104 protein-coding genes, 1 tRNA gene and 1 other RNA gene (2 of these 106 cut by a window edge) are annotated in these 112322 nt (G+C 66.1%); 30 read left to right on the forward strand and 76 right to left on the reverse strand.

Annotated elements, in window-relative coordinates; genetic code table 11:
• The 6 genes from rhaM to OCW50_RS04060 form a co-directional block, all read right to left on the reverse strand.
• Positions 1-161, reverse strand: partial view of an L-rhamnose mutarotase gene (rhaM, locus tag OCW50_RS04035; protein WP_262270169.1) — the start only. The gene continues 163 nt to the left of window position 1, outside the view; the window shows 161 of its 324 coding nt (coding positions 1-161); its start codon is at positions 159-161; its stop codon lies off the left edge, out of view.
• Positions 158-1204 carry an ABC transporter permease gene (locus tag OCW50_RS04040; RefSeq protein WP_262296526.1) on the reverse strand — a complete coding sequence of 349 codons (1047 nt, stop codon included), beginning with the start codon at positions 1202-1204 and terminating at the stop codon, positions 158-160. Before OCW50_RS04040 ends, rhaM begins: the two co-directional genes overlap by 4 nt.
• Positions 1201-2220: an ABC transporter permease gene (locus OCW50_RS04045; RefSeq protein ID WP_262296527.1), complete on the reverse strand. Its 1020-nt coding sequence runs from the start codon at positions 2218-2220 to the stop codon at positions 1201-1203. The genes OCW50_RS04040 and OCW50_RS04045 overlap by 4 nt, the downstream gene beginning before the upstream one ends.
• Positions 2221-2245: 25 nt before the next feature.
• Entirely contained in the window at positions 2246-3763 is a 1518-nt protein-coding gene (locus OCW50_RS04050; RefSeq protein ID WP_262296528.1) for a sugar ABC transporter ATP-binding protein, read from the reverse strand.
• Positions 3764-3839: 76 nt separating this feature from the next.
• The gene (rhaS, locus tag OCW50_RS04055) at positions 3840-4835 is read right to left on the reverse strand and encodes a rhamnose ABC transporter substrate-binding protein (protein ID WP_262296529.1); all 996 of its coding nucleotides are present in this window, start codon (positions 4833-4835) and stop codon (positions 3840-3842) included.
• Positions 4836-4871: 36 nt separating this feature from the next.
• Entirely contained in the window at positions 4872-5684 is an 813-nt protein-coding gene (locus OCW50_RS04060; RefSeq protein WP_262296530.1) for a DeoR/GlpR family DNA-binding transcription regulator, read from the reverse strand.
• A 244-nt stretch (positions 5685-5928) separates the two neighbouring features.
• Between OCW50_RS04060 and OCW50_RS04065 the strand changes: the two genes are divergently transcribed.
• Both OCW50_RS04065 and rhaI read left to right on the forward strand, forming a co-directional pair.
• Positions 5929-8034 carry a bifunctional rhamnulose-1-phosphate aldolase/short-chain dehydrogenase gene (locus OCW50_RS04065; protein ID WP_262296531.1) on the forward strand — a complete coding sequence of 702 codons (2106 nt, stop codon included), beginning with the start codon at positions 5929-5931 and terminating at the stop codon, positions 8032-8034.
• 21 nt (positions 8035-8055) lie between these two features.
• Entirely contained in the window at positions 8056-9351 is a 1296-nt protein-coding gene (rhaI, locus tag OCW50_RS04070) for an L-rhamnose catabolism isomerase (protein WP_262296532.1), read from the forward strand.
• 5 nt (positions 9352-9356) lie between these two features.
• Here rhaI and OCW50_RS04075 read toward each other — a convergent pair whose 3' ends face one another.
• From OCW50_RS04075 to coxB, 4 genes are read right to left on the reverse strand one after another with little or no spacing between them, the layout of a single operon-like run.
• Positions 9357-9884 (reverse strand): DUF421 domain-containing protein, encoded by a 528-nt coding sequence (locus OCW50_RS04075; RefSeq protein WP_262270177.1) that lies wholly within the window; start codon positions 9882-9884, stop codon positions 9357-9359.
• A 25-nt stretch (positions 9885-9909) separates the two neighbouring features.
• Positions 9910-10266, reverse strand: a complete 357-nt coding sequence (locus tag OCW50_RS04080; RefSeq protein WP_262270178.1) for a hypothetical protein — start codon at positions 10264-10266, stop codon at positions 9910-9912.
• A 1-nt stretch (position 10267) separates the two neighbouring features.
• Complete coding sequence (locus tag OCW50_RS04085; protein WP_262296533.1) at positions 10268-12835, reverse strand: cbb3-type cytochrome c oxidase subunit I; 2568 nt, start codon at positions 12833-12835, stop codon at positions 10268-10270.
• The gene (gene coxB, locus OCW50_RS04090) at positions 12832-13860 is read right to left on the reverse strand and encodes a cytochrome c oxidase subunit II (protein WP_262296534.1); all 1029 of its coding nucleotides are present in this window, start codon (positions 13858-13860) and stop codon (positions 12832-12834) included. The genes OCW50_RS04085 and coxB overlap by 4 nt, the downstream gene beginning before the upstream one ends.
• Before the next feature lie 45 nt (positions 13861-13905).
• On the opposite strand from coxB, the gene OCW50_RS04095 reads away from it, so the two are divergent.
• Both OCW50_RS04095 and OCW50_RS04100 read left to right on the forward strand, forming a co-directional pair.
• Complete coding sequence (locus OCW50_RS04095) at positions 13906-14889, forward strand: cytochrome c oxidase assembly protein (protein ID WP_262296535.1); 984 nt, start codon at positions 13906-13908, stop codon at positions 14887-14889.
• Positions 14886-15428 carry a c-type cytochrome gene (locus tag OCW50_RS04100; RefSeq protein ID WP_262296536.1) on the forward strand — a complete coding sequence of 181 codons (543 nt, stop codon included), beginning with the start codon at positions 14886-14888 and terminating at the stop codon, positions 15426-15428. The genes OCW50_RS04095 and OCW50_RS04100 overlap by 4 nt, the downstream gene beginning before the upstream one ends.
• Before the next feature lie 689 nt (positions 15429-16117).
• On the opposite strand, the gene OCW50_RS04105 is transcribed toward OCW50_RS04100, so the two are convergent.
• The 8 genes from OCW50_RS04105 to OCW50_RS04140 form a co-directional block, all read right to left on the reverse strand.
• Positions 16118-17068: a hypothetical protein gene (locus tag OCW50_RS04105; protein WP_262296537.1), complete on the reverse strand. Its 951-nt coding sequence runs from the start codon at positions 17066-17068 to the stop codon at positions 16118-16120.
• A complete protein-coding gene (locus OCW50_RS04110) occupies positions 17065-17535 on the reverse strand; it encodes a c-type cytochrome (RefSeq protein ID WP_262296538.1) in 471 nt (156 codons plus the stop codon). The genes OCW50_RS04105 and OCW50_RS04110 overlap by 4 nt, the downstream gene beginning before the upstream one ends.
• A complete protein-coding gene (locus OCW50_RS04115; protein ID WP_262296539.1) occupies positions 17526-18065 on the reverse strand; it encodes a DUF3341 domain-containing protein in 540 nt (179 codons plus the stop codon). Before OCW50_RS04115 ends, OCW50_RS04110 begins: the two co-directional genes overlap by 10 nt.
• Entirely contained in the window at positions 18062-19375 is a 1314-nt protein-coding gene (gene nrfD, locus OCW50_RS04120) for an NrfD/PsrC family molybdoenzyme membrane anchor subunit (RefSeq protein ID WP_262270186.1), read from the reverse strand. Before nrfD ends, OCW50_RS04115 begins: the two co-directional genes overlap by 4 nt.
• Positions 19376-19379: 4 nt before the next feature.
• Positions 19380-22289 carry a TAT-variant-translocated molybdopterin oxidoreductase gene (locus OCW50_RS04125; RefSeq protein WP_262296540.1) on the reverse strand — a complete coding sequence of 970 codons (2910 nt, stop codon included), beginning with the start codon at positions 22287-22289 and terminating at the stop codon, positions 19380-19382.
• A gap of 5 nt (positions 22290-22294) precedes the next feature.
• The gene (locus OCW50_RS04130) at positions 22295-22945 is read right to left on the reverse strand and encodes a cytochrome c3 family protein (protein ID WP_262296541.1); all 651 of its coding nucleotides are present in this window, start codon (positions 22943-22945) and stop codon (positions 22295-22297) included.
• A 92-nt stretch (positions 22946-23037) separates the two neighbouring features.
• Positions 23038-23853, reverse strand: coding sequence for a formate dehydrogenase accessory sulfurtransferase FdhD (gene fdhD / locus OCW50_RS04135; protein WP_373371301.1), 816 nt, complete (start codon positions 23851-23853; stop codon positions 23038-23040).
• Complete coding sequence (locus OCW50_RS04140) at positions 23850-26162, reverse strand: FdhF/YdeP family oxidoreductase (RefSeq protein ID WP_262296542.1); 2313 nt, start codon at positions 26160-26162, stop codon at positions 23850-23852. The genes fdhD and OCW50_RS04140 overlap by 4 nt, the downstream gene beginning before the upstream one ends.
• 244 nt (positions 26163-26406) lie before the next feature.
• On the opposite strand from OCW50_RS04140, the gene OCW50_RS04145 reads away from it, so the two are divergent.
• A tRNA-Lys gene (locus OCW50_RS04145) sits at positions 26407-26482 on the forward strand.
• 422 nt (positions 26483-26904) lie between these two features.
• Here the strand turns inward: OCW50_RS04145 and OCW50_RS04150 are convergent.
• Positions 26905-27447 carry a glycoside hydrolase family 19 protein gene (locus OCW50_RS04150; RefSeq protein ID WP_262296543.1) on the reverse strand — a complete coding sequence of 181 codons (543 nt, stop codon included), beginning with the start codon at positions 27445-27447 and terminating at the stop codon, positions 26905-26907.
• 219 nt (positions 27448-27666) lie between these two features.
• On the opposite strand from OCW50_RS04150, the gene OCW50_RS04155 reads away from it, so the two are divergent.
• Both OCW50_RS04155 and OCW50_RS04160 read left to right on the forward strand, forming a co-directional pair.
• On the forward strand, positions 27667-27945 hold the full coding sequence (locus OCW50_RS04155; protein ID WP_262296544.1) for a class I SAM-dependent methyltransferase: 279 nt from the start codon (positions 27667-27669) through the stop codon (positions 27943-27945).
• 107 nt (positions 27946-28052) lie between these two features.
• On the forward strand, positions 28053-28268 hold the full coding sequence (locus OCW50_RS04160; RefSeq protein ID WP_262296545.1) for a hypothetical protein: 216 nt from the start codon (positions 28053-28055) through the stop codon (positions 28266-28268).
• A 27-nt stretch (positions 28269-28295) separates the two neighbouring features.
• On the opposite strand, the gene OCW50_RS04165 is transcribed toward OCW50_RS04160, so the two are convergent.
• Positions 28296-28604 carry a hypothetical protein gene (locus OCW50_RS04165; protein ID WP_262296546.1) on the reverse strand — a complete coding sequence of 103 codons (309 nt, stop codon included), beginning with the start codon at positions 28602-28604 and terminating at the stop codon, positions 28296-28298.
• A gap of 31 nt (positions 28605-28635) precedes the next feature.
• The gene (locus tag OCW50_RS04170) at positions 28636-28851 is read right to left on the reverse strand and encodes a hypothetical protein (protein ID WP_262296547.1); all 216 of its coding nucleotides are present in this window, start codon (positions 28849-28851) and stop codon (positions 28636-28638) included.
• 299 nt (positions 28852-29150) lie between these two features.
• On the opposite strand from OCW50_RS04170, the gene OCW50_RS04175 reads away from it, so the two are divergent.
• Entirely contained in the window at positions 29151-29402 is a 252-nt protein-coding gene (locus OCW50_RS04175; RefSeq protein ID WP_262296548.1) for a hypothetical protein, read from the forward strand.
• A gap of 14 nt (positions 29403-29416) precedes the next feature.
• On the opposite strand, the gene OCW50_RS04180 is transcribed toward OCW50_RS04175, so the two are convergent.
• On the reverse strand, positions 29417-30154 hold the full coding sequence (locus tag OCW50_RS04180) for a response regulator transcription factor (RefSeq protein WP_262296549.1): 738 nt from the start codon (positions 30152-30154) through the stop codon (positions 29417-29419).
• Positions 30155-31938: 1784 nt separating this feature from the next.
• On the opposite strand from OCW50_RS04180, the gene OCW50_RS04185 reads away from it, so the two are divergent.
• A complete protein-coding gene (locus tag OCW50_RS04185; RefSeq protein ID WP_262296550.1) occupies positions 31939-32103 on the forward strand; it encodes a hypothetical protein in 165 nt (54 codons plus the stop codon).
• Here OCW50_RS04185 and OCW50_RS33320 read toward each other — a convergent pair.
• From OCW50_RS33320 to OCW50_RS04200, 4 genes are all read right to left on the reverse strand, one after another.
• Positions 32100-32429 carry a helix-turn-helix domain-containing protein gene (locus OCW50_RS33320; protein ID WP_373371302.1) on the reverse strand — a complete coding sequence of 110 codons (330 nt, stop codon included), beginning with the start codon at positions 32427-32429 and terminating at the stop codon, positions 32100-32102. The genes OCW50_RS04185 and OCW50_RS33320 overlap by 4 nt on opposite strands.
• Positions 32430-32642: 213 nt before the next feature.
• Positions 32643-32996, reverse strand: coding sequence for a hypothetical protein (locus OCW50_RS04190; protein ID WP_262296551.1), 354 nt, complete (start codon positions 32994-32996; stop codon positions 32643-32645).
• A 101-nt stretch (positions 32997-33097) separates the two neighbouring features.
• Positions 33098-33373: a hypothetical protein gene (locus OCW50_RS04195; RefSeq protein ID WP_262296552.1), complete on the reverse strand. Its 276-nt coding sequence runs from the start codon at positions 33371-33373 to the stop codon at positions 33098-33100.
• Positions 33374-33816: 443 nt separating this feature from the next.
• Positions 33817-35379, reverse strand: a complete 1563-nt coding sequence (locus OCW50_RS04200) for a 2-isopropylmalate synthase (protein ID WP_262273103.1) — start codon at positions 35377-35379, stop codon at positions 33817-33819.
• Positions 35380-35814: 435 nt separating this feature from the next.
• On the opposite strand from OCW50_RS04200, the gene OCW50_RS04205 reads away from it, so the two are divergent.
• Positions 35815-36138 carry a hypothetical protein gene (locus tag OCW50_RS04205; RefSeq protein ID WP_262273087.1) on the forward strand — a complete coding sequence of 108 codons (324 nt, stop codon included), beginning with the start codon at positions 35815-35817 and terminating at the stop codon, positions 36136-36138.
• On the opposite strand, the gene OCW50_RS04210 is transcribed toward OCW50_RS04205, so the two are convergent.
• From OCW50_RS04210 to pdxY, 6 genes are all read right to left on the reverse strand, one after another.
• The gene (locus OCW50_RS04210) at positions 36129-36842 is read right to left on the reverse strand and encodes an NUDIX hydrolase (protein WP_262296553.1); all 714 of its coding nucleotides are present in this window, start codon (positions 36840-36842) and stop codon (positions 36129-36131) included. The genes OCW50_RS04205 and OCW50_RS04210 overlap by 10 nt on opposite strands.
• Positions 36839-37744, reverse strand: a complete 906-nt coding sequence (locus OCW50_RS04215) for a PhzF family phenazine biosynthesis protein (protein ID WP_262296554.1) — start codon at positions 37742-37744, stop codon at positions 36839-36841. The genes OCW50_RS04210 and OCW50_RS04215 overlap by 4 nt, the downstream gene beginning before the upstream one ends.
• 491 nt (positions 37745-38235) lie before the next feature.
• Complete coding sequence (locus OCW50_RS04220) at positions 38236-39258, reverse strand: ABC transporter substrate-binding protein (protein ID WP_262273090.1); 1023 nt, start codon at positions 39256-39258, stop codon at positions 38236-38238.
• A 38-nt stretch (positions 39259-39296) separates the two neighbouring features.
• Positions 39297-40088, reverse strand: a complete 792-nt coding sequence (locus OCW50_RS04225) for an ABC transporter permease (protein WP_262296555.1) — start codon at positions 40086-40088, stop codon at positions 39297-39299.
• Positions 40088-40900 (reverse strand): ABC transporter ATP-binding protein, encoded by an 813-nt coding sequence (locus OCW50_RS04230; protein ID WP_262296556.1) that lies wholly within the window; start codon positions 40898-40900, stop codon positions 40088-40090. The genes OCW50_RS04225 and OCW50_RS04230 overlap by 1 nt, the downstream gene beginning before the upstream one ends.
• Before the next feature lie 554 nt (positions 40901-41454).
• Positions 41455-42303 carry a pyridoxal kinase PdxY gene (pdxY, locus tag OCW50_RS04235; RefSeq protein WP_262296557.1) on the reverse strand — a complete coding sequence of 283 codons (849 nt, stop codon included), beginning with the start codon at positions 42301-42303 and terminating at the stop codon, positions 41455-41457.
• 152 nt (positions 42304-42455) lie between these two features.
• Here pdxY and OCW50_RS04240 point away from each other — a divergent pair, with 152 nt between their 5' ends.
• From OCW50_RS04240 to OCW50_RS04250, 3 genes are all read left to right on the forward strand, one after another.
• On the forward strand, positions 42456-42977 hold the full coding sequence (locus tag OCW50_RS04240; protein WP_262273094.1) for a DedA family protein: 522 nt from the start codon (positions 42456-42458) through the stop codon (positions 42975-42977).
• Positions 42978-43041: 64 nt separating this feature from the next.
• Positions 43042-43197 (forward strand): hypothetical protein, encoded by a 156-nt coding sequence (locus OCW50_RS04245; RefSeq protein WP_262296558.1) that lies wholly within the window; start codon positions 43042-43044, stop codon positions 43195-43197.
• Positions 43198-43450: 253 nt separating this feature from the next.
• Positions 43451-43648: a hypothetical protein gene (locus OCW50_RS04250; RefSeq protein ID WP_262296559.1), complete on the forward strand. Its 198-nt coding sequence runs from the start codon at positions 43451-43453 to the stop codon at positions 43646-43648.
• Positions 43649-43672: 24 nt separating this feature from the next.
• Here the strand turns inward: OCW50_RS04250 and OCW50_RS04255 are convergent, their stop codons facing one another.
• The gene (locus OCW50_RS04255; protein WP_262296560.1) at positions 43673-45424 is read right to left on the reverse strand and encodes a patatin-like phospholipase family protein; all 1752 of its coding nucleotides are present in this window, start codon (positions 45422-45424) and stop codon (positions 43673-43675) included.
• Positions 45425-45547: 123 nt separating this feature from the next.
• Complete coding sequence (ilvC, locus tag OCW50_RS04260) at positions 45548-46567, reverse strand: ketol-acid reductoisomerase (protein ID WP_262273097.1); 1020 nt, start codon at positions 46565-46567, stop codon at positions 45548-45550.
• Positions 46568-46849: 282 nt separating this feature from the next.
• On the opposite strand from ilvC, the gene OCW50_RS04265 reads away from it, so the two are divergent.
• The gene (locus OCW50_RS04265) at positions 46850-47395 is read left to right on the forward strand and encodes a DUF924 family protein (RefSeq protein ID WP_262273098.1); all 546 of its coding nucleotides are present in this window, start codon (positions 46850-46852) and stop codon (positions 47393-47395) included.
• Between the two features lie 4 nt (positions 47396-47399).
• On the opposite strand, the gene ilvN is transcribed toward OCW50_RS04265, so the two are convergent.
• The 3 genes from ilvN to OCW50_RS04280 are packed head-to-tail and all read right to left on the reverse strand — an operon-like array spanning position 47400 to position 50444.
• Positions 47400-47945 (reverse strand): acetolactate synthase small subunit, encoded by a 546-nt coding sequence (gene ilvN, locus OCW50_RS04270; RefSeq protein ID WP_173948353.1) that lies wholly within the window; start codon positions 47943-47945, stop codon positions 47400-47402.
• 28 nt (positions 47946-47973) lie between these two features.
• Positions 47974-48654: a glutathione S-transferase family protein gene (locus tag OCW50_RS04275; RefSeq protein ID WP_262296561.1), complete on the reverse strand. Its 681-nt coding sequence runs from the start codon at positions 48652-48654 to the stop codon at positions 47974-47976.
• A gap of 17 nt (positions 48655-48671) precedes the next feature.
• Positions 48672-50444, reverse strand: coding sequence for an acetolactate synthase 3 large subunit (locus OCW50_RS04280; RefSeq protein ID WP_262296562.1), 1773 nt, complete (start codon positions 50442-50444; stop codon positions 48672-48674).
• Between the two features lie 275 nt (positions 50445-50719).
• Here OCW50_RS04280 and OCW50_RS04285 point away from each other — a divergent pair, with 275 nt between their 5' ends.
• A complete protein-coding gene (locus OCW50_RS04285) occupies positions 50720-51547 on the forward strand; it encodes an RMD1 family protein (RefSeq protein WP_262273101.1) in 828 nt (275 codons plus the stop codon).
• Here the strand turns inward: OCW50_RS04285 and miaA are convergent.
• The gene (gene miaA, locus OCW50_RS04290; RefSeq protein ID WP_262296699.1) at positions 51507-52463 is read right to left on the reverse strand and encodes a tRNA (adenosine(37)-N6)-dimethylallyltransferase MiaA; all 957 of its coding nucleotides are present in this window, start codon (positions 52461-52463) and stop codon (positions 51507-51509) included. The genes OCW50_RS04285 and miaA overlap by 41 nt on opposite strands.
• Before the next feature lie 8 nt (positions 52464-52471).
• On the opposite strand from miaA, the gene serB reads away from it, so the two are divergent.
• Complete coding sequence (serB, locus tag OCW50_RS04295; RefSeq protein WP_262296563.1) at positions 52472-53386, forward strand: phosphoserine phosphatase SerB; 915 nt, start codon at positions 52472-52474, stop codon at positions 53384-53386.
• Between the two features lie 182 nt (positions 53387-53568).
• Here the strand turns inward: serB and OCW50_RS04300 are convergent, their stop codons facing one another.
• The 10 genes from OCW50_RS04300 to OCW50_RS04345 all read right to left on the reverse strand — a co-directional run bounded on the left by OCW50_RS04300 (position 53569) and on the right by OCW50_RS04345 (position 62986).
• Positions 53569-54390: an alpha/beta fold hydrolase gene (locus OCW50_RS04300; RefSeq protein ID WP_262296564.1), complete on the reverse strand. Its 822-nt coding sequence runs from the start codon at positions 54388-54390 to the stop codon at positions 53569-53571.
• A 222-nt stretch (positions 54391-54612) separates the two neighbouring features.
• Positions 54613-56556 (reverse strand): acetate--CoA ligase, encoded by a 1944-nt coding sequence (gene acs / locus OCW50_RS04305; RefSeq protein ID WP_262296565.1) that lies wholly within the window; start codon positions 56554-56556, stop codon positions 54613-54615.
• 184 nt (positions 56557-56740) lie between these two features.
• Positions 56741-58255 carry a DegQ family serine endoprotease gene (locus tag OCW50_RS04310; RefSeq protein WP_262296566.1) on the reverse strand — a complete coding sequence of 505 codons (1515 nt, stop codon included), beginning with the start codon at positions 58253-58255 and terminating at the stop codon, positions 56741-56743.
• A 189-nt stretch (positions 58256-58444) separates the two neighbouring features.
• Positions 58445-58633 carry a DUF2065 domain-containing protein gene (locus tag OCW50_RS04315; protein ID WP_262296567.1) on the reverse strand — a complete coding sequence of 63 codons (189 nt, stop codon included), beginning with the start codon at positions 58631-58633 and terminating at the stop codon, positions 58445-58447.
• Positions 58634-58642: 9 nt separating this feature from the next.
• Positions 58643-59575 (reverse strand): protease modulator HflC, encoded by a 933-nt coding sequence (gene hflC / locus OCW50_RS04320; protein ID WP_262268210.1) that lies wholly within the window; start codon positions 59573-59575, stop codon positions 58643-58645.
• Positions 59572-60714, reverse strand: coding sequence for an FtsH protease activity modulator HflK (hflK, locus tag OCW50_RS04325; protein ID WP_262296568.1), 1143 nt, complete (start codon positions 60712-60714; stop codon positions 59572-59574). Before hflK ends, hflC begins: the two co-directional genes overlap by 4 nt.
• Positions 60715-60850: 136 nt before the next feature.
• Positions 60851-61363, reverse strand: a complete 513-nt coding sequence (locus tag OCW50_RS04330) for a dihydrofolate reductase (RefSeq protein WP_262296569.1) — start codon at positions 61361-61363, stop codon at positions 60851-60853.
• Positions 61360-61842 (reverse strand): GNAT family N-acetyltransferase, encoded by a 483-nt coding sequence (locus tag OCW50_RS04335; protein WP_262296570.1) that lies wholly within the window; start codon positions 61840-61842, stop codon positions 61360-61362. The genes OCW50_RS04330 and OCW50_RS04335 overlap by 4 nt, the downstream gene beginning before the upstream one ends.
• A gap of 37 nt (positions 61843-61879) precedes the next feature.
• A complete protein-coding gene (locus OCW50_RS04340) occupies positions 61880-62185 on the reverse strand; it encodes a DUF2293 domain-containing protein (RefSeq protein WP_262268206.1) in 306 nt (101 codons plus the stop codon).
• Positions 62186-62191: 6 nt separating this feature from the next.
• Positions 62192-62986 (reverse strand): thymidylate synthase, encoded by a 795-nt coding sequence (locus OCW50_RS04345; RefSeq protein WP_262268205.1) that lies wholly within the window; start codon positions 62984-62986, stop codon positions 62192-62194.
• Positions 62987-63142: 156 nt separating this feature from the next.
• On the opposite strand from OCW50_RS04345, the gene ssrA reads away from it, so the two are divergent.
• Positions 63143-63499, forward strand: a transfer-messenger RNA (tmRNA) gene (gene ssrA / locus OCW50_RS04350).
• Positions 63500-63522: 23 nt separating this feature from the next.
• On the forward strand, positions 63523-64125 hold the full coding sequence (locus OCW50_RS04355) for an SspB family protein (protein ID WP_262296571.1): 603 nt from the start codon (positions 63523-63525) through the stop codon (positions 64123-64125).
• Positions 64126-64146: 21 nt separating this feature from the next.
• Here OCW50_RS04355 and OCW50_RS04360 read toward each other — a convergent pair whose 3' ends face one another.
• Positions 64147-65562, reverse strand: a complete 1416-nt coding sequence (locus OCW50_RS04360) for a cytochrome P450 (RefSeq protein WP_262268203.1) — start codon at positions 65560-65562, stop codon at positions 64147-64149.
• An 88-nt stretch (positions 65563-65650) separates the two neighbouring features.
• Here OCW50_RS04360 and fumC point away from each other — a divergent pair, with 88 nt between their 5' ends.
• Genes fumC through OCW50_RS04375 form a run of 3 tightly spaced genes read left to right on the forward strand, consistent with a single transcriptional unit; the run spans position 65651 to position 67497 of the window.
• Entirely contained in the window at positions 65651-67045 is a 1395-nt protein-coding gene (gene fumC / locus OCW50_RS04365; protein ID WP_262296572.1) for a class II fumarate hydratase, read from the forward strand.
• Between the two features lie 14 nt (positions 67046-67059).
• Positions 67060-67248, forward strand: a complete 189-nt coding sequence (locus OCW50_RS04370) for a DUF4169 family protein (RefSeq protein WP_262268201.1) — start codon at positions 67060-67062, stop codon at positions 67246-67248.
• Positions 67249-67497 carry a ribbon-helix-helix domain-containing protein gene (locus tag OCW50_RS04375; RefSeq protein ID WP_262268200.1) on the forward strand — a complete coding sequence of 83 codons (249 nt, stop codon included), beginning with the start codon at positions 67249-67251 and terminating at the stop codon, positions 67495-67497.
• A gap of 346 nt (positions 67498-67843) precedes the next feature.
• On the opposite strand, the gene OCW50_RS04380 is transcribed toward OCW50_RS04375, so the two are convergent.
• Positions 67844-71419 carry an AsmA family protein gene (locus tag OCW50_RS04380; RefSeq protein WP_262296573.1) on the reverse strand — a complete coding sequence of 1192 codons (3576 nt, stop codon included), beginning with the start codon at positions 71417-71419 and terminating at the stop codon, positions 67844-67846.
• Positions 71420-71501: 82 nt separating this feature from the next.
• Positions 71502-72917 carry an FAD-binding oxidoreductase gene (locus tag OCW50_RS04385; RefSeq protein WP_262268198.1) on the reverse strand — a complete coding sequence of 472 codons (1416 nt, stop codon included), beginning with the start codon at positions 72915-72917 and terminating at the stop codon, positions 71502-71504.
• 183 nt (positions 72918-73100) lie between these two features.
• Between OCW50_RS04385 and OCW50_RS04390 the strand changes: the two genes are divergently transcribed.
• Positions 73101-73643: a thioesterase family protein gene (locus OCW50_RS04390; RefSeq protein ID WP_262268197.1), complete on the forward strand. Its 543-nt coding sequence runs from the start codon at positions 73101-73103 to the stop codon at positions 73641-73643.
• A 217-nt stretch (positions 73644-73860) separates the two neighbouring features.
• Here OCW50_RS04390 and OCW50_RS04395 read toward each other — a convergent pair whose 3' ends face one another.
• Positions 73861-74136: a hypothetical protein gene (locus OCW50_RS04395; RefSeq protein ID WP_262268196.1), complete on the reverse strand. Its 276-nt coding sequence runs from the start codon at positions 74134-74136 to the stop codon at positions 73861-73863.
• A gap of 149 nt (positions 74137-74285) precedes the next feature.
• On the opposite strand from OCW50_RS04395, the gene OCW50_RS04400 reads away from it, so the two are divergent.
• Complete coding sequence (locus OCW50_RS04400) at positions 74286-76661, forward strand: ATP-dependent helicase (protein WP_262296574.1); 2376 nt, start codon at positions 74286-74288, stop codon at positions 76659-76661.
• A 300-nt stretch (positions 76662-76961) separates the two neighbouring features.
• Here OCW50_RS04400 and OCW50_RS04405 read toward each other — a convergent pair whose 3' ends face one another.
• The gene (locus OCW50_RS04405) at positions 76962-77843 is read right to left on the reverse strand and encodes a manganese catalase (RefSeq protein ID WP_262268194.1); all 882 of its coding nucleotides are present in this window, start codon (positions 77841-77843) and stop codon (positions 76962-76964) included.
• 204 nt (positions 77844-78047) lie between these two features.
• On the opposite strand from OCW50_RS04405, the gene OCW50_RS04410 reads away from it, so the two are divergent.
• Positions 78048-79322, forward strand: coding sequence for an SAM-dependent methyltransferase (locus tag OCW50_RS04410; RefSeq protein ID WP_262268193.1), 1275 nt, complete (start codon positions 78048-78050; stop codon positions 79320-79322).
• 27 nt (positions 79323-79349) lie between these two features.
• On the opposite strand, the gene OCW50_RS04415 is transcribed toward OCW50_RS04410, so the two are convergent.
• Together OCW50_RS04415 and OCW50_RS04420 are read right to left on the reverse strand one after the other, a co-directional pair.
• The gene (locus OCW50_RS04415) at positions 79350-80600 is read right to left on the reverse strand and encodes a Gfo/Idh/MocA family protein (protein WP_262296575.1); all 1251 of its coding nucleotides are present in this window, start codon (positions 80598-80600) and stop codon (positions 79350-79352) included.
• 23 nt (positions 80601-80623) lie between these two features.
• Positions 80624-81499 carry an SDR family NAD(P)-dependent oxidoreductase gene (locus OCW50_RS04420; RefSeq protein WP_262268191.1) on the reverse strand — a complete coding sequence of 292 codons (876 nt, stop codon included), beginning with the start codon at positions 81497-81499 and terminating at the stop codon, positions 80624-80626.
• 154 nt (positions 81500-81653) lie between these two features.
• On the opposite strand from OCW50_RS04420, the gene OCW50_RS04425 reads away from it, so the two are divergent.
• Positions 81654-82574 (forward strand): 50S ribosomal protein L11 methyltransferase, encoded by a 921-nt coding sequence (locus tag OCW50_RS04425; protein WP_262268190.1) that lies wholly within the window; start codon positions 81654-81656, stop codon positions 82572-82574.
• Positions 82575-82715: 141 nt separating this feature from the next.
• Here OCW50_RS04425 and OCW50_RS04430 read toward each other — a convergent pair whose 3' ends face one another.
• Entirely contained in the window at positions 82716-82928 is a 213-nt protein-coding gene (locus tag OCW50_RS04430; RefSeq protein WP_262268189.1) for a hypothetical protein, read from the reverse strand.
• 325 nt (positions 82929-83253) lie between these two features.
• On the opposite strand from OCW50_RS04430, the gene OCW50_RS04435 reads away from it, so the two are divergent.
• Entirely contained in the window at positions 83254-85074 is a 1821-nt protein-coding gene (locus OCW50_RS04435; protein WP_262296576.1) for an aminopeptidase P family protein, read from the forward strand.
• 220 nt (positions 85075-85294) lie between these two features.
• Here the strand turns inward: OCW50_RS04435 and OCW50_RS04440 are convergent, their stop codons facing one another.
• From OCW50_RS04440 to OCW50_RS04460, 5 genes are all read right to left on the reverse strand, one after another.
• Entirely contained in the window at positions 85295-85594 is a 300-nt protein-coding gene (locus OCW50_RS04440; protein ID WP_262268187.1) for an AzlD family protein, read from the reverse strand.
• Positions 85591-86325, reverse strand: a complete 735-nt coding sequence (locus tag OCW50_RS04445; protein ID WP_262296577.1) for an AzlC family ABC transporter permease — start codon at positions 86323-86325, stop codon at positions 85591-85593. Before OCW50_RS04445 ends, OCW50_RS04440 begins: the two co-directional genes overlap by 4 nt.
• Positions 86326-86390: 65 nt before the next feature.
• Complete coding sequence (locus OCW50_RS04450) at positions 86391-87257, reverse strand: AraC family transcriptional regulator (RefSeq protein ID WP_262296578.1); 867 nt, start codon at positions 87255-87257, stop codon at positions 86391-86393.
• 46 nt (positions 87258-87303) lie between these two features.
• Positions 87304-89463, reverse strand: a complete 2160-nt coding sequence (gene ligA, locus OCW50_RS04455; RefSeq protein WP_262296579.1) for an NAD-dependent DNA ligase LigA — start codon at positions 89461-89463, stop codon at positions 87304-87306.
• A gap of 326 nt (positions 89464-89789) precedes the next feature.
• Positions 89790-90266 carry a MarR family winged helix-turn-helix transcriptional regulator gene (locus OCW50_RS04460; RefSeq protein ID WP_262296580.1) on the reverse strand — a complete coding sequence of 159 codons (477 nt, stop codon included), beginning with the start codon at positions 90264-90266 and terminating at the stop codon, positions 89790-89792.
• Between the two features lie 101 nt (positions 90267-90367).
• Between OCW50_RS04460 and OCW50_RS04465 the strand changes: the two genes are divergently transcribed.
• The 4 genes from OCW50_RS04465 (at position 90368) to OCW50_RS04480 (ending at position 93014) form a co-directional block, all read left to right on the forward strand.
• Positions 90368-90721: a DUF1428 domain-containing protein gene (locus OCW50_RS04465; protein ID WP_262296581.1), complete on the forward strand. Its 354-nt coding sequence runs from the start codon at positions 90368-90370 to the stop codon at positions 90719-90721.
• Between the two features lie 90 nt (positions 90722-90811).
• A complete protein-coding gene (locus OCW50_RS04470) occupies positions 90812-91588 on the forward strand; it encodes a VOC family protein (RefSeq protein ID WP_262296582.1) in 777 nt (258 codons plus the stop codon).
• 17 nt (positions 91589-91605) lie between these two features.
• On the forward strand, positions 91606-92262 hold the full coding sequence (locus OCW50_RS04475) for a glutathione S-transferase family protein (protein ID WP_262296583.1): 657 nt from the start codon (positions 91606-91608) through the stop codon (positions 92260-92262).
• A gap of 47 nt (positions 92263-92309) precedes the next feature.
• The gene (locus OCW50_RS04480; RefSeq protein ID WP_262296584.1) at positions 92310-93014 is read left to right on the forward strand and encodes a DUF899 family protein; all 705 of its coding nucleotides are present in this window, start codon (positions 92310-92312) and stop codon (positions 93012-93014) included.
• A gap of 202 nt (positions 93015-93216) precedes the next feature.
• Here OCW50_RS04480 and recN read toward each other — a convergent pair whose 3' ends face one another.
• From recN to OCW50_RS04555, 15 genes are all read right to left on the reverse strand, one after another.
• A complete protein-coding gene (gene recN / locus OCW50_RS04485; protein ID WP_262296585.1) occupies positions 93217-94893 on the reverse strand; it encodes a DNA repair protein RecN in 1677 nt (558 codons plus the stop codon).
• Positions 94894-94905: 12 nt separating this feature from the next.
• Positions 94906-95802 carry an outer membrane protein assembly factor BamD gene (locus OCW50_RS04490; protein ID WP_262268177.1) on the reverse strand — a complete coding sequence of 299 codons (897 nt, stop codon included), beginning with the start codon at positions 95800-95802 and terminating at the stop codon, positions 94906-94908.
• Between the two features lie 193 nt (positions 95803-95995).
• Complete coding sequence (gene lpxC / locus OCW50_RS04495; protein ID WP_262268176.1) at positions 95996-96940, reverse strand: UDP-3-O-acyl-N-acetylglucosamine deacetylase; 945 nt, start codon at positions 96938-96940, stop codon at positions 95996-95998.
• A gap of 407 nt (positions 96941-97347) precedes the next feature.
• Entirely contained in the window at positions 97348-99051 is a 1704-nt protein-coding gene (gene ftsZ, locus OCW50_RS04500) for a cell division protein FtsZ (protein WP_262296586.1), read from the reverse strand.
• Between the two features lie 105 nt (positions 99052-99156).
• Complete coding sequence (gene ftsA, locus OCW50_RS04505; protein ID WP_262296587.1) at positions 99157-100479, reverse strand: cell division protein FtsA; 1323 nt, start codon at positions 100477-100479, stop codon at positions 99157-99159.
• Positions 100476-101471 (reverse strand): cell division protein FtsQ/DivIB, encoded by a 996-nt coding sequence (locus OCW50_RS04510; protein ID WP_262296588.1) that lies wholly within the window; start codon positions 101469-101471, stop codon positions 100476-100478. The genes ftsA and OCW50_RS04510 overlap by 4 nt, the downstream gene beginning before the upstream one ends.
• A complete protein-coding gene (locus OCW50_RS04515; protein ID WP_262296589.1) occupies positions 101438-102361 on the reverse strand; it encodes a D-alanine--D-alanine ligase in 924 nt (307 codons plus the stop codon). The genes OCW50_RS04510 and OCW50_RS04515 overlap by 34 nt, the downstream gene beginning before the upstream one ends.
• Positions 102362-102415: 54 nt before the next feature.
• Positions 102416-103336: a UDP-N-acetylmuramate dehydrogenase gene (murB, locus tag OCW50_RS04520; RefSeq protein WP_373371303.1), complete on the reverse strand. Its 921-nt coding sequence runs from the start codon at positions 103334-103336 to the stop codon at positions 102416-102418.
• A complete protein-coding gene (gene murC / locus OCW50_RS04525) occupies positions 103336-104751 on the reverse strand; it encodes a UDP-N-acetylmuramate--L-alanine ligase (RefSeq protein WP_262268170.1) in 1416 nt (471 codons plus the stop codon). The genes murB and murC overlap by 1 nt, the downstream gene beginning before the upstream one ends.
• Positions 104748-105866: an undecaprenyldiphospho-muramoylpentapeptide beta-N-acetylglucosaminyltransferase gene (murG, locus tag OCW50_RS04530; RefSeq protein WP_262296591.1), complete on the reverse strand. Its 1119-nt coding sequence runs from the start codon at positions 105864-105866 to the stop codon at positions 104748-104750. Before murG ends, murC begins: the two co-directional genes overlap by 4 nt.
• Positions 105863-107008: an FtsW/RodA/SpoVE family cell cycle protein gene (locus OCW50_RS04535; RefSeq protein ID WP_262296592.1), complete on the reverse strand. Its 1146-nt coding sequence runs from the start codon at positions 107006-107008 to the stop codon at positions 105863-105865. Before OCW50_RS04535 ends, murG begins: the two co-directional genes overlap by 4 nt.
• 2 nt (positions 107009-107010) lie before the next feature.
• Positions 107011-108402, reverse strand: a complete 1392-nt coding sequence (gene murD / locus OCW50_RS04540) for a UDP-N-acetylmuramoyl-L-alanine--D-glutamate ligase (protein WP_262296593.1) — start codon at positions 108400-108402, stop codon at positions 107011-107013.
• Positions 108403-108407: 5 nt separating this feature from the next.
• Complete coding sequence (gene mraY / locus OCW50_RS04545) at positions 108408-109493, reverse strand: phospho-N-acetylmuramoyl-pentapeptide-transferase (RefSeq protein ID WP_262268166.1); 1086 nt, start codon at positions 109491-109493, stop codon at positions 108408-108410.
• 3 nt (positions 109494-109496) lie between these two features.
• Positions 109497-110930 carry a UDP-N-acetylmuramoylalanyl-D-glutamyl-2,6-diaminopimelate--D-alanyl-D-alanine ligase gene (locus OCW50_RS04550; protein ID WP_262296594.1) on the reverse strand — a complete coding sequence of 478 codons (1434 nt, stop codon included), beginning with the start codon at positions 110928-110930 and terminating at the stop codon, positions 109497-109499.
• Positions 110927-112322 carry the 3' portion of a UDP-N-acetylmuramoyl-L-alanyl-D-glutamate--2,6-diaminopimelate ligase gene (locus OCW50_RS04555; RefSeq protein ID WP_262296595.1) on the reverse strand. It continues 74 nt past the right edge of the window, so 1396 of the gene's 1470 nt are visible here — the last part of the coding sequence; its start codon lies off the right edge, out of view — the gene reads right to left on this strand; it ends in the stop codon at positions 110927-110929. The genes OCW50_RS04550 and OCW50_RS04555 overlap by 4 nt, the downstream gene beginning before the upstream one ends.

Consider the following 112322-nt stretch of genomic DNA (forward strand, 5'->3'; position numbering starts at 1 on the left):
ATGCCGGTCTCCCGGTCGAGGTGGATGGAATAGTCCTCGACGCCGGCATCCTTCAGGAGCTCGACCAGTTCCGGCCAGATCTCGTCGTGGCGGCGACGATACTCCTCCTCCATGCCGGGATTGAGCTGCATCTTGAACGCGACTTTTTCTCGTGCACTCATGCGGCGCTCCTCGAGCGGATGCGGCGGACGACGATGGGCAGCGCGATCACGAGGATCAGCAGCAGGCCGATGAAGATCGACATGACGATGCCGGGAACATTGAGGAGGCCGAGCCCGAAGGTGACGAGCCCCATCACGATGGCGGCCAGCACCACGCCCGGGATCGTGCCGGAGCCGCCGAGGATGCTCACTCCTCCGAGCACCGCCATGGTGACCACCTCGAGTTCCCAGCCGGCCGCGATGGTGTGGCGCGTCGAGCCCAGGCGGGACGTGAGGCAGACGGCCGCGAAGCCGCTCATGAGCCCGGTCATCAGGAACAGGGCGAACTTGGTGCGTCGGACCGGGATGCCGGAGAACTGCGCCGCGAAGGCGTTGTTGCCGATGGCGTAGATCCAGCGTCCGAAGACCGTCCAGTGGAGCAGGATGGCGAACGCGACGGCGAGGATCACGAACGCGACCATCTCGAAGGTCACCACCTCGAATCCCGGGAGCGTCGGCCACCAGGAGAAGTCCGACATGTAGCCCTGCCCGAACCACGCGAAGCTCGAAGGGTAGCCGCCATAGGCCCGGTCGCCGAGGACGATCTGAGCGATGCCGCGGAACAGGCTCATGGTGCCGATGGTCACGACGATGGAGGGCAGGCCGATTCGTGCGACCAGGAGTCCGTTGAAGGCTCCGCAGAGCAGCCCGACCCCGAGTCCGGTGCCGACGAGCGCCGGCGTCTGGAAGCCTGCCTGCGCGGCCGCCCCCATGGCGGTCGAGGCCAGGGCCATGATGGCGGCGACCGAGAGATCGATCTCGCCCGAGATGATCAGCAGGGTCATGGCGAAGGCGATCATCGCCTTCTCGGTGAAGTTGTAGGTGGCGTCAGACAGGTTCCAGGGGTCGAGGAAGTGAGGCGACGCGAAGGAATTGGCGATGAAGATCACGATGGCGACGGCGGCCAGCAGGGCCTCCCAGCTGCCGAGGACGCGGCCGGCCGGCGTGGAGAGCTTGTCGGGAATGCGCCGAACCGGCTGCTTCTCCAGGGCGAGCGTGCTCATGCGGCGGCTCCTTCGGTCTGTGCCGGTGTCGGCACCGGACCGCGTTTCACGGCGTCGCGCAGGATGAGCCGGCCTTTCCGCTTCTCCTGCCGCGCATTGAACAGGACGGCCACGATGATCACGAAGCCGGAGATCGCCATCTGCCAGAACGGCGAGATGTTGATCACCGGAAGCGCGTTCTTGATCACGCCGAGGAACAGGGCGCCGAGGACGGCGCCGCCGACGGACCCGATGCCGCCGAGGGTCGAGATCCCGCCGATCACGCAGGCCGCCACCGTGTCGAGCTCGAACCCGGCCGCGATGTCCACATAGGCGACCGCGTAGCGGGACACCCAGAGATAGCCGCACAGGCCCGCCAGGGCGCCCGACAGGACGAAGGCGTAGAAGCGGGTGCGGCCCACGTCGATGCCCGCATAGAGCGCCGCCGTCGGATTGCCGCCGGCGGCGTAGAGGGCACGCCCGAATACCGTGCGGGTGAACACGATGCTGATGACGGCGATCACCAGGATGGCCGTCCAGCCGAGCAGCGGAAGCCCGAGCAGGGACGCGCGCGGCGTGTTGAGGAAGGCCGGCGTCATCTGGGTCTGGTTGACCCAGGCGCCGCCCGAGAGCACGAACGCCATTCCGCGATAGATCGTCAGGGTGCCGAGCGTCGCCACGATGGACGGAATGCCGATCCTCCAGACCATGAGACCGTTGATCGCTCCGAGCAGCGCACCGAGGCTCATGGCGGCCACGACGAGGAGCGGCAGCGGGATCTGCGGAAAGGCCGCGTTCGTCATGGCGATGGCCATGCCTGTGAAGGACAGGTTCGCGGCCACCGACAGGTCGATGGACCGGGTGAGGATCACGGCCATCTGGCCGAGCGCCAGGATCATCAGGATGGACGTGTCGTTGAAGATGTTGGCGAGGCTCTCCGGCGCGGCGAAGCCCGGCGCCCGAACGGAGAACACCGCGATCAGGACCGCGATGATCGCGACCAGCAGGAGTTCACGGTATTTTAGGATTCGGCTCATCGGTCCCTTCCAGCTTCCCTGTCCGTCAGATGTTGCCCGTAGCCGCGCGCACCAGCGTCTCGGCATCGAGGCCGCCGCGCTCCCAGAGGCCCGCCATCCGGCCTTCCCGCATCACCATCACGCGGTCGGACATGCCGAGGATCTCCGGCAGTTCGGACGACACCATGATCACGCTCAGCCCCTCGCCGGCGAGTTCGCTCATGAAGGCGTGCACGGCGGCCTTCGACCCGATGTCGATGCCTTTGGTCGGCTCGTCCAGGATGATGACCTTCGGCTTCGTGGCGAGCCATTTCCCGATCACCACCTTCTGCTGGTTCCCGCCCGACAGGGTGCCGACGGGAACCGAGAGCGCGGCGGCGCGAAGATCGAGCCGCTCGGCGTAGCGCCGGGCCAGGGCGAACTCCTCCGCCTGCCGGAGGAAGCCGGCCCGGGTGGTCCGGTCGAGCGTCGCCATGGAGATGTTCTGGACAATCGGCATCTGCAGCACGGCGCCGTGGCGGCCGCGCTCCTCGGGCACGTAGACGATGCCGGCCGCAATGGCGTCCGCCGGCGACCGGATGGCGATGGGACGCCCCTCGAGCTCGACCGACCCGGCGCTCGGCCTGGTGATGCCGAACAGGGCCTGGCAGAACTCCGACCGCCCTGCCCCGACGAGGCCGTACAGGCCCAGGATCTCGCCCCGCCGCAGGTCGAACGAGAGGTCGTCGAACTCGGTCGGATGGGAATAGCCCGAGACCCTCAGGACGGTCGCGCCGATCGCCACGTCGGCTTTCGGGAACACATGGTCGACGGAGCGGCCCACCATCATGCGCACGATCTCGTCCTGCCCGGTCTGTGCCAGCAAGCCCGACCCGATGGACCGGCCGTCGCGGAACACCACGAAGCGCTCGGCGATCTGGTAGACCTCCTCGAACTTGTGGCTGATGAACAGGATGGCCTTGCCCTGCTTCTTCAGCCGCTCGATGATCCGGAAGAGGTCCTCGACCTCCTTGTAGGAGAGCGCGGCGGTCGGCTCGTCCATGATGACCACGCGGGCTTCCACCGACAGGGCTCGCGCGATGGCCACGAGATGGCGATGGGCGATCGAGAGATCCTTCAGCCGCGCGTAGGGGCTGATTGGCGCGTCGATGGAGGAGAGCAGCGCCGCCGCGCGGGCGTTCATGGCCGCCCAGTTGACGAAGCCCAGACGGTTTCTGGGCGCGTGCCCGAGGAAGATGTTTTCGGCGACGGAGAGCTCGTCGAACAGCACGGTCTCCTGATGGATCGCCGTGATGCCGCTCCGGATCGCCGCCTCGGCATTGGCGAAATGCACCGGAACGCCGTCGACGACGATCTCGCCTTCGTCCGGCTGATAGATCCCGGTGAGGATCTTCACGAGGGTCGACTTGCCGGCCCCGTTCTCGCCGATGAGCGCCGTGACCGTTCCCGGATGGAGCGCGACGTCCACGTGATCGAGCGCCTTCACCCCCGGGAAGGACTTGGAGATGCCACGCATCTCCAGAAGCGGGACCTGGATCTCGGGAAGCGCCTGAACCACGGACATGGAAAAGCCTGTCAATCACCGATGAGTGCAGGGAGGGCGCGGCTCTCCACGCCCTCCCCTATGGCTTGGAGCGATCTCAGAAGATCTTGGCGAACTCGTCGACGTTGCTCTTGTCGTAGACGAAGGGGTCGGCCATGGCGGCCTCGCCGTTGTCGCCGATCTTGATCTTGCCCATGCGGCCGGCATTGATCTCGGAACCGGGCTTGCCGTCGGTCTCCCCCTTCACGAGGCGATAGGCGATCTGCGCGGCCGAGTAACCGAGATCGATCGGGTTCCAGATCGCGAATTCCTTGGTAGCGCCGGAATGGACGGCGCCGGCCATCTCGGACGGAAGCCCGAGGCCCGTCACGTAGACCTGACCGATCTTGCCGGCATCCTTCACCACCTGCGAGGCGGCGAGCACGCCCACCGTGGTCGGGGCGACGATCACCTTCACGTTCGGATGCGACTTCAGCAGGCCCTGCGCCTCGCGATAGCTCTTGTCGGCCAGATCGTCGCCGTACACGGTGGTGACGAGGTTCAGGCCGGGATATTTCGGAAGCTGCTTCTTCATCTCGGCGATCCAGGTGTTCTGGTTGGTCGAGGTGGAGGTGGCCGACAGGATGGCGAAATCGCCCTTGCCGTCCGGCAGATGGGAGGCCGCGAGCTTCAGGCACATGTTGCCGATCAGCTCGTTCGACGACGGGTTGAGGTGTACGATGCGCCCGTCCTTGCCGACGGCGGAATCCCAGGAGATCACCTTGATGCCGCGCTGCGCGGCCCGCTTCAGCGCCGGGACGACGGCGTCCGGATCGTTGGCCGAGATCGCGATCGCATCGACGCGCTGGGCGATGAGCGCGTTGATCACCTCGATCTGCCCTTCGGCGGTCGTGGTGGTCGGCCCGGTATAGATCACCTCGACGCCGCCGAGCTCCTTGGCGGCTTCCTGGGCGCCCTTGTTGGCCGCCTCGAAGAAGCCGTTGCCGAGGGATTTCGCCACGAGGCCGATCTTCATGGTCTGGGCGCTGGCCTGGCCGGCGAACAGGGCGAGACCCAGCGCCGTGCCGAGGGCGAGCTTTGCAAATGCCTTCATGTTCTTCCTCCCTTTCAAAGCACCTCCCGCCGGCTCTCAGGCCGCCGATGAGGATTCCACGGACTGATCGCCCGCCGTCGTTCCGGCGATGATCAGCTTGATTCCCGCATTCTCGATCATGGTCCTGGCCGAATCCGGGATGGCGTCGTCGGTGATCAGCGTGGAGACCCGGTCGAGGGGACAGAGTATGAGGCTCGAGCGGCGCTGGAACTTGGTGGAATCCACCATCAGGACCAGCTCGTCCGCCTGATTGATGAGCTTCTGCTCCGCCTGGATGATCAGGGCGTCCTGCTCCATGACGCCCAGCGTGCCGACGCCCTGAGCGCCCATGAACATGCGGCGGGCATAGAAGTTGCGCGTCACGTCGTTCTCGAACGGCGACAGGATGATGCTCTGGTCGCGATAGATCGAGCCGCCCGGCAGCATCACCTGGTTCTTCGAATGCTTGACGAGATGCTCGGCGATGGCGAACGAGTTCGTGAAGACCTGGAGCCGTCGGCCGGTCAGATAATGCACCATCTGGAACGTGGTCGTGCCGCCGTTGATGATGATGGCGTCGCCCTCGGTGCACAGGGCCACGGCCTCGCGGGCGATGGCGCGCTTCTTGGCGATGTTCTCGGCCTCCGAGACGCGGAACGGCTTGGCCGCGAGGCTGCCGATCTGGGCCGGGTGAAGGGCCTCCGCGCCGCCGCGCACGCGCCGCAGCCGCCCCTGAACGTGCAGGGCCGCGATGTCGCGGCGGATCGTGGCCTCCGAGGCGGAGGTCAGCTCCACGAGATCCTGGACTGTCGCGACCGGCTTCTCCTGGACGGCGCTCAGGATGATCCGGTGCCTTTCACGTTCGTGCATGGTTCCTCGACAGTGCGGCGCGACGATGACCGGAAGGATCCAAGACCTTTCAGATTCACGCAAGGTCCGGCTGAGACTGAGCCGTAAACCGATCACAGTCAATCAACCTTGGGATCGTCCCTGCGTATAGTGATCACAATTGATCAGATTTGATCGTTTCTGGTTGACATCGTCGGAGCGTCCCGCCACCTTTCGCCTCAAATCCGGGGCCGATTGCGCCCTTGCGAGCGATCAGGAGGACACCGTGGACACCGCCACCCAAGCCGTCAGACTCCTCGAGAATCACTGGGACGACGCCAAGGCGGCCACCCTCGACGAGCCGGGCCTCCTGCTCTACCGCTCCAACCTGCTCGGCGCCGACAAGCGGATCACCAATTACGGCGGGGGCAACACCTCGGCCAAGGTGACCGAAACCGATCCGCTCACGGGCGAGACGGTGGAGGTGCTCTGGGTCAAGGGGTCGGGCGGCGACGTGGGCACGATCAAGCTCGACGGCTTCGCGACCCTCTACATGGACAAGCTGCGCTCCCTGAAGACCCTCTACAAGGGCGTCGAGGACGAGGACCGCATGGTGGCCTTCCTGCCCCACGCCACCTTCAATCTCAACACCCGGGCGGCGTCCATCGACACGCCGCTCCACGGCTTTCTGCCCTACAGGCATGTGGATCACATGCATCCGGACGCGATCATCGCGATTGCCGCGTCCAGGGACTCCCGCGAGCTGACCCGCGAGATCTTCGGCGACGAGATCGGCTGGCTCCCCTGGCGCCGCCCCGGGTTCCAGCTCGGCCTCGATCTGGAGGCCTTCGCCAGGGCTCATCCGGACGCCAAGGGCGTGGTGCTCGAGAGCCATGGACTCTTCACTTGGGCGGACGACGCCAAGGAATGCTACGAGCTGACTCTGCGCATCATCAATCGGGCCATCCAGTGGTTCGCCGAGAAGACGGCGGGCAAGCCGGCCTTCGGCGGAGCGGTGACGTCCAGCCTGTCGCGGGACGAGCGCCGCAGGATCGCCGCGCGCCTGATGCCGGAAATCCGCGGCAGGATCGGCCAGGCGGAGCGCAAGCTCGGTCATTTCGACGACCAGGACGCGGTGCTCGAATTCGTCAATTCCGCCGATCTGAAGCCCCTGGCCCAGCTCGGCACCAGCTGCCCCGATCACTTCCTGCGCACGAAGATCCGCCCGCTCGTGCTCGACTTCGACCCGAAGGCGCCGGACGTCGACGCGGTTCTCGCCGGCCTCGATGTGGCGCTCGAGGCCTACCGGGCCGACTACTCCCGCTATTACGAGCAGTCGAAGCACCCGAACAGCCCCAAGATGCGCGATCCCAACCCGGTGATCTTCCTGATCCCCGGCGTCGGCATGCTGTCCTTCGCCCGCGACAAGGCGACGGCGCGCATCGCGAGCGAGTTCTACGTCAATGCCATCAACGTGATGCGCGGCGCCTCCTCGGTGTCCGAGTACCAGGGCCTTCCCGAGCAGGAAGCCTTCGACATCGAGTACTGGCTGCTCGAGGAAGCCAAGCTCCAGCGCATGCCCAAGCCCAAGAGCCTGGCGGGCCGCGTCGCCTTCATCACGGGCGGGGCCGGCGGCATCGGCCGCGCCACGGCCGAACGCCTGGTCACTGAGGGCGCCTGCGTGGTGCTGGCCGACATCGACCAGGATTCTCTTACCGCGACGGTCGAGGATTTCTCCAAGCGCTTCGGTCAGGATTCGGTGCGCGGCGTGACGCTCAACGTTACGAGCGAGCCGGACGTCCTGTCCTCGTTCATCGAGGCCAGCGTCGAGTTCGGCGGCATCGACATCCTCGTGTCCAATGCCGGCATCGCCTCCTCGGCTCCCGTGGAGGACACCGATCTGGCGATGTGGAACCGCAACATCGACATCCTGGCGACCGGCTATTTCCTCGTGTCGCGGGAGGCGTTCCGCCTGTTCCGGCGCCAGAAGCTCGGCGGCAACGTGGTCTTCGTCTCGTCGAAGAACGGCCTCGCCTCCTCACCCAACGCCTCGGCCTATTGCACCGCCAAGGCGGCGGAGATCCACCTCGCCCGCTGCCTGGCGCTCGAGGGCGCAGACGCCGGCATCCGCGTCAACACGGTCAATCCCGACGCGGTGCTGCGCGGCTCCAAGATCTGGACCGGCGAGTGGCGCGAGCAGCGCGCCGCCTCGTCGAAGCTCGCGGTTGACGAGCTCGAGGAGCACTACCGCAAGCGCTCGCTGCTGAAGCTGAACGTCTTCCCGGAGGACATTGCCGAGGCGATCTACTTCCTCGCATCGGACCTGTCCGCCAAATCGACCGGCAACATCATCAACGTGGATGCGGGCAACGCGACGTCGTTCACGCGATAAGACCCGCCCAGGGAGAACGCCATGACCGAATACAGGATCGCCGGCGAGATAGTCGCCGCCGACAACGACAAGCGCGCGAGCGCCCTGAAGGCGGATTACGAGGCGCTGGGCGTAAGGCTCGCCCGCGACGGCCTCGACATCGATTCCGTCACCGGCAAGGTCGCGCAGTTCTTCGTGGCGGTTCCCTCCTGGGGCGTCGGCACCGGCGGCACGCGGTTCGCGCGCTTTCCCGGCAGCGGCGAGCCGCGCAACATCTTCGACAAGCTCGATGATTGCGCGGTGATCCAGCAGCTCACCCGCGCGACGCCCACCGTGTCGCTCCACATCCCCTGGGACAAGGTCGACGATCCGCGGCGGCTCAAGGCTCATGGCGACGCCCTGGGGCTCGGCTTCGACGCCATGAACTCCAACACCTTCTCCGATGCTCCCGGCCAGGAGAAGAGCTACAAGTTCGGGTCCTTAAGCCACACGGATGCCGCGACGCGCCGGCAGGCCATCGAGCACAACATCGAGTGCATCGAGATCGGCCGGGCGATCGGCTCCAAGGCGCTGACCGTCTGGATCGGCGACGGCTCGAACTTTCCGGGACAGACGAGCTTCACCCGGAGCTTCGAGCGCTATCTCGACTCGATGAAGACGATCTATCAGCAACTGCCGGAGGACTGGCGCATCTTCTCCGAGCACAAGATGTACGAGCCGGCCTTCTATTCCACCGTCGTGCAGGATTGGGGCACCAACTACCTGATCGCGACGGAGCTCGGCGAGAAGGCCTTCTGCCTCGTCGATCTCGGCCATCATGCGCCGAACGTCAACATCGAGATGATCGTGGCGCGCCTGATTCAGTTCAGGAAGCTCGGCGGCTTCCACTTCAACGACTCGAAATACGGCGATGACGACCTCGATGCGGGCGCCATCGACCCCCACCGCCTGTTCCTGGTCTTCAACGAGCTGGTCGATGCCGAGCACCGGGGGGCCGAGAACTTCCACCCGGCCCACATGATCGACCAGTCGCACAACGTGACCGATCCGATCGAGAGCCTGATCCGCAGCGCCAACGAGATCCGCCGCGCCTATGCCCAGGCGCTTCTCGTGAACCACAAGGCCCTCGAGGGCTATCAGGAGGACAACGACGCCCTCATGGCGTCCGAGACCCTGAAGGCGGCCTACCGGACCGACGTGGACCCGATCCTCGCCATGGCGCGCCTGCAGGCCGGCGGCGCCATCGACCCGATCGCCGCCTACCGGGCGAGCGGCTATCGCCAGAATGTCGCCAGGGAACGCCCGGCCGTCGCAGGCGGCAGCGGCGGCATCGTCTAAGGGAACTAGACAATGCCCTTCAGGGACTCGTCGTTGCGGCCGGTCTCACCCTTGTCCTTCCGGATGACGCTGATCGTCCCGTCGCCCTCGATATAGGCCTTCTTCACCTCGGAGCAGTGCTCGATGCCCTGCTCCCGCAACTGGCTGGTGAGCTCCTCCGTGGTGATCATCTCCTGCCGCATGTTCTTCGGCAGCATCTTGCCGTTCTCGATCAGCAGCAGCGGCGACGGCCGCACGAAACGCTGGAAGGCCGGGAAGTGGAAGCCGAGCCAATCGATGGCGTAGTTCCAGAACACGATGGTGAGGACGAGAAGACCGCCCTCGGTAATCGACTTGTACTCGTTCGCCATCGCGTTCTGGGCCGCATCGGCGATGAGGACGATCACGAGAAGATCCGCGACCCCGATCACGCCGGTCTGCCGCTTGAGCAGGAAGCGCAGGATCAGGAACAGCATGATGTAGGTCATCGTCCCGCGCAGGATGATCTCGGGGATCGAGTGAACCGGGATGAACATCTCCTGCCAGTTGATCATGGTCGGACCTCGCGTGTCGGGCGCCTCAGGCGCAGGCCGGAAGGATGAGGGCGGGAAGCCCCTGCCACAGGATGGCGATCAGCGAGAGCCCGCCGATCAGCGCTCCCGCCTGGGTCATGAACCGGTCCGCCGGAGCCGCCTGCCCGCTCATTCGCCTCTGAGTCCGCAGTGACCAGGAGAGCGCGGCGGCGGCGGCCAGGAAGGCCGCGAATGTCGTGATAAGGATGACGGCCTGCACGGCTCCGGTCCCGAGGAGCGTCGCGTCGGCCCGGTCGAGGCCGCAGAGGGTCGACGTCGCCCCGTAGATGACGGTGAACTGGACCGCCCATGCGAGGAGCCCGGCCAGCATCAGCGCAACCTGTCCCGTCCGCCGCCGGGTCATGCTACAGCCCTCCGATCAGGCGCGGGAAGCCGTGGACGACTGCCAGGCCGACCAAGCCCTGGCCGACCGTGTAGGACCAGAACAGCATCGTGTTGTCGAAGGTGGTGCGGCGGATGCTGTCGAGCCGGCCGGCGAGCCAGCGGGCAATGGTGTAGAGCCCCATGACGAGCGTCGTCAGGACGAAGAAGATCTGCAGGGACACGATGGCGTAGACCGCCGCCCCGTAGGCATGGGTCGAGGGGCTCAGGCCCGTCCGCCATTGCGCCCACAGGTCCGTCGCGGACGCGCCGGACACGAGCAGGAGCGCCGCCGCGATCAGGATCGGCACGGATCGCGGGCTGCGGCGGTCGTCGCCCCTCAGGATGCGGCTGGCCATGGCGATCAGCGCGGCGCTGGCGAGATAGAGCATGGCCGAGGCGACGGGCCAGAGCCGTTCCGGCAGGTCGACGCCGCGCGGCGGCCACGCGCCGGGATTCACGAGCCACAGGAACAGGTAGGAGAAGATAAGGCAGGTGAACACCATGCCGTACACCACCATGAGGACGATCATCGCCCACCAGGAATGGTTCATCGGGCCGGTGACATAGACCGGCACCACGATGCCGCCGCCGATGTGGGCGGGCGGGCGGACGGGGCCGGGGTCGGTCTCCCACAGCCACCAGATCACGCAACCGACCGCGAGCACGCCGCAGACCACGGACAGCATGACCAACTTCACGGTCAGCAGCAGGAAGAAAGCCGCCGTGAACAATGCGGCGAGGACCGGCTGCCAGCCGGGGCCCGGGATCTGCAGGATGTATTGCGGCGTCGCATCGAACGGGCTCGTGACCAGCGCCTCGCGCCCGCCGGTCGCGGTGCCCGGCAGGTAGTAGCGTCCGTCTTCCACGTCCTTCGGCAGGTTCGGCTGATCCCACAGCGGATCGCGGCTGACGACCGCCGGGATGCTGCGCGTCGCGTAATTGCCGTTCGGAAGCCACTCGAGCGTCCCGGCGTTCCAGACATTGCCCGCATTGTCCTCGCCGGCGAAGCGGAAGTTGCGCGCCAGATCGACGAGGAAGACCGCGACGCCCGCGGCGATCATGAACGCCCCGACGGTGGAGACCAGGTTGAGCGCGTCCCATCCCATGCCGACCGGATAGGTATAGACGCGCCGGGGCATGCCGATGAGGCCGGTGACGTGCATCGGCAGGAACGTCACGTTCACGCCGAGGAACATGAGGCCGAACACCCAGCGCCCGAGCCGTTCGGACAAGGCGCGTTTGCTCGCCACCGGCACCCAGTAATAGAAGGCGGCGAAGAGCGGGAACACCATGCCGCCGATGAGCACGTAGTGCAGATGCGCCACGACGAAATAGCTGTCGTGGGCTTGCCAGTCGAACGGCGCCATGGCGACCATCACGCCCGTGAGACCGCCAAGCGTGAAGATGAACAGGAACCCGATGACGAAAAGCGACGGCGTGGTGAGCTTCATGCGCCCGGACGCGATGGTGGCGATCCAGGCGAAGACCTGGATGCCGCTCGGCACCGCCACGGCCGTGCTGGCCGCCGAGAAGAAGCTCAAGGACATCTTCGGCAGGCCGGTGGCGAACATGTGGTGCACCCACAGGCCGAAGGAGAGGAAGCCCGTGGCGATGAGCGCCAGCACGACCAGCCGGTAGCCGACGAGGGGCGTCTGCGCCATGGCGGGCACGATCATCGACACCATGCCGGTCGCCGGCAGGAAGATGATGTAGACCTCCGGGTGGCCGAAGAACCAGAACAGGTGCTGCCACAACAGCGGATCCCCGCCCCGCTCGGCGATGAAGAACGGCCAGTCGAAGGCGCGCTCCATCTCGAGCAGCAGCGTGCCCAGGATGATCGCCGGAAAGCCGATGACGATCATCACGGCGAAGACGAGCATGGCCCAGGAATAGACCGGCAGCTTGTCGAGGCTCATGCCGACCGCCCGGGTCTTCATCACGCCCACGATGATCTCGATGGCGCCCGCGATGGCCGAGATCTCGATGAAGCCGATGCCCAGAAGCCACCAGTCGGCGTTCTCGGCGGGCGAGTACTTGCTGCCGGTGAGCGGCGGATACATGAACCAGCCGCCATCGGGCGACAACCCGAAGAAGATCGTGCCGAAGAACACGAGGCCGCCGACGAAATAGGCCCAGAAGGCATAGGCCGACAGGCGCGGGAACGGCAGGTCGCGGGCCGCCTGCATGTTGGGCAGAAGATAGACGCTCGCGGCCTCCACGGCCGGCACCGCGAAGAGGAACATCATCACCGTGCCGTGCATGGTGAAGAGCTGGTTGTAGAGATCGTGCCCGACAAGATCGCTTTCCGGAGCCGCGAGCTGCGCCCGCATGATCAGAGCGAGGATGCCGGCCAGGATAAAGAACAGGAACGCCGTCGCGACATACCACAGGCCCACATAGGTGTTGTTGACCGCCGTGATGAAGCTGAGGCCGCGGGGAGCCTTCCAGGCCTTCTCCAGCGCCTCGAACTCACCGTCCGGGCGCGGCAGCGGATTGGGACGATCGGGCTCCTGCGGGGAGAAGGCGCCGGGGCGCTCGGGCAGGTTCATTTCAGGCTCTCCAGATACCCGGCCAGCGCCCTGAGGTCCTCGCCCGTGAACGACCCATAGGACGGCATCCTGACGCCCGGCTTGATGTGCTGCGTGTTGGCGATCCAGCCGGCGAGGGTCCCGACATTGTTCGGGAACTGGCCCGCCCCGATGGTGCGGCGGCTGCCCACATGGGTCAGGTCGGGCCCGAACGCCCCGTCGGCCTCCGTCCCGCGCACCTCATGGCAGGAGCCGCATCCACCGGCGCGGAACAGCGCCCGGCCCCGCGCCAGGTCCGGCAGGTCCGGTTCCCGGGCGGGCTTCGCCTGTCCGTCGCGCCAGTCCGCGAAGGCGTCGGGCTCCAGCGCCACCACGTCGAAGGCCATGCGGGCATGCTGGTCGCCGCAGAACTCGGCGCAGACGCCGCGATAGATTCCCGGCCGCTCGGCCGTGAAAGTGAGGCGGTTGACGCGCCCCGGAATCATGTCGATCTTGCCGCCGAAATTCGGGATCCAGAAGCTGTGGATCACGTCGGCGGCGGTGACCGACACCGTCACCGGGCGGCCGACGGGAACGACGAGCTCGTTCGCCGTGGCGAACGCGGCCCTCTCCTGATCGGCGGGATATGTCACCCGCCACCAGTATTGCTCGCCGATCACCTCGACGGGGAGCGCGCCCGGCCTCGGCATGTCCGTGTCGCGCATGACGATCAGCCCATAGGGCAGAAGGCCGGACAGAACCACGATGGGAAAGGCGAGCCCGCCGATGACCACGGTCCTGCGGCTTCCGAGCCAGGCCCGCCGCTCGGGGGCGGCGAAGATCGCATAGAGCAGGAGCCCGGTGACGAGAAGAAAGATCAGGCAGCCGCCCGCCGTCATGACGAGGGCAAGCCGGTAGATCCGGAGCGCATCGCCGCCGGCCGGATCGAGCGCCGACTGGATCCCGTCGCAGCCCATGAGGGCGAGCGCGCTCGCGCCGAGAGCCGCACGCGCCGTCGCGGTGCGCAGCCGCCCCGCAGGGCCCTGCCGTGTCGCTTCGAGATCCATCCGCCCTACATGGGTGCTGCATGCCCTGAACGGATAAGCTTGGCCGTGAGACTTGGTTCCCGCGAAACGTCCTGCCGGAAATGGCCGAACACGGCCTCGAGCCTCCTTCCCGCTGCGGCCGCGCTCCTGCCCGGCGGCCCCGCCCTCGCCCATGGCACGGCGCCTCACGGCCCGGGCGATCTCTGGCATTCCTGGTCGGCCGACCCTCTCGTCACGATCCCCCTTGCCGCTTCGAGCCTGGTGTTCGTCCTCGGCGCACGGCGCCTGCGCTGCCGGTTCGGCCGGTTCCTGCCGGGATTCGGCTCGGCCCAGATCCTCTGCTTCGCCGCGGGCATTTTCGTGCTGGCGGTCGCGCTCCTCTCTCCGCTGGAAGGGTTGTCCAAGCCGCTCCTGTCGGCCCACATGGTGCAGCACATCCTCCTGATCGCCGTGGCGCCGCCTCTGCTGGTGCTCGGCAAGCCGGAAGTGCCGTGGCTCTGGGCCCTGCCCGTGCCGTGGCGGCGCGGGCTGGCGCGCAGCGGGCCCATGAGATCGGTGCTCTCCGTGCTCGCGCCCTGCGCACGTCCGATCCCGGCCGCGACGATCCACATGGCGACCCTGTGGATCTGGCACAGCCCGGCGCTCTTCGACGCCGCCGTCGCGTCGGACCGGCTGCATTGGCTCGAGCACCTTCTCTTCTTCGTCACCGCGCTCCTGTTCTGGCGTGGAATCATCAAGGCCCGGTCGGGACGCCAGGGGGCGGCGGCCGCCCTGATCGCGTGTTTCGTCACGCTGCTGCAGAGCGGCCTCCTGAGCGCCCTCCTCAGCTTCGCCCGCGAAGCGCTCTATCACGCGCCGGACACCGCCGCCTGGGGCCTGAGCGCCCTGGAGGACCAGCAGCTCGCCGGCGCGATCATGTCCCTTCCCATGTGCGGCATCTATCTCATGGCCGGCCTGGTCATGGCCCTCCGGCTCGTGACGGCGCCCGGCCGGGAACGGAGACCGCGCCCGCCGGTTGCCCCGTCGAATCTTCTCAAGCAGAGCCCATGACCCGGCGCGCCCTGACCGCTCTTTCGCTCCTCCCGATCCTGGCCGGAATCGCCGCCTGCGGCGAGCCGCAGAGCGGGGCCGTCATGACGATCGCAGGCGGCGAGCCCGAGCGGGGACGCGCTCTGATCCAGGCCTATGGCTGCGGCACGTGCCACGCGATCGACGGCGTCAGGGGCGCACGAGGCCGAGTGGGACCGGCGCTGAAGGATTATGCCCGACAGCACCTTCTCGCCGGCTTCCTGCCGAACACCCCGCCGAACCTGATCGCCTGGCTGGTCGACCCCGTCGCCCTGAAGCCCCGCACCGGCATGCCGGCTCAAGGGTTGACGGAGACGGAGGCGCGCCACATCGCGAGCTATCTTTACAGCCTCGGCGACGGCGGGGCGCCGGTCTATCCGCCCGATCCCCCGCTCCCGCTCGGTGGGCAAGGGAACACGGCGATCGATCTCCCGCGGCCGGCCGCCGATCCGGCCGAGACGCAGCCCCGCACGCGCCGGCTCGTGCCGAACCGACCCATCGGCCCCGACGCCAAGACCTAGATCATTTTTCGGTGAACCGGATCCGGTTCACCGGCAAACAATGCGGCGAGCGCATCGGACAATCGGGAGAGCCGTCGCTCCCCGCGACGTCATCACCGGGCTCGTCCCGGTGATCCCGATACGGTGAGGCTCGGCGCTTGTCTTCATCGGGATGGCCGGCAAGAGGCGGATGATGACCGGCCGGCCGTGACGTGGGGAGGCTATCACCACCCGCTCACACCACCCTCCCACGTCATCACCGGGCTTGTCCCGGTGATCCCGCTTCTGAGAGGCGCCGCGCCTTTCCGATCGGGATGGCCGGCACAAGGCCGGCCATGACGTGGGGAGGGTGGCGGGAAGGGCGGAGGGTGCCATGACGCCGGAGGGTGTTCGCACCGGGTCACACACACACACCATGTCATCACCGGCCTTGTGCCGGTGATCCCCATGGTGTGGAACGCCGCACCTCACCGGATCGAGATGGCCGGCACAAGGCCGGCCATGACGTGGGGAGGGTGTCATCACCGGGCTTGTCCCGGTGATCCCGATAACGAAGAGCGCCGCGTTTCACCGCATCAGGATGGCCAGCAAGAGGCCGGCGATGACCGGCCGGCCATGACGTGGGAGGGCGTCAGGAGGGCGTGAGTTCGATGACACGTCCGATGCTTGAGGCCAAGAAGAGAGATGAGCCCCCGTGAGCGGACGCAGTTCTAAGGATCCGCGGCGGCTTCCTCGGCATAAGTGGGGCGAAGGCGCATCACGCCCCAGAAGACGGCGAACCAAACGGCCGCCGCGCCGAGGATGATGGCCAGATCGGCCCATGACGGATCCTTCTCGGGCTGGAGGATCCAGAGCGTGTGCGTGCCGTGGTACAGGAGCGCCAGCGCGCTTCCGGCGATCATGCCGGCCCTGCTGACCCCCGACGGCACCAGCACCAGGACGGCGGCCAGCATCAGCAGACAGGCTCCCTTGAGGAGAGCGAGGCTCCCGGCATCCGCTCGCCTCATGTACCACGCGGCGCCATCCGGCAGATTGGCCAGCCAGACGATGATGAACTGCGCGAACCATGTCCACAGGGTCAGGAGCGCCATCGTGAGCAACGCCCGCTCCAGGCTCCTCATGCGCGCCGGCGAGGCAGGCTCCGGCCTGAGCAGCGTGACCAGGATGGCGAGCGCGAGGGCGGCCAGAGCCTGGCTCAGTCCGAAGGCGAAGCCGAACAGGCTCGACCACCAATGCGGCTCCCGGGAGAGAACCCAGTCATAGGCCGCAAAGCTCATCATGGGCGTCAGGAGGGCGAGCCCGACGGCGCTCGCCCGGCGTACGTACGGCGTCCGGATCAGCCAGACAGCCAGGGCGGCGCAGACCGACAGATAGACGGCGCTCCTCAGCAGGAAGAAGCCAGGGCTCAGGAAAGAGGCGCGCAGGGGCGGCAGGCCCGCCCGACCGCCGACCCAGGGGAAGATCTCGCCGAGGCCGAAAGCCAGCGGAAGACCAAGCAGGAGCAGCAGCGGCATCGTGAGGGCGGCGGCCTCCACCTCGGCTCGCACAGGGGCCAGCCAATGCTCGCTCATCACGTGGCCGATCATCAGCACCGCGAGGCTCCCCATGGCGAGCCCCGACAGGCCGATGAACGCGACATAGACGGCATCGGTCGGGCTCATGGGTTTTCCTCCAGACCCTGCAATCGCTTCACGTGGTGGGCGATCGCCCAGCGCTCCTCGGGCAGCACGCGGTCCGCGTAGGGAAACATCCGGCCCTTGCCGTGAGTGATCACCTGCACGATCTGCTCCGGCGACAGGCCGCGCAGGCGCTCCTCGCGATAGGATGGCGGCGGCGCGAAGCCGCGCGAGACGACCGTTCCGTCGCCGCGCCCGCCGATCCCGTGGCAGGGCGAGCAGAACACCCGGAACCGCTCCTCGCCCCGTGCCAGGAGTTGCGGCGTCGGTTCGGGCCCGGGCGGTTCGAGGGCCGCCTGCCGGGCGGCCGCTCCCCGGGCGATGGTGCCCGGCGGGAGCGCCTGATAGGGTCTCTGAACGGTCCGCGTGGACGCGACGGCATTCCGCTCCTCGGTGCCGGTATCGCAGGCTGCCAGGAGCCCTAGGCCGACGAGGCCGATCGCTAGCCGCATGCGGGGACCTCGCGCACCATCATCGGTGACTGGGCTTCCAGGAATCCTCGGGTCTCGCCGTCCTCGAACAGCGGATCGTCGCCCAGGATGCAGAGGAAGAAGCGGTCGTTCGACGCCCGCTCGAAACCGTGCACGGCGAAGACGGGATGATGGAGCCGCGGCAGCCGCAGGATCAGAAGCAACCCGATCAGGGTCGCGGCCCCCGCCCAGAGGATCGCGACGATCAGGGTCGCCGGGATGAAGGCCGGCCAGCTGTCGAGGGGACGGCCGCCCACGTTCAGGGGATAATCGACGGCGTTCATCCAGTACTGGGCGGTGTATTGGAGACCGGCGCCGATCAGGCCCGCCACGAAGGCGATCCAGGGAACGACGGTGGTGCGGACGCCGAGCTCCCCGGCGAGATCCGGCAGGGGGAACGGGCTGTAGGCATCGAGCCGCGTGTAGCCGGCGCGCTTCGCCGCCCTCACGGCCGCCAGAAGGGCGTCGGGCGTCTTGAATTCGGCCATGACGCCGTGGGGAGCCCGCGTCATGAGGAGGCCTCCTCGTGCTCGTCGTGGCGGGTCTCGAACATGGAGACCACCGGCAAGAACCGCACGAACAGCAGCAGGAGCGCGGCGAACAGCCCGAGGGTCCCGAGGAAGAGTCCGGTTTCCGGAAGGGTCGGCGCGTAGGTGCGCCAGACGGAGGGCAGGTAATCCGTTTGGAGGCCGCCGACGATGATCGAGAAGCGGTCGAACCAAACGCCGACCCCGATGGAAATTCCGACGAAGATCCCCGCGACGGTGCTCCGGCGCGCGGCCTTCAACCAGAGAAGCTGCGGGATCAGGATGCTGTAGACGATGGACGTCCAGTAGAGGCCCGCGTAATCGCCCGTGATGCGGTTGAAGGTGGCCTCCTGCGGCACGGGCTCGGCGAGAAGTGCCGACGCGATCTCGTCGAGGTAGAGATAGCCGGACACCAGGGCGCTCGCGAGGACGAGCCGGCCCAGGAGATCGACGTCCTCATCGTCGATATAGCGCCCCAGCCGCAGGCCCCAGCGCAGCAGGACCGCCACGAGCAGCACGATGGACAATCCCTGCGCCAGGCCGGTGGCCACGAAATGCAGCGGCTGGCGCGTCTCGTGCCAGTCGGGCACCAGGGTCACGGCGAACTCGAACGCCACCGTGCTCTGCATGATGAGGATCAGGGGCAGCACCAGGATGGCCACGAGGCGGTACGCGCGCTGGTGATAGGCCCAGTCGCGGACCGAGCCGCGCCAGCCGAGGGCGAAGACCCCGTAGAGGCGCTTTCCCGCCCGGGTCCGGGCGCGGTCGCGCAGGGTCGCGAGGTCGGGGATGAGGCCCACATACCAGAGCAGGCTCGTCACGATCGCGTGGGTGCTGATGGCCCAGAAGTCCCAGGTCAGGGTGCTGCGGAACTGCGGCCAGACCTGGAAGGTCGCCGGATAGGGGAAGACCCAGTAGAACAGCCAGGGACGCCCGAGATGGACGATCGGGAAGATGCCCGCGCAGATCACGGCGAAGAACGCCACGCCCTCGGCGAAGCGGTTGACCGCGGTGCGCAGGTCGTGGCGGCGCAGCACCAGGATGGCGGCGAACAGGCTCGCTCCGTTGGCGATGCCGATCCACCAGGCGTAGTTGATGAGGTCGAAGCCCCACACGAAGGGAATGTTCACGCCCCAGACGCCGACGCCGAGGATCGCCACCGAGATCAGCGTGTAGCCCAGCAGCAGCACGAGCGCGCCCGAGGCGAGAAGCGCGACCCACCAGATCCAGCCGAACCGCCTGGACAGCGGGACGTCCGCGACCGTGTTCGTCACCGCCTGGGCCTCGCTGCTCATCGGGCTATCCGTTCTCGCTGGAGAGCGCGATGCGGGCGAGATAGGTCGTCCGCGGCTTGGTGTTGAGATCGCCGAGCAGGGCGTAGTGGCGCGGGCTTTGCTTGAGGCGGCTCACGGCGCTCGCGGGATCGTTCACGTCCCCGAACACGATTGCTGTCGTCGGACAGGCCTGCTGGCAAGCCGTCGCCACCTCGCCGTCGCGCAGGGGCCTGTCCTCGACCCGCGCATCGGCGCGGGCCGCTCCGATGCGGTGTACGCAATAGGTGCATTTCTCCATGACGCCGCGGTCGCGGACGGTCACCTGCGGGTTCATGGCCTCGGGGGAGGCCACGTAGTCCGTGCCCTGGTAATCGAGGAAGTTGAAGCGCCGCACCTTGTAGGGACAATTGTTCGAGCAGGTCCGCGTGCCGATGCAGCGGTTATAGACCATGTCGTTGAGCCCCTCCGACGAGTGCACCGTGGCGTTGACCGGGCAGACCACCTCGCAGGGCGCCTTCTCGCAATGCATGCAGGGCACGGGCTGGAAATAGGTTTCGGGATCGGCCGGATCCCCCGCATGGTACCGGTCGACCCGCAGCCAGTGCATCTCCCGCCCCTTCGCCACCTCGTCCGGCCCGACGACCGCGATGTTGTTCTCGGCCTGGCAGGCGATGACGCAGGCGTTGCAGCCGATGCAGGCATCGAGGTCGATCGCCATGCCCCAGGCGTGGCCCTCATAGGGCCATTCCGGATAGAGCGAGGGCTGATCCGCCGCCGGCGCTGGCGCCTGATCGGGGGCGACCACCCGCACGATGTCGCGCCCCTGCAGGGAATGATGCCGTTGCGTCGAGACGACCGGGATGCGCTCGCCCGCCTTCCCGATCTCGCCAGTGGCGATCCAGGGGCGGCCGGAGGGGCGTACCGCATAGGCATCGAACCCGATGCCGTCGCCGATCCTGCCGGCGCGCCGACGCCCGTAGCCGAGCGGCAGCGTCACCGCGCCGGGCGCGTGGCCCGGCATGATCCACACGGGCGCGCGAACCGCCCGCCCCTCCACCGTGACGTCGACGGCATCACCCGAAGACAGGCCGAAGACGGCCGCCATCTCGGGCGCGATGAGGGCCGCATTGCCCCAGACCTGCTTCGTCAGGGGTTTCGGCAGCTCCTGCAGCCAGCCGTTATTCGCGTAGGTGCCGTCCCAGACGGAGGGATCGGGAACGAACACCACGTCGATGCCGCCGGATGTGGAGGGAGCTGCAGTTTCGGCCGTCATATCGAATCGTTCGGTCAATGCCACCGTGGGGGACGCCGAGCCCGCGATCACGCCGTCCTCGAGCGCGCCGGCCCAGCGTTCCTCGAAGCCATCGCCCCAGGCCTGGCGCCACGTGGCCTGGACCAGCGCCTGACCGTCCAGGTTCTGCCCCGCCATGAGGCCGAGCAACTCCTCCACGCTCAATCCGGGTTTGAGCGGCATCGTTGCGGGCTGCCTCAGGCCGACCGTCCCGTCGAAGGCGCGCAGGTCGCCCCAGCTTTCGAGCGGATGCGCCTCGGGGACATGCCAGTGGCAGACCTCCGCCGTCTCGTCGCGATGCTGGCCGAGATGGAGCGACAATGGAACGCGCCGGATCAGCGACGCCAAGTCGATGTCCGCCGGAGCGGCATAGACCGGGTTTCCGCCGAGGATCACGAGACGGGACACTGCGCCGGCTTCGATGGCGCTGACAAGGTCCGCGAGCGTCCCCGTCCCGTCATCGGCCGAACGCACCGGTTCGATGGCCCGAACCGTGGTGCCGAATGCGCCGAGACCGGCATTGACGGCATGCGCGAGGCCATGGATTCGGGCCGGCTGCTCGCGCCCGGGCACGACGAGACCACGCGACCCCGCCCGGCGCAGCGCATCCGCCAGCTTCGGAACGGACGGATGCACCTCGGTGGTCGGCGCCGCCCCTGTTCCCAGGGCGACCGCAAGGGCTTGAGCGAAAGCCTCCATATCTCTCGGCCGCAGAGGAACCCGCTCGTCCGCGCGGGCGCCGGCGAGGCTCATCCGCGTCTCGACGGCATAGAGGCGTGGCATCGCGCGGTCCCGCATCCGCCGCCGGGCCTGGTAATCCGCCGCATAGCGCAGATGCCCCGGCTCCTCGGCGAACAGATCGCCCCCGAGGGTGACGATGACGTCGGCCCGGGTCGGATCGTAGACGAAGTCGAGATCCCGGCCGAAGGACGCCAAGGCGGCGTCTCGCCGGTTGCCGTCGTCGACGGGTGAGAACACATGAAACGTCGCAAATGGAAAGAGCTGCCGCGCCTGTGCCATGAGCCGGTGCAGGGTCGGAGACGAGGTCGGGGGCATCAGGACGTGCAGTCCCCGCCCCTCCGACACGACCAGTTCGTTGCGCACGGGTCGGATGGAGTTCGTGAGCTCCTCCCAGCTCATCGGAGAGCCGCTCCGGAGCGGCGTGTCGGACCGGTCCGGATCGTACAGGGACAGGATCTCCGCCTGGGCGAAGACGTCCGTCGCCCCGAGGCTTGCCGGATGCAGCGGGTTGCCCTCGATCTTGACCGGCCGCCCCTCCTGGGTCTTCACGAGAACGCCCCGGCCGAAGCCGTTCAGGGCCAGGGACGTGGCCACGGTGAGCGGCACGCCGGGCGTGGAGCCCGGCAGGGTCCGGCTCTGCGACAGGAGCGGGGCCTTGCCGTCGGATCCGTTGCCGTTGCAGGCGGCAAGGCCTCCCAACGCGAAGGAGGCGCTCATCAGCCGAAGAAGAGTCCGCCGGTCGATGGAGGAGGCCTGGACGACGTCGGGAAACTCGGCCTCGATCTGGCGCCGAACCTCCGGCCGGTCGGCGAGCTCCTCCAGGCTGCGCCAGAGCGTGGGCCCCTTCTCCGTCGTCATGGGGACAGGCACGGCGTCGATGTCGAGTGGTGGTTTCTCACGCATCGCGTCTACCGGTGACAGGTGTTGCAGCTGGTGAGGCGCCGGGAGGCCTCCTGATAGAACATGCGCACATCCTCGGGCAGGCCCTGGCCATGCGGCTCATATCCGGTCGCAAACACCGCCTCGCGCGGGCGCAGGTGCGGCACCGGATCGCGATGGCAATCAAGGCACCATCCCATGGACATGGTCTGGGTCTTGATCGTCTTGGTCATCTGGTCGACGCGCCCATGACAGGTCTCGCAGGCGACGCCCTTGGTCACGTGCGCGGCGTGATGGAAATAGGCATAGTCCGGCAGGCGATGAACGGACGCCCACGTGATCGGCTGACCGAGGTCGAAGCTCGATCGGACGGGTTCAAGGACGCTTGCCCCCACCCACACCTGAGAATGGCACGACATGCAGGTCTGGGCCGAGGGCATGCCGGCGTCCGCCACGCGCTCCACGGTCGAGTGGCAGTATCGGCAGTCGATGCCGAGCGATCCGCTGTGGAGGTCGTGCCGAAAGGGCACGGGCTGCGGCGCCGGCTTGCCGACATTCCAGGTGCTGCCGGAGCGTGCCCAGACATAGGCCATGGCCCCGGCGGCCACGACGCCCAGGCCCATGAGGACGATCGCCACCCGAAACAGAGTGGTCGCCGCCGGTGTGAAGAGCTGCGCCATCGCCCGTGCCGCGCACCCTTTGCTGAATCAGGCCGTGCGCCCGAAATGAAGCTTCGCTGTCGACACAATCGGTTCGGCGCAGCTTCGTTCCCTTAGACCAGCCGAAGGTCGATGCGCTCAGGATGGGTGAACACCTCGAAGGCATCCCCCCTTGCGACCGCCACCAGGGTGATGCCGCAGCTGTCCGCGACCCGCACGGCGAGGGCCGTCGGCGCCGAGACGGCGACCAGGATCGCGGCGCCCATACGGGCCGTCTTCTGAACCATTTCGACGGACACGCGACTGGTCAGCAGCACGAGTCCGTCAGAACGAGGCTCGGATGACCCGGCCAATGCCCCGGCGAGCTTGTCGAGCGCGTTGTGGCGTCCGACGTCCTCCCGAATGGCGATCACGCCCTCGCCTGGACGCCAATAGGCTGCGGCATGAATGGCGCGAGCCTCCCTGTTCAGGCGCTGGGCGTCGGAAAGGTCGGACATGGCGGTGCTGACAGCCCCGGGGGGCAGGCGAAGCGAACCCGTCACCGTCTTGACCGGCCGCGTGGCCTCGGCCAGGGATTCCACGCCGCACAATCCGCACCCGACGGGACCGGCCAAGGCACGTCGGCGCATCTGGTAGGAACTGCCCCTTCGATCCGACAGCCACATCCTGATCTCGCATCCGAGATCGTGCTCGACGATTTCCATCGACAGGAGATCGGCGGGTTCGTGAATGATCCCTTCCGACAGGCTGAAGCCGATGGCGAAATCCTCCAGATCGGACGGGCTCGCCATCATCACGGCATGGGTCGAACCGTTATAAGTCAAGGCAACCGGCGTTTCCTCCGGCACCACGCGTTCACCCGGGAAGGAGGCATCCCGCGCCACGCTCATGCGTGGCAGGCGGATAACGGGAGACACATGCAGGGTCATTCGGCTGCCTCCGGCCGACGCGTCTGCACCGGCGCGATGCGGATCGGAATCGATTTCGCCGCCGGCACCTTGCTATGGTCCGCGTGATGCCAGACCGGGATCAGCGGATTGCACTCGGGGTAGTACGCGGCACAGCATCCTTCGGGGATCTCGTAAGGGGTCACGCGCAATCCGCTCACCTGTCGCACGACGCCGTCGTCGACGGCCGTCGTGAGCGTGACCAGATCGCCTTCTCTCAGGTTCATCCTGGCGACGTCGTTCCGATTCATGAAGAGCACCATGCGGGTGCCCCTGACGCCCCTGAACCTGTCGTAATAGCCGTAGACGGTCGTGTTGAACTGATCGTTGGAGCGTACGGTCATGAGCTTGAAGATGTCGGGATCCTGCCCGGCGATCCCGAGATCCTCCTCCAGGCTCCGAGGCACGATGAAGTTGGCCTTGCCTGTCTTCGTCTTCCAGCGCCTCTCGCGCGCCGCGATGGGGCGGTGGAAACCGCCCGGCTGCCACATGCGCTTGTTGAAATCGCGAAAATCTTCGGGATAGGTCTCCTCGATCGCGTCGCGGACGAGGGCATAATCGGCCACCCACTCATCCCAGGGCACCTTGTCGTTCTGCGGAAGCGTCGCCTTCGCAATCTCCGCGACGATGCGCGGCTCCGACAGGAGATCGGAGCTTGCGGGTCTTGCCACGCCCTTCGATCCATGGATGCAGGCTGTCGAGTCTTCGACGGCAACGGCTTGAAGCCCGGTTTCCTGCTCGTCGATCTCGATGCGCCCGAGACATGGGAGAATGTAGGAAATCTCACCGGGGATGAGATGGTTGCGATTGAGCTTCGTCGAGATCTGCACGGACAGGCGTAAGCGCGTCCAAGCGTCCTCCAGCGCCGCCGTCTCCGGTGCGGCCCGCACGAAGTTTCCTCCGAGCGCCACGAACGCCCTCACCTCGCCTCTGAGAATGCCTTCGCAGGCCTCGACCGTCGTCGTTCCCTTCCAGCGCGGCGGCTCGAACCCATATTGCTCCTTGAGCTTGTCGAGGGGCACCAGCTCGGGCTTTTCCGCAATGCCGACCGTACGCTGTCCTTGCACGTTGGAGTGGCCGCGGACCGGGCAGATCCCGGCCCCCGCCTTGCCGATGTTGCCGCGCAGAAGCAGCAGATTGACGAGCATCTGCACATTCTCGACCCCGGCCTTGTGCTGGGTCAGCCCCATGCCGTAGATGCCGATCACCGCGCTCGCCTGAGCGTACGCGGTTGCGGCCGCCTCCAAGTTCGCCTGAGGCAGGCCGGACTGGCGCTCCAGTTCAGGCCAGGACGCCTCGCGTGCAGCGCGAGCGAATGCCTCGAACCCATGCGTGTGCTCGGCGATGAAGGCATGGTCGAGTACGGGCCTGCCGCCGACCTCCCGGGCGCGGTCGTCGGCTTCGATCAGGATCTTGGCCATGCCCATGAGGGCCGCGATGTCCCCGCCGATCTTCACCTGATGATACTGCGACGAGATCCGCGTTTCCGAGCCCGTCAGCATTTCCGTCGGCGCCTGGGGATTGGTGAAACGTTCGAGCCCGCGCTCCTTCAGGGGATTGAACGTGATGATCGGCACCCCGCGCTTCGCGGCTTCCTGGAGCGGATGGAGCATGCGCGGACTGTTCGTTCCGACATTCTGGCCGAAGAACAGGATGCAGTCGGTCTTCTCGAAATCGTCGAGAATGACGGTTCCCACCGAAACCCCGATGCTCTCGGGCAACGCGACCGAGGTGCTCTCATGGCACATGTTGGAGGAATCCGGCAGATTGTTGGTGCCGTAAAGCCGCGCGAACAGCGCCCACATGTAGGATGTCTCGAGGGAGGCGCGGCCAGAGGCATAGAGCACCACCTGACGCGGATCGAAGCCTTTCAGCTCCTGGCCGATCTCGCGGAACGCATGCTCCCAGGTCACCGGCTTGTAGGTATCCGACGCCGCATCCCAGCGCATGGGGTGCGTCAGACGTCCGGCCTCCTCGAGGTCGTGATCGCTCCAGGTTCTCAGTTCGGAGAGGGTATGCTCGGCGAAGAACTCGGGCGTCACCCGCTTGGTGGTCAGTTCCCAGGCCGTGGCCTTGGCGCCGTTCTCGCAATACTCGAAGGTGCGGGGTTCAGCGGGCTTGGCCCAGGCGCAGCTCACGCAGGCATAGCCGTCCGGCTTGTTCTGCTTGAGCAGGATCGCATTACCGCTGAGGAGCCGCCCTTCCCTGGTCAGGATCGTCTCGACGGATTTGAGGGACCCCCACCCGCCTGCAGGCCCGGGGTAAGGTTGGATCTTCGGCTCATCGTTCATGGGACAGCCTCCCGCCGGCCGCCGTTCACGCCCGGCGATCCTTGCAACCCATGTCAATGTTCGGAAAGCCTGACCGTTCCGCCCGCGGGGATACCGACCGGAAAAGTTCCAGGACCGCCACCGGAAACGGCTGCGGCGAAAATCTGCGGCGAGAGGCCTAAAACGGGCTAGACAGGGGGCGAGCGGTTTGTTACACGCACGGCCTCTTCAGCGGACATCGCGCCGCTGAATTCGCTTCGGCGACGGGTGTGTAGCTCAGTTGGTAGAGCAGCTGACTCTTAATCAGCGGGTCCAAGGTTCGAATCCTTGCACACCCACCAAATTTCCGCAATGTAAAACAAATACTTAGGCCGCTGAGCGGCGGGCCGACGGCGAGTCGCATTGTCCCGCTGGTCGCACACTGGTCGTGTTCTCTTTCAGGCGATGTTCTCCCTTCGTGGCGGCCCTGAGCCCCAATGGCGAGACAAAAGGCGATCGGTGAAGAACCATTGCTGGAGTCCCGGTGTCGAACCTACGCCGATCGGAACGTATGCCGTTGCGTGGCTATGCGAGCAGCCGAACTGTCTCATCTTCAACCGCTGAAATGACACCTTTGACACTGACAACGAAATTACGAAACACATTCACGATTGAGAGGCCGTTCACCGGCTCAATATCGCCGAGTGTCACGAACAGATCGATATCCACATTGTAGTAACGCTCGAATTCGTACGTCGCGCGTAGGATCTCGATCTCTTTTGTGTCAGCGTCCCAAGATCCGGTCTGGAAACGAACCTCTCCGGGGATAGACCATTCTACTGCATCCGACGGGATAATGGGGGTGGCCATAGCCCCAATACATGATCACGGCCGCGATCCCGGGTTGCATGGCGAGATCCGGGGTGGCGACCAGATCGAACCCGACCTCTTTGGAGGCTCGGGCATAGTTCGCCTTGCCGGTAAGCTGCACATAGCCCCGGCCAGCAAAACGGGCCCCGTCGCCCGGGGTCAGGTTGCCGAGCTCGGGCGCCTTCGCCGGCCGGTCGCCCCGGATGTCGTACATGCGTTGAAAATAAGTGCCGCCGCCGAGTTCCTTGATCGGCTGCATGGTGCGGGGCGTCTCATGGTAAACAGTGGCCAAGCAGTAGGCGAGGTGCTCCAGGGGCATATCGGCCGGCGCCGCGGTCAGCAGGGCGTCCATGCCCTGGACCTGGCCCTCGGTCAGCTTGCCGCCGAAAAGCGCCGTCCGGACGGCATTGAAGAAGGAGGCGCGGTTCAGCGCCCGCCCGAATGTCTCGGTGGTCATGATGTCCTCGTGATGTGCAAAAAGTCGTGTCGGCGCGCCTAGATCGGCGGTTTTTGAGATGCTAGAGGCAGAGTTATGCAAAGCTCTGTAGTCGCCGATTGGAAGGGGCACTGCCCCATTTGTGGCCCGTCTCGCTTTGTGGCGCGGAACCCTTGGTTCCGAGATCACCTGATCTGTCAGAAATGCGAGGGAGGATCACTTCCGAGAGAGCGGGCCTTGATGCTGGCACTCAAAGCAGTCGCCCCAGACTGGTACAATAAGGAGATCCACGAGAGTTCGCCCGGATCGAGCGGCGTCTCGGTCCGCCTGCGTAATTCATGCCGGTTCTACACCCCGACCCACTACTTTCCAGGCATCCCCCTCGGGACCCTGCACCAGGGCTACCGGTGCGAGGATCTGGAGAAGCAGACATTCGAGGACGAAGCCTTTGACTTGGTCATCACGCAAGACGTTCTGGAGCATGTCTTTGATCCAGCCGCAGTCCACAGGGAGATCTAGCGGACGCTGAAGCCGGGGGCTATCACATCCACACTACCCCGATTTACAAGCACCTGGCAGAAACCCGGCAGTGCGCCAGGCTGCGCCCGGATGGCTCCATCGAACATTTGGAGGAGCCGGAATACCACGGCAATCCGGCCGATCCCTCCGATCCAGAGGGAGGATCGCTCGTCACCTACCGCTACGGGTACGACGTTGCGGATCTGATCGCGGAATGGGCTCCTTTCGACGTTGAGATCCGGCGTTTTAACGACAGGACCCACGGCATCATTGCTGAGTTCACCGAAGTTATTGTCTGCCGAAAGAGGCAAACCAAAGAGTGAGGCCCTGACATTGAGCCAGGGCGCGCCTCACGTCCGGCTCACTTCGTGCCAAATCCCGCCATTGCGACCGTACAGAACAACATAGTTGAAGCCGTTGCCGGTGATGTCACCATTCGCCAGGAACATATTGCCGGTGCCGCTTTTCAAGACAGCCGAGCTCTGTAGGTGGACGGTCAGATAGTTTCCGTCCGTGTTGTTGAGCCCCACCAGGGAAGCGCCGGCCGCGCCGGTTCCGCCACCCGCCGCAAAGCTGACGGTTGGTGGAGACGTGTATCCCGCCCCGCGGTTCGTCATCACCACAGCCTTAACCTTGCCGCTATTGCTGACAAGCGCCACGCCGGGCTTGCCCGTCTATGGCTCCCGGCGATCAAGCTGCCGCTCTTGAGCTTCCCAAGTGTGCTTCTGCTGTGGCTTCTGTCAAAGCAAGAACAAGAACACCAATGTCTTCGCCCAGAAGATCGATAGCGTTGCGGGCGTACTCTCGAAAGCGCTCCTTGCGGATTGCAGGCTCATCGTCCCAGCGAGATGTTGTCTGCTCGGCCTCATGAATCGCCTGAGCCACCAATTCGATTGTGTAATTCATTTTGGCACCAGCGATGAGAACTGATCCTGCTCTCGGTTTAAGAAAAAGGGTTCGTAGCCTTCAATTGCTGGCCAGCAGAATGCCTGCTCCAGTGAAGGACTTACCAGACACAACAATGAGGATGAACGCACGCTGAAGGGACAAAACTTTCATCCCAAGCTAAGGTTAGCATGGCTGATTTGCCGAATGCTGGCTGTAGCCAGAATGACACAGGAGCCATGAACTTCTAGGAAGCCATTCGCTCATGTTCTCGCCGGCCCATTTCCCTCTCGACTTTCGCAACTGAGGGGGACGCCATCATGCAGAAAGCATTCCGCATCATCATCCAACACCGCCTTCTTTCACGGGCGGAGTTGGCCTGTTCGTCCCTGGTGCTGGAGGAAGCCACGAAGACGGCAGCAACAATCACTGTCCGGGAGAAGCACGGCGGCAAGTCTGGTGACGCCCCGCAAACGTCTCCGCGTCGGTTCACCATGGAAATCGACCTGAAGACCGGAGGCGCTCGATGGGACAGTAACGATGAGATAGAGATGAAGCCTGTCTCTCGATGAGCCGCAGCACCAGACTACTCGGCGGCCGTCATGATCCCGTCGTTCGCTGCGAAATCCATATGCTGTTGGGCCCACATCGCTGCCTGGGTGCGATTAGCTGCCTTGATCTTCCGCAGGATGCCTTTGAGGTGAACTTTGACCGTGGCTTCAGCCACTCCAAGCTCTCGTGCAATGTGCTTGTTTGAGGCGCCCAGGGTCAGGTGGCTCAGGATCTGGGTTTCCCGTCCTGAAAGTCTGCCGGCTATCCCATTGACCGCAGGACCGATGACCACGGCACCATCCGGGCGGGCCTGACGCTGGCGAATAGCATCATCCCACAGGTTGAGCGCCAATGCTGGTGCGATGAAGGCTTCGCCCAGCATGACGAGCTCGAACGCCTTGATCAGGGCCTCACGCTTCATCCCCGTTGAGCAAAGCCCATCCAAGCCTGCTTGGAAGGATTGGACCATGGCTGCGGGTTCCATGCTCTCAGTCAGGAGAACCACGCGAGCCGAAGGCCATTGCGCTTTACACTGCTCAATGGTCTTACTCAAATCATCAGTCGCCAGGCTGCTGTAGATAAGGCAGAGGACAGGCACTTCTGGTGACTGTTCGGGCTTCTCGCCCGATACAATGAAATGCGTCCCTGAGAGCATGTGGCTGACGCCACTGCGGATGAGCGCATTCTGGCAAACCAGAACAGTCGTCACAACGGCAGGTGCATTCTGAGCAATCGAGGGGATCCGCTCATTGTAGACGACGTCGTGGTTCATGATTGTGTAGCCCCTATTGATGTTCAGCAATTTGCATCCGAGAGGACCCGTGCTGGCCATCAGCACTCGCTTAGAGGAGCCTTGATGGATAGGAGCATCAACCCAAGATGGGCCCATGTGAGCTGGACCTTGCAGCCCTTAACGGCTGGTCAATGCGATGGTTCCTTCGCCGAGGCTACCACTAGAGAGGTACTTCTCTGCCTGTCACAAGCTTGGCGATAAAGCGCCGATTGAACACGGCAGGACTCGAACCGGCACGTGAAGCTCTACTGGATGAAAACCTCCGAAGAGTTCCCGCATGGCATTTGGCCGGAAACACAATTCACCTGCTGTGATGAGAACAGGCCGGAGCGGGACAGCGACGGTCGCCGGCGCGCCTATATCGGCAACGTTCATCAAGAGCCCCATGGGCGACAGGCCAGCATGTAGGGATGGAGTGTGATGGCCACATTCGCCGCACCCAAGAACCCCGCCCCTCTTCTGGCGAGAGCCGAGGAGGAAAGATCCAGGCGTCAGGTCGTGCAAACCTATGAGAGGATGCTGCGGTTCTATGGTCGCGCAGTCTAGATATTACAGCCATGACACGATGAGGCGATGAGCCCCCGGGGTCACCGGAAGAGTTCGGCTGTCCGCTGACAGTTTCTTGGACCGTCTGCGAGGTCCGCCTGAGGCTTTCCTGATGCACCAAGCGCCAACGCTGAAGCATCGGACCCAAAAGTGGACTTGCACTTTTGGGATCCATCCGATGCTTTCCTCTTGAATGAGAGCATCGGTCAGAACGGAAAACCGGATCCACTTTTCCGTCCGATGCTCTGGTGCCTTCCATGCTGATCGAACCGAAACTTGCTCATGGCCTGAAGATGGGACGATTGGTCCAAGGCCGCCGTGAACTGTGTTACAGGTTGCTGCTGTTCCATAAGGACGTTGTGGGAAGGAGCGTCCGAAGCTTGGCGTAGCAGTCACCTTGGGCAACGGAATTAAGGCTTCCGCCTAAACCAGTTGCGGATCACCGCAACAGCCGCGAGCCCGAGTGTTCCGCTCGTGACGAAGAGAATCATTTGCCTTAGAACATGTGTGAGAAGATCACCTTCATGATAGGGCCTCCAGAAGGCGTGATCGTATCCGTGAACGATCGTCACGATGACGCCGAGCACCGCGCCATAGAACGCGAAACGTTTCGTATCCCAGGGTTTCACCGATTGAGGTTGCTTGCTCATTCCGCGTTACTACAGCCCCGTTTGCACCAACGATAGGCTCGAGCTTATTTCTGCTCCGGGCCCCGCTTTGATCACGCCGTACGCGAGGTGTCCGGTGCCGGCATCTTGACGCGGCCAAGGTTAAATTTCGGTAGCAGCAGGTGCATTACATATCGAGCATCGTCGGAAATTCTGGACTATCTTCGCTCGCGCCTGCCAGACTGATAAAGCTAGGCAAGCTCGGGGATGAACCCATGCCAGATGAGCACGATGCCTTATTTGGAAACGTGAGAAGGACCCGCATCATCCTGCTCCTCCTCGCGCTTCTGTGCGTGGGTGTCCTGGCTTTGCTCGCCGGATACCTCTTCTTCAATTTGTTCTTTGAACCGTACAGCCCTGGCCGTTTCCTGTGGTAGCCCTCTCCTCCTCGCGAACCTTTGAGAGGTCGCGCCTCACGACGCTGTTCTCTCCTCGTCAAAATGGGTGTTACGGGGCTTCCATGGGCAGATTTCCTCACTAGCTTTTGGGAAAAGAAGCCATTGCATGGCTGCAAGGACAAGCTTCGTGTAAACAATTACACAAGGTAGAATGAGTGACCTTGATCGTGAAGTGCGTGAGAAGCTGCAAAGGCTGGAGAGCATCGAGGCCCGGCTGACGCATCACGAAAAGACCACCCGCCTTGGCTTGATCTGGCTGACCGTCCTGGCCTTCGCAGTGCTCGTCCTCTTGGGCTACTACATCATCCACCTCTAAAGCTTCGGACGTGAGAAGTGGACACCACTTTTGGGATTGATCCGAGGCTCCCTGTCTTGACCGGCGCATCGGATGAGGCGGCCCTCTGGGTGCGTCCGATGCGCTAGGCGCCCACGGTACTCGCGCAGCAGTGCGTCATTATCTTCGATCACGAGCTGACGTAGCACCTCGAGAACCGCCGCATCAGGCGCGAGGGCACGCCGGCCTTCCTCGCGCTCCTGGCGGTGCCAGTTCAACACGGTGCCCGGGCAAACCTGGAAGCGGCGGCCGATCGCGACCTGAGGAAGGTCGTCGCGTTTGAAGGCGCCCAGAACGCGCTCACGCAAATCAGCGGAATAGGGCTAGCGCATCGTGCAGAAAAGTGGACCCGGTTTTCTGCCCCGAGCGATGCGCCGCTTAAGGAAGTGAGCATCGGATGGATCCCAAAAGTGCAAGTCCACTTTTGGGTCCGATGCTTTAGGAGATGGCTCGCCTCCGGGGCCATATCCCAATCAGCGCACAGATCCCTCGGATGGATTCAAGCCCAGATCGAAAACGCTCTAGCTCACGTTGGCAGAGGTCTTCGGCTCAGCAGAACCTGCAGCATCTTGAGATTGAGACTTCTTTGATTTTTGGCCCCGTGTCACAACCGGCGCCGCCTCCGGAGCATCCGTGGTATCCACCGGACCGGCTTCGGTCATCGTCTTGCCCCTTCGTGCTTCCTCGGGGCCGCCACCTTCCCTCCGGAGGCGATTCAAACCCTTCTGAACCGACTTCAGGAAGACCTCAGCGGCGGATCCAGCTTCTTGGATGACAACCAGTTTCGTCAGCGTGCGTTCGAGCTTGTCGCCTCGCCTGATAGCCTTGGCAGTCAGCACCAACTCATCACCGAAGATCTTCGACTTCTTGGCCATAGAGCATCCTCATCATGTTAGCGGCGCACTCGCTAGCAGGCAGAGCCTCACAGGAAAAGTGAAGTTTCGATGACAGTTTGATGACACTCTGTGTCTTGGGTTCACCGGTGTCGGCCTCTCTCCCGATCCTGAGCATCGAGCGCTCCTGTTAGCCGCTCCTTGGCCGCGCTGGCGTCGCAGATCGCATCGGCGAGCCGGTTGATCGAAGCGTTCAGCTGGGTCATGGCCGCCGTGTCGGCAAACACGGTCGCCCCTACAGAGACGGTCGTCTCCGGGGGTGAGATCCTCTTGGCTGCGTCCCCTGCCCTGCTTCCCCTCCAGGCCGCCAGCAGCGCAATGATCAGCGTTCCGCCGGCCACAGCATCAGCGACGATCATACCGAGCATCAAAGCAAGCTCTGAGGATGGAGAAGACCCCGGCAACAGCGAGCAGGCCGTAAACAACCGTCCCCGTTGATGCCACCCCATTGCAGAAGAATCTGTCCTTGGCCACGAGCCGGGCGACCTGAGCTCAGGACACTGCGCCGAAGAGCGATCCGAACATCCGATTTTTCTGATTTGAGGGGCCCCCAAAAAGAACTCTTAATCAGCGGGTCCAAGGTTCGATTGCTTGCACACTCACCGATCTCTTCAAGACCAACAATCGCGGCACGGTCCGCTGGGTCGTATCCGTCGATGTTGCGGACAAGCGCGACGGATCATGCCACAATCGCATCGATACGATGAACCACTCTCAGTCCGCCGAGGGTTGCGCGCGCCATCGCTGATGGGAGCAGGCGCGCATTCCGGCTCGAGCCGGAATGCGCGACAGCGAGGCAATGTTACTCTGCCGCGTGCTGGGCGTGCAGGCGCGCGCCGCGGCTCATGAGCTTGTTGAGCGCGCCCAGATAGGCCTGGGCCGAGGCGACCAGGGTGTCCGGATCGGCCGCGCGGGAGGTCACGCTGCGGTTGTCGGCCGAGAGACGGACCGAGACCTCGGCCTGGGCGTCCGTTCCCTCGGTCACCGCATGCACCTGGTAGAGCTCCAGCACCGCTTCGTGAGGCACCAGGGCCTTGATGGCGTTGAAGGTGGCATCCACGGGACCATTGCCCTCCTGCTCCTCGATGACGACCCGGTCGTCCACCTGGAGACGCATGGTGGCGCGCTGCGGTCCGCGGGTGCCGGCCACAATGTGGAGCGAGACCAGCTTGATGCGGTCATGGGCCATGGCGATGTTCTGATCGACCAGGGCCTCGATGTCCTCGTCATAGACGTGCTTCTTGCGGTCCGCGAGTTCCTTGAACCGCTCGAACGCGTCCTGGAACTGGTTGTCGGACAGGCTGTAGCCCAGTTCCTCCAGCTTGTTGCGGAAGGCCGCCCGACCCGAATGCTTGCCCATGATCAGGGAGGTCTTGGACACGCCGACGCTCTCGGGCGTCATGATCTCGTAGGTCTGGGCATTCTTGAGCATGCCGTCCTGGTGGATGCCGCTCTCATGGGCGAAGGCGTTTCGGCCCACGATCGCCTTGTTGTACTGCACCGGGAAGGACGTTGCGGCCGATGCCAGCTTCGAGGCGCGGGTCAGCATCGTGCTCTCGATGCCCGTCTCGTAGGGCAGCACGTCGCCACGGGTCTTGATCGCCATGACGACCTCCTCAAGGGCCGCATTGCCGGCGCGCTCGCCGATGCCGTTGAGGGTGCATTCGATCTGCCGGGCGCCGCCCTCCAGCGCCGCCAGGGAATTGGCCACGGCCAGGCCCAGGTCGTTGTGGCAATGGGCCGAGAAGATGGCCTTGTCCGCATTGGGCACGCGCTCACGCACGGCCCGGAACATGGCCCGGTACTCGTCCGGCGTCGCATAGCCCACCGTATCGGGCAGGTTGATGGTGGTGGCGCCGGCCTTGATGGCCGCTTCCACGCAGCGGCACAGATAGTCGATGGGCGTGCGGGTGGCGTCCATGGCCGACCACTCGATGTCCTCGATCAGGTTGCGCGCCTGGGTCACCGTCTTGGTGATGATTTCCAGGACCTCCTCCTCCGACTTGCGCATCTGGTGCGCCAGATGGATCGGCGAGGTGGACACGAACGTGTGGATCCGCGGACGGGCCGCATGGCGCACCGCCTCGCCGGCGCGGGCGATGTCGGCCGAGATGGCCCGGGCGAGCCCCGCGACGGTGGCGCGCTTCACCTGCTTGGCGATGAGGGAGACGGCCTCGAAGTCGCCGTTGGACGCGATGGGGAACCCCGCCTCGATGATATCGACCCCCATGGTGTCGAGCAGTTCCGCAACCTCGAGCTTCTCCTCCAGGGTCATGGTCGCACCGGGGCATTGCTCGCCGTCGCGCAGGGTCGTGTCGAAGATCAGAACGCGGTCCTTGGAGGAGCCGGATACGGAAGCGGTCATCATGTCAGTCCTTCTCGGAGGGAGCGAGGCCTTGCAGGGGGCCTTCAGCGCTCAAGGTTGTTTCTGCTGGTCCAGAACCCCTGAGAGCCCAGGCGGCGACGCCCAGCCGACCCTCAGGGGCAGCTAAGGAGAAGGAGGCCAAGAAGACGCGCACGATCGGCCGCTGGGGCGGGTCCGTTCATCCATGCGCTGGGGGAGCCGATGATCATCGCTGCCCAAATCCTCCTCGGCCGCGGACGTGAAGCCGCGAACAACGGGCTTGTTTGTAATGGGGCTTCGCCTGGATGGCAAGTCGTTGAAACAAACGAAAAGACAAAGCCCGACTAACGGATGGGTTATGACGTCTGGCGCGGGAGGGCTGGTTCATGGCCAAAATGCCCTAGATCCGGGAAGCTTGGCTTTGTCCCCGGCTCTCGACGGTATAGGAGTCCTTCCATGAGAACAGCAATCCACGTCCTCTCTCTCACCGGTTTGCTCGCGCTGGCCGCCTGCAACCAGACGGCCTCGCCCCCTGGTCCGGAGAGCGCCAGCGCAACGCCGGCGGGCTTCCGCATGCCGCAGGGATCGGGCTGCACGGGCGAGATCGACCGCTACCGGGCCGTCATGAGCAACGATCTTGCCATGGGGCACGTCAACCAGTCGGTTTACAACCAAGTGGACCGGGAGCTCCGCCAAGCGGAATCCGCCTGTGCCGGCGGGCGTGACGCGGAAGCCGTCCGTCTGGTCCATGCCACGAAGGCCCGTCACGGCTATCTTTGATCGAACACCCAGCCGAAGAAGGATTGCAGGAACAGCGGCATCCGTTCCGGATCGATATCCGCCTGCCCGCGCACGATGCGCACGTCCTGCAGTTCCGGCTCGGGCTGGGCCGCGATGTTCGCTCGGATCCTCGCGGCGCCCTCCTCGGCGGTGACCGGCAGCGTCACCATCCGCAGGAGAGCGATGGTCGGCCAGCGCTGGACGATGATCCACTCATCGTCCACGTGGTAATCGCCCTCGGTGAGGCCCGTTTCCTCGGCCAGTTCGCGCGTGAGGCTGGTGGCGAGATCGACCGTGCCGTCAGGCCTCAGGTCGGATCGATCGGGCGTGCCGGCCGCGAAATAGACGCGACCCGCATTGGTGGTGCCGTTCCCCATCACCCCGCAGATGAAGGCCCCGTCGGAGCCGCGCAGCGCTCCCATGGCGAAGCCGTTGGCGATGGCAGGGTCCGGATAACCCTTGTCGATCCAGGCGACGAAATCGGCGTAGTCGACTTCGAAATAGATGTTCCGGCACAGGTCCCGCTCGAACTGGACATCCTGGAGCAGCAGCACCCGCCCGTTGAACATCTGCGGCTTGCCCTGGGTGCGCCGCCTCCAGTTCTCCGCGACAAAGTCCCGGTTATGCTCGGGCCACGCCCAATCGAACGGTCGGCAGACCGCCTCGACACGGGAGACGCGCCGGATCTGTGGCTCCCGGTTCACGCCAGAATCTCGCCGCGGCTCACCATCACGGCGGACCCGCCGATCTCGGCCGACGCGAGGGCCCCGTCCTTGATCACCATCTGAAGGACGATCTCGCTCGGGCGGCCCATCTCGACACCCTGCTCGATGACGATGTTGTGCTCGCCGTCGCCCAGAGGTTCGCATTGCATCAGCGCGCCCGCAAAGGCCGCCGCGGCCGAGCCTGTCGCGGGATCTTCCGCGATGCCCATTCCCAGACCGAACATGCGGGCGCGGAACCGAAGCCCATCGGCCTGAGGAATGCGCGCATAGACATAAGGCGCCGGATGATCGCTGTCGCCGAACGCCTTATCGAAAGCCTCTCCCTGCGGTTTGGATTTCGCCAGCGCCTCAAGGGATGCAACCGGCACGAGATCGTAGGCGACGCCGGCCGAATGGCGGCTCGGAACGTGTCTGTCGAAGCCGATGTCGGTCGGATCGAGACCGAGCGCCCACGCGCATGTGGCGGAATCCTTCCCCTCGCCCCACACGAAGGGCAGGCGCGGCAATCGGAACCGCGCCGTGCCGCCGGTCGCACCCTGCACCTCGACCGCGCAGGGAACGATGCCCACCTGCTCCTTCAACCCGAAGGCCGCGGCGCCCGCTTCGCCGTTCTGGTCGAGAAGCGCCAAAAGCACCGCCGTTCCCACCGTGGGATGTCCCGCGAAGGGCAGTTCACGGGCCGGCGTGAAGATACGGATGTCGGCACGCTGGCGCGGCTCGGACGGGGGCAGGACGAACACCGTCTCCGAGAGGTTGAACTCCCTGGCGATCCTCTGCATGCCCGCCGTGTCCAGCCCTTCAGCCTCCAGAACAACCGCGAGAGGGTTTCCGGCGAAGCGCTCGGACGTGAAGACATCGAGAGTGACGAAGCGGCGGGACATGCGGAGCGATCCTTTTCGGGAGCCTTCGACGGGTCGGCAATGGCGATTCTTCGGCGCCCGATGAGGCACTGCCGGGAGCGCTCCTGTCAACCGAGGTCGAAGGCATCGCGCCGGAGGCGCTGTCAGCCAGGGCCTGAAGCCTGGCTCGTCCATCCCGGACATCGGCCGGAGGATCCGCCGCGACGTCCATCGCTCTTCCGATCGGGATGGCCGGGACGGATGGCGGTCTCGGCCCGTGGCGAGAACGACCGTCCCGGGAAGCGTCGGCCTAGCGCACCGTGCGAAAAAGTGGACCCGGTTTTTCGCGTCGAACGGTGCGCCGCTCAAAGGCTTGAGCATCGGAATCAATCCCAAAAGTGGAATCCACTTTTGGGTCCGATGCTCGAGCGCACCGTGCGAAAAAGTGGACCCGGTTTTTCGCACGGTGCGCCGGCCAAGAGGGGAGCATCGGAATCAATCCCAAAAGTGGGTCCACTTTTGGGTCCGATGCTCTAGATCGCCGCCTGGCGCACGAAGCGGTCGTTGAAGGTCGCCGCGAGATCCACCTTGGCGTCCTTCAGTTCGGGATCGAGCTGGCGCAGCATGTCGAGCACGCTCTGCATGCCGGTCATCTGGATGATGCCGTCGCGCGAATAGCTCTCGAGCGAGTTCTGCACCGCCTTGAGATAGAGGGGCTTGTCGCCCAGGTAGTATTCCTCCGGCACCGTGGCGGCGATATCCTCGGGCTTTGCGGTCTGGAGCCACTTCAGGCTCTTTACGAACGCATTGACGAGGCGCTGGGTGGTTTGCGGGTTCTGTTCGATGAAGTCCTTCTTCGTGTAGAGCGTCGCCGCAGGATTGGAGCCGCCGAAGAGCGCGCGGGTTCCGGCCTCGGTGCGCGTGTCGATCAGGATCTGAATGTCCCCGTCGGCTTCGAGCTTGGCGATGACGGGATCCAGATGAGAGATCACGTCGATCTCGCCCTTCTTCATCGCGGCCACGCCGCTGGCGCCGGATCCGACGCCGATGATGGCGGCATCGGACGGCTTCAGGCCGGCCTTCACCATCGCGTATTGCGCGGTGAGCGCGGTCGAAGATCCCGGTGCGGTAACGCCGATCTTCAGGCCTTTGAAGTCGGCCGCCGACTTGATCTGCCCAGCCTTGTCCTTCCTGACCGCGATCACGATGGCGGGAAAGCGGCCGAGTTCGGTGACGGCCACGACATCCTGCCCCTTGGCCTGCATGCGGATCGTATGCTCGTAAGCGCCGGTCACCACATCGACGGAGCCGCCGATGAGCGCCTGAAGCGACTTCGCACCGCCGCCGAAATCGTTGATCTCGACCTCGAGTCCCTGCTCCTTGAAGAAACCCTTCCGCTCGGCAATGGTGAGCGGCAGATAGTACAGAAGCGGCTTGCCGCCGACGCCAAGCGTCACTTTCGCCTTCTCCGGCGCTCCCTGCGCGAAGGCCCTCGGCCCGAAGGCCGCACTCAGCCCGAGCGCTCCGGCGGTCTTCAGAAATGTACGGCGTTCCATGGCGTATCTCCCTGTTGTGGCGAGGTCAGCTTGAGTTCTTAAGTTCGTCCGGCCAGAGACGTCTGCGGCCGCCAGACCAGGAAACCATTCTCGATCCTCGTCACGAGCATGTCGATAAGGATGACGAAGACGGACAGGATCAGCATGCCGGCGAAGACGCCGGTCACGTCGAACACGCTCTCGGCTTCGTGAATCTTGTAGCCGAGGCCGGCAGAAGATCCGAGATACTCCCCGACGACGGCGCCGACGAGCGCGAAGCCGACGGACGTATGAAGGGACGAGAACACCCAGGTGAGCGCAGACGGCCAGTAAACGTGCCGGAGCAGCTGGCGTTCGTTCATGCCCAGCATGCGGGCATTGGCGAGCACGACGGGCGACACCTCGCGGACGCCCTGATACACGTTGAAGAACACGATGAAGAAGACGAGCGTGAAGCCGAGCGCCACCTTCGACCAGATCCCGAGGCCGAACCACAGGGCGAAGATCGGAGCGAGCACCACGCGCGGCAGAGCATTCGCAGCCTTGATATACGGGTCGAAGACCGCGGCCAGCAGTTCCTTGCGCGCGAAGAGGAACCCGAAGATGATGCCGCCGCCGGCGCCGATCAGGAAGGCCAGGATGGTTTCCACCAGCGTGATCCAGAGATGTCCCCAGATCTCTCCGCTGGCAAAGAGAGTCCAGCACCGCTTCAGGACGTCGAGCGGAGTCGAGAAGAAGAACTGGACCTGCTTGGGCGTGCCTGTGATCGGATAGACGGTCAGCACATGCCACAACAGCAGAAAGATCAGGCCGACGCCGATCTGAAGAACCGTGAGTTTCAGACGCGGCATCACGTATTCTCCCCTTGGCTGTAGGCCTTCTGAACTTCGACCCGCAGGCTCGCCCAGATCTCCTTGTGGATGCGGTGAAAGGTCGGTTCCATGCGCACCTCGGCAATGTCGCGCGGCCGGGGCAGTTCGACCGGAAAGTCCCCGATGATCCCGGCGGCCGGCCCTGCCGACATCAGGACCACGCGATCGGCGAGCGCGATCGCCTCCTCCAGATCGTGCGTGACGAACATTACCGCCTTGCGGTCCGCCGCCCACAGGCTCAGGAGCAGATTGCCCATGATCTGCCGCGTCTGGGCGTCGAGGGGTCCGAATGGCTCATCCATCAGGAGGATCTCGGGGTCGCGGATCAGGACCTGGGCCAAGGCCACGCGTTTGCGCTGTCCGCCGGACAGCATGTGCGGATACCGGTCGACGAAGGCCGCGAGGCCGACGCGGCCCAGCCAATCCCTCGCGCGCTGCACAGCGTCGCTGCGGGACACTCCTTTCGACTCGAGGGCCACCGCCACGTTGTCGAGGGCCGTCTTCCATGGCATCAGCGCATCCTGCTGGAAGAGGTAGCCGGCGCGCAGGTTGAGACCGGGGAGGTCGCTGCCGAATATCGTGACTCGCCCGGCCGAGGGCTTCAGCAGGCCGGCAGCCGCGTTCAGGATCGTGGACTTTCCGGATCCCGTCGGCCCGACGATGGCTACGAACTCCCCCGGACGAACCGAAAGATCGATGCCCCTGACGGCCGTATAGCCACCCACTTTCGGCCCGAACGTGATGGCGACGTCGTCGAGCGCCACCGCCGCTAGGGAGGTTGCCTGATCCATTCCGCTCCTCATGGTCCCTCGGTCGGGCGGCATTCTAGGACCGCCTCCGGACGGATCGCAAGGTAAGCCGGCTTCTCCCTTCGGCCTATGCGCCGTCGGCGATATGACGAACCATCATGCGGAGAGCGGGGCGGCCCAGCGCACCGTGAGAAAAAGTGGACGCGGTTTTTCGCGTCGAACGGTGCGCCGGCCAAGAGTTCACCATCGGACAATCGGGATCACCGGGACGAGCTCGGTGATGACGTGAGAGGGTGGCACGGGCCGGTGCGAACACCCTCCACACGTCATGGCCGGCCTTGTGCCGGCCATCCCGATTGTCTTGAGCACGGCGCCTCTCGGAATCGGGATCACCGGGACAAGCCCGGTGATGACGTGGAGAAGGTGGTCAGGGCCCGGCGATGACGACGGGGTGCCATCCGGCCGAGCGATCAAGACAGGGTCCCGGACGATGCGCCCCTTGAGGCGGGGAGCATCGGACCCGAAAGTGCATTCCACTTTTCACTGGCGTGGCCCTTCGGGTCGCTGACGCGGCCCTCCGGGTCACGTCCGATGCTCTAGACCTCCACAGCCTCGAAGCGATGGCTGGGCGCGACGAACTCGTCCTGCGCGGCGATGGTCAGGATTTCGCGGGATCCCGCCTCCTCGGTGCGCTTGAGCAGGCCGTAGACGGAAGCCGAAGCCTCGGCCAGAGCTGTCGGGGCCGAACGCGAGCGGGCGTAATGAACGAAGAACAGAGCCGCGATGGCGTCCCCTGCCCCGTTTACGGACAGCGACAGCTTAGGCGTCCGAACGCACCAGAAGCATCCGCTCTCACCGGCCACGAGATCGACGCTGTCGGCCGGCGTCTCCTTCGTCTCGACAGAGGTCACGAGGATGACCTTCGGGCCGAGTCCCTGCACGATCGAGACAGCCTGCTTCACGTCGGCCAAGGTCTGGGTCGTGAGGCCGGACAGGTAATCCAGTTCGAACTGGTTCGGGGTGATGATGTCCGCGGCGGGAACGGCCTGCTCGCGCATGAATTCCGGAATGCCGGGTCGCACGAAGACGCCACGGCCCACGTCGCCGATCACCGGATCGCAGCAGTAGAGCGCCTGCGGATTGAGGGCGCGCACCCGGGCGACCGCCGAGAGGATCGCATTGCCGATGTCGGCCGACCCCATATAGCCCGAGAGAACCCCGTCGCAACGGGACAGCACGCCCCGTTCGGCGATCCCCTCCACGAGATCCTCGATGGCCGGACCGTCGAAAACCCGGCCCTTCCAGGAACCGTAGCCGGTATGGTTGGAGAACTGAACCGTGTGAATGGGCCAGACCTCGACGCCGAGTCGCTGCATCGGAAACACCGCGGAGGCGTTACCCACATGGCCGTAGGCAACGTGAGATTGAATCGAGAGAACGTTCATGGATCTGGCCCCTTCCACCTACCCGTTAGCGCAACGGCCGTCGCGCTTCAAATCGCCTGATGTGATCATACTCATCACAAAGGCAGTTGGTTCTTTCCGCGACAATCCGTATTGATCTTGACTCTTCCCGCGAGAGGGCGACCCCGGGCACCATGGACATCGCGTTTCTGAAGACCAGCATCGTCGAATTCGTGCAGGCCCATCAGGCCTATGCGCCGCTCGTCCTCGGCCTCATGACCTTTGCCGAATCGCTGGCCTTCGTGTCGCTCCTCCTGCCCACCATGACGATCATGATCGCGGTCGGGTTCGTGATCGCGGCCGCCGACATACCGTTCTGGGAGGTTTGGGCCGGGGCTGCGTGCGGAGCGTTTCTCGGGAACTGGGTCTCCTTCGCCATCGGCCGGCGCTACAAGAAGGCGGCCTATGAAACATGGCCCCTGTCCCGCCATCCCAAGCTCATCCTGCGGGGAGAAGACTTCTTCCAACGCTTCGGCCCCTGGGCCGTGTTCCTCGGACGGTTCTTCGGTCCGATCCGCGCCGTGATCGCCCTCATCGCCGGGATCTTCCTGATGCCGGCCATGCTGTTCCAGGCTGCCAACATGGCCTCCGCCTCAGTCTGGGCCTTCGTCATTCTCGCCCCAGGCGCGGGGCTCGCGCATTATTGGGTGTGGTAGGTGCGCGCACCGGGAACCGGGTGTCCGAGGGTTCATTAACCTCCCACACCGAAGGAGGTCCCCGATGGGAAAAGGCAAGATGAACGGCGACAACTCCGCCGAGAGCAAGAAGCATCCTGGCCATGAGATCCGTGGCTCGGGCGGGACCGTGAAGAACCGCAACGATCCCGGGAGGCAGGACAACAACAAGGCTCAGAACACGAAGAGCAATCAGCAGTAACGTCAGCGGCTCGCCCTAAGGGTGAGCCGCGCTTCCCTCTCCGTTCCAGGAGGTGGCAGCGCTTTTCCGTGATGTTAACGTTATAGCGCCAACATCACGGTTGCCTTGTTGTGAGCCTTCCGCCACTTCCGAAGAGATCAGTCCCGCTGCGTCCTCGCTCAAGGCGGCCGATCCGCTCGGAACAGGACTGCCAGCCGCCTGGTGGCCGTCGGTCTCAGTCGCCGCGTCCGTCGTTTTCTCGGTGTTCTGGATCATGGAGAGCTGGGAGCGAGCCGGGCCGCTAAGAGGTCCGGCCAAGGTCAACCAGCTGATGCAGGGCCTCGGTGCCCTGCTCGCCACCCTCGTCTGCTCTTACGCCGTCCATCGGTTCTGGAAGCATCGCCACGAGACGCTCGGTCTCGTTCTGGGCCTCGCGATGGCGGCGGGCGCCATGGCGCTGCATCACCTGTGATCCCCGTGTTCCAGCCCACTGTTCTCAGGCAATCCTGAACGCGTCGAGATCCCCGGCATCGATGCGCTCCTTCGTATGCCGGTAGCCGATCTCGACCACTCTCTCGAACTGCTCCCACCCGCGGAGCGGCACGTCGGCAAGAGGCGGATGGATCACCAGCGTGGCATGGGCGCGCGCCTTCAGGGTCTGGGCATCGCTGGAGATGGTGGCCGAGCGATAGAGCAGATTGACGATATCGGGAGCATCGGTCGGCAGTCCGAGGAGCCTGCGCAGGAGGGGTGCCTTCTTCTCCTCGTCGCCCGCGGAGGTGAAGGCCACATCCCGCGCCACGTCGATGCCGAGCACCGGCCCCCTCTGGAAGTCGGCCATGATGTCGGCCGGCAGGTTGTTCATCATGGCGCCATCGACGAGCACCCCTTCAGGCTCGACGATGGGCGGCAGCAGCCCGGGAATGGCGAGGCTCGCCCGCAAGGCCCGCCAGAGCGTACCCTGACGATGAATATGGGTCGTTCCGGTCGTCAGGTTCGACGAGACGCAGAAGAAGGGAAGCCAGAGATCCTCGATGTTGCGCTGCCCGAAATGCTGGCTCAGCCGCGCATCGACCTTGAGGCCGCGGATCAAGGCGATCAGCGGCAGAGTGTAATCGTTCAGCGGCGGGCTCCGGACGAAGGCCTCCATCATGATCTCGCGCGCCTCGTCCAGGTTGATCTGAAGAGCGCAGACGGCCGCCATGACGGCGCCGATGCTGGTTCCGCCGGCAAGGTCGATTGGGAAGCCGCATTCCTGCAGAGCCTGGATCGCGCCGAGATGAGCAAAGCCACGAGCCCCGCCCCCGGCCAGGACCAGGCCGACGGCCCTGCCGCTCGACGTGCGGATGAGCCGCTGGAGATCGCTCCGGCTCCTTTCCCGCACATGAAGGCGCTGGTCGACGGGAAGCCCCTGAAGCGATGGATGCGCCGGCTTCGGGCGGGTGGCATCGGGCTTCTGCAGCAGGACGAGGTCGTGACGACGCCACCCGGACGCGGCTCCCCCGAGCGCCTCGGCCTCGCAGGTCAGCGGCTCGCCCGGCCGCGCCAGGAGCACGACATGGTCGGCGTGACGGATGCAGCGCTCCGTCCAGGCCCCCGACGGCTCAGGCGCGACATAGATCACCCGCCCGCGGCTCGCCTCGAAGCGGTACAGCCAGTTCTCCTCCTCCTCATCGGGCATCGCGGCCACCAGATCGACCCCGGCACCGTGACTCTGTCGCATCTCGGCCAGGAAGGCCTGGGCAAAGTCCGAAACCGCCACGCCATGCGTGACCGGAACGATGGCGAAGGTTGTGGGCGTGAACGTTCTGGGCTTGCTGCGGGTCGCCGCGCGAAGCCGCTCGGCCAGCAGCTTGGAGAGATAGAGCATGACGGCCGGCCAGCGCTCGATGAGATCCTCGAAATCCGCTCGGGCCAGGGTCAGGAGAACGGAGTCCCTCAAGGCCGTGACGGTCGCCGAGCGCGGCGCATGGGAGATGAGGGCCATCTCGCCGATGGTCTCGGGCGGCGCGATGCGGGCGATGCGCTGCTGCTCGCCATGACTGCCCTGCACCGACACCCCGAGGGCCCCGGACACGAGCATGTAGAGCGCGTCGGCCGGATCGCCCTCGCGGAAGAGAACCGCGCCGCCAGGGAGCACGATGCGCTGGAGTTTGGCCTGAAGCTCGAGACGGGCGGCCGGGTCGATCCCGGCCCAGAGCGGCAGGTCGAAGCCCGCCAGTTCTTGAAGCAAGTTGGTCGCGCCCATGGAATTCCGTAACGTCATCGTTCCGGTGCCACTAGCGGGAATCCACCGATCTGACAAATCCGCTTTTGGCGTAGCGCGGAGTCGCTCGGGCGGCGCGGTCATCCCGCGCCGCCCGGAAACGGCTCAGTTCCGGGTCTTGTCGACCAGGGCCTTTTCCTTGATCCACGGCATCATGTCGCGAAGGCGGGAGCCGACATCCTCGATCGGGTGCGCGGCGTTGCGGGCGCGGGTCGCCTTGAAGGAGGTCTGGTTGACCTTGTTCTCGAGCATCCAGTCGCGGGTGAACTTGCCGCTCTGGATGTCTTCCAGGACCCGCTTCATTTCGGCTTTCGTCTCGGCCGTGATGATGCGCGGGCCGGTGACGTACTCGCCGTACTCGGCCGTGTTGGAGATGGAGTAGTTCATGTTGGCGATGCCGCCCTCGTAGATGAGGTCGACGATCAGCTTCACTTCGTGGAGGCACTCGAAATACGCCATCTCGGGGGCGTAGCCCGCCTCGACCAGGGTCTCGAAGCCCGCCTTGATCAGCTCGACGAGGCCGCCGCAGAGCACCACCTGCTCGCCGAAGAGGTCGGTTTCGCATTCTTCCTTGAAGGTGGTCTCGATGATGCCGGCGCGGCCGCCGCCATTGGCGGACGCGTAGGAGAGCGCGATGTCGTGGGCATTGCCCGTCGCGTCCTGATGGATCGCGATCAGGGTCGGAACACCGCCGCCGCGCTGATACTCGGAGCGCACCGTGTGGCCCGGGCCCTTCGGAGCGACCATGAGCACGTCCAGGTCCTTGCGGGGCTCGATGAGGTTGAAGTGGACGTTGAGGCCGTGAGCGAAGAGCAGCGCCGCGCCCTGCTTCATGTTGTCGTGAAGCTCGTTGCGGTAGATGTCGGCCTGAAGCTCATCGGGGGTCAGCATCATGACCACGTCGGCCCATTTGGCGGCCTCGGTCACGTCCATGACCTTGAGCCCGGCCTTCTCGGCCTTGGCCACGGAGGGCGAGCCCTTGCGGAGGGCCACGACGATGTCCTTCACGCCCGAATCGCGCAGGTTCAGGGTATGGGCGTGGCCCTGGCTGCCGTAGCCCACGATGGCAACCTTCTTGCCCTTGATCAGATTGATGTCCGCGTCGCGATCGTAATAGACACGCATGGTCCTCGGGTCCCTTGTTTTCAAAGGGGGGCTTTTCCCCCGTCCTCGTAGCCGCCGCGCGATCCTCAGGATCTACGCAACAATTGTTTTGTCAGGCGCCGCTTTTAGCGAATAAAACTGCGCTGACAAGGTGTTGTTTGTAGCAAAACTGCCGACTTGGCCTGCATGGAGCGCAAAGCCCGGCTATTTCTGCCATCAAACGATCCGAGCCTGGAGAGTTCAAAAGGCTCCCCAATGCTCTAGATTGGCCTTCATCCCTTTTGCCGAGAAGGACAACGCCGCATGCAGCGTCTTGCCACTCCCGACGAAGTCATCTCGTTCTGGCGCGAAGCCGGTCCTGACAAATGGTTTTCGAAGGACGACACCTTCGACCAGGTCTGCCGCGACCGTTTCCTCCCCACCTATGAGGCTGCCGCCCGGGGCGATCTCAACGAGTGGGAACTCACCCCGGAGGGCGCGCTCGCCGTCATTCTCCTCCTCGACCAGTTTCCCCGGAACATGTTCCGGGGAAAGCGCGAAACCTACAAAACCGACCCGGTCGCCCTGATGGCGGCGGACCGGGCCATCGAGCGCGGATTCGACCATCGGGTGGAACCTGAGTTCCGCCGGTTCTTCTACCTTCCCTTCATGCACTCCGAGTCCCTCAGGCATCAGGAGCGCTCGGTGACATTGAACGAAGCCCTCGGCGAGGACTCCATCAAGTGGGCGCGCCACCATCACGGCATCATTGCCCGCTTCGGCCGCTTCCCGCACCGCAACGCCATCCTCGGCCGCGAGACGACGCCCGAGGAGGAAGCGTTCCTGCAGGAGAACGACTTCAGGGGGTGACGCCTCAGCTGATCCCTTCCGCGCCCCGCGCCATGGCGGCGACGCCGGTGCGGGAAACCTCGACCAGTCCGACTGCGGTCATCAGCTTGATGAATCGCTCGACCTCGTCGGTCGTGCCGGTCAGCTCGTAGACGAACGAGGTCAGGGTCGCGTCCATCGTGCGGGCGCCGAACGCCGAAGCGAGACGCATCGCCTCCACCCGGTGATCGCCCTTGCCGACGACCTTGACAAGGCAGAGCTCACGCTCGACGGCCTCGCCGGTGAGCGTCAGGTCCACGACGCGGTGAACGGGCACGAGGCGCTCGAGCTGGCTCTTGATCTGCTGAATGATGCTGTCGGTGCCCGTGGTCACGATGGTGATGCGCGAGATATGCGCCTCGTGCTCCGTCTCGGTGACGGTCAGGCTCTCGATGTTGTAGCCGCGACCGGAGAACAGGCCGGCGATGCGCGCAAGGACGCCGGGCTCGTTGTCGACCACGATGGCGAGCGTATGCCGGCTCGAGGGCTCGACGCGGGTCGCATCGGGATAATGGGTTTTCATCTGCAGCATGGTCTGGTTTCCCGAATTCTGATTGGCCTCAAGCCGCCCTGCGGTAGTTTTCGATGGCTTCCTCGTCGACCTCGTCGGCCGTGACGACCCATTCCTCCGTCATGGCGGCGGCGCGCCAGCTTTCAAAGGCCGGCAGCGACAGGATCGCGTCCACATAAGCCTGCGTGGTGGCATCGAGCGCGATGGAGTAGGTGTCGAGACGGGTCGCGAGCGGCGCATACATGGCATCGGCCGCCGAGAAGGCCCCGAACAGGAACGGACCGCCGGCGCCGAAACGCTCACGCGACTGACGGACGATCTCGCTGAAGCGCGCAACATCACGATCCACGGCCTCGCCGCGGTCCCTTCGGGCGAACTTCTTGCCGAGATTCATCGGGCATGCGGACCGCAGGGCGGAGAATCCGGAATGCATTTCCGCTGCGATCGAGCGGGCCATGGCTCGAGCCTTCCGGTCTTCCGGCCATACGGGCGCGCCGAAGGCGTCACCCACATATTCCATGATGGCGATCGATTCCCATACGGTCACATCGCCGTCGATCAGGATCGGGACCTTGCCGGCGGGCGAGTGCTTCAGGACCCGCGCCTTCGTGTCCGGCAGATCGAGCGGAATGGTGATCTCGTCGAAGGCGACGCCGAGCTGCTTCATCAGCAGCCAGGGGCGCAGCGACCAGGACGAGTAGCACTTGTTGGCGATGACGAGAGTAGGCACGGTTCAGACCCTCCTCATCACACCAGCATCTTGCCCTTCTCGTCGATCACGGAGCCGATATCGGCTCCGGTCTCGCCGAGATAGTCGTTGAGCAGCATCTCGTTGTGCGCCTTGCCCGACGGGATCATCGGGAAGCAGTTCTCGGTCTTGTCGACGACGCAGTCGAAGATGACCGGGCGGTTCACGTTGATCATCTCCAGGATCTTCGCATCGAGGTCGCCGGGCTTGTCGCAGCGGATTCCGACGCCCCCATAGGCTTCCGCGAGCTTCACGAAATCGGGCAGCGATTCCGAGTAGCTGTGGGAGTATCGCCCGCCATGCAGCAGCTCCTGCCACTGGCGCACCATGCCCATGTACTCGTTGTTGAGGATGAAGACCTTGATCGGCAGGCTGTACTGCAAGGCGGTCGACATCTCCTGCAGCATCATCTGGATCGAGGCTTCGCCGGCAATGTCGATCACGAGCGCGTCGGGATGCGCCAGCTGCGCGCCGACGGCCGCGGGCAATCCATAGCCCATCGTGCCGTGGCCGCCCGAGGTCATCCAGCGGTTCGGCTCCTCGAACTTGAAGTATTGCGCTGCCCACATCTGGTGCTGGCCCACTTCCGTGGTGACGTAGGTCTCGCGATCCTTGGTCAGTTCGTACAGGCGCTGGATGGCGTATTGCGGCTTGATGGTTTCCGTCGAATTGCGGAAGGCCAGGCAGTTGCGGGCACGCCAGCCGTCGATCTTTCCCCACCATTCCGTGAGAGCGGCCTTGTCCGGCTGATGGGCATTCTGCCGCCACAGGCGCAGCATATCCTCCAGAACATGCGCGCAATCACCGACGATCGGGATATCCACCTTCACGGTCTTGTTGATCGACGAGGGATCGATGTCCACGTGGATGCGCTTGGAGAAGGGCGAGAAGGCATCGAGCCGGCCCGTGATCCGGTCGTCGAAGCGCGCCCCGATATTGATCATCACGTCGCATTCGTGCATCGCGAGATTGGCCTCGTAGGTGCCGTGCATGCCCAGCATGCCGAGCCACTGGCGGCCGGAGGCCGGAAAGGCGCCAAGCCCCATCAGGGTCGACGTGATGGGAAAGCCCGTGAGCTGCACGAGCTCGCGCAGCAGGGCGGACGCGTGAGGACCTGAATTGACCACACCGCCGCCCGTATAGAACACCGGGCGCTTGGCCTTAGCCATCAGTTCCACGGCCGCGCGGATATGGTCCAGGTCACCCTTGACGGTCGGTCGATAGGTCTTGTGCTGGTTGCTCAGGGGGCGGGCGTAAGAGCCGGTCTTGAACTGGATGTCCTTCGGCAGGTCGACCACGACCGGTCCCGGTCGTCCGTTCTGGGCCACGTAGAAGGCCTCATGCAGGACGCGCGGCAGATCCTCGATGTTCTTGACGAGGTAGTTGTGCTTCGTGCAGTGGCGGGTGATGCCGACCGTATCGCATTCCTGGAAGGCGTCGGAGCCGATGAGATGGGTCGGCACCTGGCCGGTGATGCAGACCAGGGGGATCGAATCCATCATGGCGTCCGCGAGACCCGTGATCGCGTTGGTCGCTCCGGGACCCGACGTCACCAGCACGACGCCGGGCTTGCCGGACGAGCGGGCATATCCCTCGGCCGCGTGGACCGCCCCCTGCTCGTGGCGGACGAGCACGTGGCGAACCCTGTCCTGGTGGAAGAGCGCGTCGTAGATGGGAAGCACCGCGCCGCCCGGATAACCGAAGATATGCTCAACTCCCTGATCCTGCAGGGCTCGGATCACCATTTCGGCTCCCGTCATCGTCTCGCTCATCTCACTCGCTCCCTGGGGTCTTTCGCATCACTGTCTTGGAATTCGGGCAATAAAAAAGGCCCCTGAGGGGGCCTGTGCGCCATCGCCGGACCTGCGGGTCAATCCCGCTCCGTCGATGGCGCTCGTACTACGAGAATAAGCTTGCGCATGGGGGCAGCTCTCGGTTCAAAAGTTGCGCCGACGCTAAACGATCCGTTTCATTCGGTCAAGCGGGAGGGACTTGCTTGGAAGCGGCTTAGCTTTTGCGCGAAGCCCCCTATTTTAGTCGTATGACCATGTCCGATCCTATCCCACCGACCGGTGCGACCACGCAGAACCTGCGCCTCACCGCCCGCGCCCTGCTCCTGGGCGACCGGCTCGACGTGGCCGGGCTCGAGCGGAGCGACGTGCTCTCCACCACCCCCCTCGCCTTCCGGGCCGGACAGGACGGGTTCGTCGCCCTCTTCCGCTACGGCGTCGCCGTTCTCGTGGGCCTCACGCCGCTCGAGGAGGACGAGGTCATCCGCAGCCTTCGCCAGCGCATTCAGGGTGAGTTCGCCCGGCACGAGGAAGAGACCGCGATCATCGAAATCACCCCGGATCGGGACGACCAGATCCCGCCGGGCGGGCCGATCTACATCAAGCAGCTCTCGACCGAGCGACTGATCGTCATCGCCGATGCCCTGTCCAAGAGCGCGACCCTCGCCCGTGACGAGCGGGAGGCCACGGCCGCCTTCGAGCTGGTGGAGCCCTCGGTCCAGCATCTCGCGGAGAGGGGCCGGCGCCCCCGGGACCGACGCAGGATCCTCAAGCAGGTCGGCCAGGCGCTCCTGGTCCGTCAGCGCATGTCGGGCGGCGTAGCCGTCGAGGAAAAGCCTGACGTCCTGTGGGACCGGCCGGACCTGGAGCGCCTCTATGCCCGCCTGGAGGATGAATACGAGTTGAAGGAGCGTGCCACGGCGCTCCACCGCAAGCTCGAGGTTCTGGGCGACACCGCCCAGGCGCTGACCGATATCATCGACACGGAACGATCCTTGCGTCTCGAACTGATCATCGTCATCCTGATCGTGTTCGAGATTGTCATCACGTTCTATCAGATGGCGACCGGCGCTCCGGGGCACTGATCCGGTCCATCGCGGCCTCGAAGCCCCGCTCCGGCTCGACCCAGCGCCAATCGGGCAGCTGGTGTCGGAACCAGGTGAACTGGCGCTTGGCATAGCGGCGCGTATCGCCCTGTCCTCTGGCGATGGCCTCGTCGAGCGTGATCTCGCCGCGCAGATAGGCCAGAAGGCCCGGCACGCCATGAGCGCGCATGGCCGGCAGCATGGGATCGAGGTCGCGCTCGCCCAGAGCCCGCACCTCCTCCAGCGCGCCCTGATCCATCATGGTGACGAACCGGGCGTCGATGCGCCGTCGCAGCTCGTCCCGGTCGGGGGCGAGAAAGAGCTTGAGAACAGGCCCATCGGAAAGAGGCCCCGGCTGGCGGTCTCCATGGAAGGACACGAGCGGCCGACCGGTCGCGGCGAAGATCTCGAGCGCCCGCTGGACGCGCAGGCGGTCGGAGGGTCGCAGGGTCCGGGCCGTTTCCGGATCGCGCTCCGACAGGAGACGGTGGAGGTCGGGTGTTTCCATGCCCTCGCTGTCCCGGCGCACCTGCTCGCGGACGGCGTCGGGTACGGCGGGCATGTCGGACAGGCCTTCGGTCAGGGCCTTGAAGTAGAGCCCGGTCCCGCCCACGAGGATCGGCAGCTTCCGGCCCCCGGCCTCCCGGAGCGCCGCAACGGCGTCGGCCACGTAGCGCCCGACGGAGAAGTTCACGGCGGCGTCCACATGGCCGTAGAGCCGGTGGGGCGCCTGAGCCTCCTCGTCCGGCGTCGGGCGCGCGGTGATGATCCGGAGGTCCCTGTAGACCTGCATGGAATCGGCATTGATCACGACGCCGTCGAGCTCTTGAGCCAGTCTGATGCCCAATGCGGACTTGCCTGATGCGGTCGGCCCTGCGATGAGAACCGCGCCGACCTTCAACCCACTCACAGCCAGGTCTTCCAATGGCGTCTTCCCCGAATACCCTTGTCGCGACCCTCATCGCCAACCCGTCTCGACCTGTGCTCACGGACGAGGTCGTGGCGCTCGGTGCCGCGTCGATCGGACATGAGACGGAACGCTCCGTCCTGGCAAGGGGAATCGCCGCCGACCTGATCGTTCCGGCTCCGGCGGAGGCCAAAGCGGTCGAGGGCGCCCTGCGCCAAGCCCTCGAAGGGCAGCCTATCGACATCGTGGTGCAGCCTCTGGCGAACCGCCGCAAACGCCTGTTCCTGGCCGACATGGACTCCACCATGATCGGCCAGGAATGCATCGACGAGCTGGCCGATTACGTCGGGTTGAAAAGGGAAGTCTCCGAGATCACCGAGCGGGCCATGCGCGGCGAGATCGCCTTCGAGCCGGCCCTGCGCGAGCGTGTGGCGCTGCTGAAGAACCTCCCGGTCAACGTGGTCGACGAGATCATCGGGACACGCATCACCCTGACGCCCGGCGGCCGTAGCCTCGTCCAGACCATGCGGGCCAATGGCGCCTATGCCTGCTTGGTTTCGGGCGGTTTCACCCTTTTCACCGGCCCGATCGCGGCCAAGATCGGCTTCCATGAGCACCGCTCCAACCATCTGATCCTGGACGGGGAGACGCTCGCCGGCACCGTCGAGGAACCGATCCTGGGGCGCGAGGCGAAGCTTGCGACCCTCATCGAGCTGCGCACGCGCTTCGGCCTGGCGCCGAACGACACCATGGCCGTGGGGGACGGCGCCAACGACCTCGCCATGCTGGAAGAAGCCGGTCTTGGCGTCGCCTTCCATGCCAAACCGGCCGTTGCGGCGGCAGCCCACGCCCGGCTCGACCATGCGGATCTGTCGGCGCTTCTTTATGTGCAGGGATATCGGGCGGACGAGATCGCTGCGACGCCAGAATGACAGGAACGCCTAGAGCATCGGACGGACCCGGAGGGCCGCGTCAGCGACCCGCCGGGTCCGTTCTGACCGATGCTCTCATTCAAGAAGAAAGCATCGGATGGATCCCAAAAGGGCAAGTCCACTTTTCACGTCCGATGCTTTAGAGCATCGGATCCGATGCTCTAGTGCCGCGACCGTCCGGATCAGCCTTGGATGAAGGCCAGGACGTCGTTGTTGAACCTTTCGGCCTCGAGCTGCGCCAGACCGTGCGCACCGCCGGCATAGACCTTCAAGGTCGCATTGGACACGATCTTCGACGAGATCATCGCCGACGCGACGATCGGAACGATCTGATCGTCGTCCCCGTGGACGATGAGCGTCGGCACGTCGAACCTCTTCAGATCCTCCGTCAGATCGGTCTCCGAGAACTGCTTGATGCAGTCGTAGGCAGGCTTGATTCCGGCCAGCATGCCCTGCAGCCAGAAGTTCATGCGGATTCCCTCCGAGATCTTGGCACCCTGGCGATTGTAGCCGTAGAACGGCATGCTGAGATCGTAGAAGTACTGCGAGCGGTTCTCGTAGGTGTTCTTGCGGATGTGGTCGAAAACCTCGATCGGCAGGCCTTTCGGGTTGGCCTCCGTCTTCAGCATCAGGGGCGGGATGGCCCCGACCAGCACGATCTTGGCGACCCGCCGGGTTCCGTGCCGGCCAATATAGCGGGTGACCTCGCCGCCGCCGGTCGAATGCCCGATCAGAATGATGTCCCGCAGGTCGAGCTCTTCGATGAGGGCCGCGAGGTCGTCCGCGTAGGTGTCCATGTCGTTGCCGGTCCAGGTCTGGGCCGAGCGTCCATGACCGCGCCGGTCATGCGCGACGACACGATAGCCGCGTTCGCCGAAGAACATCATCTGCACGTCCCAGGCATCCGCATCGAGCGGCCACCCGTGCGAGAAGACGATGGGCTGTCCGGAGCCCCAGTCCTTGTAGAAGATTTCGGTGCCGTCCCTTGTCTTGATCGTGCTCATGGCTTGCTCCTGACGCCCCACTGGAATCGGGCTTCATTGTCGCGCGCACGGCGGCGTGGCCGACGGCGATGGCCCCTTCGCTTTGCAACACACCGGATGCGGGATACTGAAACCGGAACGGGAAGACGCAACCTGATCGCCGGAGGGATGGAACGTCCCCGGCGATTCTTCACACAGGTTATTCTGACAAGGCGGACCCTCTATGACAAGGAAGGGCGCCGCTCAGCTTTTAGGCAACCGGACCCGTCTGACGATTTCCGCCACCACGGCCGGATCGGCGACCGTGGAGGTATCGCCGTGGTTCTCGTAATCGCCGGCGGCAATGCGCGTGAGGATGCGGCGCAGGATCTTGCCCGAACGGTTCTTCGGCAATTGCGGCGCCCATTCGATCCTGTCCGGCGTGGCGATCGGGCCGATCCGGGTGCGCACGACCTGGACGAGCTCGCGACGAAGCTCGTCGCTCTCGGCAACCCGCTCCTTGAGGGTAACGAAGGCGAAGATGCCCTGCCCCTTGATCTCGTGCGGCATGCCCACCACGGCGGCCTCGGCGACCGACGGGTGAGACGCCAGGGCGGACTCGACCTCGACGGTGCCGAGCCGGTGGCCCGAGACGTTGATCACGTCGTCCAGGCGGCCGGTGATCCAATAGTCGCCATCCGCATCGCGCCGGGCGCCGTCGCCGGTGAAGTAATATCCCGGGAAGGTGCTGAAATAGGTTTTCAGGAAGCGCTCGCGGTCGCCCAGGATCGTGCGGGCCTGTCCAGGCCAGGAATCGGCGAAGCACAGATTGCCCGCGCCTTCGCCTTCGACGATGGTCCCGTCGCTGGCGAGCAGCACGGGCCGTACGCCGAAGAATGGCTTCGTCGCCGACCCAGGCTTCAGGTCCGTGGCGCCCGGCAGCGGGCACAGGAGGACGGCACCGGTCTCCGTCTGCCAATAGGTGTCGATGATCGGGCAGCGTCCTCCTCCGACCACCTCGTGGTACCAGAGCCAGGCTTCCGGATTGATCGGCTCGCCCACCGAGCCCATGACCCGCAGGGACGACAGGTCATGCCTGCGCACCGGGCCTTCCCCGTCGCGCATGAGAGAGCGGATGGCGGTCGGTGCGGTGTAGAAGATGTTGACCCTGTAGGCCTCGATGATCTGCCACCAGCGAGAGGAGTCCGGCCAGGTCGGGACGCCCTCGAACAGCACGATGGTGGCGCCGTTCGCCAGCGGCCCGTAGATCAGGTAGGTATGGGCCGTCACCCAGCCCACATCCGCCGTGCAGAAATGGATGTCGCCGGGGTGGTAGTCGAACATCGCCCGGAAGCTTGAGGCCGCATGGACGAGATAGCCCCCGGTGGTGTGGAGCATGCCCTTCGGCTTGCCGGTCGATCCCGAGGTATAGAGCACGAACAGCGGATCCTCGGCACCGACCTCGACCGGGGGACAATCCGCCGAGGCTTCGGCGAGAGCCTCGTCGTACCAGCGGTCACGGCCGGCCATCATGGGAACGTCGCGCCCGGTTCGGCGCACCACGAGCACATGCTCCACGAAGGCAAGGCTTGCGAGCGCCGCGTCCGCGTTCCGCTTGAGCGGGACATGCTTGCCGGCCCGCAACCCCTCGTCCGCCGTGATCAGAACCCGGGAGCGGCAATCCTCGATGCGCCCGGCCAGCGCCTCCGCCGAGAACCCGCTGAACACCACCGAGTGCACCGCGCCGATCCGGGCGCAGGCCAGCATGGCGGCGATGGCCTCCGGCACCACCGGAAGGTAGACGCTGACGAAATCGCCCTTCCTGACCCCGAGCGCCTTCAGGGCGTTGGCCAGGCGGGAGACCTCCTGCTTCAGATTGTTCCAGGTGACTGTCCGGGTGTCCCCCGGAGTGTCGCCCTCCCACAGGATGGCGGCATCGCCGCCGCGGTCGCGGGCGTGGCGGTCGAGGCAGTTGAAGGATGCATTCAGCGTTCCGTCGGCGAACCATTCGATGGTGACGTCGCCGGCAGAATAATGCGTGTTCTTCACCCTCGTGAAGGGCTTCCCCCAATCGAGGATCTGCGCCTGCTCGCGCCAGAAGCCCTCCGGGTCGTCGAGGGAGCGGCGATACAGATCCTGATAAGCCTGCGCATCCACATGGGCGCTCGATTTCAGGGCGGCGGGAACGGAGAAAACGGGTTGTGTCATCGGAGGCTTGGTCTCTGGAACTCTGGCTCGGCAAGAGCCGGGACAAGCGGAGAAGTCGCGCCGTCAGATGCTTCGAATGGTCCTTTTAGTCAATCGTTTTGTTCGTTATTCAGAACATTACTGCCATGACAAAAGAAAAGGCGGCCTGCACGGGCCGCCTTTCCAAAAGATCGGATGGGCTGGATTACTCGATCGACAGGGCCACGAAGCGCACCTCGCCCTGGGCGTTTGCCACCAGGAGCAGGGCGGACTTGCGGCCCTGGGCCTTGAGGTCGTCGATCTTCTTGGTCACGTCGGCCGGGCTCGTGACCGGCTCCTGGTTGACCTCGACGATAACCTCGCCGGCCTGGATCCGCTTGTCCGACGCATTCGAGTTCGGGTCGACCCGGGTGATGACCACGCCTTTGAGGTCGTCCTTCAGGCTGAACCGACGGCGAAGCTCGTCCGTCATGCCGGACATGTTGAGGCCGAGGGCCTGACGGGTCGCGGTCGGCGGCTCGGTCGAAGGCTGCTGCAGGCTGGCCTGCTTCTCGGTATCCTCGAGCCGGCCCAGGGTCACCTGCCTGGTCATCTCCTGGCCCTTGCGGACGATGGCCACGTCGACGGCCTTGCCGACCGGGGTCGAAGCCACGATCCGCGGCAGGTCGCGGGAATCCTTGACCTCCTTGCCGTCGAAGCGGACGATCACGTCTCCGACCTCGAGGCCCGCCGGCTTGGCGGGACCCTTGTCGTCGATGCCGGCGATCAGGGCGCCGCGGGCCGTGCCGAGGTTCAACGCCTCGGCGGTTGCATCATCCACGTTCTGGATGCGCACGCCGAGCCAACCGCGGCGGGTCTCGCCGAACTGGCGCAGCTGATCGATGACCGGAACGGCCGTCGAGGCGGGCACGGCGAAGCCGATGCCGACCGAGCCGCCGGTCGGCGAGAGGATGGCCGTGTTGATGCCGATGACCTCGCCGTTCATGTTGAAGAGCGGGCCGCCGGAATTGCCCTTGTTGATGGAGGCATCGGTCTGGATGTAGTTGTCGTAGGGGCCGGACTCGATGTTGCGGCCGCGGGCCGACACGATGCCGGCCGTCACCGAACCGCCGAGCCCGAAGGGATTGCCGATGGCCATCACCCAGTCGCCGGGGCGGATGGATTCCGAGTCGCCGAACTTGACGGCCTTCAGGGGCTTGTCGGACTTCACCTTCAGAACGGCGAGGTCCACCTTGGAATCCTTGCCGACGATCTCGGCCTTCAGGCGCGTGCCGTCAGGGAAGATCACGCTGATGTCGTTGGCATCGCCGATCACGTGGTTGTTCGTCACCACGATGCCGGACGGATCGATCACGAAGCCGGAGCCGAGGGAGTTCGAGCTGCGCGGTCGTGAGGGAGTGCTGTCTCCGTTGCCCCCCTGCCCACGGCGGTTGAAGAACTCCTCGAAGAGGTCCTCGAACGGGGTTCCGGGCGGCAGTTGAGGAAGGGTCCGGTTGCGGGCCTCCACGGTGGTCGAGGCCGAGATGTTGACCACGGCCGGGGTCACCTCATCGGCGAGATCGGCGAAGGATTCGGGCGTCGCGCGCGCATAGGCGGGCAGCGGCATGGCGGCCGTCGCGACAACCGTGAAGACCGCGAAGCAGGACGCGGCCAACCGGCGCAGGGGACGCTGGGGCAGCGCCGTCGTGGAAGGCGCCAGCGCATTCGTGGCTGTGTTCATCGAAAACCCTCTCTCGGAGAATAGCCATATAGATTGGTATTTGGCCCCGCCATTCAAGCGGATATTGCGGCGGAAGCTTGGCCTCAAGCCACGGATCCGACAAGGGATTCCACTTTCGGAACCGATCGGATCCTCCGTCGGGAGCGAGCCGCCCCGTTTCGCCGACCCGGGACGCCACGGCCCGGGCTCTCAGCTGAATTGCCGCACCAGCCAGATCACCCCGAGCCCGATGACGGCCGATATGATCCCGACGATCCGCATCTGATCGCTCGGGCTGTGGGCCGCCTCGTACATGGCCCGGCGCATGCCGTCAGGAAAGGCCGCAAACAAGATGCCCTCGACCGCAAGAGCGAGGCCGAGGGCTGCAATCAAGTCCATCATCAGGGATCATTGGGCTGGAGCCGGCTGGGCCGGCGCGGGGGCGGGCTGCGTGGCGCCTCCGCCGTTCCGTCGACCGGCCGGGTCGTTGAAATAGCGGAAGAAATCGGAATCCGGGCTCAACACGAGCCGGGTATCGCCCGACTTCAGACCCGCTTCATAGGCTTGCATCGAACGATAGAAGGAGAAGAACTCCGGATCCTGCCCGAAAGCCTCCGCCAGGATACGGTTGCGGTCCGCATCGCCCTGGCCGCGCAGCTCCTCGGCCCGCTGATTGGCCTCGGCCCGGATGATCGTCGCCTCGCGTTCGGCCTTGGCCCGAATGGTCTGCGCCTGCTGCTGGCCATTGGCGCGAAGGTCGGCCGCCTCGCGCTCACGCTCGGTGCGCATGCGCTGGTAGACCGCCTGGCTGTTCGCTGCCGGCAGATCGACCCGGGTGAGGCGCACGTCGATCATCTCGATGCCGAGGCTCGCCGCCTGACGGTTCACGTCCGCCTGAATGCGGTTCATCAGATCCGCACGCTCGGTGCGCACGATGGCGTCGCGGGACGCGCTCGCCAACGTGTTACGCATGACCGAGTTGGTGAAGCTCTGCAGGCGCTGGTTGGCCAGCGCGATGTTGCCGACGGCCTGGTAGAACCGCAGCGGATCGACGATCCGGTATCGGGTGAAGGCGTCGACCTCAAGGTTCTGCCGGTCGGCCGACAGAATGGTCTGGACCGGCAGGTCGAGATCGAGCACGCGCTTCTCGAAATAGGTCACCGTGTCGACCAGCGGCAGCTTGAACTTCAGGCCAGGCTCCGAGATGGCCGATTGCACCGCGCCGAAACGCAGCACGAGCGCATACTGGGTCTGCTGCACGATGAAGGTCGCGCTGTAGAGGACGATGGCCGCGAGGACCAGGCCGATCAGGGCGACCGTGCGAAGAGTCGAAGCGTTCATCGCGTGGCTCCCTGCGGGTTGGCGGCATTGCCCTGCGGCTGCGGGCGCTGGATCTGCTGATTGAGAGGCAGGAAGGGCACGACGCCCTGGCCGTTCTGGTCGACGATGATCTTCTCGAGCCCGCCGAAGACCCGCTCCATGGTTTCGAGGAAGATGCGCTCGCGGCTGATGTCGGGAGCCTTGCGGTATTCCTCGTAGACCTGGCGGAATCGCGCCGCCTGACCGGTCGCGTCGGCCACGGACTGCTCGCGATAGGCTTCGGCCTGCTGCACCGTGCGCGACGCCTCGCCTCGGGCCTCGGGAACGACCCGGCTCGCGAAGGCTCCCGCCTCGTTCTGGACGCGCACAGCGTCCTGCTGGGCGGCGTTCACGTCGAAGAAGGCCTGTCGCACCTCGGACGGAGGCTGGACGGCCTGAAGCTGGACCACGTTGATCAGGACGCCTGCGCCATAGGCATCGAGCGCCTCCTGCATGATCTGGCGGACTTCCTGAGCGACGCTGGCCTGCTCCGTGGTCAGGATCGCCTGGATGTTCCGGCGGCCGATGACCTCGCGCATGGCGCTCTCGGCCACGGACTTGATGGTGCCGTCGGGATTCTGAAGGTTGAAGACGTAATCCTGCGGACGGGCGGGGTTGATCTGCCAGACCGCATCGAAATCGATGTCGACGATGTTCTCGTCGGCGGTCAGCATCAGGCTTTCCTCGATCACGTCGCGGGCGCGCCCCTGCCCCGTCGGCGTGGAGCGGTAACCCACCTCGACCCTCTGCTGGGCGGTCACGTTGGGCTTGATCACCCGGCCGATCGGATAGGGAAAGTTGTAGCGCAGACCTTCACCGGAGGTCCGGGTGTACTTCCCGAAGATCATGTTGATGCCGACCTCGTTGGGCCGCACCGTATAGAAGCCGGTGAGCAGCCAGACGGCGATCACGCCGAGAACGAGAATGATCAGGCCCCTGCCCCCCATGGAGCCTCCGGGGATGAAGTCTTTCAGGCGATCCTGGCTGCGGCGCAGAATATCTTCCAGGTCCGGGGGCGTTCCATTGCCCTGCGGCCCGGAGCCCCAAGGGCTCTTGCCGCCTCCCGATCCGCCGCGCTGACCCCAGGGGCCGCCGCCGCCGCTTTGGTTGCTCCAAGGCATAGGACGCCTTTCCTCACTTATGATTGGCCGGCCGACACAGCCGTTGAGATCCCGAGACGGTTGTGGGTGTTGCCTCTTCCGCCTGTCAAGCCTGCGAATTGGGGATTAAAGGGAGCTTCGTCAACCTTGGACAAGGTCAGGGACGCCTTTCGAGATCAATAAAGGTAAACGGATGCTCGTCGTCGGGTGCCTTCGGGTGATCCTCCCGCCTCGTCTCGCGAAACCGTGATCGATCGAACTCGGGGAAGACGGCGTCGCCCTCCGGGGCGGCGTGAACCTTCGTCAGGAATATGCTCTGCACGTGCGGCAGGGCGAGCGCATAGATTTCAGCGCCCCCGACCACGGCGATGGCCTCGGCCTCCATCCTGGCAGCAATCTCGGCGCCTTTGGCGACCGCCTCCTCCCAGGTGTGGACCACGTGCACGCCCGCGGCGGAAAAGCCGGCATCGCGGGTCAGCACGATCGTCTCGCGCCCCGGCAGGGGTTTGCCGATGGACTGGAAGGTCTTGCGCCCCATGATCATCGGCTTGCCCATGGTGAGCCTGCGGAAGCGCCCGAGATCGGTCTTGATGCGCCACAGGAGATGATTGTCCCGCCCGATCACGCCGTTTTCGGCGACCGCGACGACGAGGATAAGGGGAAGGGTCATGGCTCCTCCGCCAAGTGTCGCAAGGCCTCGCCCGTGACCCGCTGCACGGTCCATTCATCCATGGGAACGGCCCCGATGGAGCGATAGACCTGCAGGGCCGGCTCGTTCCAGTCGAGGACCCACCATTCGAGGCGCGCCAAGTCCTCGTCGATGCAGCGGCGGGCAAGATGCCTCAGCAGCGCCTTTCCGATTCCGCGGGACCGGAAGGCCGGCCGGACGAAGAGATCCTCCAGATAGATCCCGTGCCGGCCGCGGAAGGTCGAGAAGTTGTAGAACCAGAGGGCGAAGCCGGCCGCCTCCCCGTCCCATTCCGCGATATCCGCGAAGACCCGCGGGGCGGGGCCGAAAAGCGCCTTCGCGATGTCCGCCTGCGTCGCGTCGACCTCGTGGGCCAGCCGCTCGTATTCGGCGAGGTCGCGGATGAAGTTGAAGATCGCCGGAGCATCGCGCTCTTCGGCCTTGCGGATGACGAGACTCATGCGGCTGTTGTGTCGCAAGTGATCCTTGCTGTCGAGCTTATTCGGCTTCGTCGTCCGCCTGAACGCGGCGGGGCGAGCCCCATTCCGCCAGAACGGCGTTCATGTCGTCGAGGACGAAGAAACGGGCGCTCTCCTGGTCGTAGCCGTCGTTGAGCAGATCGTCGTAATCCGTGAGCCTGTGGCGGATATAGGACGTGAGAGACAGCCATGCGGCCGTCTCGGGCGAAGCGCCATGCAGGCCGCGGCTGCCCAGGGCATGGTCGGTGACGGCCTCGAACTCGTGCCGCGGAATGCGCGGGGCCAGGATGCGGACCGCGCCCTCGATGGCCTCGCGCCGGCTCATGCCGCGTCAGACCGCGACGGGCGCCTTGATGGCCGGATGCGGGTCGTAATCCTCGATGGCGATGTCGTCATAGGTGAAATCGAAGAGCGAGCGGACGGACGGGTTGAGGCGCAGCTTCGGCAGGTGCCTCGGCTCCCGGGAGAGCTGGAGGCGCGCCTGCTCCAGATGGTTGAGATAGAGATGCGCGTCCCCGAAGGAATGGACAAAGTCGCCGGGCTGCAGGCCCGTGGCCTGGGCCATCATGTGCGTGAGCAGGGCGTAGGACGCGATATTGAACGGAACGCCCAGGAACACGTCCGCCGAGCGCTGGTAGAGCTGGCAGGAGAGCCGCCCCTCCGCGACGTAGAACTGGAACAGGCAATGGCAGGGCGCGAGCGCCATCTTGTCCAGATCCGCCGGGTTCCAGGCGGAAACGATCAGGCGGCGGCTGTCGGGATTGCGGCGGATCTCGTCGAGCACCCAGCGGATCTGGTCGACGGTGCCGCCGTCGGGCTTGGCCCACGAGCGCCACTGCTTGCCGTAGACGGGACCGAGATCCCCGTTCTCGTCGGCCCACTCGTCCCAGATCGAGACGCCGTTCTCCTTCAGGTAGCCGATGTTGGTGTCGCCCTTGAGGAACCACAGCAGCTCATGGACGATGGAGCGCAGATGGAGCTTCTTGGTGGTGACGAGCGGAAAGCCCTGGCTGAGATCGAAGCGCATCTGGTGACCGAAGACCGAGATCGTCCCGGTTCCGGTCCGGTCGTCCTTGCGGACGCCCTCGTCCATGATGCGGCGGATGAGATCGAGATAGGCTTGCATGGGGTGCTCCTCGCCTGATCATAGGGCAGCGCAGCGCCGCCGCCGAGTCGGGACTTTTCCATTCCTGTGAATCGGTTAACCCCCTGAGGGCCACAGGCGACCAGGCGGGCGCGCCGGTGTCTCTGTCACATTTTCATGGACGACCCGGCGGTTCCCTCTCTTTCAAAATCCGATCGTGGCACCTATATTGAGGGTGTCGGTCGCGAGACCGACTATGGCGATAAACGGCTATCGGAATAAACCCATCGGACCCGGGGGCGGTACCCGGCGCCTCCACCAAAGCCCAGGCTCAGCCTGGGTTTCGGCGGGGGCGAAATAGGATCGACGAGGGCGTAAAGGGTGGACTTTCGCTCGGCATGGTTCCGCCGTTATCGGGCCGAATCTATAGTTGCCAACGACAACTATGCTCCGGTTGCAGTGGCTGCGTAAGCGGTCCCTAAAGCCGAATCAAAGCCCTTGCGGGTAGCACCGTAAGGCGGGGTCCGGAGGCACCTGGCAACAGAAGCCTCCACTTTTGTTTCTGCAAGGGCTCGCTTATGGCCGGTGGTAAAGACCTGATCCGCTACGATCTTCTGGTGCAGGACGCGTTGAAGGGCGTCGTGCGCAAGGTTCTGATCGATGCCAAGGACGGCCTGCCGGGCGAACATCATTTCTACATCTCCTTCCAGACGGATTTCCCCGGGGTTCGCCTTTCGAACCGCCTGCGCGAGAAATACCCTCAGGAGATGACCATCGTCCTCCAGCACCAGTTCTGGGACCTGAACGTCACCGAACACACCTTCGAGGTCGGGCTGTCCTTCTCGGGCATCCCGGAGCGGCTGCTCATCCCCTTCGATGCCCTCACGGGCTTCTTCGACCCGTCCGTCCAGTTCGGCCTCAAGTTCGACAGCCAGGAGGAGGACGAGGAGGACGACGCGGAGGAGGCTACCGCCGCACCGCAGCCTATCCGAGGCAGCGCGTCCGAGCCGGTCGAGCTGAAGCAGCCCCGCAGGCCCCTGCCCGCGGCGGACACCACGCCTGCTCCCGAAGGAGCGCCCGCGGCGAAAGCCGAGACGGATGACAAGACCGAGTCGCCCGAATCCGGGGCGCCGGGCAGCGCCGAGGTCGTCAGCCTCGACGCTTTCCGCAAGAAGAACTGAGTCTCCCTCCCGTCCCCGTTGTCAGGCCGTTGCCGGCGCCTCCCGCGGCGCGCGCCGCGTAAGGCGCATCGGCAGGCCGCCCCGCGGCCTCAGGGTGATCCGCTGCACGGGCGCGACCTCGTGCCCTTCCGCCAGATCGAGCCGCACCGAGCGGGCGATGGTCGCCAGGACGATCACGGCCTCCTGCAGGGAAAAGCTCGCCCCGATGCAGACCCGCGGCCCGGCCCCGAACGGCAAATAGGCGAAGCGGTCGATCCGGCTGCGGTTCTCCGGGAGGAAGCGTTCGGGCTGGAAGGCATCCGGCTCGTCCCAGAGCCGGCGGTGGCGATGCAGCACGTAAGGGGCGATCGCCACCATCGAGCCCGCCGGGATCTCCAGGTCTCCGATCCGATCAGCATCGATCGCCGTGCGGCTCATGTAGGGAGCCGGCGGATAGAGACGCACCGCCTCGTCGATCACGGCCCGGGTGTAGACGAGTTCGTCCAGATGACGGGGCTCCAGGGGCCCCTCTCCCAGCACCGCGTCGACCTCCCGCTCAAGGCGGGTCCGCGCCCGCTCGTCCTGGGACAGGAGATAGAGCGACCAGGTCAGGGCGTTGGCCGTCGTCTCGTGTCCGGCGCCGATGAAGGTGACGATGTTGGTGCGCACCTCGATGTGGCTCAGCCCCTTCCCGGTCTCGGGGTCGGCCGCCTCGAGGAGCAGGGTCAGCAGGTCGCGGGGCGCCGGCTCGCCGCGGGCCAGCAGCGCCTTCCGCGCATCGATCAGCGCGTTGACCGTCTCCTCGAAGAACCGGATCGACGGCCGCGCCCGCAGGCGGCCGATCCGGGGCACCCAATCGGGGAACCCGAAGATGTCGAGCGGATCGACCCGGCCCAGGCTGTTGAAGTAACGCGTGATGGCGCGGCCGAGCGCATCGGGGTCTTTCGGCACTCCTTGCGTGAAGATCGTCCGCTCCAGAACGTCCAGGGTCACGCGGGTCATGTCGAGGGAGGCATCGACCACGCGCCCTTCCGGGCGCCGCTGCCAGCGGCGCACGAGGCGGTCGGCCGCCTCGACCATCGCGGGAAAGAAGCTGCCCACATGGCGCGGCGTGAAGAGCGGCGCGATGGTGCGGCGCTGGAGCCGCCATTCGTCGCCCTCCGCGGTCACGAGCCCCCGGCCCAGGCCGGGCGCCAGGATCCGGATCTGCAGATCGTCCTTGCGGTAATTGGGGGCGTTGTCCAGGAGGATGTGCCGGATCACCGCGGGATCGTTCACCACGGTCATGCGGCCGAGCGCCCCCTCGCCGGTGATGATCGGCTCCTCGAAATGGGTCTCCATCCAGGTGTTCAGAGGGTTTTCGCGCACCGCCCTCAGGAAGGCCACCATGCCGAGGGGCTCGGTGCGGGGCGCCGGGTGAGGCGGGCGGAACAGGGGCGCTTCCAGGGTGTCGCTCATGCGATTTTACAAGGCCTCCATGCGCGTTCGCAGTTGCGAGCGCCATCATTTGAGATAAGAACACGCAACTCCATCGAAAGAGGTCAGGATGTCGCCCTCAACCCGCATCGAAACAGATACCTTCGGCCCCATCGACGTTCCCGCCGACAAGTTCTGGGGCGCCCAGACGCAGCGCTCGCTCCAGAATTTCCGCATCGGGACGGACCGGATGCCGCTGCCTCTGGTCCATGCGCTGGCCATCGTGAAACAGGCCGCTGCCCTCGTGAACAAGGATCTGGGCAGGCTGGAGCCGCGCCTGGCCGATGCCATCGCGGCGGCCGCGGCCGACGTGGTGCAGGGCAAGTACGACGACGAGTTCCCGCTCGTGGTCTATCAGACCGGCTCGGGCACCCAGTCCAACATGAACATGAACGAGGTGCTCTCGAACCTCGCCATCGAGCGCCTCGGCGGCGAGCGCGGCAGCAAGAAGCCGGTTCACCCGAACGACCACGTGAACATGGGCCAGTCGTCGAACGACTCGTTCCCGACCGCCATGCACATCGCGGTCGCCCGCGAGGTCCATGACCGCCTGATCCCCGCCCTCAAGCACCTGCACAAGGCCCTGAACGACAAGGCCGAGGCCTTCAAGGACATCGTCAAGATCGGCCGCACCCACCTGCAGGACGCCACCCCGGTGACGCTCGGCCAGGAATTTTCCGGCTATGCCGCGCAGGTCCAGCTCGGCATCGCGCGCATCGAGCAGACGCTTCCGGGCATCTACGCCCTCGCGCAGGGCGGCACGGCCGTCGGGACGGGTCTGAACGCCCATCCGGAATTCGCCGACCGCTTCGCCTCCAAGGTGGTGGAGCTCACCGCCCTCCCCTTCACCTCGGCGCACAACAAGTTCGAGGCGCTCGCCTCCAACGACGCCCTCGTCTACACGCACGGCGCCCTGGCGAGCCTCGCGGCCGGCCTGTTCAAGATCGCCAACGACATCCGCCTGATGGGCTCCGGTCCCCGGTCGGGCATCGGCGAGATCTCGCTGCCGGAGAACGAGCCCGGCTCGTCGATCATGCCCGGCAAGGTCAATCCGACCCAGGCCGAGGCCATGACCATGCTGTGCTGCCAAGTGGCCGGCAACCAGACCACGGTGACCTTCGCCGGCAGCCAGGGTCATTTCGAGCTCAACGTGTTCAAGCCGGTGATCGTCAATGCGGTGCTGCAATCGATCAGGCTCATCGCGGACGGCGCGGTCAGCTTCACCGACAATTGCGTGGTGGGGATCGAGCCGAACCGGGAGCGCCTCAACGAGCTCATGCAGCGCTCGCTGATGCTCGTGACGGCGCTTGCTCCGTCCATCGGCTACGACAAGGCGGCCGCCATCGCCAAGTCGGCGCACAAGAACGGCACGACCCTCAAGGAAGAGGCTCTCAAGGCCGGCGTCGCGGAGGACCATTTCCACGCCGTCGTGCGCCCCGAGACGATGCTTCAGCCGGGCGAATAGGCTACACTCGCGCCATGGCAGAGATCATCAATCTGCGCCGGGCGCGCAAGCACAAGGCGCGGGCCGAGAAGGAGGCCCGCGCCGACGAGAACCGCATCGCGTTCGGCCGCACCAAGGCCGAGAAGACCCTGACGAAGGCCGAACGGGATCTGGCGAAGAGCCGCCTCGACGCCCACAAGCGCGACGACACTGAGCAGCCGTGAATGGGCTTCCGCATCGTCAAGCGATCCGTCTCCATTGCCGGCCACCGGACCAGCATCTCCCTCGAGCAGCCCTTCTGGGAAGGCTTGAGGGAGATCGCCGAACGGGACAGAATGTCCGTCCAGTCTCTGATCGGGCTCATCGATGCCGACCGGGGCGACCAGAACCTCTCCTCGGCGATCCGAGTCTTCGTGCTGACGGACCTGCGCCGACGGCTGGGCACAGCGTCGCCGGACGCCGCTCAGCCATAGGAGACGGCCCGAGGGGCCGTCCGTCGTCCTCGCCGATCCTGTACCGGTGATCTCCGGTGGATGAGGTCGGGTGCTTTTCGGATCGGGATGGCCGTCTCTCCCCCTCGACGTCGTCACCTGCTCACACCACCCGCCACGTCATCACCGGGCTTGTCCCGGTGATCTCGCTACGGTGAAGCGCCGCGCCCTTCCGATCGGGATGGCCGGGACAAGCCCGGCCATGACGGGGAGAGGGTATCGCTCAGGGCGGGACGGTCCGGCCATGAGAGGGTCCGCACGATGCTCCCTCTCTTGGCTGGCGCACCGTTCGAGCCGAAAAACCGGGTCCCCTTTTTCGCACGGTGCGCTAGCGCGTGGGCGTCCCGTAGACGGAGGGCGGCGGGCCGATCTGCACCGGCGGGGTCAGGGGCGGCGCGGAGGGTGGCGCGGAGGTCTGCGACGGCGCCGCCTCCTGCTCCGGCTGGTTCCGCTGCTCCATTTGCAGCCGCTCCGCGTCCCGGCGGGCGCGCTCGGCCTCCGCCCGGGCTCGGGCTTGGCGGAGAGCCTCTTCCTCGGCCGCCTTGGCCCTCTGCCGCTCGGCCTCGCGTTGCGCGTCGATCTGGCGCTGGCGCTCGGCCGCTGCGCGTTCGAACGCCTCGATCTTCTCCAGTTCGCGCTTGAGCACGATGGCGGCCAGTCCATTGCGGAACGGGCCCGCGTCGATCTGACGGACGGGGGCCGCGAGGGAGCCCTGCCAGTTCAGCCCGACCGAGGGCGGCGCGCCGACCCATTCCGGCGGCGATGACTTGGCGGTCAGGGCCCCGCGGGCATCGAGCTGCAGGGTCTTCAGATCGTAGGTGACGGCGCCCTGCCACGTGGCCGACCCGCTCTCGGCCACGAAGGGCGAGAGCCGCAGCAGGCCGCCGACCAGCGCCGCCGAGGTCTTGATCGGCGCCGCATTGAAGGGAGCCCGGCCGAGCTCGATCCCGAGGATCGCTTCCGCCTTGCCCTCGACCAGGGGATCGGTCTCGGCGAGAGCGCGCTTGAGCGCCTTGTCGAACACGGTCGGGTCGGCCGCGGGCAGGCGAAGATTGGTGACCTGCCAGTCGCCGGCGCCGCCGAGATTGGCCACGAGCTCGGACAGGCTCGTGCCCACGGCGCCGAACCGGAGCGGACCCGACAGGACCGCCTCGAACGGCGAGGCCCCGGTCAGGGCCCACAGGGGGACCTTCTCCAGGCCGCCCTCGCCCACGATGGTAGCCGTGCCCTCCTGCCGCGTGATGGTGGCCGAGCCCGTGATCCGGCCCGACCCGATGGTGGCGTCGAGATTGCGGATGGAGATCCCGTCCGACTGCGCTCCGAGCACGAAGGAGGCGCGGCTCGCCTGGAGGCCGCGGCCCAGTTCGAGGGCCCCGACCCGGATCGTTACCTGCCCGCCGGAGACGAGGCGCCCGCTCTGCCCGAAGCGGGCGGTCGACCAGATCGCCGTGGCGCTCTGGTCTCCGGGCACGTTGAGCGACAGGGCGGCCACGAGCCATGGCAGGGACAGCCGGCCGAGCGAGATGTCGCCGCTGATGTCCGACCGGGACGCCGCGACCAGGCGGGCCTGCACGTTATCGTTCGAGACCTTGCCGTTGATGTCGAGCAGGGTCGCGCCCCGCTCCCGGCCCAGGGTGACGCGGCCGGACACGGGCACCGGCGGAGCGACCCCGGCCCCGTCGCCCAGGAGAAGCAGGAAGGGCGTGATGTCGGGCGTCGCGATCTCGACCTCGCCGCTGTCCACCACGTCGTCCGCCTCGCTCAGGGCGAAGGGACGCGTTGTCGCGACCTTGGCGCCGGCAATGTCCCCCGCGAGGGTGACGTTGAACAATCCGGACCCGACCCGGGTGCCCCGGAGATCGACCCTGGAGGGCCGGTTCAGCCCGGCCATGGTGGCCCGGTTGACCCAGCGCCCCGTATTGTCGGCGGACAGCGCGATGGTGAGGCTCTCGGTCCGTCCGTCGAGGGAATCGACCTGGCCTTCGAACGGCCCTCCGGCCACCCGCCCCTTTGCGGTCGTGCGCAGGCGCAGCTCAGTCGACCCGGGCGCCGGCGCGACGCGCTCCGACGTGACGTCGAGATCGAGGGCGCCCTCACGCACGAACGTGGGCACGAGCTTCGAGATTCCGCCGATCCACACGCTCCCCAAGAGGTCGACCAGGGGATTGGCGCGCTGCGCCGTGACCTTGCCGGTGATCTGCCCCGAGCCGTCCGGGGCGATGCGCCCCCGCACGCGGGCATTGGCGCCGGCGAGATCGACGATGTCGAGCGTCTCGACCAGGAGCGCCGGCCCGTCCGACAGGATGCGGGCCGAGATCCGGCCCGTGGCGGGGCTCTTGCCCGCGCTGACGCCGCGGGCGTCCAGGATGAAGCCGACATCGAGGTTCTCGGTCGCCTGGAAGACGCTCGACACCTGAGGCAGGTCGTCGAGGTTCAGGCCCTGAATCGCCACCTGGGCCTCCAGCTTGCCGCGCTCGCTGGCTTCCGGCGCCGTGTAGCGGGCGTTCCCGGTCAGGACGGACTCGCCCGTCTTCAGCCGCAGGCGGTTGAAGGACAGGACGGGGTTCGAGAAGGCGATCTCCGAAGAGGCCTCGACGGGGCGTCCGTCGAGCACCCTGAGCAGCGGCGAATTGAGGCCGATGCGGGCCAGATAGCGCGCCAGGCGGTCGGACGCGTTGGAGGCCAGCGCCACCTTGCCGTTGATGCCGCCCCGGGTGGTCAAGCCGAGCTGTCCTTCGATCGCCACCCTGGTCTCGCCGGGCGCATTGAACTCGATTCGGTCGAGGGTCGCCCGGCCCGTGTCGAGCGACAGGCGCAGGACCGCGTTCGAGAGGTCCTCCTGGCCCAGCCCGATGCTGTCGATCTTGAGGTCGAGGTCGATCGGCACCCGGATCAGCGGCAGGGACCATCCCTGCAGCCGGCTTTTGAAATCCTGCCCGTTTCCGGACAGGATGAAGCTGTCCGCGTCGAGCCGGCGGCCTTCGAGCTTCAGGGAGATGCGGGGATCGTTGAGGCCGATCCGGCCCTGCCCGGTCATGCGCAGGCTGGCCCCGCCCTCGCCGGCCTCGAGGCTGGCCGGGTTGAGCTCGACCGCGCCGGGCACCGTCTTGAACTCGGTCTCGACCGCGATCGGGATCGGTATGCCGGCGGCCGCGATCTGCGCCGGAGGGCCGAAGAGGATCTTGGCCTTGCCGGCGACCTGCGGGGTCGCGGCCTCGCCGCTTCCCTCGTTCAGGCCCAGCCGGGCGTCGATGTCGAAGCGCGGGTAATTGTCGCCGCCCCCCGAGAGCTTGACCTGGACGGTCTTGTCCTCGGCGAGCTCCCCCGTGACGAGCCGGAACGGCACCCCGGAGGTCGTTCCCTCGATCCGCCAGGGGCCGATCAGCCTCTGGCCTTCGATGGAGACGTTCTCGGCGAAGGCCTGGTTGGTGCGCCCCGTGCTGGCGCTCTGCGTCGTGACGAGAAGCTGGGCCACGGTGAGGTTCTCGATGGCCCATTCGCGGCCGCGGCCGCTGCCCGAGACCAGATCGGGGGGCAGGCGCCAGTCGCCGTCCCCGGAGACCGGGATGCGGATGTCGGCCCGGCCCACCCGCGTTTCGGTGAACCGCACCTCACCTCGGAGCAGCGGGGTCAGGGCCACCTCGGCCCGGACCCCGTCGGCGGTGAGAACCGGCGAATCCGGCGTCTTGCCGCCGAGCCTCAGACGCCCGAGGGTCACGCGGGGCTCGGGCAGGAGCCGGATGCCGATGTCGCCCTCGGTCCGGGCCTCCGTGCCCGACGCGCGCGAGATCATCCGGTCGATCGTGTCGCGGTGGGCCTCCCAGTCGACGAAGGGAGGCGCCGCCACGGCGATCGCCAGGATCAGGATCACGATGGATGCGATGATCGTCAGGATATCGCGCAAGAGGCCGCCTTTTCTCCGTTACCGTGACACGTCCTACCCCATGACGACGAGGACCGGGAGCGCCGTTCCGCGTGTTCCACCGTCAAACCGCGATGATCTTGCCCGGGTTCATGATGTTGTGAGGATCGATCGCCTGTTTCAAGACGCGCATGAGGGCAAGGGCGGCCGGCCCATGCTCCAGCTCCAGGTACTTCATCTTCTTCTGCCCCACGCCGTGCTCGCCCGTGCAGGTTCCCTCCATGGCAACCGCCCGCCGCACGAGCCGGTCCACGAAGGCCTCGCAGGCCTCGATCTCCGCCGGATCATCCGTATTCACCAGCGGCTGGACGTGGAAGTTGCCGTCGCCCACATGGCCCACGATGGGAGCGATCAGGCCGCTGGCCAGGATGTCCTGCTTGGTGGCGTCGACGCATTCGGCGAGGCGCGAGATCGGCACGCAGACATCGGTCGCGACCGACTGGGCCCCGGGCCGCAGGCCCTTGGCGGCCCAGTAGGCGTCGTGCCGGGCCTGCCAGAGCCGGGACCGCTCTTCCGGCTTCGTGGCCCATTCGAACGGGCCGCCGCTGAACTCGGCCGCGATCTCGCCGAAGCGCTCGGCCTGCTCCTGCACCCCGGCCTCGGACCCGTGGAATTCCAGGAGCAGCAGCGGGCTCTCGGGCAGGGAGAGCTTGGCATGGAGGTTGACCGCCCGCACCTGGACCTCGTCGAGCAGCTCGATCCTGGCCACCGGAATGCCGGTCTGAATCGTCATGATGACCGCATCGCAGGCGGCCTTCACGGACGGGAATGGGCAGATGCCGGCGGAAATCGCCTCCGGGATGCCGTGGAGCTTCAGGGTGATCTCGGTGACGATGCCGAGCGTCCCCTCGGACCCGATGAGCAGCCGTGTCAGGTCGTAGCCCGCCGAGCTCTTCTTGGCGCGGCTTCCCGTCTTCACGATCTCCCCGTCGGGAAGCACCGCGGTGAGCGAGAGCACCACGTCCTTCATGGTCCCGTAGCGGACCGCATTGGTGCCGGACGCCCGGGTCGCCACCATGCCGCCGATGGACGCGTCGGCCCCCGGATCGATGGGGAAGAACAGGCCCTTGTCGCGCAGGAACTCGTTCAGCTCCTTGCGGGTCACGCCCGCCTCGACCACGCAGTCCAGATCCTCGTCGTGGACGGCGATGATCCGCTTCATCAGGCTGAGATCGATCGAGACGCCCCCATAGGGCGCGTTGACATGGCCCTCCAGGGACGTGCCGGTCCCGTAGGGGATGATCGGAACCTCGTGCTCGGCGCAGAGTTTGACGATCTCCGAAACCTCATCCGTCGTGCGCGGGTAGACCACGATGTCCGGCGGCTGGTTCTTCACCCAGGTCAGGGTATGTCCGTGCTGCTCGCGCACGGCGGCCGAGGTCGCGACCCTGTCGCCGAAACGCCCGGACAGGGCGGATGACACAGCAGCCACGGAGGCGTCCGTGGCTTTCTGACGGGCGGTCGCTTGGAAGGTGTTCATGAAGGCTTCAGATCCGGTTGTGATGCTCGTTCTTCCCATAGCTATCAGAACCGTTGCGAAGGCAACACTCCGGATGAGAAAGATGCCGCACCCCTGCTGCGCAACCCGTCTGAATGTGCTAACATTCCTGTCTCGTCAGGACAGGATTGCTCGCCTGAGCGGTGTTGAGGGACGGCACTGACCATGGACAAGCGCACCCCGGTATTTTTCTTTGCGCCCTTCGTCTCCTCGACGATGCGGGTCGAACCTGCCTGGATCGATTACAACGGGCACATGAACATGGCCTATTATCATGTGCTCTTCGACCGGGCCGTGGAGGAAGGCTTCAGCCTCGTGGGGCTCGGCCACGATTACCTGGAGAACCGCCGGGCATCGTTCTTCGCCGCCGAGATCCACACGGTCTACAAGCGCGAGCTGAAAATGCACGACCGCGTGCGCGTCACGCTCCAGCTGGTCGATTTCGACGACAAGCGCATCCACTATTATCTGGAGATCCGCCACGCCACCGAGGGCTGGGTGGCCGCGTCGATGGAGGGGCTGTCCCTCCATGTGGACATGGAGACCCGGAAGGTCTGCCCTTTCCCGGACGACATCGCGGCCAACCTCGCCGTGATGAGGGCGACCCATGCCCGGCTGACGAAGCCGCAGGCCCTGGGCCGGGTGATCGGGATCCCGCACAAGGCCGAGATCCGGGACGCCCTGTCGGCGTCAGGCACCCGCCACTAGCGCATCGGACGGACCCGGAGGGCCGCGTCAGCGAAAAGTGGACCCGGTATTCGCCGACGCGGCCCGCTGGGTCCGCCTGATCCGATGCGCCGGTCAAGAGAAGGAGCCTCGGATGAATCCCAAAAGTGGTGTCCACTTTTGGGTCCGATGCTCTCATTCGAGAAGAAAGCATCGGATGGATCCCGAAAGGGCAAGTCCACTTTTCACGTCCGATGCTTTAGCAGACCCTTCCCCGCCCGCAGCCGGCCCGCGGCACCGAGGGGAGATAGCGGGGAGCGAAGAGGCGGTCGCGGTCGACATTCTGGCGAATCTGGTTGCTCTTGCTCTGGATGTCCTGCTCGACGCCCAGGATCCGCTGATCCTCCTGGATCCGCCGGTTGATCGCATCCGTGCTCCGTTCCGCCGGGCTCGTGCGCGGCAGGCGCGTCTGAGCTTCGGCCGGCACGGCCAGGACAAGGCTTGACACGATGGCAAGGGCCACCACGATACGCATGGGACATTCCTCTTCGGGCCTGCCATACCCATATGGCGATGAATGCTCTTCCCGACAATGGAATCGAAGCCTGCAAGTTCGAGCCTGCGGCAGGATCGACCGGGAATTCAGGCTCGACGCCGTTCGCCTTTTGATCCATGGTCCCGCCGATGAATCAGTCCGATCCCAGACCCGACCCGCAGGACGGCCTTGCCCATGAGCCGGCGTCCGGTTCCCTGAGCGCCCGCGCCCGCGCGGCGGTGACGCCGCAATCGCCCTATCTGAACGGGCTGAACCCGGAGCAGCGCGCCGCCGTCGAGGCCACGGAAGGCCCGGTTCTCGTTCTGGCCGGCGCCGGCACCGGCAAGACCCGCGTGCTCACCACCCGGATCGCGCATCTGATCGCCACCGGCAAGGCCTACCCGTCCCAGATCCTGGCCGTGACCTTCACCAACAAGGCCGCCCGGGAGATGCGCGAGCGCATCACCTCCGTGATCGGTCCCGTGGCGGAGGGTATGCAGTGGCTCGGCACCTTCCACTCGATCGGCACCAAGATCCTGCGCCGCCACGCGGAGCTGGTGGGACTGCGCTCCGACTTCACCATCCTGGGGACGGACGATCAGCTCCGCCTGATGAAGCAGGTGATCGAGGCGGAAGGCATCGACGAGAAGCGCTGGCCGGCCCGCCAGCTCGCCGGCCATATCGACGGCTGGAAGAACCGGGGTCTCGGGCCCGACCAGGTGCCCGCCGGGGAGGCCGGAGCCTTCGCCAACGGCAAGGGCGGCCGGCTCTACCGGGCGTATCAGGAGCGATTGAAGGTTCTGAACGCCGTGGATTTCGGCGACCTCCTGCTCGAATGCCTGCGCCTGTGGCGCGAGCACCCGGACATCCTGGAGCAGTACCAGGGCCGGTTCCGCTACATGCTGGTGGACGAGTATCAGGACACCAACGTGGCCCAGTACCTCTGGCTCAGGCTGCTGGCCCAGGCGCGCAAGAACCTGTGCTGCGTCGGCGACGACGACCAGTCGATCTACGGTTGGCGCGGCGCCGAGGTCGACAACATCCTGCGCTTCGAGCACGACTTTCCCGGCGCCACCGTGATCCGCCTCGAGCGCAACTACCGCTCCACGGGCCATATCCTCTCCGCGGCCTCCGGGCTGATCGCCAAGAACCAGGGCCGCCTGGGCAAGACCCTGCGCACGGAGGATGAGGCCGGCGAGAAGGTGACAATCACCGGCGCCTGGGATTCCGAGGACGAGGCGCGACTGATCGGCGAGGAGATCGAGGCGCTGCATGCCAAGAAGCACCCGCTCTCCGAGATCGCCATCCTGGTGCGCATCTCCGCCCAGATGCGCGAGATCGAAGACCGGCTCGTGACGCTGGGCGTGCCGTATCGCGTCATCGGCGGCCCGCGCTTCTACGAGCGCGCGGAAATCCGCGACGCGCTGGCCTATCTGCGCGTCGTCAACCAGCCGGCGGACGATCTCGCCTTCGAGCGGATCGTGAACGTGCCCAAGCGCGGCCTGGGCGACGCCACCATCCAGGTGCTGCACAACCATGCCCGCGCGGCGCGCGTGCCGCTGGTGGAAGCCGCGCGCTTCATCGTCGAGACGGACGAGCTGAAGCCCAAGCCGCGCGCCACCCTGCGCGATCTCCTGATTTCCTTCGGCCGCTGGTCGAAGCTGTCCGAGACCCTGACGCAGTCGGAAGTCGCCCAGACGGTGCTGGAGGAATCCGGCTACACCGACATGTGGCAGAAGGACAAATCGGCCGATGCGGCGGGGCGCCTGGAAAACCTCAAGGAGCTCGTCCGCTCCATGGAGGAATTCCCCGACCTGCAGAGCTTCCTCGAGCACGTCTCGCTGGTCATGGAGGCCAACGAGAGCGACACCGCCGAGCGCGTGAGCCTGATGACCCTCCATGCGGCCAAGGGCCTGGAGTTCAACACCGTCTTCCTGCCCGGCTGGGAGGAAGGCCTGTTCCCCAACCAACGGGCGCTCGACGAGAGCGGCCGCGCCGGCCTCGAGGAGGAGCGCCGCCTCGCCCATGTGGGCCTCACCCGCGCCCGGCGCAGCGCCAAGATCTACTTCGCGTCCAACAGGCGCATCCACGGCCTGTGGAACTCGACCGTTCCGAGCCGCTTCGTCGACGATCTGCCGGAGGCGAACGTGGAGATCGTCGAGGCCCCGGCGAACTTCTCCTACGGGGGGTATGGCGGCGGCTCGCGCTTCGACCGGATGCAACCCTTCAGCGGCTCCTCCTACCAGACCCCGGGCTGGCAGCGCGCCCAGGCGCATCGCGCCACGGCGGATGACGGCGTTTCGTCCGCCCGCCGCTCCGGCGACCGGCGCGGACCGATGCTGATCGAAGGCGAACTGGTGGCCAAGTCCACCGGCGGCTCGGGCTTTGCGGTGGGCGGACGGGTCCTGCACACCAAGTTCGGCCCTGGCACCATCGAAGCGGTGGACGGCAACAAGCTCACCGTCGCGTTCGACAAGGCCGGGCGCAAGATGGTGCTGGACAGCTTCGTCGAGGCCCTGGGCTAGAGCATCGGACGGACCCAGAGGGCCGCGTCAGCGACCCGAAGGGCCACGCCAGTGACCCGAACGGCCGCGCCAGCGAAAAGTGGATCCGGTTTTCCGTCCGATGCTCTCATTCGAGAAGAAAGCATCGGATGGATCCCAAAAGGGCAAGTCCACTTTTCACGTCCGATGCTTTAGCAGGATCCCGCAGTGCCTTCACCGGTCCTGTGCCGGTGATTCCGATCGAAAGCACGAGACGTTTCAGAGACAAGATGGCCGGGACAAGCCCGGCCATGACGTGGCTCGCGTTCGGATCGGCTCTGATCACTCTGCGGCAGCGGGCGGCACCGGGGCCGGCGGCGTGCCGTAGGTGCGCGGATCGACCGGGTTGAGCTGGCCTTCGTCGTCCGTGTAGGCCGGCGGACGGTCCACATAGGTGAAGGTCCCCTTCCCGTCCGGTGCGGGGCCCTGCGCCCAGCGGCCCTCCTGGCTTTCCATGCCTTCCGAGTGGTTGAGGAACTGATAGGCGACTTCGCCCTTCTCCAGATCCTGCGGGAAATTCGACGGCACCGGCGTCTCCTCGAGCCCGTCTTCTTCCAGTTCGCGGATGGCGGCGAGCCACTGGTTCTGGTGCATGGTGTCGCGGGCGATCAGGAACGAAAGCATGTCCCGCACGCCGGTGTCGTTAGTCATGTTGTAGAGGCGCGCGACCTGGAGACGGCCCTGACTTTCGGCGGTGACGTTGAAGCGGAAGTCCGCGAGCAGATTGCCGCTCGCGATGGTGTAGGCCGACGTCCAAGGATTGCCGACGCTGTCGGAGGGCCGCGCACCGAGACCGGCCACGATGTAGTGCTGCGCGTTCATCCCCGCGACGATCGCGTCCTCCACCCGGGCGCCGCCCATCACGGCGCCAACCACCGAATTCTTGGCCATATCCTCCTGCTGCTCGATCGGGGAGGTCTCGAGCAGGCGCGCGATCATGGTGGCGAGCATCTCCACATGGCCGATCTCCTCGGTGCCGATATCCATGATCATGTCCTTGTACTTCTGCGGACCGCGGCAGTTCCAGCCCTGGAACAGGTAGGTCATCATCACGCTGATCTCGCCCCACTGGCCGCCGAGGGGCTCCTGCAGCATCTTGGCGAAAAGCGGATCGGGTTTCTCGGGCCTGGCGTGATACGCCATCTGCTTCTGGCGGAAGAACATCGGCTGCTCCTGTTCGATGGATCGAGTGGCGACTCGTGCCCCCACGAGGGTTCAGCCTTCCAACAAGAGCGACTCTTGCTTGTTCCCCGAATAGGCTGTCTTTCCTGTACTTTAGATAGGTTCTGATCTGCGGGATTTTCCTCTAGCCACCCGCCTGCAACTGTGGAACCATTCGGCCCGCTCGACTAACCATCAGAGGTGCCGATGTTCCCGTTGTCCCACATGCTGAAATCCTTCGTACGCGCCGGAACGTTGAAGGTGATCGACGCGGAGGGCGGCGTTCACGTCTTCGGCGGGGACAAGCCGGGACCAAGCGTCACCATGCGGCTGACCGACCGCTCGCTCTATCACAAGCTTTTCCTCAATCCCGAGCTGCACGCGGGCGAAGCCTACATGGACGGGCGCCTGAGCTTCGAGGACGGCTCGAATCTGCGGGATTTCCTCAATCTCTTCTCGATGAACCGCTCGACGCTGGCCAATTACCCGCTGCAGAGCGTGCTCAAGCGCATCTCGCGCACCGTGAAGCGGTTTCAGCAGGCGAACCCCGTGGGCAAGGCGCAGCAGAACGTGGCGCATCACTACGATCTCGGCAACGACTTCTACAAGCTCTTCCTCGACAAGGGCATGCAGTATTCCTGCGCGTATTTCGTCAACGACGACGACACGCTGGAGGAGGCGCAGCAGAACAAGCTGCGTCTCATCGCCTCGAAGCTTCAGCTCAAGCCCGGCTTGAGGATCCTCGACATCGGCAGCGGCTGGGGCGATCTCGCGCTCTATCTCGCCGCCATGGAGAACGTGGACGTCACGGGTGTCACCCTGTCGAAGGAGCAGTACGAACTCTCCAATGAAAAGGCGCGCCGCGCCGGCCTGTCGGATCGCGTGCGCTTCGAGCTGCTCGATTACCGCAAGGTCGACAGGAAGTTCGACCGCATCGTATCCGTGGGCATGTTCGAGCACGTCGGCGTGCACCATTACGGCGAGTTCTTCGCCAAGATCAACGCTCTGCTCGATGATGACGGACTGATGGTGCTGCATTCCATCGGCAAGATGAGCCCTCCCGGCACCGCGAGCCCCTGGCTGCGCAAGTACATCTTCCCGGGCGCCTATTCCCCTGCCCTGTCGGAGGTGTTCCCCGTCGTGGAGCAGAATCAGCTGTGGGTGACGGATCTCGAGTTCCTGCGCCTTCACTACGCGAAGACGCTCAACCATTGGCATCGGCGCTTCGAAGCCAACCGGGAGAAGATCGCCGCCATGTACGACGAGCGCTTCTGCCGGATGTTCGAGTTCTATCTCATCAGCGCCGAGACCATGTTCACGACCGGAAGCCAGCTGGTGTTCCACATGCAGCTGGCCCGCAAGCGCGATGCCGCGCCGATCGTGCGCGACTACATCACCGACACCCAGCGCGCGTACAAGGCCGAGGAGGCCGCGAAACTGCAAGTGCTGCAGCCTGCAGAGAAGGTTTTGCAGGCCGGCTGAGCGTCCGGCCAGACGGCACGATTGCACCTATCTCGCGGTCGAGCCCGTCGTCTCCAGGGACACGGGCCGCCCCTGCTCGGCAGCCTGATAGATGGCCTGCATGATCCGGATGTCGCGCAGGCCCTCCTCGCCAGGCGTCTTGGGCTCCCGTTCTTCCAGCACGGCCTTCGCCATGTGATCCATCTCGGCGGCGAACTGGTTGCCCTCCGGGATCTGCACCCGCCGCTCCTCCTTCTCGGTCTTCACCATCATCTGGTGGCGCTCGTATTCAGTGGCGGGATCGAGCACAAGCGACGCCTTCGAGCCGAAGACCTGGATGCGCTTGACCGGCGCGGTGGAGTAGGACGAGGTCAGGTTCGCCAGCGCTCCCGACGGGAAGCGGAGTTGGAACGCCACGAGTTCCTCGATTTCCCTGAAGCGAGGATCGCTCCTGTCGCTCGAGATATGGGCGGAGACCTCCACCGGCTCCTCGCCCGTGATGGTGCGGGCCGCCTGCAGCGAGTAGATGCCGATGTCGTAGAGCGATCCGCCGCCGGCGAGCGCTTTCACCATGCGCCACTGATCGGCCGGCACCTTGGGATCGAGAATGCGCCCGTGATCGCTGGTGACGAGACGGATCCTGCCCAGCTCGCCTTCCCGCGCCATGCGGATCGCTTCCATGTTGTACGGCTCGTATTGGGCCCGATAGGCGATCATGAGCTTGCGATCGGCCTCGCGGCCGGCGCGGATCATGGTCTCGCATTCATCCGCCGTCACCGCCATGGGCTTCTCGCACAGCACATGCTTGCCCGCCTTGAAGGCCCGCACGGTATATTCGGCGTGCAAGGCGTTCGGCAGGATGATGTAGACGATGTCGATCTCGTCGTTGTCCGCGATGCGGTCGAAGTTCTGATAGTCGTAGATGTTCGCCTGCTCGACCCCGTAGCGGTCGGCCACCTGAAGCGCCTTGTCCCGGTTGCCCGAGACCAAGGCCACGAGCTTCGACGACTTGCTCTCCGCGAAGGAGGGAATGATCTGGTTCAGGGCGAACTGCCCCAGTCCCACGATAGCGTAGCCAAGTCGCTTGCCGGGCGCTTCCGGCATAGCCTTCTCCATCTCCGGCATGGGACGCCCCGTCGGCCCATCGGGAGGCAGGGCCGGACCGCCGCCCCCGCTCGCGCCGGTGCTTTGCGCGAAGCTCGGCCCTGCGGCCCCCAACGCGGAGCCTAAGAGAAGTCCTCCGCCCGTGCCGCGCAGGAAGAAGCGCCGGGACAGGCCCGTTTCGAACAGCATGGTCATGATCGGCTCCGGGGGCGAGGGGCTCAGGTCAGGGTCTCGTAGTCCTTGTTCTTCAAGCCGTCATGGGAATGGCGCGTCGGCAGCTTGCCTTTCGGCTGCTTCTTGAAATGCGACGAGGCCTTGGCGCCGACCGGCCCCTTGGAGATCGTGATGCCGCCATCGACCGTGTAGAGCGCACCCGTGACGAAGCTCGCCTCGTCGGAGGCGAGGAAGCAGAACACGTTCGCGACTTCCTCCGGGGTGCCGCGCCGGCCCATGGGGGTGGCCTGCGTGATCATCGTGGCGAGTTCCGCGTCCATCGGGCCCGTGGACTTGTGCGTCCAGGCGGTGTCGATAGGGCCGGGGCACACGCAATTGGCGCGCACGCCGTAAGGGACCTGCTCGGCCGCCACGCCGCGGATGAAGGAGTGGATGAAGGCCTTCGTGCCGCCATAGGGGGTGTTCTTGGGATGACCGATCATGCCGGCCTCGGAGCCCGTGGCGATGATGTTGCCGTGGGTTTCCTGCAGATGAGGCAAGGCGAACTTGGTCATGAGGAAAACCGAGCGCACGTTTGAGCGGAAGGTCTCGTCGAACTTGTCGATGGGGTAATCCTGGGTCTCGGCGACCGCCAGGAAAACGCCCGCGTTGTTGACCAGGACGTCGATGCGCCCGTAGGCGCTCACGCAGGTCTCCACGGCCGCTTGCGCGTGACGCTCCTCGGCGATGTCGCCGAGATACACCTCGGCGAATCCGCCCGCTCCGTTGATCGTGCGGGCTACGTCGTCCACCGGATCATCGGGCAGGCCGACGAGGAGAAGGCGCGCGCCTTCCTGGGCGAACTTGAGCGCGATGGCCTCGCCGATGCCGGTGCCGGCACCCGTCACGATGGCAACCTTGTCGAAAAGACGTCCGGGCATGGGGATCTCCTGGGAAGGGAACAAGCGAGGCCGTGAGCCACGAGCCGCAGCCGCCTCAGGTGAGGGCACAACGGAACGCCACTCCGACGGTTCCCGGAAATGCTCGATCTCACGGACAGGTGACCTGCAGGGCAAGGGGTGCTAAGGCGAGGTCATGCTCGAAGGTCTTCATCCCAACCGCCCTACCCACGTCTTCCGCATCACCACGGACGAGCGCTCCGCCCGCGCTATGACCGACATGATCGGGGAGATTTTCGATCCGGCCGAAACAGCCGTCGCATCCTTCGAGACGGAGGATGGCGGACCGTGGATGCTGGAGGCCTATTTCGCCCATCAGCCCGACGAGGCTGCAATCCGGGACCTGCTGCGCCCTCTCGTCGGCCCGGAGGCGGACAAGGGCATCTTTCTTCCGATCGAGCAGAAGGATTGGGTGAAGGCATCGCTGGAGGGGCTCAAGCCTGTCCGTGCGGGCCGCATCTTCGTCCATGGCTCGCACGATCGGCACGAACGGCGACCGAGCGACATCGCGATCGAGATCGAAGCCGGGCTCGCCTTCGGCACGGGTCATCACGGCACCACGAAGGGCTGCCTGCTTGCGTTCGTGGATGAGTTGAAGACGCGTACGCCCCGCCACGTGCTCGATGTCGGAACAGGCACGGGGATCCTGGCCTTTGCGGCGGCCAAGATTCTGAAGCGGCCCGTGGTGGCCGGAGACATCGATCCGGAAGCCGTGCGCGTGGCGCGGGAGAACGCGCGGCTGAACGGGATCGGAGCGTTCATGAAGCTCTATGTCGGCCCCGGCATCCGCCATGCGGAGGCGGACCGCTCAGGCCATTTCGATCTGGTCTTCGCCAACATCCTGGCGAAGCCCCTACGGATGCTGGCGCCGTCGCTGGCGCGCGTGGCGAGCCCGGACGGAACGATCATCCTGTCGGGCCTGCTCGCCCGGGACGTTGCCGGCGTGCTGTCCACCTATGCCCATCAGGGATGGTATCTGCGGCGCCGCTACGATCTGGAAGGCTGGGCGGCGCTGGTGCTGAAGCGGGGCAACGCTCGTCCGCTGCCCCGCCCCTAAGCGAAAATTACTCGGCCAGGACGCCCGGATAGCGCTTGGCGAGTTCGCGACGGAGCTCGAGGGTCTCGGCCCAGACGTCGCGGATGGCCTTCATGGCGGTGATGATGATCATGGTATCGTCTCGCTCTAGGATGGTTTCGGTCAGATCTTGGCTGGCAGCGGCTCGGCCTGGTCGAGGAACAGGGCTGAATGGTCCTGCCGGCGGCTCAGGTCCTGAATGTACGCCTCGTGGCGGCGCAGCTCCTGCGCGGCGCTTCGGGCGCGGCTTTCGGCGATGCGCGCCGCGACCCGCGAAAGACGGGACGGCTTCTCGGACGTGCCGAAGAGAACGGTGGAAAAGATTGCTGCGATCATGGGCTCATCTCCATCAGAGTGGTGCTGAGACCCTTCAGCGTTCCTCTGTTGTCGTTGTCAGGAAGATAAGCCCGGTCCGACTTTAGTAGAAGTCATAGGATCACATGTTCGTCATGCGTCCATTGCAGAGCAAAGGCGAAGTTGCCGCCATTCCAGGCATATGGCGCATATTTCCCAGGCGGAGTGCCGCAGGCCGCGCCACCCTGGTCCTAGACGGCCCGGCAGCCGGTTCGCCATCGGTCGGGTGCCGAAAGTGGTTTCCCCGCCGGGTCCGATGCACTAGCGTGTCGCCCTCTTCCTTCCGGACCCTTCGGTGCTGCTTTCCATGGCTCAGTTCCAGTTCTTCGACGATACCACCTCCCCGGCCCAAGGCCCTCAGCACATCGCCAAGCTGCGGGCCGAGCTGGCGCGGCGCGGCTTCGACGGTTTCATCGTTCCGCGCGCCGACGAGCATCAGGGCGAGTACGTGCCGAAGAGCGCGGAGCGCCTGGCGTGGCTGACCGGGTTCACGGGCTCCGCCGGCACGGCCGTGATCCTTCGGGACGAAGCCGCCCTCGTGGTGGACGGGCGCTATACCGTGCAGGCCGCCGAGCAGGTCGACACCTCCGTCATCACGCCCGTCCAGCTCGCCGATGCCACGCCCGAGGACTGGATCGCCGCCCACCTGCCGCAGGGCGGCACCCTGGCCTACGATCCCTGGCTTCACACGAGCGACGGTCTGAATAAGCTCGAGCAGGCGGTGAGCCGCGCCGGCGGCAAGCTCTGCCCGGTCGACTTCAACCTGGTCGACGTGATCTGGATCGACCGCCCGGCCCCGCCGCAGGCTCCCGTCCGGCCGCACCCCCTCGACTACGCGGGCGAGGCTGCGCCCGCCAAGCTGGAGCGGATCCGCAGGAAGATGGCCGAGGCGAAGATCGACGCGCTCGTCATCTCCGATCCGCACAACCTTGCCTGGGCGTTCAACCTGCGCGGCGGCGACGTCGGTCACACGCCCCTGCCCCTCGGCTATGCCGTCCTGCCCAAGGAGGGACGCGCGAGCCTCTTCTTCGACCCGGCCAAGGTGACGAACGAGGCCGGCGCCGCCGTGGGCGACCTGGCCGACTTCGTCCCCATCGCGTCGTTCCAGACTGCCCTCGATGCCCTGGGCCGCACGGGCGGCAAGATCCGCGTCGATTCCGCCACCGGTGCCGTCGCGCTGATCCGGCGCATCGAGGCGGCCGGCGGAACGGTCGATGTCGGGGCCGATCCGATCGCCCTCATGAAAGCGGTCAAGAACGCGGCCGAGATCGCAGGTTCCCATGCGGCGCATCTGCGCGACGGCGTGGCGATGGCGCGCTTCCTGGCCTGGCTCGACCGCGAGGCGCCGTCGGGCAAGCTCACGGAGATCGACGCGGTCGAGGCGCTGGAGGCCTTCCGCATCGAGACGGGCGCCTTGCAGAACGTCTCGTTCCCGAGCATCTCGGGCGCGGGCCCCAACGCCGCCCTGCCCCATTACCGCGTCACCCGTTCGAGCAACCGCCCCCTCGAGACGAACCAGATCTTCCTGATCGATTCCGGCGCGCAGTACGAGGACGGCACCACGGACATCACCCGCACGGTCATCGTGGGCGAGCCGACCGCCGAGATGAAGGACCGCTTCACCCGGGTGCTGAAAGGGCATATTGCCATCGCGCAGGCCGTGTTCCCGAAGGGAGCGACGGGCGCCCAGATCGATGCCTTCGCCCGCAAGCCCCTGTGGGAGGCTGGCCTCGACTTCGACCACGGCACAGGGCACGGCATCGGCAGCTATCTCTCGGTGCACGAGGGCCCGCAGCGCATCGCCAAGACCGGGCATACGCCGCTGGAAGTCGGCATGATGCTGTCCAACGAGCCGGGCTTTTACAAGCCGGGTGCCTACGGCATCCGCATCGAGAACCTGATCCTCGTGGAGCCCCGCACGATTCCCGGCGGCGACCGCGAGATGATGGGTTTCGAGACGCTCACCTTCACCCCCATCGACCTTCGCCTCGTCGAGCCGGCCATCATGACGGCCGACGAGATCGCCTGGCTCGACGCCTATCATGCCGCGGTACGCGAGAAGATCGGGCCCCGGCTCGATGCCGAGACGCGGACCTGGTTGGAGAACGCGACGCGGCCGGTCGGCTAGAGCATCGGACGGAAAAGTGGATCCGGTTTTCCGTTCTGACCGATGCTCTCATTCAAGAAGAAAGCATCGGATGGATCCCAAAAGTGCAAGTCCACTTTTGGGTCCGATGCTTTAGAGCATCGGACGGACCCGAAGGGCCGCGCCAGCGACCCGAAGGGCCACGGCAGTGAAAACCGGGGCCACTTTTCACGAGCGCGGCCTGCTGGATCCGCACAATGGGCTAGAGCAGGCTCCGCAGCACCACGACGGACACCACGCCGACCGCCACCGTGCCGAGGAGCGGGAGCCGGAACGCCGCCAAGGCCGTGACGGCGGCCGCGATGGCCTCCGCCCATCCGGTGGTGAGGGCGGTCGGCGCGATGACCGCGACCAGGACGGCCGGCGGGATGGCGTCGAACGCCGCCTTGGCGCGGCCGGTGAGCACGAGGCGGTCGGCCACGAACAGGCCCGCGATGCGGGTGACATAGGTCACGACCGCCATGGCCAGGATGGCGAGCAGGGTCGTCGTGTCGAGGCTCATGAGCGCGCCTCCCGGGGAGCGTCCTGGGGAGCGTCCTGGGGAGCGGCCAAAGAGGCGGCCGCGATGCCGGCCAGCGCCCCCGAGGCCACGTGCCATGGGGCACCGATGAAGTGATGGACGAGGGCCGCGACGCCGGCGCTGACCGCCACCGTGATCAGGGTCACGCGGCTTCGTCCGAAACCGGCCACGAGACCGATGAACAGAGCCGTGAAGGCGAAATCCGCCCCGATCCGCTCCGGGTCGCCGAGGAACGAGCCGAGCACCGCGCCGAGGGCGGAGAAGAAGGTCCAGTTCGCCCAGAGCACGCCCCCCATGGCGACCCAGTAGGCTGTCGTGACCGGACGCTCCAGGGCGCGGCGTTCCGACAGGGCCCAGGCCTCGTCGGTGAGGAAGAAGAACGAGAGGAATCGCTGGACCTGCGACATCTGCACCTTGGGCGACAGCGACGCGCCCATCAGCACGTGGCGGGCATTGATCAGCAGCGTCGCGAACGCGAGCGTCAGGATGGGCGCGGGATGGATCCACGTCTCGATGGCGGCGAACTGCGCTCCGCCGGCGAAGACGAGGGCCGACATCACGGTCACTTCCAGGGGCGACAGCCCTTTGGCGGCCGCGACCGCTCCGAACAGCAGGCTGATGGGAATGGCCGCCACGACGACGGGTGCGATGTCGCGCAGACCTGCTCGGATCTCGCGGCGATAGCTGACGGCGAAGGGGTTTGCTTGATCCATGACCATGCTCGTTTTCCCGCCTTATGCAGGACGGATGGCCTGCCGTCTTGGATGAAAGTGCTGTGTCAGGCGGCCCGGTAGGCGCCCGGTGTCACGCCCATGCGGGCCTTGAAGACGCGGTTGAGATGGCTCTGGTCGAAGAACCCGCAGGCGGCCGCCACGTCGCCAGGAGCCTGGCCCTGGCTCAGCAGCTTCGTGGCCGCGCGGAAGCGCCGGTCGAGCAGATAGGCGTGCGGCGTGAGGCCGGTCTCCTTGGCGAAGGCGCGGATGAAATGGCTGCGCGAGAGGCCGGCCAGCCTGGCGAGATCGGCGAGGTCCGCCTCCTCGCCCATATGGGCGTCGAGATAGTCCCGCGCCCGCAGGATGCCCTTGGAGCCGTAGCGCAGGGCCGGCAGGGCGTCGAGATCGGCCCAGCGGGCGATCAGGCGGCTCAGGAAACCGATGAGCCGGGTATCCTGCTCCATCTCGGACGACCAGCCCTCGTCCCGGCACAGGCAGGCATGGAGCCGGACCTGAGCCTGGAACAGCTCTGGATCCGCGATCACGGAACGCGGGAACCAGGGCGCGCGGGGGAGCGGCCGCCCGGCCACGTCCTCGGCGATCTCCTGCATCAGCTCGGCCGACGGGTAGAAGGTGCGATACTCGAATCCGCCGCCATAGGGCTCCCCGTCATGGATCTCGTCCGGGCACACGACCGCGACGGAACCGGCCGGGGCATAGTGCTGCTCGCCGCGGTGGAAGAAGGTCTCGCACCCGGCCAAGACGGCCGCGATGGCATAGGTATCGTGGCTGTGGCGGGCATAGGCGTGACGGCGGAAGGTCGCGCGCAGGCAGTCGAGGTCGCGGTAGCGCGGCACTCGCCAGAAATGCGTCACGTCCCCCGCTCCGACCCGTTCCGGATCGAGCGAGACCTCGGGGGTGATCACCGTCATGGGGCCACCATGCCACATCGTGGCGCCCAAGTCTTGGACAGAAGTCTCACCCGCGCCCGACCAGGGCGAACCAGCCGTCCTCGTCCATGACCTGGAGCCCGAGTTCGGCCGCCTTGGCGAGCTTCGAGCCAGCACCTGGGCCTGCCACCACGATGTCGGTCTTCTTGGACACGGAGCCGGCCACCTTGGCGCCGAGGCGCTCGGCCATGGCCTTGGCCTCCTCGCGGGTCATCTGCTCGAGGGAGCCGGTGAACACCACGGTCTTGCCCGCCACGGGGGAGTTCGCCGTGGCCGGAGCCTCCATGGCCTCGACGGTCACCTGAGCGAGCAGCGCATCGAGCATCTCCTCGTTGTGCCGCTCCTTGAAGAACTCGACGACCGCCTCCGCCACCACGGGCCCGATGCCCCCGATGGCGGTCAGCTCCGCATGGGCGTCGGATGCCGGATCGGCCGCGGCCTTCGCGGTTTCGCGCAGATGCTCGAAGGTGCCGAAATGACGCGCGAGCAACCGCGCCGAGGTTTCGCCGATATGCGGGATGCCGAGCGCGAAGATGAAGCGGTTCAACGCGATCGCGCGGCGCGCCTCGATGGCCGCGAAGAGGTTCCGCGCGCTCGTCTCGCCCCAACCCTCCCGGTTCTCCAGCCGCTTGAGGCTGCGGGCATTGCGGGCCTGCAGGGTGAAGATGTCCTGCGGGCGCTGGACGAGGCCTTCCTCGTAGAACTCGTCGATGCGCTGCTCGCCCATGCCCTCGATGTCGAAGGCGTTGCGCGAGACGAAATGCTTCAGGCGCTCGCGGGCCTGCGCCGGGCAGATGAGGCCGCCGGTGCAGCGGCGCACCGCATCCTCCTTGCCGCTGCGCGGATTGACCTCGCGCACCGCATGGCTCCCGCAGGCCGGGCATGTGGTCGGGAAGGCATAGGGCTTCGCGTCGGCGGGGCGCTTCTCCAACACCACGTCGAGCACCTTTGGGATCACGTCGCCGGCCCGGTTGATCACCACCGCGTCGCCGATGCGGATGTCGATCCCGTTGCGGATTCTCTCGCCGTTGCCGCCGATGCCCTTGATGTAATCCTCGTTGTGCAGGGTCGCGTTCGACACCACGACGCCGCCGACCGTGACCGGCTTCAAGCGCGCGATGGGATTGAGCGAGCCCGTGCGGCCCACGTTGATCTCGATGTCTTCGAGCACCGTCACGGCCTTCTGGGCCGGGAACTTGTGCGCGAGCGCCCAGCGCGGCGAACGCGACACGAAGCCGAGGCGCTGCTGCAGGCTCAGCTCTTCGACCTTGTAGACGACGCCGTCGATGTCGTAGCCGAGATTGGCGCGGTCCGTCTCTATGGCGTGGTAGTGCTCGAGCATCTCGGCGACGCTCGCGCAGAGGCGCGTGAGCGGATTGACCGTGAGGCCGAAGCTGCGGAAGCACTCCATCATGCCGTGTTGCGTCGTCGCCGGCATGGCGCTCACCTCGCCCCAGGCGTAGGCGAAGAAGCGCAGGGGGCGCGAGGCGGTGATCGACGCGTCGAGCTGGCGCAGGCTGCCCGCCGCCGCGTTGCGCGGGTTGGCGAAGAGCGCCTTGCCGGCCGCTTCCTGCCTGGCGTTGATGGCGGCGAAATCCTCGTGCGAGAGATAGACCTCGCCGCGCACCTCGAGGATGTCGGGAACCTGCGAGCCCTTGAGCCGATGCGGGATGTCGCCGACCGTGCGGGCGTTGTTCGTCACGTCCTCACCCACCTGGCCATCCCCCCGGGTGGCGGCGGACACGAGCCTGCCGTTCTCGTAGCGAAGGCTCAGGGACAGACCGTCGATCTTCGGCTCCGCCGTGAAGGCGAGCGGCGCGTCGGGCTTCCATTGCAGGAAGCGACGGATGCGCTCGACGAATTCCTCCACCTCCTCGTCGGCGAACCCGTTGGCGAGCGACAGCATCGGCACCCGGTGACGGATCTTGCCGAATTTCTCCGACACCTTGGAGCCGACCTTCTGGGTCAGGCTCTCGGGGGTCTTCAGCTCGGGGAACTGATCCTCCAGAGCCTCGTAGCGCTTGCGCAGGGCGTCGTATTCGGCGTCCGAGACGGTCGGGGCGTCCTCCTCGTAATAGCGCCGGTCGTGCTCCCTGATCTCGGCGCCGAGCGCCTCGTGCTCGGTCCGCGCCTGATCGGGCGTCAGGTGATCGACAGGTGTCTCGGAGGCAGTTCTGCGTGGGGGCATGATCGAATCGTGTGTGAGGGTGCTTGAACCATAGCGCTCCGGAGCGGAGTCTCCAGAGGGTGGAGGCCAACGGTGCACCGGATTCGGACCTTCCTCGACGCTCCTTCATTGCCGCCGGGCTTGTCCCGGTGATGACGATGTTGCGGCGGCATGGCGCTGGTCCGGATCGGCGGCGGGCCTTCCGGTCTCCCGTCCACGTCATCACAGGCCTTGTGCCGGTGATCTCGACGGCTTGAGGCGCGTCGCTCTTCCGATCGGGATGGCCGGGACAGGCCCGGCCATGACACGGGAGGGGTCCATACGAGAGCGTGGCCGAACGACCGGCGTCAGCCTCGAACCGTCCCGGTCGGCGTCGGGCGTGACAGGCCCTTTAGCGCCTCTCGTAGGGCATCAGGCGCGATCTCCACCATCCCATTCTCGATGGCCCCGTGAACGTCGCGCCAGATCGGGACGGCCGAGGCCAGGACCTCCCTGCCCTTGTCGGTGAGGCGCAGGAGGCGATTGCGGCGGTCCTCGGGATCCCGGGCGATAGCCACCAGGCCGTCCCGCTCCAGGGGCTTCAGGGCGGCCGTCAGCGTCGTCCGGTCCATGGCGAGCAGTTGCGCCACCGGGGCGATGGAAGGGGGCGCGGGGCGGTTGAGCGCGTTCAGCAGGGAGAACTGCCCGGAGGTGAGCCCGACAGGGCGCAGCGCCTCGTCGAACAGGCGCGACAGGGCGCGGGCGGCGCGCTGGACGTGCAGACACAAGCAGGCGTCGCGGATCAGATGCGTGGTCTCGTAGGGCACGTCACGGGGGTTTGACATGGCTTAATTATGTTGATATCAACCTATTTGTCAAGAAGAACAGGCGCGGGAAGCGCCGCGGGATCCGGCTCCGATTCCAGGAGTCTCAAGGGAGATGCGCAATGACATATGTCGATGGCTTCGTGCTCGCCGTGCCGGCGGACAAGAAGGACGAATACCGCCGCCACGCCGCCGAGGCCGCGCCCCTGTTCAAGGAGTTCGGTGCCACCCGGATGGTGGAGTGCTGGGGCGACGACGTGCCGGACGGCAAGCTCACGGATTTCCGTCGCTCGGTGCAGGCCAAGGACGACGAGATCGTGGTGTTCAGCTGGATCGAGTATCCGTCGAAAGAGATCCGGGACGCCGCCAACCGCAAGATCATGACCGATCCGCGCATGGAGGCCATGGGCAAGCAGATGCCGTTCGACGGCAAGCGCATGATCTTCGGCGGCTTCATGCCGATCCTCGACGTGTAGCATCAGGCCCAGAAGTGGACACCACTTCTGGGGTCGATCCGATGCTCCTTTTCCCGATGAGCGCATCGGTGATGCGCATGGAGGTGCGACATGGCCAATCAGCACGGCGATTTTATCTGGTATGAACTGATCACCCGAGAGGCCGACGCGGCCGCGCGCTTCTATGGCGCGGTGGTCGGGTGGCAGGAGCGGCCCGCGGAGGGCTCCGACCGCGGCTACCGGGTTTTCGGGATCCGGGGCACGGATGTGGGCGGATTGATGCCCTTCCCGGCCGGGGCCGAAGGCGCGGGGATGCGCCCCACCTGGCTCGGCTACGTGGCTGTCGACGACGTCGATGCGACGGCGGCCGAGATCGTCCGGGCGGGCGGTACCCAGCACATGCCGCCGACCGACATTCCGGGCGTCGGCCGCTTCGCCATGCTGTCCGACCCGCAGGGCGTGATGGTCTACGTGATGCGCGGCGCCGTGGACGGGACGAGCACGGCCTTCGACCAGAGCCGGCCCGGCCATTGCCACTGGAACGAGCTCGCCACGAGCGATCCCGCGGCGGCGCTCGCCTTCTACACGGCCCGCTTCGGCTGGACGAAGGGCGGCGCCATGCCGATGGGCGAGATGGGCGACTACCAGTTCATCGACCATGGCGGCCGCACCATCGGGGCCGTGATGAGGCGCACGCCCGACGGGCCGCCGCCGGCCTGGACCTTCTATTTCGGCGTCGAGGACATCGACGTCGCGGCACAGGCCGTCTCGGGCAACGGCGGCGCGATCCATTACGGCCCCGCCGAGGTGCCGGGCGGCATGTTCATCATCGTGGCCAGCGACCCGCAGGGAGCCCTGTTCGGCCTCGTCGGCCCGCGCAAGGCATGAACCCAGGAGGCAATGCCATGACCATCCATGTATCGGCCTTCAAGTGGGTGCCGCCCTTCGCGCAAGGCTATGTGCGCGATCTTCGCGTGCGCTGGGCCCTCGAGGAGGCCGGCCTCCCCTACGAGGCGACCCTGATCGACCCCGCCATCCAGGCCACCACGGCCTATCGGGAATGGCAGCCCTTCGGGCAGGTTCCGGCCTACCGGGACGAGGCGGTGGAGATCTTCGAATCCGGCGCCATCGTGCTGCATCTCGCGATGCGGTCCGAGGCCCTCGCGCCGGCAGACGAAGCGGGCCGGGCTCGGGTCATGACCTGGGTGATCGCCGCCCTGAACTCGGTTGAGCCCTTCGTGCAGAACCTGGTTCAGCTCGACGTCTTCCACGCCGGCGAGGCCTGGGCGAGGGAACGCCGGCCGCAGGCCGAGGCCATGCTCTGCAAGCGCTTGGCCTCTCTCGGCGCCTGGCTGGGTGACCGGGACTTCCTCGAGGACCGCTTCACGGCGGGCGACCTGATGATGGCCATGGTCCTGCGCGAGCTGGTCGAGACCGGGCTCTTGGAGCGCTACGCCAGTCTCGGCGCCTATGTCGGCCGCTGCACCGGGCGGCCGGCCTTCAAGAAAGCCCTGGAGGCGCAGTTGCAGCCGTTTCGCGAGAACGCGCCCGCGACCGCCTGACCAGGACATCCCGGCAAGCCTGAATGGACCTCACGACGGAGCCCTCCATGTCCCAGACGCTCGTTCCCGCGGCGGACCTCGCGCGCCGCTCGCCGGTCCGCTTTCCGAATGAAAGCCCCGAGTACCGCGCCGCGCGCACGGCCCTGCTGGCGGAGGAGATCGAACTGCGCCGCCATCTGGAGCGCGTCGCCGCCCAGCGCCGCGCGCTTCCGCCCGGCGGCGAGGTGACTGGCGATTACCGCTTCGAGGGGGAGGACGGGCCGGCGGGCTTCGCCGACCTCTTCGGCGACAAGCCGACGCTCGCCGTCTACAGCTACATGTTCGGGCCGGAACGAGAGCGCCCCTGCCCCATGTGCACCAACCTGCTCGGCGGACTCGAAGGCAACGGCGCCGACATCCAGCAGCGCATGGCGCTCGCGGTCGTGGCACGCTCGCCGATCGAGCGGCTCGTCGCCTGGAAGAGAGAGCGCGGCTGGTCGAACCTGAAGCTCTACTCGGACCTCGACGGCCATTATTCCCGCGACTATCACGGGGTGCTGCCGGACGGCACGGAAATCCCCGGCCTCAACGTCTTCACCCGCCGGGACGGGACGATCCGGCATTTCTGGAGCGGCGAGATGACCGGCGATTCCGCCGATCCCGGCCAGGACCCCCGCGGCGCTCCCGATCTCGCGCCCCTGTGGACCATGCTCGACATGACCCCCGAGGGGCGCGGCGCGGACTGGTACCCGAAGCTGAACTACGGGGTGTGACAAGGGACGATCATCGATAGCGCACGGTTGAGCAGGGGATCCCTTCCCGCACGCCGTGCGCCGGGGACCATCTGCCGCGTCATGGCCGGGCTCGTCCCGGCCATCTCGACTGCGTGAAACGCCGCGCTTGTCCGATCGGGGTCGCCGGCACAGGGCCGGTGACGACGTTCCGGTGGATCGATCAGCCCACCATGGCGGTCCCTCAGTGGGCGGCCGCCTCGAGCAGCCGGGCCGCGGCCGCGCGGGCCTCCTCGGTGATCGTCGCGCCGGCGAGCATCCGGGCGATCTCCTCGCGGCGCGGCGTCGCTTCGAGCGGGATCACCCGGGTGGCGACCCGGTCCTCGGCTCCGCGCACCCCCTCCTTGGCGATGAGGAAGTGGCTGCCGGCCTTGGCGGCGACCTGGGGCGCATGGGTGACGGCCATGACCTGGACCTTGCGCGCGAGCCGCGCGAGCCGCTGGCCGATGGCGTCCGCCACCGCGCCGCCGACGCCGGTGTCGATCTCGTCGAAGACCAGGGTCGGAGCCGAGCCCTTGTCCGCCAGCACCACCTTCAGGGCCAGCATGAAACGGGACAATTCGCCGCCCGACGCCACCTTCATCAGAGGGCCGGGGCGGGTGCCGGGATTGGTCTGGGCCCAGAACTCGATGCGCTCGAAACCGGAGGGATCCCGGCTGGTCTCGTCGATCTGGATGTCGGTGATGAACCGGGCCCGCTCCAGCTTGAGGGGCGGCAGCTCGGCCTGGACGGCGGCGTCGAGCGCCTGGGCGGCCTTCTTCCGGCCGGAGGAGAGCGCCTTGGCGCTCTTCACATAGGCGTCGTCGGCCTCCTTGAGGGCCTTTTCCAGGCCGGCCAGCTGCTCCTCGCCCGCGTCGATGGCAGCCACGTCCTCCTCGAAGCGCGTGCGCAGAGCGGCGAGCTCATCGGCCGGAACATCGTATTTGCGCGCGGCGGCCCGCAGGGCGAAGAGACGCTCCTCCGCCTGCTCCAGCTCGCGCGGGTCGAACTCGGTGGCGCGGATCGCCTCCTCAAGGGCCGCCCTCGCCTCGTCGATGGCGACGAGCGCGGCGTCGAGCGCCTTGACGCTGGGCTCCACCAGCGCCGGCGCCTGGGTGCCCCGGCGCTCGAGCTTGCGGACGGCGGCCGAGAGCTCGTTGACCGGCGACGTGTTGCCGGCGACCACCTCGTAGGCCTCGTTGAGATCCTGGGCGACCTTTTCGGATTGCATCATGACGACCCGCCGCTCGGCCAGAGCTTCCTCCTCCCCGGCCCGCGGATTGAGGGTGGTCAGCTCCTCGACCGCGTGGCGCAGGAAATCCGCCTCCTTGCGGGCCTTCTCGATGCGGCCGCGGTGCTCGTGGAGGGCATGGCGCGCCTCGCGGGCGCGGCGCGAGGCCTCGGCCACCGCCTGGACGTCGCCCGCAAGGCCGCCGAAGGCATCGAGGATGGCCCGGTGCGTGGCGGGATCGACGAGGGCGCGGTCGTCGTGCTGGCCGTGGATCTCGACTAGGGTCGCCCCGATGGCCTTGAGCACCTGCACGCTCACGGGCTGGTCGTTGACGAAGGCGCGGGTGCGCCCGTCGGCCACCTGCACGCGGCGCAGGATGAGATCGCCGTCGACATCGATGTCGGCATCGGCCGCGATGCGGCGGGCCGGGTGGTCGAGCGGGCAGTCGAACACGGCCGTGACCTGCCCCTGGTTCTCGCCATGACGCACGAGGCTGCCGTCGCCGCGGCCGCCGAGGGCCAGGGCGAAGGCATCGAGCAGGATCGACTTGCCCGCGCCTGTCTCACCCGTGAGGACGCTCAGGCCCTCATGGAAGTGAAGCTCAAGCCTGTCGATGAGGACGATATCGCGAATCGCCAGCTGGATGAGCATGGAGGGTGAGGCTTAGCCCGTGCGCTGACTGACCTGGGGAACGCCGCGGAAGGCTTTGCTGATCCAGGACTGGGAATCCTCGCGCGGCTCGACGCCGCCCTTGGTCAGCAGAGCGTGGGCGTCCTTGTACCAGGGACTGTCAGGGAAGTTGTGGCCGAGAACGGCGGCTGCTGTCTGCGCCTCGTTGACGATGCCCATGGCCATGTAGGCCTCGGTGAGGCGCTCGAGGGCCTCTTCCACGTGGCGGGTCGTCTGGTAGCGCGCAACCACCGTGCGGAAGCGGTTGATGGCACCGGCATAGTTGCGCTTCTGCAGGTAGAAGCGCCCGACCTCCAGCTCCTTGCCGGCGAGCTGGTCGCTGGCCACCTGGAGCTTCTTGCGGGCGTCGGCCGTGTATTCGGACGTCGGATAGCGCTGGATCAGCTCCTGCAGGGCCAGAATGGCGCGCTCGGACTTCTCCTGGTCGCGGGTGATGTCCGGGATCTGATCGTAATAGGACGACGCCATCAGGTACTGGGCGTAGGCCGCATCCGACGTGTTGGGATAGCTCTGGAGGTAGCGCTTGGACGCCGTGATGGATTCCTCATAGAAGCCGCCCTCGTAGTTGGCGTAGGCCTCCATGATCAGGCCCTTGCGGGACCATTCGGAATACGGGAACTGCTTGTCGAGGCTGCTGAACTTCTTCACCGCGCCGTTGAAATCGCCCTTCTGCACCCGGGCCAGACCGTCGTTGTAGATCTCTTCCGCCGGGGCCCCCGTGACGATCTCGGGCTTGTAGGTCTCGCTCTTGTCGAACGGATTGAGCGACGAAAGGGATTCGCAGCCCGCGAGCCCCAAGGCGCAGACGCCAAGGATCAGAGCGCGGGCGGACGCGCCTTTCATACCTGCATAAGCCTTCGCGAACGACATGCCTCGCGGTCCTCCAAAAACCGTGCCCGATGTTTTAACGATGCACCGAGCGTTCTTTAGCCCAAGCATGGGGCCAGAGCCAAGCCCATACGTGATGGTTTACCCAACAGGAATTAAGAAAGCCTGCACGAAATCATGCGGCCAATGGGCGCTTGCCTCCTGGAGCGGAAGGACAGGGCCGCCGGAGGTCGCCTCAGTGCATCTCGGGAGCGAGAACCGAGGCGGCCATGCTGCCGATCTCGGCATAGCCCGTCTCGCGCCGCGGAATGGCGTCCACGATGGCATAGTTGGAGCGGCTCGAGAACAGGGCCTCGAGCACCGAGAAGTTCATGCGGTGACCGCCGCAATAGGACCGGTAGGTGCCGAGCAGGGGCAGTCCGGCCAGGGACAGGTCGCCGACCGCGTCGAGCAGCTTGTGACGGACGAACTCGTCCGCGTAGCGCAGGCCCTCGGGGTTCATGATGCCGTCGTCCCCGATGGCGACCGTGTTCTCGAGAGAGGCGCCGAGCGCGAAGCCGGCGCTCCAGAGCTTCTCCACGTCCCGCATGAAGCCGAAGGTGCGGGCGCGGGAGATCTCGCGGCGGAAGACCGAGGGTGACAGGTCGATGGCCTTGCGCTGGCGGCCGATCACCGGGGTGGGGAAATCGATCTCCACGTCCAGGCGGAAGGCGCGGTCGTTGGGAAGAAGCTCGGCAAAGGCCTTGCCCTGCGTCACGCGTACGGGCTTGAGCACCTTGAGGTAGCGACGCGTCGCGCCCTGAACCGCGATGCCCACCTGGTCGATCGCATCGATGAACGGGGCCGAGCTGCCGTCCAGGATCGGAACCTCCGGCCCGTCGATCTCGACGAGCACGTTGTCGATGCCGAGGCCGGACAGAGCCGCCATGAGGTGCTCGATGGTGGCGACCGCGCCCGTGTCGCGGTCGCCGATCACCGTGCAGAGCTCGGTGGCGGTCACCGCCAGATGCCGAGCGTCGATCAGTCGGTCCAGGCCACCGGACAGGCCGGTGCGCAGGAAAGCAATGCCATGGTTCGCTTCGGCCGGATGAAGGATCATCTTCACTTCATCCCCGGAATGGACTCCGGTCCCAACGAGGGTCACGGCGGCGCGAAGCGTGGTTTGCTGGCTTTGCTTCATTAGTCCTGAACCTCAACTACCCTTGTCGCCAAACTGAGCCTGTTTCGCCGGGGAAGCTGCATTTGCTGCTTTGTGACTTCCGACCGGCAGGCTTCTCATTAGCGCTGCCCCTTTGATGTGTGGGCACCTTAGTCCCCCTGCCAGGCTAGGCCAAATCACGCTTTCTTACTTTGTGTTACAATTGGGATAACTCGCAAGTCGTTGATGTTAATGGTTTTTTAACAAAGAAGGCCCCCAGCCGCATCCGGCTGGGGGCCTTCTGTAACAATTCCTAATGTTACGTTAGGGCATCGGACGGAAACGTGGATCCGGTTTTCCGTCCTGACCGATGCTCTCATTCAAGAAGAAAGAATCGGATGGATCCCAAAAGTGCAAGTCCACTTTTGGGTCCGATGCTTTAGGTCAAGTTAGTTGGCCTGACGGCGCAGGAAGGCGGGAATCTCCAGTTGGTCGTCCTCCGAGTGAGCCCGGGGAGCTTGGGCCATCGGGGCCTGCGCGGGACGCTGGGCCTGGGACGGAACCGGCCGGCGGGCATACTCCGCATGGACCGAGGACATCGGCTGGCGCGGCGCTTCCTGGCGTGCCTCGACAGGCGCGTGCTGGGGCTCCTCGCGGCGGCCGAAGCCGATGGTGGCGAGGCGCTGGATCAGGGACGGCTTGTGCTCGTGGGCCGCCTCCTCGCCGCGGCTGGCCCGGATCTGGTTCTGGGCCGGCATCGGGAGTTCGTCGATCCTCGGCATCCGGGCCGGCCGCATGGCGCGCTCCGCCTGCGGCGGGATGAAGGCCCCCTGCTCCACCGGTTCCTCGTAGATCGGCTGCTGCGGAGCCGGAGCCTCGTAGGCCAGGGCCTGGCGGGGCTGAGCCGGCGTGAGGACCACGTCGTCGCGAATCACGGGCTGCGGAGCCGGTTCGACCGGCTGGGCGACCGCCATGGGAGCAACCGCGGCGACCGGGGCCGGAGCCAGGGCGGCCGCGCTCTGGGACAGGGTCGGAGCCGCCTTCACCGGTTCGGCTTGGGCGGCGGAGCGAAAGGTCGGCGTGGCTTGGGTCGAGGTTGCACGGGCCCGGGCCTCGGCGCGCAGGCGCTCGGCCACTTCGGAGATCCGCTGCTCGGTGGCCGTCAGATCGCCGCCGTTCTCGAGCATGGCGTGGTCGATGCCGGTCGCCACGACGGACACGCGGATGATGCCTTCCAGGCTCTCGTCGAAGGTCGCGCCGAGGATGATGTTGGCATCCTGGTCCACCTCCTCGCGGATGCGGGTCGCGGCCTCGTCCAGTTCGTAGAGGGTGAGATCGTTGCCGCCCGTGATCGAGATGAGCAGGCCCCGCGCGCCCTTCATCGACACGTCGTCGAGGAGCGGGTTCGCGATGGCCGCCTCGGCCGCCCGGATGGCGCGCTTCTCGCCGGAAGCCTCGCCGGTGCCCATCATGGCCTTGCCCATGCCGCGCATGACGGAGCGCACGTCGGCGAAGTCGAGGTTGATGAGGCCTTCCTTCACCATCAGGTCGGTGATGCAGGCGACGCCGGAATAGAGCACCTGGTCGGCCATGGCGAAGGCGTCCGCGAAGGTCGTCTTCTCCGTGGCGACGCGGAACAGGTTCTGGTTCGGGATCACGATGAGCGTGTCCACCGCCTGCTGCAGCTCGTTGATGCCGGCTTCCGCCAGACGCATGCGGCGCACGCCCTCGAACTGGAACGGCTTCGTGACGACGCCGACCGTCAGTATACCGAGTTCGCGGGCCGCCCGGGCTACGACCGGAGCCGCGCCCGTGCCGGTGCCGCCGCCCATGCCGGCGGTGATGAACACCATGTGCGAACCGGCGAGCTGATCGCGGATCTCGTCGATCACCTCTTCGGCCGCCGCGCGGCCGACTTCCGGCTGCGACCCGGCGCCGAGGCCCTCGGTGACCTGGACGCCCATCTGAATCACGCGCTGCGCCTTGGAGGAGGCCAGAGCCTGGGCGTCGGTGTTCGACACCACGAACTCGACGCCCTCAAGACCCGATTCAATCATGTTGTTCACGGCATTCCCGCCGGCACCGCCGACGCCGAAAACCGTGATGTGCGGCCTGAGTTCCCGGATGTCCGGAGCTTGCTGATTGATAGCCATGACCTGTGCCTCTTCTGGCCTTATACTGATGAGCGTTTGGCGGACGCTGACCCTTGTTGACTTGAACTCATCACGATGGCCCGCCGCGCCAACGCGTTACTCGACTTAAAAACTCTCGCGAATCCACCGGCCCACTCGCGAGAAGTAGCCGTCGGTTCCCGTACTCTGAAACAAGCCGCTGGACCGCGGCTCGAAATACTCGATATGCGCCACCTGGGGATAAACCAGGAGGCCGACCACCGCCGAAAAGGCGGGGCCCTTTGCCGCTTCGGGCAGGCCCTTGATGCCGAGCGGACGCCCGACACGAACTTGGCCCTGCAAGATGCGACGCGCCGTTTCCGGCAGCCCGACGAGCTGGCTTGCGCCGCCCGTCAGCACGACCCGCCGTCCGGCCTGGGCCGCAAAGCCCGCGCCTTTCAACCGGTCGCGCACGAGTTCGAGAACTTCCTCGACCCGCGGCTTGATGATGCGAACGAGGTGCGACTTCGGCAGATGGTTCGGAACGTCGCGTTCGTCCTCATCGACCTGCGGCACCGCGATCATGTCCCGGTCATCCGCGCTCGACGTGATGGCGGAGCCGTAGAGAGTCTTGAGCCGTTCGGCGGCGGACACGCGGGTCGTGAGACCGCGCGCGATGTCCATGGTCACGTGATGGCCGCCGACCGCGATGGCATCGGTGTGGACCAGATGCCCGTTGGAGAAGATGCCGACGCTCGTGGTGCCGCCGCCCATGTCGACCACGGCGCAGCCCATGTCGGCTTCGTCGTCGACGAGCGCCGAGAGACCGGCCGCGTAGGGCGTCGCGATCACGGCTTCGACGCCGAGATGGCAGCGCTCGACGGCGAGCATCAGGTTGCGCGCCGCCGCGGCCTCCGACGTGACCACGTGCAGGTCCGCGCCGAGCCGCTCGCCGATCATGCCGGCGGGATCGACGATGTGGTGCTGCTGGTCGAGCGAGAAGCCCGTGGGCAGAGCGTGAAGAACGGTCCGGCCGCGGCGCAGATCGTAGCTCGACGCCGCATCGAGAACGCGGTGGACGTCCCCGGGGCCGACGGCCCCGCGCACCGGAATGTGCGCCTCGAAATGCTCCGACGCGAGGCGCCCGCCGGTGAGGTTGACGATCACCGACTGGATTTCGACCTTCGCCATCCGCTCGGCGGCATGGACCGCCTGACGGATCGCCGATTCGGCCGCTTCGAGATCGACGACCACGCCGCCCTTGAGGCCCATGGAACGCTGGTGGCCGATGCCGAGGATGCGCGCCACATGGGTGCGGCTGCGCAGGGATTCGACCTCGTCGGCCGGCTTCAGTTCCGCCACGACGCAGACGATTTTGCTCGTGCCGATATCCAGGACCGACAGGATGGCACTCTTGCGCGCCGACAGCGGCTTCAAGCGTGGCGTCAAACCGTGACCCGAGAGACTCATGTGTCGACCCCCTTGCCGCGCATTGGTTTTTTCTTGAGCGCCTCGGCGCGGGCCAGGGCTGCCTCTTCCGTCAACCGGACGACGACGCGATCCGCCATGCGCAGATCGATCGCCAGAACGTCCTTCTCCAGAATCTTCTGCTCGTTCTCGAGCTTCACGAGCCGGGCCAGCGCGTCGGCGGCCTTCAGCTCCGGCAGGCGCACGTCCATGCCGTTGTCCATCTTGAGCGTCCAGCGGCGCCCGGCCACGAGGGTGCCGGCGCGGATGCGGCCCCTGAGCGGGCCCGCGGCGTCGAGCAGCGCGAGATATTCCTTGCTGCGGGTGTTGGCGCCCTCCCCCACCACGAAGGGAAGATCGACATAGCGCTCGTCCTGCATCAGGTCGATCACGGTGCCGTCGGCCGCGATGACGAACAGCTCGCCGTTGTTCTGCCAGATCCCGTGCGCCTCCCGCTCGGTGAGCGTGATGACGAGCTCGTTCGGATAGAGCTTGCGCACCGTGGCCGACTTGATCATCGGAACGCGCTCCAGGCGCTCGCGTAGATCGTTCACGTCGAGGAAGGCCAGCGACTGCTTGGAATTGATTCCCGCCGCAGCCAGGACCTCGCCCTCGCTCATCTGCGAGATGCCGGAGATCGTCACCTGGTCGAGGCCCAGGCCCACGGCGCGCGCGAGGGCATGATGCGGCTCGCCGTAGTCACGGATGAAACCGTCGATATGACCGCCCTGCCAGAGGCCGAAGCCCACCACGGTGGCGAAGAACCCGAGCGCCAGGCCGCTCCCGAGGAAACGCGGAAGGCGCTGCTCGATGGGCATGCCGGCCGAGCGACGGCGACGGCGGACGCCGCGCGAAGAACCGAAGAGCTTCGTGATTCGCGAGGGCTTCCTGACGGGAGCGCCCCCGCTCCCCCACCCCGCGGAGGCAGGGCGCGCAACGTCGAATCCGGCCGGGTAGGCCGTCATCGGTTGCAGGTAGCGTCCTCCACCATCCATTGCACAAGCTCGCCAAACGAATAGCCCGCGTGGGCTGCCAGTTCTGGCACCAAGCTCGTCTCGGTCATGCCGGGTTGCGTGTTGACTTCAAGAACGACGAGTTCCCCGGTTCCCCCAGGAGTGTCGTCGTACCGCAAGTCGGCGCGGCTGATTCCCCGACAGCCGAGCGCTTGATGCGCCGTTAACGCCAACTCTTGGACCTTTTGGTAAATATTCGGTTTAATTTCTGCCGGGAGGACGTGAATGGAGCCCCCCTTCACATATTTCGCATCGTAATCGTAGAAGACCCCGGTGGCAGGCTGGATGTCGATGACCCCGAGCGCCCGGTCGCCCATGACCGCGCAGGTGAGTTCCCGGCCCGCAACGTATGATTCCACAAGGACTTGCTCGCCGAAGGCCCAATCGTCCCGGGTCAGCTCCTGGGGCGGATGGGAGCGGTCCTCGCGGACGATGATGACGCCCACCGACGAGCCCTCGCTGATCGGTTTGACCACGTAGGGCGCCGGCAGGACGTGGCTTTTCGCCGCCTCCAAACGGTTAACGACTTTCCCCTGCGGCACCGACACGCCGGCGGCCGCCATGACCATTTTGGCCTTGTCCTTCTGCATGGCGAGCGCCGAGGCGAGGACACCGGAATGGGTATAGGGAATCCTTAAGATTTCGAGCAGACCCTGGATGGTCCCATCCTCGCCCACGCGCCCGTGGAGGGCGTTGAACACCACGTCGGGCGCGACCGCCTGGAGAACGGTGGCGATGTCGGGCTGCACGTCGATGGGGGTGACCTTGTAGCCCTGCTCCTCGAGGGCCCGGCAGCAGGCCCGGCCGGAATTGAGGCTCACCTCGCGCTCGGCCGACCAGCCGCCATAGAGAACGGCAACGTGCTTCGCCATGGATCTTCCCCTGTCATGCGCCCCGGCGACACCGGGAATTGAACGTGATTCGGATCAGGCCTTCGCGATGCCGACCCGCTTGATTTCCCATTCGAGCTCGACGCCCGACGTCTCGCGGACCCGGCGGCGCACCTCCTCGCCCAGCCCCTCGATCTCGGCCGCCGTGGCGGAGCCGTGATTGATCAGGAAGTTGCAGTGCATTTCCGAGACCTGCGCGTCGCCGATGCGAAGCCCGCGGCAGCCCGCCGCGTCCACCAGCTCCCATGCCTTGCGGCCCGGGGGGTTCTTGAAAGTCGATCCGCCCGTCCGGGTGTTCACCGGCTGGGTCGAGGAGCGCGCCTCCGTGATGGCGTTCATCTCGGCCAGGATCTCGTCCGGGTCGCCCGGGCGGCCCTCGAACAGGGCCTCGGTGAAGATCACGTCGTCCGGCACGCTCGAATGACGATAGGTGAAGCCCATCTGCGCGTTGGTGAAGCTCACCGCCTCGCCGGTGCGCGTGACGCCCTTCGCCTCGACAAGCACGTCCTTCGTCTCGCCCCCGTAGGCGCCGCCGTTCATGCGCAGCGCTCCCCCGACCGCACCGGGAATGCCGCGCAGGAACGACAGACCGGCGATGCCGGCCTCCGCCGCCGCGCGCGCCACCTTCACGTCGGGGGCGCCGGCGCCGGCGCGCACGCGATGTCCGGGCTCCACCGACACCTCGGCGAAGCCCTTGCCCAGGCGGATCATGACGCCTTCCCATCCGCCGTCGCGGACGAGAAGGTTCGATCCGAGGCCCACCACGAGGACCGGCACGGTGCGGTCGAGCCCCCGCAGGAAAGAGGCGAGATCGTCCTGGTCGGCCGGGGTGAACAGCACCTGGGCCGGCCCTCCCGTGCGGAACCAGGACAGCGGCGCGGTCGGGGCGTTCGCCTCCAGCTTGCCGCGCAGGTCCGGCATGCGGGCTTTCAGGTCGGGAACGATGTCGGCGAACATCACGCGGCTTTCTCGCCCAGCGCGTCGAGTTCGCCCGGCAGGGCATAGGCCCATTGGGTGATGTTGCCGGCGCCGAGGCAGATCACGTAGTCGCCCGGCCTCGCGATGCCCTTCACGAGGCCTGCGAGGTCTTCCGACCGCTCGAGCGCCATCACGTTGCGGTGGCCGCGGGCCTTGAGGCCCGACACGAGGCTGTCGCGGTCCGCTCCCGGGATCGGCTGCTCGCCCGCCGCGTAGACCGGCGCCACGATGACCGCGTCGGCGTCATTGAAGCAGGTGCAGAACTGATCGAACAGGGACGACAGGCGCGAGTAGCGGTGCGGCTGCACCACGGCGATCACCTGGCCGTCCGTGGAGGCGCGCGCGGCCTTGAGCACCGCGGCGATCTCGATGGGATGGTGGCCGTAATCGTCGAACACCGTGACGCCGTTCCAGTCACCCGTGCGGGTGAAGCGGCGCTTCACGCCGCCGAACCCGCCGAGCGCCTTGCGGATCGCATCCGGCGTGACGCCGAGCTCGTGGGCGACGGCGATGGCCGCCGTGGCGTTGAGGGCGTTGTGCGCGCCGGGCATCGGCAGGACGAGATCCTCAAGCTCGAGACGGAAGCCGGGGCGCCGGTCGCGGATCATCACGCGGAAGCGGTTCTGGCCGCCGCGGGAATCCACGTCCATCAGGCGCACGTCGGCCTGCGGGTTCTCGCCATAGGTGATGATGCGGCGATCCTCGATGCGCCCCACCAGGTCCTGCACGGTCGGATGGTCGATGCACATCACGGCAAAGCCGTAGAACGGAATCGAGTTGATGAAGGAGTGAAAGGAATCCTTGATGGCGTCGAAGGTGCCGAAATGGTCGAGATGCTCGGCGTCGATGTTGGTCACGATGGCCACGTCGGCCGGCAGCTTCAGGAAGGTGCCGTCGGATTCGTCCGCCTCCACCACCATCCACTGGCCGTCGCCCATGCGGGCATTGGTCCCGTAGGCGTTGATGATGCCGCCGTTGATCACCGTCGGATCGAGCCCGCCCGCATCGAGGAGGGTGGCGACCAGGGACGTGGTGGTGGTCTTGCCGTGGGTGCCGGCCACCGCCACGCAGGATTTGAACCGCATGAGCTCGGCGAGCATTTCCGCCCGGCGCACGACCGGCAGGCGCTTCTCGCGGGCAACGCTCAGCTCCGGATTGTCGCGCTTGATCGCGGTCGACACCACGACGATCTCCGCATCCTCCACGTTCTCGGCCCTGTGGCCGATGAAGGTCTTGATGCCCTTGTCGCTCAGGCGCTTCACGTTGTAGTTGTCGGCGGCGTCCGAGCCCTGCACCGTGTAGCCCAGATTGTGCATGACCTCGGCGATGCCCGACATGCCGATGCCGCCTATACCGATGAAATGAATGGGACCCAGCTTCGGCGGCAGTTTCATGAGGCTTTTCCGTTATTGTTCGATGCAATGAGGGTGAGAACGGCCTGAGCGAGACGCTCCGCCGCATCCGTGATTCTGGCGCTATGTGCAGCGGCGGCGGCTTTGGTCAAGCGGTCAGGCTCTTGAAAAAAGAGCTGAATTTCATTTGCCAGCCGCTCAGGGGTGAAGTCCGATTGCGGACAAACGATGGCAGCGCCCAGATCTCCGAGCGTTTTGGCGTTGGCCGCCTGGTCCTGATCGAGGGAGCCCGGCAGGGGCACGAGGATCGAGGGCCGGCCGATCACGGCCAGTTCCGCGACCGTCGAGGCGCCCGAGCGCGAAACCACCAGACCGGCCTGCGCCAGACGATGCGGCAGGTCCTTGAAGAAGGGCTCTGCTTCGAATTCCACACCCAGATTCCGGTAATGCGCCCGGACCCGCTCCAGGTCTTCGCCCCGCGCCTGCTGGGTGACGGAAAGGCGCGCACGCAGATCCGGCGAGAGGCGCTCGACGGCCGGAGGCACCACGTCGCTCATCACCCGGGCGCCCTGGCTGCCGCCCACCACGAGGAGACGGAGCTTTCCATCGGGCTGCAGGCCCGCATAGGGCAGCTTCGCCGCCTCCAGCACCGCGGGCCGGATCGGGTTGCCCGTATGGATGACCCGGCCCGGCACGTTCGCCGGTACGCCCTTGGTGACAGGAAAACCCGTGGCGATCACGCTGGCGCGGCGGGCGAGCAGCCGGTTCGCGCGGCCCATGACGCCATTCGCCTCGTGGATCACCGTCGGGACCTTGAGGAACGACGCGGCGAGAACGGGCGGGACCGTGGGATAGCCGCCGAAGCCGACCACGGCGGCCGGCTTTATGTGCCGGATGAGGGAGGCGGCTTTGATCGTTCCTCGCCCGAGGAGCAGCGCCGCCTTGGCCATCTGCGGCACCGAGCGGCCCGAGGGCGTGGCGGACGGGATCTCGACGATCTCGTCGGCCGGGAACGAGCCCGCATACGCGTTGGCGCGCTTGTCGGTGGCGAGCGCCACTGAAGCGCCGGAGGCCTTCAGAGCATTGGCCAGCGCTTCGGCCGGAAAAAGATGACCGCCGGTTCCGCCGGCGGTCAGGAGGATGAGGGGAGCGGTCATCCGCGCGGCCAGTCCTGATTGAGGTTGTCCAGCATCTCGGCCCGGGGCCGGCGGCGCGTGAGGGCGATGAGGAAGCCCATGCCGAGCGCGAGCGACAGAAGCGAGGAGCCGCCGTAGGAGATGAAGGGCAGCGTCATGCCCTTGGCCGGCATGAGGTGGACGTTCACCATCATGTTGATGCAGGCCTGCAGGCCGAACATGAAGATGAGTCCGGTGGCCGCCAGGCGGCAGAACGTGTCCTCGTTGCGCCGGGCGAGCGATAGGCCGCGCAGCACGATGAAGGCGAAGACCACCAGCAGGGCGATGCACACGATGATTCCGAACTCCTCGGCCGTGACGGCGAAGATGAAGTCCGTATGGGCATCGGGCAGGATGCGCTTGACCGTGCCCTCGCCCGGGCCGCGACCGAGCCAGCCGCCGCGGGAGAAGGATTCCATCGCGGTGTCGACCTGGAAGGTGTCTCCGGAATCCTTGTCGAGGAAGCGCTCGATTCGGGCGCGTACGTGCGGCAGGAACTCATAGGCCGCCACGATGCCCACAAGACCGGCGCCGCCGAGACCCATGACCCAGAACCAGTGCAGGCCGGCGATGAAGAACAGGCCGCACCACACGATGGTGACCAGCATGGTCTGGCCGAAATCCGGCTGGAGGATCAGCGGCACGATGGTGGCGGGCAGGAGGAGAAAGGCGAGCAGCGTGCCGGGCACGTCCTTGCGGCGCGCGCCTTCCGAGAACGCCCAGGCGGACAGCACCACGAAGGCGGGCTTCACGAATTCCGACGGCTGGAGGCCGAGGGGGCCGATCATGATCCAGCGATGGGCGCCCTTGATCTCCGGCCCATACTGGAAGGCCAGCAGGATCAGCCCTATGCCGATCGCATAGACCAGCAGGGCCAGGCGCCGGATGTGGCGCAGGGACAGGAACGACACGGGGATCATGATGAACAGCGCCGGGATGAGGAACATCACCTGCCGGTTCACGAAATGGAACGTGGAGAGCCCGAGGCGCTCCGCCACGGGCGGGCCTCCCGCCATGAGGAAGACGAGGCCCGCCAGCATGAGGATGGCGAGACCGGCGAGGAGCAGGCGGTCGACAGTCCACCACCAATCGCCGAAGGCCGAGCGTTCCGCGCGTGACACCATCTTCAAGCCCCCCTGGCTTCAAGGCCGGGCAAGGCCCGGACCAGATCGCGGAAATGGTTTCCGCGCACTTCGTAATTCGCAAACTGATCGTAGGACGCGCAGGCCGGGGACAGCAGCACCACGGCGTGTCCGCTCCGCGCCTCGGCATCGGCGGCCGCCTGCGCCACGGCCGTGTCGAGCGTGCCGCTGTGGACATGCGGCACGTCGGATCCGAGCGTCCTGGCAAATTCATCCGCCGCGGCCCCGATGAGATAGGCCTTGCGGATCTTCGGGAAGTAGGACGTGAGCGGCTCGATGCCGCCTTCCTTCGCCTTGCCGCCGAGGATCCAGAAAATGTCCGTGAAAGACTTCAGGGCCTTTTCTGTGGAATCCGCGTTGGTGGCCTTCGAATCATTGATGAACAGCACCTCGCCGATCCGGCCGACCTCTTCCATGCGGTGCGGCAGACCCGGGAAGGTCCGGAGGCCGGAGCGGATCGTCTCCGGCGACACGTTCAGCGCCAGGGCCACCGCGACGGCCGCAGCGGCGTTCTGCGCGTTGTGCGCGCCGCGCAGGGCGCCGATCCCGGCCAGGCTCGCGATGGGCGCTGCATCGGACGCCGTCACGCCGACGAGCGTCTCGCCGTCCGCGAAGACGCCCTTGCCGTCCAGCGGCTCCACCGAGACGCGGGCGACGTTGATGCCCTTCGCCTCGCAGGCCGCGGCGATCGCCCGGCTCATCGGATCGTCGATGCCCACGACGGCGAGCCCCGCCTTCGCCACCAGCCGCTCCTTGATCGCCGCATAGAGCTCCATCGTCCCGTGCCGGTCGATGTGATCGGGCGAGAGGTTGAGATGAACCCCGATGGTGGGGGCGAGCGAGGGCGCGAGATCGATTTGGAACGACGAGCACTCGATCACATGGATACGCTCGTCGGACGGCGGGTCGAGGGAGAGGATCGCCGTGCCGATATTGCCGCCCATCTGCACGTCGCGGCCCGCCTCGCGCAGGATGTGGGCGATCAGCGCCGTCGTGGTCGACTTGCCGTTGGTGCCCGTAATGGCGACGAACGGCGCGTCCGGCGCGAGCTTCGCCCGCTCGCGGCAGAACAGCTCGATGTCGCCGATGATCTCGACGCCCGCGTCGCGCGCGAGCTTTGCCGACCAGTGAGGCTCGGGATGCGTCAGCGGCACGCCCGGCGAAAGGATGAAGGATGTAAAGCGCGACCAGTCGGCCTTGCGCAGATCAGCGGTCTCGATGCCCTTCGCGCCGGCTTCCGCCATCTTGGCCGGATTGTCGTCGCAGGCGATCACGTGCGCGCCGCCCTCCTTCAGGGCCAGCGCCGTCGCCAGCCCCGAGCCTCCGAGGCCGAAGAGCGCGACGGTTTTTCCTGCGAAGATGGAGACGGGGATCATGCGCCTTACCGCAGCTTGAGGGTGGCGAGGCCGGTGAGCGCCAGCACGACCGCGATGATCCAGAAGCGGATCACCACCTGCGGCTCGGTCCAGCCCAGCTGCTCGAAATGGTGGTGGATCGGCGCCATCTTGAACACGCGCTTGCCGGTGAGCTTGAAGGAGCTCACCTGGATGATCACGGACATGATCTCCAGCACGAAGAGGCCGCCCACGATGGCGAGGACGAATTCGTGCTTGGCCGCCACCGCGATGGTTCCGAGCAGGCCGCCGAGGGCGAGCGAGCCCGTGTCGCCCATGAAGATCTGGGCGGGCGGCGCGTTAAACCAGAGGAACCCGAGGCCCGCGCCGATGAGCGCCCCGCAGATCACGGCGAGCTCGCCTGTGCCGGGCACGAAATGGATCTGCAGGTAGTTGGAGAACACCGCGTTGCCGGTGAGATAGGCGATGAACCCGAAGGTGCCGGCCGCGATCATCACCGGCACGATGGCGAGACCGTCAAGGCCGTCGGTGATGTTGACCGCATTGCCGGCGCCCACGATCACGAAGCCGGCGAAGACGATGTAGAACCAGCCGAGATTGAAGATCAGGTCCTTCGAGAACGGCAGCGCCAGCTTGTTGGCGAGGCCGGGCGTCGCCATGTAGGAGATCGCGATGCACGCGACGGCCGCAATCAGCGCCTCGATGGCGAGGCGCGAGCGTCCGGAGAAGCCCTTGTGCGACTGCTTCGTGACCTTCAGGTAGTCGTCGTAGAACCCGATGGCGCCGAAGCCCACCGTGACGAACAGCACGACCCACACATAGTGGTTCTCGAGGTTGGCCCAGAGCAGGGTCGAGATCAGCACGCCGGCCAGGATCATCAGGCCGCCCATGGTGGGCGTGCCGCGCTTGGTCAGAAGATGCGATTGCGGCCCGTCCTCGCGGATCGGCTGTCCCTTGCCCTGGCGCAGGCGGAGCAGCGAGATCATCCAGGGTCCGAACAGGAACACGATCAGTAAGGCGGTCGCGGTCGCGCCGCCGGTGCGGAACGTGATGTAGCGGAAGATATTGAAGGGGCTGAAATAGGGGCTGAGCTCAGCCAACCAGGTTAACATCGGTCATCCTTTCAGCGCGTGGCCGGTGGGGCTCGCGCCGTAACGTTCTTTCAAGGCCTTGACGACGAGGGCCATCTTCATGCTGAGCGAGCCCTTGACCGTCACGGCGTCGCCGGAGCGCACCGCCGACACGACCCCGTCGACCAGCTCGGCGGAGGTCTGGACGTGAGCCGCGACCCTGGCCTTCGGCAGGGCGTCCACGAGATTTCGCATCAGCGGGCCGGCGGCGAACAGCAGATCGATCCTGTTCGCCTCGACGGCCTCCGCGAGCTCGGCGTGCAGGCGCGGGCCCGTCTCGCCGAGCTCCTTCATGTCGCCCAGAACGGCGATGCGCCGCGCCCCGCGTCCGAGCTCGACCGCGCCGAGATTGGCCAGCGCCGCCCGCATGGAGGCCGGGTTGGCGTTGTAGCTCTCGTCGATCAGCAGGGCCTCGCTGTCGCCGATGGCGAGCATCGTCCGCTCGCCGCGGCCCACGGGCGGCTTCATCTCGGCGAACGACAGGGCCGTCAGGGCGAGATCCGCGCCGAGCGCGTGAGAGGCCGCGAGCACGCTCAGGGAATTGAGCGCGATGTGCCGGCCCGCCGTGCCGATCCGGTAGGTCAGGGGCTGGCCGAACACCGTAGCGTCCACGACCGAGTGATCGGGCTTGACGATGATCCGGTGGGCCCGGATGTCGGCAGCCTCGTGCTCGCCGAAGGTGACGACGCGGCCCGCCGCGGATGCGGAGGCATGAGCGCGCATGCGCTCGAAATACGCGTTGTCACGGTTGATCACCGCGGTTCCGCCGGGCTCGAGCCCTGAGAAGATCTCGCCCTTCGCGTCCGCGATGCCCCAGAGCGACGGAAAGAACTCGATATGCACGGGTTCGACCGTGGTGATCACCGCCACGTGCGGACGGACCATGCCGGTGAGCGGCAGGATCTCGTGGGCGTGGTTCATGCCGATCTCGAACACGCCGAAATCGGTCTCGCGCGGCATGCGCGCGAGGGTCAGCGGCACGCCCCAATGGTTGTTGTAGGAGGCGACCGACGCATGGGTCGCGCCCTGGCGGGAGAGCGCGAGGCGCATCGCCTCCTTGGTGCCGGTCTTGCCGACCGACCCGGTGATGGCGACGATCTTCGCATCCGTGCGGGCCCGGGCCGCGCGGCCCAACCGGCGCATGGCCTCGAGCACGTCCGGCACGACGACGAGCCTATCGGAATCCGCGAAGGCGCTGGCCTTCTCCTCGGACACGACGGCGGCCGACGCGCCCTTCTCGAGCGCCGCCGGAACGAAATCGTGGCCGTCATGCACATCGCCCCTGATGGCGAAGTAGAGATCGCCCGGTTCGAGCGTGCGCGTATCGATGGACGCGCCCGTGCCCTGCGCGAAGCCCGCGCCGATGCGGGCCCCGGTGGCGGCCGCGATCTCGTCCGATGTCCAAAGGGGCGAATTCATCCCTGCCTCTCCGCAATGGCCGCCCGGACCTCGTCGTGGTCCGAGAACGGCAGGGTCCGGTCGCCGATGATTTGGCCCGTTTCATGACCTTTGCCGGCCACGACCAGAATATCGCCCGCTCGAAGCTCGCTCACGGCCGTGCGGATCGCCACGGCGCGGTCGCCGATCTCGCGGGCACCGGGCGCGCCCTGCAGCACCTCGGCGCGGATCGCCGCCGGATCCTCGGAGCGAGGATTATCGTCCGTCACGATGACCATATCCGCCTTGTCGGAGGCGATGCGTCCCATGAGCGGACGTTTTCCCTTGTCCCTGTCGCCGCCGCAGCCGACGATGCACACGAGGCGCCCCTTCACGAAGGGGCGCAGGGCGTCGAGCACATGGGCGAGCGCATCGGGCTTGTGCGCGTAGTCGACGATGCAGATGGCGCCGTCGACCTCGCCCACCTGCTCGAGGCGCCCGGACACGCCCCTGAGGGTCCGGAAGCCCTCGAACACGTCCTCGACCCTGCCCTCGCCTTCGACGGCGAGCACGAGGCCCGCGGCCACGAGGGCGTTCTCGACCTGGAAGGCGCCGAGGAGCGGCAGCACCGTCCGGAGCGTCTTCCCGAAGGCCTCGACGATCAGGGCCTGCGTGAAGCCGTCCGCGCGCGCCTCGACGAGACGAAGGGTCTCGCCCGCGCGGCCCGTGGTGAGGACCTCGAGGCCGCGCTCGCGGATCCCGTTCAGGAACACGTCCGCATAGGGACCGTCCGCATTGACGATCGCCGGCGCATCGGCGGGCAGAAGCGTGTCGAACAGGCGCATCTTCGCCTTGGCATAGGCTTCGGTAGTGGCGTGATAGTCGAGGTGATCGCGGCCGAGATTGGTGAAGCCTGCCGCGTGCAGCCGCACCCCGTCGAGGCGACGCTGGTCGATGCCGTGCGAGGAGGCTTCCATGGCAAGCCGCGTGACGCCGTCCTTCGCCAGGCGGTCGAAGCCCTCGTGCAGGGAGATCGGATCCGGCGTCGTGAGCGACCCGTAAGCCGCGCCGTCGGACGTGATGATGCCGAGCGTGCCCACGCTCGCCGACCTGAAACCCAGATGCGCGAAGAGCTGGCGCGTGAAGTCGGCCACCGAGCTCTTGCCGCTCGTGCCCGTGACGGCCACGACCTTCTCGGGCTGGTTCGGATGGAAGCGCGCCGCCGCGAGCGCCAGGGCGCGGCGCACGTCGCCGACCTGGACATAAGCCACGGAGGCCGGCAGATCGGATGGGCGCGCGGCCTCGCCCACCACGGCGACGGCGCCAGCCGCCACGGCCTGCGGCACGAAGCTCATGCCGTCCACCTTCGTGCCGGGCACGGCGAAGAACAGGGTGCCGGGCTCGACCTTGCGGCTGTCCGAGGCGATCCTTGAG

Source organism: Microvirga sesbaniae (assembly GCF_025460805.1).
Taxonomy (GTDB): Bacteria; Pseudomonadota; Alphaproteobacteria; order Rhizobiales; family Beijerinckiaceae; genus Microvirga; species Microvirga sesbaniae.

Coding starts and splice junctions, on each gene's coding strand:
- OCW50_RS04465 (WP_262296581.1), top strand. CDS start 90,368: ATGACATATGTCGATGGCTTCGTGCTCGCCGTGCCGGCGGACAAGAAG.
- coxB (WP_262296534.1), bottom strand. CDS start 13,860: ATGGATCTCGAAGCGACACGGCAGGGCCCTGCGGGGCGGCTGCGCACC.
- OCW50_RS04400 (WP_262296574.1), top strand. CDS start 74,286: ATGAATCAGTCCGATCCCAGACCCGACCCGCAGGACGGCCTTGCCCAT.
- OCW50_RS04515 (WP_262296589.1), bottom strand. CDS start 102,361: ATGGCGAAGCACGTTGCCGTTCTCTATGGCGGCTGGTCGGCCGAGCGC.
- rhaI (WP_262296532.1), top strand. CDS start 8,056: ATGACCGAATACAGGATCGCCGGCGAGATAGTCGCCGCCGACAACGAC.
- OCW50_RS04375 (WP_262268200.1), top strand. CDS start 67,249: ATGGGCTTCCGCATCGTCAAGCGATCCGTCTCCATTGCCGGCCACCGG.
- fdhD (WP_373371301.1), bottom strand. CDS start 23,853: ATGACCCTGCATGTGTCTCCCGTTATCCGCCTGCCACGCATGAGCGTG.
- OCW50_RS04405 (WP_262268194.1), bottom strand. CDS start 77,843: ATGTTCTTCCGCCAGAAGCAGATGGCGTATCACGCCAGGCCCGAGAAA.
- OCW50_RS04115 (WP_262296539.1), bottom strand. CDS start 18,065: ATGACGCGGGCTCCCCACGGCGTCATGGCCGAATTCAAGACGCCCGAC.
- OCW50_RS04410 (WP_262268193.1), top strand. CDS start 78,048: ATGTTCCCGTTGTCCCACATGCTGAAATCCTTCGTACGCGCCGGAACG.
- OCW50_RS04045 (WP_262296527.1), bottom strand. CDS start 2,220: ATGAGCCGAATCCTAAAATACCGTGAACTCCTGCTGGTCGCGATCATC.
- OCW50_RS04190 (WP_262296551.1), bottom strand. CDS start 32,996: ATGGCCAAGAAGTCGAAGATCTTCGGTGATGAGTTGGTGCTGACTGCC.
- ilvC (WP_262273097.1), bottom strand. CDS start 46,567: ATGCGTGTCTATTACGATCGCGACGCGGACATCAATCTGATCAAGGGC.
- OCW50_RS04310 (WP_262296566.1), bottom strand. CDS start 58,255: ATGAACACAGCCACGAATGCGCTGGCGCCTTCCACGACGGCGCTGCCC.
- ftsA (WP_262296587.1), bottom strand. CDS start 100,479: ATGAGTCTCTCGGGTCACGGTTTGACGCCACGCTTGAAGCCGCTGTCG.
- OCW50_RS04170 (WP_262296547.1), bottom strand. CDS start 28,851: ATGAATTACACAATCGAATTGGTGGCTCAGGCGATTCATGAGGCCGAG.
- OCW50_RS04105 (WP_262296537.1), bottom strand. CDS start 17,068: ATGAGCCCGACCGATGCCGTCTATGTCGCGTTCATCGGCCTGTCGGGG.
- OCW50_RS04080 (WP_262270178.1), bottom strand. CDS start 10,266: ATGACCCGGCGGCGGACGGGACAGGTTGCGCTGATGCTGGCCGGGCTC.
- hflC (WP_262268210.1), bottom strand. CDS start 59,575: ATGAACGCTTCGACTCTTCGCACGGTCGCCCTGATCGGCCTGGTCCTC.
- OCW50_RS04445 (WP_262296577.1), bottom strand. CDS start 86,325: ATGGATCAAGCAAACCCCTTCGCCGTCAGCTATCGCCGCGAGATCCGA.
- OCW50_RS04340 (WP_262268206.1), bottom strand. CDS start 62,185: ATGAGCCGGCGCGAGGCCATCGAGGGCGCGGTCCGCATCCTGGCCCCG.
- ilvN (WP_173948353.1), bottom strand. CDS start 47,945: ATGCTGCAGATGAAAACCCATTATCCCGATGCGACCCGCGTCGAGCCC.
- OCW50_RS04370 (WP_262268201.1), top strand. CDS start 67,060: ATGGCAGAGATCATCAATCTGCGCCGGGCGCGCAAGCACAAGGCGCGG.
- OCW50_RS04415 (WP_262296575.1), bottom strand. CDS start 80,600: ATGACCATGCTGTTCGAAACGGGCCTGTCCCGGCGCTTCTTCCTGCGC.
- pdxY (WP_262296557.1), bottom strand. CDS start 42,303: ATGAACGTTCTCTCGATTCAATCTCACGTTGCCTACGGCCATGTGGGT.
- OCW50_RS04335 (WP_262296570.1), bottom strand. CDS start 61,842: ATGAGTCTCGTCATCCGCAAGGCCGAAGAGCGCGATGCTCCGGCGATC.
- murB (WP_373371303.1), bottom strand. CDS start 103,336: ATGTTCGCCGACATCGTTCCCGACCTGAAAGCCCGCATGCCGGACCTG.
- OCW50_RS04110 (WP_262296538.1), bottom strand. CDS start 17,535: ATGCGGCTAGCGATCGGCCTCGTCGGCCTAGGGCTCCTGGCAGCCTGC.
- OCW50_RS04535 (WP_262296592.1), bottom strand. CDS start 107,008: ATGGTGTCACGCGCGGAACGCTCGGCCTTCGGCGATTGGTGGTGGACT.
- OCW50_RS04220 (WP_262273090.1), bottom strand. CDS start 39,258: ATGGAACGCCGTACATTTCTGAAGACCGCCGGAGCGCTCGGGCTGAGT.
- OCW50_RS04360 (WP_262268203.1), bottom strand. CDS start 65,562: ATGAGCGACACCCTGGAAGCGCCCCTGTTCCGCCCGCCTCACCCGGCG.
- OCW50_RS04140 (WP_262296542.1), bottom strand. CDS start 26,162: ATGAACGATGAGCCGAAGATCCAACCTTACCCCGGGCCTGCAGGCGGG.
- OCW50_RS04130 (WP_262296541.1), bottom strand. CDS start 22,945: ATGGCGCAGCTCTTCACACCGGCGGCGACCACTCTGTTTCGGGTGGCG.
- OCW50_RS04075 (WP_262270177.1), bottom strand. CDS start 9,884: ATGATCAACTGGCAGGAGATGTTCATCCCGGTTCACTCGATCCCCGAG.
- OCW50_RS04265 (WP_262273098.1), top strand. CDS start 46,850: ATGCAGCGTCTTGCCACTCCCGACGAAGTCATCTCGTTCTGGCGCGAA.
- murC (WP_262268170.1), bottom strand. CDS start 104,751: ATGAAACTGCCGCCGAAGCTGGGTCCCATTCATTTCATCGGTATAGGC.
- nrfD (WP_262270186.1), bottom strand. CDS start 19,375: ATGAGCAGCGAGGCCCAGGCGGTGACGAACACGGTCGCGGACGTCCCG.
- OCW50_RS04215 (WP_262296554.1), bottom strand. CDS start 37,744: ATGTCCCGCCGCTTCGTCACTCTCGATGTCTTCACGTCCGAGCGCTTC.
- rhaS (WP_262296529.1), bottom strand. CDS start 4,835: ATGAAGGCATTTGCAAAGCTCGCCCTCGGCACGGCGCTGGGTCTCGCC.
- OCW50_RS04440 (WP_262268187.1), bottom strand. CDS start 85,594: ATGAGCCTCGACACGACGACCCTGCTCGCCATCCTGGCCATGGCGGTC.
- OCW50_RS04195 (WP_262296552.1), bottom strand. CDS start 33,373: ATGATCGTCGCTGATGCTGTGGCCGGCGGAACGCTGATCATTGCGCTG.
- OCW50_RS04315 (WP_262296567.1), bottom strand. CDS start 58,633: ATGGACTTGATTGCAGCCCTCGGCCTCGCTCTTGCGGTCGAGGGCATC.
- OCW50_RS04060 (WP_262296530.1), bottom strand. CDS start 5,684: ATGCACGAACGTGAAAGGCACCGGATCATCCTGAGCGCCGTCCAGGAG.
- OCW50_RS04285 (WP_262273101.1), top strand. CDS start 50,720: ATGTCCGATCCTATCCCACCGACCGGTGCGACCACGCAGAACCTGCGC.
- recN (WP_262296585.1), bottom strand. CDS start 94,893: ATGCTCATCCAGCTGGCGATTCGCGATATCGTCCTCATCGACAGGCTT.
- OCW50_RS04390 (WP_262268197.1), top strand. CDS start 73,101: ATGGACAAGCGCACCCCGGTATTTTTCTTTGCGCCCTTCGTCTCCTCG.
- OCW50_RS04245 (WP_262296558.1), top strand. CDS start 43,042: ATGGGAAAAGGCAAGATGAACGGCGACAACTCCGCCGAGAGCAAGAAG.
- OCW50_RS04300 (WP_262296564.1), bottom strand. CDS start 54,390: ATGAGCACGATCAAGACAAGGGACGGCACCGAAATCTTCTACAAGGAC.
- OCW50_RS04255 (WP_262296560.1), bottom strand. CDS start 45,424: ATGGGCGCGACCAACTTGCTTCAAGAACTGGCGGGCTTCGACCTGCCG.
- OCW50_RS04435 (WP_262296576.1), top strand. CDS start 83,254: ATGGCTCAGTTCCAGTTCTTCGACGATACCACCTCCCCGGCCCAAGGC.
- OCW50_RS04205 (WP_262273087.1), top strand. CDS start 35,815: ATGAGAACAGCAATCCACGTCCTCTCTCTCACCGGTTTGCTCGCGCTG.
- ligA (WP_262296579.1), bottom strand. CDS start 89,463: ATGCCCCCACGCAGAACTGCCTCCGAGACACCTGTCGATCACCTGACG.
- fumC (WP_262296572.1), top strand. CDS start 65,651: ATGTCGCCCTCAACCCGCATCGAAACAGATACCTTCGGCCCCATCGAC.
- OCW50_RS04430 (WP_262268189.1), bottom strand. CDS start 82,928: ATGATCGCAGCAATCTTTTCCACCGTTCTCTTCGGCACGTCCGAGAAG.
- murG (WP_262296591.1), bottom strand. CDS start 105,866: ATGACCGCTCCCCTCATCCTCCTGACCGCCGGCGGAACCGGCGGTCAT.
- OCW50_RS04155 (WP_262296544.1), top strand. CDS start 27,667: ATGCTGGCACTCAAAGCAGTCGCCCCAGACTGGTACAATAAGGAGATC.
- OCW50_RS04385 (WP_262268198.1), bottom strand. CDS start 72,917: ATGAACACCTTCCAAGCGACCGCCCGTCAGAAAGCCACGGACGCCTCC.
- OCW50_RS04175 (WP_262296548.1), top strand. CDS start 29,151: ATGCAGAAAGCATTCCGCATCATCATCCAACACCGCCTTCTTTCACGG.
- OCW50_RS04460 (WP_262296580.1), bottom strand. CDS start 90,266: ATGTCAAACCCCCGTGACGTGCCCTACGAGACCACGCATCTGATCCGC.
- OCW50_RS04280 (WP_262296562.1), bottom strand. CDS start 50,444: ATGAGCGAGACGATGACGGGAGCCGAAATGGTGATCCGAGCCCTGCAG.
- OCW50_RS04180 (WP_262296549.1), bottom strand. CDS start 30,154: ATGAACCACGACGTCGTCTACAATGAGCGGATCCCCTCGATTGCTCAG.
- lpxC (WP_262268176.1), bottom strand. CDS start 96,940: ATGAAGCAAAGCCAGCAAACCACGCTTCGCGCCGCCGTGACCCTCGTT.
- OCW50_RS04490 (WP_262268177.1), bottom strand. CDS start 95,802: ATGTCGTTCGCGAAGGCTTATGCAGGTATGAAAGGCGCGTCCGCCCGC.
- OCW50_RS04475 (WP_262296583.1), top strand. CDS start 91,606: ATGACCATCCATGTATCGGCCTTCAAGTGGGTGCCGCCCTTCGCGCAA.
- OCW50_RS04480 (WP_262296584.1), top strand. CDS start 92,310: ATGTCCCAGACGCTCGTTCCCGCGGCGGACCTCGCGCGCCGCTCGCCG.
- hflK (WP_262296568.1), bottom strand. CDS start 60,714: ATGCCTTGGAGCAACCAAAGCGGCGGCGGCGGCCCCTGGGGTCAGCGC.
- OCW50_RS04510 (WP_262296588.1), bottom strand. CDS start 101,471: ATGGATGGTGGAGGACGCTACCTGCAACCGATGACGGCCTACCCGGCC.
- OCW50_RS04100 (WP_262296536.1), top strand. CDS start 14,886: ATGACCCGGCGCGCCCTGACCGCTCTTTCGCTCCTCCCGATCCTGGCC.
- serB (WP_262296563.1), top strand. CDS start 52,472: ATGGCGTCTTCCCCGAATACCCTTGTCGCGACCCTCATCGCCAACCCG.
- OCW50_RS04425 (WP_262268190.1), top strand. CDS start 81,654: ATGCTCGAAGGTCTTCATCCCAACCGCCCTACCCACGTCTTCCGCATC.
- OCW50_RS04225 (WP_262296555.1), bottom strand. CDS start 40,088: ATGCCGCGTCTGAAACTCACGGTTCTTCAGATCGGCGTCGGCCTGATC.
- ftsZ (WP_262296586.1), bottom strand. CDS start 99,051: ATGGCTATCAATCAGCAAGCTCCGGACATCCGGGAACTCAGGCCGCAC.
- murD (WP_262296593.1), bottom strand. CDS start 108,402: ATGATCCCCGTCTCCATCTTCGCAGGAAAAACCGTCGCGCTCTTCGGC.
- OCW50_RS04050 (WP_262296528.1), bottom strand. CDS start 3,763: ATGTCCGTGGTTCAGGCGCTTCCCGAGATCCAGGTCCCGCTTCTGGAG.
- OCW50_RS04330 (WP_262296569.1), bottom strand. CDS start 61,363: ATGACCCTTCCCCTTATCCTCGTCGTCGCGGTCGCCGAAAACGGCGTG.
- OCW50_RS04240 (WP_262273094.1), top strand. CDS start 42,456: ATGGACATCGCGTTTCTGAAGACCAGCATCGTCGAATTCGTGCAGGCC.
- OCW50_RS04125 (WP_262296540.1), bottom strand. CDS start 22,289: ATGCGTGAGAAACCACCACTCGACATCGACGCCGTGCCTGTCCCCATG.
- OCW50_RS04085 (WP_262296533.1), bottom strand. CDS start 12,835: ATGAACCTGCCCGAGCGCCCCGGCGCCTTCTCCCCGCAGGAGCCCGAT.
- OCW50_RS04150 (WP_262296543.1), bottom strand. CDS start 27,447: ATGACCACCGAGACATTCGGGCGGGCGCTGAACCGCGCCTCCTTCTTC.
- OCW50_RS04345 (WP_262268205.1), bottom strand. CDS start 62,986: ATGCAAGCCTATCTCGATCTCATCCGCCGCATCATGGACGAGGGCGTC.
- OCW50_RS04230 (WP_262296556.1), bottom strand. CDS start 40,900: ATGGATCAGGCAACCTCCCTAGCGGCGGTGGCGCTCGACGACGTCGCC.
- OCW50_RS04250 (WP_262296559.1), top strand. CDS start 43,451: ATGGAGAGCTGGGAGCGAGCCGGGCCGCTAAGAGGTCCGGCCAAGGTC.
- OCW50_RS04450 (WP_262296578.1), bottom strand. CDS start 87,257: ATGACGGTGATCACCCCCGAGGTCTCGCTCGATCCGGAACGGGTCGGA.
- OCW50_RS04355 (WP_262296571.1), top strand. CDS start 63,523: ATGGCCGGTGGTAAAGACCTGATCCGCTACGATCTTCTGGTGCAGGAC.
- OCW50_RS04550 (WP_262296594.1), bottom strand. CDS start 110,930: ATGAATTCGCCCCTTTGGACATCGGACGAGATCGCGGCCGCCACCGGG.
- acs (WP_262296565.1), bottom strand. CDS start 56,556: ATGACACAACCCGTTTTCTCCGTTCCCGCCGCCCTGAAATCGAGCGCC.
- mraY (WP_262268166.1), bottom strand. CDS start 109,493: ATGTTAACCTGGTTGGCTGAGCTCAGCCCCTATTTCAGCCCCTTCAAT.
- OCW50_RS04395 (WP_262268196.1), bottom strand. CDS start 74,136: ATGCGTATCGTGGTGGCCCTTGCCATCGTGTCAAGCCTTGTCCTGGCC.
- OCW50_RS04185 (WP_262296550.1), top strand. CDS start 31,939: ATGAGTGACCTTGATCGTGAAGTGCGTGAGAAGCTGCAAAGGCTGGAG.
- OCW50_RS04200 (WP_262273103.1), bottom strand. CDS start 35,379: ATGACCGCTTCCGTATCCGGCTCCTCCAAGGACCGCGTTCTGATCTTC.
- OCW50_RS04470 (WP_262296582.1), top strand. CDS start 90,812: ATGGCCAATCAGCACGGCGATTTTATCTGGTATGAACTGATCACCCGA.
- OCW50_RS04040 (WP_262296526.1), bottom strand. CDS start 1,204: ATGAGCACGCTCGCCCTGGAGAAGCAGCCGGTTCGGCGCATTCCCGAC.
- OCW50_RS04420 (WP_262268191.1), bottom strand. CDS start 81,499: ATGCCCGGACGTCTTTTCGACAAGGTTGCCATCGTGACGGGTGCCGGC.